At 64.5% G+C, this 113,888-nt stretch carries 104 protein-coding genes (1 of these 104 running past the window's edge); 39 read left to right on the top strand and 65 right to left on the bottom strand.

The genetic code is table 11. The annotated features are described in order from the left end of the window. Positions 1-89 precede the first annotated feature (89 nt). On the bottom strand, positions 90-1,250 hold the full coding sequence (gene hpnH, locus AC0L21_RS17510) for an adenosyl-hopene transferase HpnH (protein WP_007593619.1): 1,161 nt from the start codon (positions 1,248-1,250) through the stop codon (positions 90-92). Positions 1,251-1,286: 36 nt separating this feature from the next. Then, positions 1,287-2,213, bottom strand: coding sequence for a 4-hydroxy-3-methylbut-2-enyl diphosphate reductase (ispH, locus tag AC0L21_RS17515; protein ID WP_473263061.1), 927 nt, complete (start codon positions 2,211-2,213; stop codon positions 1,287-1,289). Between the two features lie 461 nt (positions 2,214-2,674). Between ispH and hpnN the strand changes: the two genes are divergently transcribed. Next, a complete protein-coding gene (gene hpnN, locus AC0L21_RS17520; protein ID WP_473263062.1) occupies positions 2,675-5,263 on the top strand; it encodes a hopanoid transporter HpnN in 2,589 nt (862 codons plus the stop codon). Here hpnN and AC0L21_RS17525 read toward each other — a convergent pair. Further along, a complete protein-coding gene (locus AC0L21_RS17525) occupies positions 5,231-5,863 on the bottom strand; it encodes a DUF2147 domain-containing protein (RefSeq protein ID WP_473263063.1) in 633 nt (210 codons plus the stop codon). The two genes, hpnN and AC0L21_RS17525, sit on opposite strands and share 33 nt — an antisense overlap. A 141-nt stretch (positions 5,864-6,004) precedes the next feature. Here AC0L21_RS17525 and hpnO point away from each other — a divergent pair, with 141 nt between their 5' ends. Next, positions 6,005-7,396, top strand: a complete 1,392-nt coding sequence (gene hpnO / locus AC0L21_RS17530; protein ID WP_473263064.1) for an aminobacteriohopanetriol synthase HpnO — start codon at positions 6,005-6,007, stop codon at positions 7,394-7,396. Between the two features lie 9 nt (positions 7,397-7,405). On the opposite strand, the gene AC0L21_RS17535 is transcribed toward hpnO, so the two are convergent. From AC0L21_RS17535 to AC0L21_RS17565, 7 genes are all read right to left on the bottom strand, one after another. After that, positions 7,406-7,711, bottom strand: coding sequence for a HigA family addiction module antitoxin (locus AC0L21_RS17535; RefSeq protein WP_473263065.1), 306 nt, complete (start codon positions 7,709-7,711; stop codon positions 7,406-7,408). 11 nt (positions 7,712-7,722) lie between these two features. Further along, positions 7,723-8,004: a type II toxin-antitoxin system RelE/ParE family toxin gene (locus tag AC0L21_RS17540; protein WP_473263067.1), complete on the bottom strand. Its 282-nt coding sequence runs from the start codon at positions 8,002-8,004 to the stop codon at positions 7,723-7,725. Between the two features lie 58 nt (positions 8,005-8,062). Beyond that, positions 8,063-8,842, bottom strand: a complete 780-nt coding sequence (locus AC0L21_RS17545) for an anti-sigma factor family protein (RefSeq protein WP_473263068.1) — start codon at positions 8,840-8,842, stop codon at positions 8,063-8,065. Further along, positions 8,839-9,387, bottom strand: a complete 549-nt coding sequence (locus AC0L21_RS17550) for a sigma-70 family RNA polymerase sigma factor (RefSeq protein WP_473263069.1) — start codon at positions 9,385-9,387, stop codon at positions 8,839-8,841. Before AC0L21_RS17550 ends, AC0L21_RS17545 begins: the two co-directional genes overlap by 4 nt. A gap of 157 nt (positions 9,388-9,544) precedes the next feature. Further along, positions 9,545-9,880: a cupredoxin domain-containing protein gene (locus AC0L21_RS17555; RefSeq protein ID WP_473263070.1), complete on the bottom strand. Its 336-nt coding sequence runs from the start codon at positions 9,878-9,880 to the stop codon at positions 9,545-9,547. Positions 9,881-9,903: 23 nt separating this feature from the next. Further along, entirely contained in the window at positions 9,904-10,848 is a 945-nt protein-coding gene (locus AC0L21_RS17560) for a metallophosphoesterase family protein (protein WP_473263071.1), read from the bottom strand. Between the two features lie 186 nt (positions 10,849-11,034). After that, the gene (locus AC0L21_RS17565) at positions 11,035-12,654 is read right to left on the bottom strand and encodes a GMC family oxidoreductase (protein ID WP_473263072.1); all 1,620 of its coding nucleotides are present in this window, start codon (positions 12,652-12,654) and stop codon (positions 11,035-11,037) included. Between the two features lie 201 nt (positions 12,655-12,855). On the opposite strand from AC0L21_RS17565, the gene AC0L21_RS17570 reads away from it, so the two are divergent. Then, positions 12,856-14,028, top strand: a complete 1,173-nt coding sequence (locus AC0L21_RS17570; RefSeq protein WP_473263073.1) for a M20 aminoacylase family protein — start codon at positions 12,856-12,858, stop codon at positions 14,026-14,028. 12 nt (positions 14,029-14,040) lie between these two features. Here the strand turns inward: AC0L21_RS17570 and AC0L21_RS17575 are convergent, their stop codons facing one another. From AC0L21_RS17575 to AC0L21_RS17590, 4 genes are all read right to left on the bottom strand, one after another. Then, positions 14,041-16,554, bottom strand: a complete 2,514-nt coding sequence (locus tag AC0L21_RS17575; protein ID WP_473263074.1) for a hypothetical protein — start codon at positions 16,552-16,554, stop codon at positions 14,041-14,043. Between the two features lie 238 nt (positions 16,555-16,792). Beyond that, positions 16,793-18,421 (bottom strand): inorganic phosphate transporter, encoded by a 1,629-nt coding sequence (locus tag AC0L21_RS17580; RefSeq protein ID WP_473263075.1) that lies wholly within the window; start codon positions 18,419-18,421, stop codon positions 16,793-16,795. Positions 18,422-18,519: 98 nt separating this feature from the next. Then, the gene (locus AC0L21_RS17585) at positions 18,520-19,965 is read right to left on the bottom strand and encodes a UdgX family uracil-DNA binding protein (protein WP_473263076.1); all 1,446 of its coding nucleotides are present in this window, start codon (positions 19,963-19,965) and stop codon (positions 18,520-18,522) included. Continuing rightward, the gene (locus AC0L21_RS17590; RefSeq protein ID WP_473263077.1) at positions 19,965-21,200 is read right to left on the bottom strand and encodes a putative DNA modification/repair radical SAM protein; all 1,236 of its coding nucleotides are present in this window, start codon (positions 21,198-21,200) and stop codon (positions 19,965-19,967) included. The genes AC0L21_RS17585 and AC0L21_RS17590 overlap by 1 nt, the downstream gene beginning before the upstream one ends. A gap of 162 nt (positions 21,201-21,362) precedes the next feature. On the opposite strand from AC0L21_RS17590, the gene AC0L21_RS17595 reads away from it, so the two are divergent. From AC0L21_RS17595 to AC0L21_RS17605, 3 genes are read left to right on the top strand one after another with little or no spacing between them, the layout of a single operon-like run. Beyond that, on the top strand, positions 21,363-22,151 hold the full coding sequence (locus AC0L21_RS17595) for an ImuA family protein (protein WP_473263078.1): 789 nt from the start codon (positions 21,363-21,365) through the stop codon (positions 22,149-22,151). Next, positions 22,048-23,640 carry a Y-family DNA polymerase gene (locus tag AC0L21_RS17600; RefSeq protein ID WP_473263079.1) on the top strand — a complete coding sequence of 531 codons (1,593 nt, stop codon included), beginning with the start codon at positions 22,048-22,050 and terminating at the stop codon, positions 23,638-23,640. The genes AC0L21_RS17595 and AC0L21_RS17600 overlap by 104 nt, the downstream gene beginning before the upstream one ends. Beyond that, positions 23,637-27,005 (top strand): error-prone DNA polymerase, encoded by a 3,369-nt coding sequence (locus AC0L21_RS17605; protein ID WP_473263080.1) that lies wholly within the window; start codon positions 23,637-23,639, stop codon positions 27,003-27,005. Before AC0L21_RS17600 ends, AC0L21_RS17605 begins: the two co-directional genes overlap by 4 nt. Positions 27,006-27,186: 181 nt before the next feature. Here the strand turns inward: AC0L21_RS17605 and AC0L21_RS17610 are convergent, their stop codons facing one another. Continuing rightward, entirely contained in the window at positions 27,187-27,957 is a 771-nt protein-coding gene (locus tag AC0L21_RS17610) for an SDR family NAD(P)-dependent oxidoreductase (RefSeq protein ID WP_007593601.1), read from the bottom strand. Between the two features lie 228 nt (positions 27,958-28,185). Beyond that, positions 28,186-28,473, bottom strand: a complete 288-nt coding sequence (locus tag AC0L21_RS17615; RefSeq protein ID WP_247349873.1) for a hypothetical protein — start codon at positions 28,471-28,473, stop codon at positions 28,186-28,188. A gap of 54 nt (positions 28,474-28,527) precedes the next feature. On the opposite strand from AC0L21_RS17615, the gene AC0L21_RS17620 reads away from it, so the two are divergent. From AC0L21_RS17620 to AC0L21_RS17630, 3 genes are all read left to right on the top strand, one after another. Continuing rightward, entirely contained in the window at positions 28,528-29,940 is a 1,413-nt protein-coding gene (locus tag AC0L21_RS17620; protein ID WP_473263082.1) for a CoA transferase, read from the top strand. A 145-nt stretch (positions 29,941-30,085) separates the two neighbouring features. Beyond that, positions 30,086-31,330: an efflux RND transporter periplasmic adaptor subunit gene (locus AC0L21_RS17625; RefSeq protein ID WP_473263083.1), complete on the top strand. Its 1,245-nt coding sequence runs from the start codon at positions 30,086-30,088 to the stop codon at positions 31,328-31,330. A 36-nt stretch (positions 31,331-31,366) separates the two neighbouring features. Beyond that, the gene (locus AC0L21_RS17630; RefSeq protein WP_473263084.1) at positions 31,367-34,483 is read left to right on the top strand and encodes an efflux RND transporter permease subunit; all 3,117 of its coding nucleotides are present in this window, start codon (positions 31,367-31,369) and stop codon (positions 34,481-34,483) included. A 2-nt stretch (positions 34,484-34,485) separates the two neighbouring features. Here the strand turns inward: AC0L21_RS17630 and AC0L21_RS17635 are convergent, their stop codons facing one another. From AC0L21_RS17635 to AC0L21_RS17655, 5 genes are all read right to left on the bottom strand, one after another. Then, entirely contained in the window at positions 34,486-35,448 is a 963-nt protein-coding gene (locus tag AC0L21_RS17635) for an amidohydrolase family protein (protein WP_473263085.1), read from the bottom strand. 51 nt (positions 35,449-35,499) lie between these two features. Then, positions 35,500-36,057 (bottom strand): P-loop NTPase family protein, encoded by a 558-nt coding sequence (locus AC0L21_RS17640; protein WP_473263086.1) that lies wholly within the window; start codon positions 36,055-36,057, stop codon positions 35,500-35,502. 24 nt (positions 36,058-36,081) lie between these two features. Continuing rightward, the gene (locus AC0L21_RS17645; RefSeq protein WP_473263088.1) at positions 36,082-37,512 is read right to left on the bottom strand and encodes a TolC family outer membrane protein; all 1,431 of its coding nucleotides are present in this window, start codon (positions 37,510-37,512) and stop codon (positions 36,082-36,084) included. Between the two features lie 187 nt (positions 37,513-37,699). After that, positions 37,700-38,479, bottom strand: coding sequence for an enoyl-CoA hydratase (locus AC0L21_RS17650; RefSeq protein ID WP_027516881.1), 780 nt, complete (start codon positions 38,477-38,479; stop codon positions 37,700-37,702). Between the two features lie 162 nt (positions 38,480-38,641). After that, positions 38,642-39,307, bottom strand: a complete 666-nt coding sequence (locus AC0L21_RS17655; RefSeq protein ID WP_473263090.1) for a hypothetical protein — start codon at positions 39,305-39,307, stop codon at positions 38,642-38,644. 288 nt (positions 39,308-39,595) lie between these two features. On the opposite strand from AC0L21_RS17655, the gene AC0L21_RS17660 reads away from it, so the two are divergent. Next, positions 39,596-40,141 (top strand): sigma-70 family RNA polymerase sigma factor, encoded by a 546-nt coding sequence (locus AC0L21_RS17660; protein ID WP_473263092.1) that lies wholly within the window; start codon positions 39,596-39,598, stop codon positions 40,139-40,141. 2 nt (positions 40,142-40,143) lie between these two features. Next, entirely contained in the window at positions 40,144-40,782 is a 639-nt protein-coding gene (locus tag AC0L21_RS17665) for an NrsF family protein (protein ID WP_473263093.1), read from the top strand. A 10-nt stretch (positions 40,783-40,792) separates the two neighbouring features. Here AC0L21_RS17665 and AC0L21_RS17670 read toward each other — a convergent pair whose 3' ends face one another. Continuing rightward, positions 40,793-41,896 (bottom strand): DUF2336 domain-containing protein, encoded by a 1,104-nt coding sequence (locus AC0L21_RS17670; RefSeq protein ID WP_473263094.1) that lies wholly within the window; start codon positions 41,894-41,896, stop codon positions 40,793-40,795. A gap of 63 nt (positions 41,897-41,959) precedes the next feature. Continuing rightward, the gene (locus tag AC0L21_RS17675) at positions 41,960-43,117 is read right to left on the bottom strand and encodes a GGDEF domain-containing protein (protein WP_473263095.1); all 1,158 of its coding nucleotides are present in this window, start codon (positions 43,115-43,117) and stop codon (positions 41,960-41,962) included. Between the two features lie 434 nt (positions 43,118-43,551). Between AC0L21_RS17675 and AC0L21_RS17680 the strand changes: the two genes are divergently transcribed. The 4 genes from AC0L21_RS17680 to AC0L21_RS17695 all read left to right on the top strand — a co-directional run bounded on the left by AC0L21_RS17680 (position 43,552) and on the right by AC0L21_RS17695 (position 47,677). Then, positions 43,552-44,121: a sigma-70 family RNA polymerase sigma factor gene (locus AC0L21_RS17680; RefSeq protein ID WP_007593582.1), complete on the top strand. Its 570-nt coding sequence runs from the start codon at positions 43,552-43,554 to the stop codon at positions 44,119-44,121. Then, positions 44,118-44,813 carry a hypothetical protein gene (locus tag AC0L21_RS17685; RefSeq protein WP_007593580.1) on the top strand — a complete coding sequence of 232 codons (696 nt, stop codon included), beginning with the start codon at positions 44,118-44,120 and terminating at the stop codon, positions 44,811-44,813. Before AC0L21_RS17680 ends, AC0L21_RS17685 begins: the two co-directional genes overlap by 4 nt. A 15-nt stretch (positions 44,814-44,828) precedes the next feature. Next, positions 44,829-46,535 (top strand): S8 family serine peptidase, encoded by a 1,707-nt coding sequence (locus tag AC0L21_RS17690; RefSeq protein ID WP_473263096.1) that lies wholly within the window; start codon positions 44,829-44,831, stop codon positions 46,533-46,535. 509 nt (positions 46,536-47,044) lie between these two features. Then, positions 47,045-47,677, top strand: a complete 633-nt coding sequence (locus AC0L21_RS17695; protein ID WP_473263231.1) for a TIGR03809 family protein — start codon at positions 47,045-47,047, stop codon at positions 47,675-47,677. Positions 47,678-47,801: 124 nt separating this feature from the next. On the opposite strand, the gene AC0L21_RS17700 is transcribed toward AC0L21_RS17695, so the two are convergent. From AC0L21_RS17700 to AC0L21_RS17775, 16 genes are all read right to left on the bottom strand, one after another. Further along, on the bottom strand, positions 47,802-48,110 hold the full coding sequence (locus tag AC0L21_RS17700) for a GIY-YIG nuclease family protein (protein WP_473263097.1): 309 nt from the start codon (positions 48,108-48,110) through the stop codon (positions 47,802-47,804). A gap of 217 nt (positions 48,111-48,327) precedes the next feature. Next, positions 48,328-49,698 (bottom strand): TIGR03808 family TAT-translocated repetitive protein, encoded by a 1,371-nt coding sequence (locus tag AC0L21_RS17705; RefSeq protein ID WP_473263098.1) that lies wholly within the window; start codon positions 49,696-49,698, stop codon positions 48,328-48,330. Positions 49,699-49,801: 103 nt separating this feature from the next. After that, entirely contained in the window at positions 49,802-50,455 is a 654-nt protein-coding gene (locus AC0L21_RS17710) for a pyroglutamyl-peptidase I (protein WP_473263099.1), read from the bottom strand. After that, positions 50,452-51,441: a methylmalonyl Co-A mutase-associated GTPase MeaB gene (gene meaB / locus AC0L21_RS17715; protein ID WP_473263100.1), complete on the bottom strand. Its 990-nt coding sequence runs from the start codon at positions 51,439-51,441 to the stop codon at positions 50,452-50,454. Before meaB ends, AC0L21_RS17710 begins: the two co-directional genes overlap by 4 nt. Before the next feature lie 51 nt (positions 51,442-51,492). Beyond that, entirely contained in the window at positions 51,493-53,007 is a 1,515-nt protein-coding gene (locus tag AC0L21_RS17720; protein ID WP_473263101.1) for a tripartite tricarboxylate transporter permease, read from the bottom strand. A gap of 4 nt (positions 53,008-53,011) precedes the next feature. Continuing rightward, a complete protein-coding gene (locus tag AC0L21_RS17725; protein WP_473263102.1) occupies positions 53,012-53,506 on the bottom strand; it encodes a tripartite tricarboxylate transporter TctB family protein in 495 nt (164 codons plus the stop codon). 230 nt (positions 53,507-53,736) lie between these two features. Beyond that, complete coding sequence (locus tag AC0L21_RS17730; protein ID WP_473263103.1) at positions 53,737-54,729, bottom strand: tripartite tricarboxylate transporter substrate binding protein; 993 nt, start codon at positions 54,727-54,729, stop codon at positions 53,737-53,739. A gap of 129 nt (positions 54,730-54,858) precedes the next feature. Continuing rightward, on the bottom strand, positions 54,859-55,629 hold the full coding sequence (locus AC0L21_RS17735; protein ID WP_473263104.1) for an RsiV family protein: 771 nt from the start codon (positions 55,627-55,629) through the stop codon (positions 54,859-54,861). Between the two features lie 53 nt (positions 55,630-55,682). Beyond that, entirely contained in the window at positions 55,683-57,839 is a 2,157-nt protein-coding gene (scpA, locus tag AC0L21_RS17740) for a methylmalonyl-CoA mutase (protein ID WP_473263105.1), read from the bottom strand. 23 nt (positions 57,840-57,862) lie between these two features. Then, positions 57,863-58,327 carry a GFA family protein gene (locus tag AC0L21_RS17745; RefSeq protein ID WP_473263106.1) on the bottom strand — a complete coding sequence of 155 codons (465 nt, stop codon included), beginning with the start codon at positions 58,325-58,327 and terminating at the stop codon, positions 57,863-57,865. Beyond that, a complete protein-coding gene (locus AC0L21_RS17750) occupies positions 58,324-60,195 on the bottom strand; it encodes a methylmalonyl-CoA mutase family protein (protein WP_473263107.1) in 1,872 nt (623 codons plus the stop codon). Before AC0L21_RS17750 ends, AC0L21_RS17745 begins: the two co-directional genes overlap by 4 nt. Before the next feature lie 81 nt (positions 60,196-60,276). Then, positions 60,277-60,768, bottom strand: coding sequence for a 2-amino-4-hydroxy-6-hydroxymethyldihydropteridine diphosphokinase (gene folK / locus AC0L21_RS17755; protein WP_473263109.1), 492 nt, complete (start codon positions 60,766-60,768; stop codon positions 60,277-60,279). Between the two features lies 1 nt (position 60,769). Beyond that, entirely contained in the window at positions 60,770-61,138 is a 369-nt protein-coding gene (gene folB / locus AC0L21_RS17760) for a dihydroneopterin aldolase (RefSeq protein ID WP_473263110.1), read from the bottom strand. Continuing rightward, positions 61,135-61,995 (bottom strand): dihydropteroate synthase, encoded by an 861-nt coding sequence (gene folP, locus AC0L21_RS17765; protein ID WP_473263112.1) that lies wholly within the window; start codon positions 61,993-61,995, stop codon positions 61,135-61,137. The genes folB and folP overlap by 4 nt, the downstream gene beginning before the upstream one ends. 235 nt (positions 61,996-62,230) lie before the next feature. Further along, on the bottom strand, positions 62,231-62,638 hold the full coding sequence (locus AC0L21_RS17770) for a DUF4332 domain-containing protein (RefSeq protein WP_007608193.1): 408 nt from the start codon (positions 62,636-62,638) through the stop codon (positions 62,231-62,233). A 26-nt stretch (positions 62,639-62,664) separates the two neighbouring features. Beyond that, on the bottom strand, positions 62,665-63,030 hold the full coding sequence (locus tag AC0L21_RS17775; RefSeq protein WP_473263232.1) for a DUF2267 domain-containing protein: 366 nt from the start codon (positions 63,028-63,030) through the stop codon (positions 62,665-62,667). 346 nt (positions 63,031-63,376) lie between these two features. Between AC0L21_RS17775 and AC0L21_RS17780 the strand changes: the two genes are divergently transcribed. From AC0L21_RS17780 to AC0L21_RS17790, 3 genes are all read left to right on the top strand, one after another. Beyond that, the gene (locus AC0L21_RS17780; protein WP_473263113.1) at positions 63,377-64,999 is read left to right on the top strand and encodes a helicase HerA-like domain-containing protein; all 1,623 of its coding nucleotides are present in this window, start codon (positions 63,377-63,379) and stop codon (positions 64,997-64,999) included. Positions 65,000-65,132: 133 nt separating this feature from the next. Further along, positions 65,133-66,461 (top strand): glycosyltransferase family 87 protein, encoded by a 1,329-nt coding sequence (locus AC0L21_RS17785; RefSeq protein ID WP_473263114.1) that lies wholly within the window; start codon positions 65,133-65,135, stop codon positions 66,459-66,461. Positions 66,462-66,513: 52 nt separating this feature from the next. After that, the gene (locus AC0L21_RS17790) at positions 66,514-67,908 is read left to right on the top strand and encodes a M20/M25/M40 family metallo-hydrolase (protein ID WP_473263115.1); all 1,395 of its coding nucleotides are present in this window, start codon (positions 66,514-66,516) and stop codon (positions 67,906-67,908) included. Positions 67,909-68,108: 200 nt separating this feature from the next. Here AC0L21_RS17790 and AC0L21_RS17795 read toward each other — a convergent pair whose 3' ends face one another. Both AC0L21_RS17795 and AC0L21_RS17800 read right to left on the bottom strand, forming a co-directional pair. After that, complete coding sequence (locus tag AC0L21_RS17795) at positions 68,109-68,888, bottom strand: class II aldolase/adducin family protein (RefSeq protein WP_473263117.1); 780 nt, start codon at positions 68,886-68,888, stop codon at positions 68,109-68,111. Positions 68,889-69,068: 180 nt separating this feature from the next. Further along, positions 69,069-70,718, bottom strand: a complete 1,650-nt coding sequence (locus AC0L21_RS17800) for a glycosyltransferase family 39 protein (RefSeq protein ID WP_473263118.1) — start codon at positions 70,716-70,718, stop codon at positions 69,069-69,071. A 313-nt stretch (positions 70,719-71,031) separates the two neighbouring features. Between AC0L21_RS17800 and AC0L21_RS17805 the strand changes: the two genes are divergently transcribed. Together AC0L21_RS17805 and AC0L21_RS17810 are read left to right on the top strand one after the other, a co-directional pair. Continuing rightward, positions 71,032-71,910: a DUF308 domain-containing protein gene (locus tag AC0L21_RS17805; protein ID WP_473263119.1), complete on the top strand. Its 879-nt coding sequence runs from the start codon at positions 71,032-71,034 to the stop codon at positions 71,908-71,910. 174 nt (positions 71,911-72,084) lie between these two features. After that, entirely contained in the window at positions 72,085-72,501 is a 417-nt protein-coding gene (locus AC0L21_RS17810) for a Ros/MucR family transcriptional regulator (protein ID WP_018456864.1), read from the top strand. 5 nt (positions 72,502-72,506) lie between these two features. Here AC0L21_RS17810 and AC0L21_RS17815 read toward each other — a convergent pair whose 3' ends face one another. Next, positions 72,507-72,938 carry a SufE family protein gene (locus AC0L21_RS17815; protein WP_473263120.1) on the bottom strand — a complete coding sequence of 144 codons (432 nt, stop codon included), beginning with the start codon at positions 72,936-72,938 and terminating at the stop codon, positions 72,507-72,509. 68 nt (positions 72,939-73,006) lie between these two features. Then, positions 73,007-73,432, bottom strand: a complete 426-nt coding sequence (locus tag AC0L21_RS17820) for a DUF5330 domain-containing protein (RefSeq protein ID WP_473263122.1) — start codon at positions 73,430-73,432, stop codon at positions 73,007-73,009. Positions 73,433-73,816: 384 nt separating this feature from the next. Here AC0L21_RS17820 and AC0L21_RS17825 point away from each other — a divergent pair, with 384 nt between their 5' ends. The 3 genes from AC0L21_RS17825 to AC0L21_RS17835 all read left to right on the top strand — a co-directional run bounded on the left by AC0L21_RS17825 (position 73,817) and on the right by AC0L21_RS17835 (position 76,865). Next, positions 73,817-75,748: a PAS domain-containing sensor histidine kinase gene (locus tag AC0L21_RS17825; RefSeq protein ID WP_473263123.1), complete on the top strand. Its 1,932-nt coding sequence runs from the start codon at positions 73,817-73,819 to the stop codon at positions 75,746-75,748. Continuing rightward, entirely contained in the window at positions 75,741-76,451 is a 711-nt protein-coding gene (locus AC0L21_RS17830) for a peptidoglycan-binding domain-containing protein (protein ID WP_473263124.1), read from the top strand. Before AC0L21_RS17825 ends, AC0L21_RS17830 begins: the two co-directional genes overlap by 8 nt. A 69-nt stretch (positions 76,452-76,520) precedes the next feature. Next, a complete protein-coding gene (locus tag AC0L21_RS17835) occupies positions 76,521-76,865 on the top strand; it encodes a DUF1491 family protein (RefSeq protein ID WP_473263233.1) in 345 nt (114 codons plus the stop codon). Between the two features lie 144 nt (positions 76,866-77,009). Here AC0L21_RS17835 and AC0L21_RS17840 read toward each other — a convergent pair whose 3' ends face one another. Continuing rightward, positions 77,010-77,999, bottom strand: a complete 990-nt coding sequence (locus tag AC0L21_RS17840; RefSeq protein ID WP_473263125.1) for a DUF2336 domain-containing protein — start codon at positions 77,997-77,999, stop codon at positions 77,010-77,012. 255 nt (positions 78,000-78,254) lie between these two features. On the opposite strand from AC0L21_RS17840, the gene AC0L21_RS17845 reads away from it, so the two are divergent. Together AC0L21_RS17845 and AC0L21_RS17850 are read left to right on the top strand one after the other, a co-directional pair. Next, the gene (locus AC0L21_RS17845; RefSeq protein ID WP_027516916.1) at positions 78,255-78,443 is read left to right on the top strand and encodes a hypothetical protein; all 189 of its coding nucleotides are present in this window, start codon (positions 78,255-78,257) and stop codon (positions 78,441-78,443) included. Positions 78,444-78,458: 15 nt separating this feature from the next. Next, on the top strand, positions 78,459-79,220 hold the full coding sequence (locus AC0L21_RS17850) for a hypothetical protein (RefSeq protein ID WP_473263127.1): 762 nt from the start codon (positions 78,459-78,461) through the stop codon (positions 79,218-79,220). A gap of 196 nt (positions 79,221-79,416) precedes the next feature. Here AC0L21_RS17850 and AC0L21_RS17855 read toward each other — a convergent pair whose 3' ends face one another. The 6 genes from AC0L21_RS17855 to AC0L21_RS17880 all read right to left on the bottom strand — a co-directional run bounded on the left by AC0L21_RS17855 (position 79,417) and on the right by AC0L21_RS17880 (position 83,997). After that, a complete protein-coding gene (locus AC0L21_RS17855) occupies positions 79,417-79,614 on the bottom strand; it encodes a hypothetical protein (protein ID WP_473263128.1) in 198 nt (65 codons plus the stop codon). Positions 79,615-80,050: 436 nt separating this feature from the next. Further along, positions 80,051-80,236 carry a hypothetical protein gene (locus AC0L21_RS17860; RefSeq protein ID WP_473263129.1) on the bottom strand — a complete coding sequence of 62 codons (186 nt, stop codon included), beginning with the start codon at positions 80,234-80,236 and terminating at the stop codon, positions 80,051-80,053. A 190-nt stretch (positions 80,237-80,426) separates the two neighbouring features. Then, complete coding sequence (locus AC0L21_RS17865) at positions 80,427-81,581, bottom strand: helix-turn-helix transcriptional regulator (RefSeq protein ID WP_473263130.1); 1,155 nt, start codon at positions 81,579-81,581, stop codon at positions 80,427-80,429. Between the two features lie 141 nt (positions 81,582-81,722). After that, positions 81,723-82,328, bottom strand: coding sequence for an amino acid synthesis family protein (locus tag AC0L21_RS17870; RefSeq protein ID WP_473263131.1), 606 nt, complete (start codon positions 82,326-82,328; stop codon positions 81,723-81,725). 9 nt (positions 82,329-82,337) lie between these two features. After that, the gene (locus AC0L21_RS17875) at positions 82,338-83,201 is read right to left on the bottom strand and encodes a fumarylacetoacetate hydrolase family protein (RefSeq protein WP_473263132.1); all 864 of its coding nucleotides are present in this window, start codon (positions 83,199-83,201) and stop codon (positions 82,338-82,340) included. Between the two features lie 94 nt (positions 83,202-83,295). Continuing rightward, positions 83,296-83,997 (bottom strand): GntR family transcriptional regulator, encoded by a 702-nt coding sequence (locus tag AC0L21_RS17880; protein ID WP_473263133.1) that lies wholly within the window; start codon positions 83,995-83,997, stop codon positions 83,296-83,298. A 111-nt stretch (positions 83,998-84,108) separates the two neighbouring features. On the opposite strand from AC0L21_RS17880, the gene AC0L21_RS17885 reads away from it, so the two are divergent. From AC0L21_RS17885 to AC0L21_RS17900, 4 genes are all read left to right on the top strand, one after another. Then, the gene (locus AC0L21_RS17885; RefSeq protein WP_473263134.1) at positions 84,109-85,101 is read left to right on the top strand and encodes a zinc-dependent alcohol dehydrogenase family protein; all 993 of its coding nucleotides are present in this window, start codon (positions 84,109-84,111) and stop codon (positions 85,099-85,101) included. A gap of 16 nt (positions 85,102-85,117) precedes the next feature. Continuing rightward, the gene (locus AC0L21_RS17890) at positions 85,118-86,023 is read left to right on the top strand and encodes a VOC family protein (protein ID WP_473263136.1); all 906 of its coding nucleotides are present in this window, start codon (positions 85,118-85,120) and stop codon (positions 86,021-86,023) included. A 75-nt stretch (positions 86,024-86,098) separates the two neighbouring features. Then, complete coding sequence (locus AC0L21_RS17895; RefSeq protein ID WP_473263137.1) at positions 86,099-86,659, top strand: tripartite tricarboxylate transporter substrate-binding protein; 561 nt, start codon at positions 86,099-86,101, stop codon at positions 86,657-86,659. Beyond that, positions 86,643-87,074, top strand: a complete 432-nt coding sequence (locus AC0L21_RS17900; RefSeq protein WP_473263138.1) for a tripartite tricarboxylate transporter substrate-binding protein — start codon at positions 86,643-86,645, stop codon at positions 87,072-87,074. The genes AC0L21_RS17895 and AC0L21_RS17900 overlap by 17 nt, the downstream gene beginning before the upstream one ends. Positions 87,075-87,101: 27 nt before the next feature. Here AC0L21_RS17900 and arsC read toward each other — a convergent pair whose 3' ends face one another. Genes arsC through AC0L21_RS17915 form a run of 3 tightly spaced genes read right to left on the bottom strand, consistent with a single transcriptional unit; the run spans position 87,102 to position 88,559 of the window. Further along, on the bottom strand, positions 87,102-87,503 hold the full coding sequence (gene arsC, locus AC0L21_RS17905; protein WP_473263139.1) for an arsenate reductase (glutaredoxin): 402 nt from the start codon (positions 87,501-87,503) through the stop codon (positions 87,102-87,104). Continuing rightward, positions 87,500-88,204: an aquaporin gene (locus tag AC0L21_RS17910; protein ID WP_473263140.1), complete on the bottom strand. Its 705-nt coding sequence runs from the start codon at positions 88,202-88,204 to the stop codon at positions 87,500-87,502. The genes arsC and AC0L21_RS17910 overlap by 4 nt, the downstream gene beginning before the upstream one ends. After that, complete coding sequence (locus AC0L21_RS17915; RefSeq protein WP_473263141.1) at positions 88,197-88,559, bottom strand: ArsR/SmtB family transcription factor; 363 nt, start codon at positions 88,557-88,559, stop codon at positions 88,197-88,199. Before AC0L21_RS17915 ends, AC0L21_RS17910 begins: the two co-directional genes overlap by 8 nt. A 126-nt stretch (positions 88,560-88,685) precedes the next feature. Between AC0L21_RS17915 and AC0L21_RS17920 the strand changes: the two genes are divergently transcribed. The 3 genes from AC0L21_RS17920 (at position 88,686) to AC0L21_RS17930 (ending at position 91,719) form a co-directional block, all read left to right on the top strand. Next, positions 88,686-89,003 (top strand): ArsR/SmtB family transcription factor, encoded by a 318-nt coding sequence (locus AC0L21_RS17920; RefSeq protein WP_473263234.1) that lies wholly within the window; start codon positions 88,686-88,688, stop codon positions 89,001-89,003. A 51-nt stretch (positions 89,004-89,054) separates the two neighbouring features. Beyond that, positions 89,055-90,422 carry an NAD(P)-binding domain-containing protein gene (locus AC0L21_RS17925; protein WP_473263144.1) on the top strand — a complete coding sequence of 456 codons (1,368 nt, stop codon included), beginning with the start codon at positions 89,055-89,057 and terminating at the stop codon, positions 90,420-90,422. A gap of 115 nt (positions 90,423-90,537) precedes the next feature. Continuing rightward, positions 90,538-91,719: an MFS transporter gene (locus AC0L21_RS17930; protein ID WP_473263235.1), complete on the top strand. Its 1,182-nt coding sequence runs from the start codon at positions 90,538-90,540 to the stop codon at positions 91,717-91,719. Between the two features lie 21 nt (positions 91,720-91,740). On the opposite strand, the gene AC0L21_RS17935 is transcribed toward AC0L21_RS17930, so the two are convergent. After that, positions 91,741-92,793, bottom strand: coding sequence for a Cj0069 family protein (locus tag AC0L21_RS17935; protein WP_473263145.1), 1,053 nt, complete (start codon positions 92,791-92,793; stop codon positions 91,741-91,743). A gap of 240 nt (positions 92,794-93,033) precedes the next feature. On the opposite strand from AC0L21_RS17935, the gene AC0L21_RS17940 reads away from it, so the two are divergent. Beyond that, a complete protein-coding gene (locus tag AC0L21_RS17940) occupies positions 93,034-93,534 on the top strand; it encodes a GlcG/HbpS family heme-binding protein (protein WP_473263146.1) in 501 nt (166 codons plus the stop codon). 130 nt (positions 93,535-93,664) lie between these two features. On the opposite strand, the gene AC0L21_RS17945 is transcribed toward AC0L21_RS17940, so the two are convergent. From AC0L21_RS17945 to AC0L21_RS17955, 3 genes are all read right to left on the bottom strand, one after another. Beyond that, on the bottom strand, positions 93,665-93,904 hold the full coding sequence (locus AC0L21_RS17945; RefSeq protein WP_473263149.1) for a YjiS-like domain-containing protein: 240 nt from the start codon (positions 93,902-93,904) through the stop codon (positions 93,665-93,667). Between the two features lie 408 nt (positions 93,905-94,312). Further along, on the bottom strand, positions 94,313-94,726 hold the full coding sequence (gene rnk / locus AC0L21_RS17950) for a nucleoside diphosphate kinase regulator (protein WP_473263151.1): 414 nt from the start codon (positions 94,724-94,726) through the stop codon (positions 94,313-94,315). Between the two features lie 9 nt (positions 94,727-94,735). Next, on the bottom strand, positions 94,736-95,227 hold the full coding sequence (locus tag AC0L21_RS17955) for a GreA/GreB family elongation factor (RefSeq protein ID WP_473263152.1): 492 nt from the start codon (positions 95,225-95,227) through the stop codon (positions 94,736-94,738). A gap of 512 nt (positions 95,228-95,739) precedes the next feature. On the opposite strand from AC0L21_RS17955, the gene AC0L21_RS17960 reads away from it, so the two are divergent. From AC0L21_RS17960 to AC0L21_RS17970, 3 genes are all read left to right on the top strand, one after another. Further along, the gene (locus tag AC0L21_RS17960; protein ID WP_473263153.1) at positions 95,740-96,165 is read left to right on the top strand and encodes a hypothetical protein; all 426 of its coding nucleotides are present in this window, start codon (positions 95,740-95,742) and stop codon (positions 96,163-96,165) included. A 314-nt stretch (positions 96,166-96,479) separates the two neighbouring features. After that, positions 96,480-96,857 carry a response regulator gene (locus tag AC0L21_RS17965; protein WP_473263154.1) on the top strand — a complete coding sequence of 126 codons (378 nt, stop codon included), beginning with the start codon at positions 96,480-96,482 and terminating at the stop codon, positions 96,855-96,857. A gap of 33 nt (positions 96,858-96,890) precedes the next feature. Continuing rightward, positions 96,891-97,325 carry a response regulator gene (locus tag AC0L21_RS17970; protein ID WP_473263155.1) on the top strand — a complete coding sequence of 145 codons (435 nt, stop codon included), beginning with the start codon at positions 96,891-96,893 and terminating at the stop codon, positions 97,323-97,325. 1,049 nt (positions 97,326-98,374) lie between these two features. Here AC0L21_RS17970 and AC0L21_RS17975 read toward each other — a convergent pair. The 3 genes from AC0L21_RS17975 to AC0L21_RS17985 are packed head-to-tail and all read right to left on the bottom strand — an operon-like array spanning position 98,375 to position 101,848. Beyond that, positions 98,375-98,959, bottom strand: coding sequence for a DUF1254 domain-containing protein (locus tag AC0L21_RS17975; protein WP_473263156.1), 585 nt, complete (start codon positions 98,957-98,959; stop codon positions 98,375-98,377). Then, on the bottom strand, positions 98,956-99,534 hold the full coding sequence (locus tag AC0L21_RS17980; RefSeq protein WP_007593444.1) for a DUF1214 domain-containing protein: 579 nt from the start codon (positions 99,532-99,534) through the stop codon (positions 98,956-98,958). Before AC0L21_RS17980 ends, AC0L21_RS17975 begins: the two co-directional genes overlap by 4 nt. Positions 99,535-99,559: 25 nt before the next feature. Beyond that, positions 99,560-101,848 (bottom strand): transglycosylase domain-containing protein, encoded by a 2,289-nt coding sequence (locus tag AC0L21_RS17985; RefSeq protein WP_027516951.1) that lies wholly within the window; start codon positions 101,846-101,848, stop codon positions 99,560-99,562. 294 nt (positions 101,849-102,142) lie between these two features. Here AC0L21_RS17985 and AC0L21_RS17990 point away from each other — a divergent pair, with 294 nt between their 5' ends. Further along, entirely contained in the window at positions 102,143-102,658 is a 516-nt protein-coding gene (locus AC0L21_RS17990; RefSeq protein WP_063993066.1) for a YcgN family cysteine cluster protein, read from the top strand. A 155-nt stretch (positions 102,659-102,813) separates the two neighbouring features. Then, positions 102,814-104,394, top strand: a complete 1,581-nt coding sequence (locus tag AC0L21_RS17995; RefSeq protein ID WP_473263157.1) for an MDR family MFS transporter — start codon at positions 102,814-102,816, stop codon at positions 104,392-104,394. 6 nt (positions 104,395-104,400) lie between these two features. Here the strand turns inward: AC0L21_RS17995 and AC0L21_RS18000 are convergent, their stop codons facing one another. Next, a complete protein-coding gene (locus AC0L21_RS18000) occupies positions 104,401-106,902 on the bottom strand; it encodes a GAF domain-containing sensor histidine kinase (protein ID WP_473263158.1) in 2,502 nt (833 codons plus the stop codon). A gap of 114 nt (positions 106,903-107,016) precedes the next feature. Beyond that, the gene (locus AC0L21_RS18005; RefSeq protein WP_473263236.1) at positions 107,017-108,672 is read right to left on the bottom strand and encodes a thiamine pyrophosphate-requiring protein; all 1,656 of its coding nucleotides are present in this window, start codon (positions 108,670-108,672) and stop codon (positions 107,017-107,019) included. Between the two features lie 263 nt (positions 108,673-108,935). On the opposite strand from AC0L21_RS18005, the gene AC0L21_RS18010 reads away from it, so the two are divergent. After that, positions 108,936-111,446, top strand: a complete 2,511-nt coding sequence (locus tag AC0L21_RS18010) for a cation-translocating P-type ATPase (RefSeq protein ID WP_473263159.1) — start codon at positions 108,936-108,938, stop codon at positions 111,444-111,446. Positions 111,447-111,485: 39 nt separating this feature from the next. On the opposite strand, the gene AC0L21_RS18015 is transcribed toward AC0L21_RS18010, so the two are convergent. The 3 genes from AC0L21_RS18015 to AC0L21_RS18025 form a co-directional block, all read right to left on the bottom strand. Then, entirely contained in the window at positions 111,486-111,812 is a 327-nt protein-coding gene (locus tag AC0L21_RS18015; protein ID WP_473263160.1) for a hypothetical protein, read from the bottom strand. A 116-nt stretch (positions 111,813-111,928) separates the two neighbouring features. After that, positions 111,929-113,524 (bottom strand): MBL fold metallo-hydrolase RNA specificity domain-containing protein, encoded by a 1,596-nt coding sequence (locus AC0L21_RS18020; protein ID WP_473263161.1) that lies wholly within the window; start codon positions 113,522-113,524, stop codon positions 111,929-111,931. Next, positions 113,521-113,888 carry the final stretch of a ribose-phosphate diphosphokinase gene (locus AC0L21_RS18025; RefSeq protein ID WP_473263162.1) on the bottom strand. It continues 553 nt past the right edge of the window, so the window shows 368 of its 921 coding nt (coding positions 554-921); its start codon lies beyond the right edge, outside the window; its stop codon occupies positions 113,521-113,523. The genes AC0L21_RS18020 and AC0L21_RS18025 overlap by 4 nt, the downstream gene beginning before the upstream one ends.

Genomic DNA, 113,888 nt, shown 5'->3' on the forward strand with positions numbered 1-113,888 from the left:
GCCGCGCGACGCGCGCATCACATAGCGCCGTAGCTAGCGCGGCTTGGCCGCGGAGGCCGACCCGTTACCCCATCTACAGGGCATCGCGATTAGGCGGCGGTCGAAGCCTTCCGCGCCGCCTTCTCCTGCGCGGCGGCGGCCTCGTCCTTGCGGATCTCCGACAGGCGCTTCTGCACTTCCGCCGAGAAGATGTACTGCGCCGGACGCTGCTTGCTCATGTCGATCTCCGGCGCCATCGGACCCGTGGTCCTGATGCCGCGCAGCGACACCCACATCGCCTTCAGCGGGTTGTTGATGGCTGCGGTCGCCGCCGTCGGCTCGTAGCCGCAATGGGCCATGCAGTCGGCGCACTTCTCGTACTTGCCGGTGCCGTAGGTCTCCCAGTCGGTGGTGTCCATCAGCTCCTTGAAGGTCTTCGCATAGCCTTCACCGAGCAGATAGCAGGGCTTCTGCCAGCCGAAGATGTTGCGCGCGGGCATGCCCCAGGGCGTGCATTCGTATTCCTGGTTGCCGGCGAGGAAGTCGAGGAACAGGCCGGAATGCATGAAATTCCACTTCTTGCCCTTGCCCATCGCAAAGACGTCGCGGAACAGCTTCTTGGTCTTGGTGCGGTTGAGGAAGTGCTCCTGGTCCGGCGCGCGCTCATAGGCGTAGCCGGGCGACATCGAGACGCCGACGCCGAGCTCGACGGTGAGGTCCAAGAACTTGGCGATCTCCTCGGCCGGGTGGCCGTCGAAGATGGTGGCGTTGACGTTGACGGTGAAGCCGCGGGCCTTGGCTGCCTTGATCGCGGAGACGGCGCGGTCGAACACGCCCTTCTGTGACACTGCCTTGTCGTGATGCTCCTTCAGGCCATCGAGATGCACGGAGAAGAACAGATAGGGCGAGGGCTCGAACAGATCGAGCTTCTTCTCGAGCAACAACGCGTTGGTGCAGAGCGAGACGAACTTCTTGCGCGCCACGAGGCCGCGCACGATCTCGCCGATCTCCTTGTGGATCAGCGGCTCGCCGCCGGGAATGGCGACCATCGGCGCGCCGCACTCGTCGGCCGCGTCCCAGCACTCCTGTGCGGTCATGCGGCGGTTGAGGATCGCGTCCGGATAATCGATCTTGCCGCAGCCGACGCAGGCGAGGTTGCAGCGGAACAGCGGCTCCAGCATCAGCACGAGCGGATAGCGCTTGCGGCCAAGCAGCTTCTGCTTGATCAAATAGCCGCCGATACGCATTTCCTTGAAGAAGGGGATAGCCATTACAAGTTTCTTTCTGGGCTTGAAATTCGGGTGGGGTCAGCTCGCAGCCAGTTGGGCCGGAAGCCGGAATTCGATGTTTTCCTCGCGGCCGGGGAGCACCGAGACCTTGACCGGTCCGATCCGCCGCATTGCTTCGATCACGTCATCCACGAGTACCTCGGGCGCCGAAGCGCCAGCCGTCACACCGACGGTTCTGGCATCTTTCAACCACTCGGGATTGAGCGCTCTGCCGTCGGCGATCAGATAACTCGCGACACCGGCCTCAGTGCCGATCTCGCGGAGCCGGTTCGAATTCGAGCTATTGGCAGCGCCCACCACCAAGATCACGTCGACCAGCTTGCTCAAGTCCCTTACCGCAGATTGGCGGTTCTGTGTCGCATAGCAGATATCCCGGATATCCGGGCCTTGAATATCTGTAAAGCGGGCCTGCAGGGCCGAAATGATGTCCTTGGTGTCATCCACCGACAGGGTGGTCTGGGTGATATAGGCCACTGGCGTATCCGCCGGCAGCTCAAGGGCCTTAACCTCTTCAACGCTTTGGACCAGCAATACGGGGGCGGGAACCTGGCCCATGGTACCCTCGACCTCGGGGTGGCCGGCATGGCCGATCAGGATCAGAGTGCGGCCTCTGGCGATGTAGCGCTTCCCCTGATTGTGAACTTTCGTGACCAGGGGGCAGGTGGCATTGAGCACCGGAAGGTCGCGCGCGGCCGCTTCCTCCTCGACGCTGCGGGCGACGCCATGAGCGCTAAAGACCGTCACAGCCTTCGGCGGCACCTCCGACAGTTCCTCGACGAAGATCGCGCCCTTGTTTTTCAGGCTCTCGACGACGTACTTGTTGTGCACGATCTCATGGCGCACGTAGACGGGCGGGCCGTACTTCTCCAGCGCCCGTTCCACGATCTCGATCGCACGCACCACCCCCGCGCAAAAGCCGCGCGGTTGCGCCAGATAAACTTCCATTGGACGTCCATCACGCAAGTTGCACCAATCCGCTCTCAAGTTCAGGGGACACCCCGATACGAACCAATGAGTTGCAATATCCGCACCACGGCTTCGCGCACGCGGTAGCTGCCCACCGCTGTCGGGGCCCCGGTGCATGGAGGCGCAGTACTTTGTGTCAAAAAATCGGCAGCAAGGAAAGGTAGAATGAACTTTGGTTCCCCACTGGATCACTTTTGCGGTATTATAGTAGAGGGTGATTGGTCAGGAAAACGGTGGCATCGATGTTTGCCCCTTCGTCACTTTCCCGCCTCAACTCCCCGGCTATACCGACCGTCCCGCATGATTTTGCCATGGTCTTCCGCCGTTTACCTCGAACCTTCTGACGGCGATAACCACTCAAAACAGCAATAGGTTTCGGCTGGGAACTCCGTTACATAGCGGGCGTTTCCGGCAAGCTGTTAACCGCAGAAAGAAAAGTAGTGCTGCAAAGCGTCGTCGTTGCCATCGTCAGGGCCTGCACCCGGTTTGCCTCCCTCGTCGTCGTTCTCGGGCTCCTGCTGGCGGTGGGGGCGGGCTATTACACGTCCCAGCATTTCGCCATCAACACCGATATCAATTCGCTGATTGCCCAAAATCTGGACTGGCGCCAACGCGACCAGCAGTTCGATCGCGCCTTCGACCGCGATGCGACGATTACGGCGGTGGTCGAAGCCAAGACGCCGGAGATGGCGACCGCGGCGTCGGACGCACTCTATGCCAAGCTGAAGGACAACAAGACCGAGTTCCAGTCGATGCAGCAGCTCGGCACCGGCGAGTTCTTCGAGAAGAATGGCCTGTTGTTCCTGCCGACCGAGGAAGTCGCCAAGGTCACCAGCCAGTTCGAATCCGCCGCGCCCCTCATCGAGATCATGGCAGGCGATCCCTCGATCCGAGGCCTCACCGGCGCGCTCGAGACCGGACTTGCCGGCGTCAAGCGCGGGCAGGTCAAGCTCGACAACACCGAGCGGCCCTTCAACCAGATCGCGCAAACGGTCGAGACCGTGCTCAACAAGGGCAACGCGACCTTCTCCTGGCGCGAGCTCGTCAGTGACGAGCCGCTGACGGATTCGGACAAGCGCGCCTTCATCGAATTCAAGCCAGTCCTCGATTACAACGCGCTCGAGCCCGGCAAGGGGGCAACCGACGCGATCCGCAAGGCCGCAGCCGATCTGGATTTTGCCACCAAATATCAGGCGCGGGTCCGGCTGACCGGACCGGTCCCGATCGCCAATGAGGAATATGCAACCGTCCAGGAAGGCGCTGTCGTCAACGGCATCGGGACGGTGCTCGTCGTGCTGCTCATCCTGTGGCTGGCGCTGCATTCGGCGAAGATCATCTTCGCGGTGTTCGTCAATCTCTTCGTGGGTCTTGCGCTGACAACCGCCGCCGGCCTGATGATGGTGGGCTCGCTCAATTTGTTGTCGATCGCGTTCGCCGTGCTGTTCGTCGGCCTCGGCGTCGATTTCGGCATTCAGTACAGCGTCCGCTATCGCTCCGAGCGCTACAAGCACAACGATCTCTCGGGTGCGCTGATCCTGGCCGCCAAGCGCTCGGCAATTCCGTTGTCGCTGGCGGCAATGGCGACCGCAGCCGGCTTCCTCTGCTTCATCCCCACCGACTACAAGGGGATCGCCGAACTCGGCCAGATCGCCGGAGTCGGCATGCTGGTCGCGTTCGTCACCAGCATCACGGTGCTGCCGGCGATGCTGAAGCTGTTGAACCCGCCCGGTGAGAAGGAGCCGGTCGGCTATGCCTTCCTGGCGCCGCTCGATTACTTCCTGGAGAAGCACCGCGTGCTCGTCGTCGGCGGCACGATGTTTCTGGCGGTCGCCGGGCTGCCGCTGCTCTATTTCATGAAGTTCGACTTCAACCCGATGAACCTGCGCAACCCGAAGGCGGAGTCGATCGCGACCTTCCTCGATTTGCGCAAGGATCCCAACACCGGCGCCAATGCCATCAACGTGATGACCACGTCGGAAGAGCAGGCGAAGCAGGTGGAGGCGAAGCTGGAGAAGGTGCCGGAGGTGCTGCGCGTGATGTCGCTCAACAGCTTCGTTCCCGAAGACCAGCCGCCGAAGCTGAAGCTGATCGCGCAGGGCGCCAAGGTGCTGAATCCCGCGCTCAATCCCGACCAGATCGACGCCGCGCCATCGGACAAGGAAAACGTCGATGCGCTGAAATCCTCGGTCGACAATCTGCGCCGGACCGCAGGCGATGCGAAGGGCCCGGGTGCGGTCGCCTCGCGTCGGCTCGCGGACGCGCTGGAAAAGCTCGCCAATGGCGATGAAGCCACGCGGAACAAGGCGCAGGACGTGTTCATCGCGCCGATGAAGATCGTGTTCGACCAGCTCCGGAACGCGATGCAGGCCGAGCCGGTCACGCTGAAGTCATTGCCGGCAGATCTCGTCAGCGCCTGGAAGAGCAAGGACGGCATCATCCGGGTCGAGGCGTTGCCGAAGGGCGATCCCAACGATAACGACACGCTGCGCAAATTTGCGGCGGCGGTGCTCGTTGCCGAGCCGACCGCGATCGGCGGTCCGGTCTCGATCCTGAAGTCCGGCGACACCGTGGTGAAGGCGTTCATCCATGCCGGGATCTATGCGCTGCTGGTGATCGGCCTGTTGCTGTGGATCACGTTGCGCCGGTTCGTCGACGTGCTGATGACGCTGGTGCCGCTGCTGGTGGCGGGCGCGGTGACGCTCGAGATCTGCGTGCTGATCGGCTTGCCGCTCAACTTCGCCAATATCGTCGCGTTTCCGCTGCTGCTCGGCGTCGGCGTGGCCTTCAAGATCTACTATGTCGTGGCCTGGCGCTCGGGCAGGACAAACCTGCTCCAGACCAGCCTGACGCGTGCGATCTTTTTCAGCGCGCTGACAACGGCGACCGCGTTCGGCAGCCTTTGGCTGTCGAGCCATCCTGGCACGTCCAGCATGGGCAAGCTGCTCGCGCTGTCGCTGGTGACGACGCTCGCCGCCGTGCTGCTGTTTCAGCCCGCCCTAATGGGCAAACCCCGCAATCTCAGGGAGTAGGCAGATGTCGCCGACCTGGTCGGCGGCGCCCTTCTGACCGGGTTTGGCAGTGCCGGCGGCCTTCGGGGCTGCGGGCGCAGGCTGCGCCGCTGTAGCGCCCGTCGTCGCCGGGGCTTTCGGCGCCGCGCCGGTGGACTTCGGCGCGCCCTTGGCCATCGCGTTGGCGGAGCTCAAGGGAATCGGGGGGCTGACCCGGGTCCAGGTCTCGCCACCGCACAGGAATCCCATCACGCAGCCCTTGATCTCGAGCTGGTCGGTGCCAACCGGCGTGATGGTCGCGCTGTAGAGCTGGCCGTCCTTGGCGTTGTAGACCTGACCTTCCCACTGATCGGCGCCGGGCTTCTTCTTCATGTCGATCAGGGTCGCCATGCCGAGCGTGGGCCGGGTCTTTTTCGACGCGTCCGGATTGTTCTCGTCGCGGCCGCCGGGCTGTTTTTCCCAGGAAACCGCACCCCACATGCTGCCATTGCATTGGGCGACACGAATGTTGGCGACGCCATCGGCAACCCGCCAGTCGCCGGTGGGATCGGCGGCGAGCGCGGGGGTCAGGCAGGTGTAACCGCCAGCCAGTATTAGTCCGGTGTAAAGGGCTAAACGCATGATAGTTCCTTGGCAGTGCAACATGGTCTAAAGCTCTGCTTGCGAAGATGGTCCGAAAAAGGGCAAAAGGCCGCACAGACCGTTTTCAGCGACGTTCCGTTTTCAGTTGACGAGACGGCCCTCAACCGAAGTATGTAGCGGATGCACAGCCCAAATCCAGACATGTCTCAGCTGTTCGCGGACCGCCAGGCCCAGCGCAGCGCCCTGCATAATCGGCATCTGAACGAGCAGTTCGTTCGGGTTCTGAAGACCATCGGCTACGATGTCGGCTTCCAGAAGGGGCAGGGACAGTACCTCTACGACCGCGACGGGGCGCGCTATCTCGACCTCTTGTCCGGTTTTGGCGTGTTTGCGATCGGGCGCAATCATCCGGTCATGCGCGAGGCGCTCAAGAGCGTGCTCGATGCCGACCTGCCCAACCTCGTCCAGTTTGACGTCTCGGTGCTTGCCGGCGTGCTTGCCGAGCGGCTTTTGAAGTACGTCCCCTATCTCGACAAGGCGTTCTTCGCCAATTCCGGCGCCGAATGCGTCGAAGCGGCGATCAAGTTCGCCCGCGGCGCCACCGGCCGTCCGGGGATCGTCTATTGTGCCCACGGCTATCACGGCCTGACCTATGGCGCGCTGTCGCTGACCGGTGATTCGAACTTCCGCACCGGCTTCGAGCCGTTGCTGCCGGGCTGCACCTCGGTCCCGTTCAACGATCTCGCCGCGCTCGAAAAGGCGCTGGCCTCGCGCGAGGTGGCGGCCTTCGTCGTCGAGCCGATCCAAGGCAAGGGCGTCAACATGCCCAGCGACGAGTTCCTGCCGGGTGCAGCTGCGCTCTGCAAGAAATACGGCACGCTGTTCGTCGCCGACGAGATCCAGACCGGCATGGGCCGCACCGGCCGCTTCCTCGCGGTCGAGCACTGGAACGTCGAGCCCGACATGGTGCTGCTCTCGAAGTCGCTGTCCGGCGGCCATGTGCCGGTCGGCGCGGTGCTGACGCGCAAGAGCATCTTCGACAAGATCTTCAACCAGATGGACCGTGCGGTCGTGCACGGCTCGACTTTCTCCAAGAACGACCTGGCGATGGCCGCGGGCATCGCCACGCTCGACGTCATGGAGTCCGAGAAGCTGATCGAGTCCGCCGCCAAGCGCGGTGCCGAGCTGCGCCTCGCGCTCACGCGCATGGTGCCCGGCTACGAGCTGTTGAAGGAAGTCCGCGGCAAGGGCCTGATGATCGGCGTCGAGTTCGGCCCGCCGAAATCGCTGCGGCTGCGGGCGTCATGGAACGTGCTGGAGGCAGCCAACAAGGGCCTGTTCTGCCAGCTCATCACCGTGCCGCTGTTCAAGGACCACAAGATCCTCACGCAAGTCGCCGGCCATGGCAGCCACACCATCAAGCTTCTGCCGCCGCTCACCATCACCGAGGAAGATTGCGGCTGGATCGAGCGCGCCTTCGACGACGTCATCGCCGGCAGCCACAAGGTCCCCGGCGCGATCTGGTCGCTCGGCAAGACGCTGGTGGACAACGCGGTAAGGCGGTCGGCGTAACCTGATCCCTCAGGCCGCCTTGGGCTTGTTTACAGTCTCGATGCGGTCGAGCGCCTTGCCGAGATCGCGTTTGGCAATCTGGATATCGTAATCGTTCTGGAGATTGAGCCATAGCTCGGCGGTCGTACCGAGGGCTTTGGCGAGTCGAAGTGCTGTGTCGGCGGTGACCCCAGTCTGCTCGCTCGCGATTCGCTCGATTCGCGTGCGGGGAAGGCCGCATGTCTTGGCGAGCGCGCCAGCCGACATGTCTAGCGGAACCAGAAATTCCTCCCGAAGAACCTCACCAGGATGCATGGGCTTTAATTTTTTGGCCATCCTCACGTCTCCTAGTGATAGTCCACAATCTCGACCTCGGCGGCGCCCTGCGCTGTCCAGACGAAGCACACTCGGAACTGATCGTTGATCCTGATCGAGTGCTGTCCCTTGCGATCGCCCGCGGGGGCCTCAAGACGGTTGCCGGGCGGCGCCCTTAAGTCGCTGAGTTCGCTGGCTGCGTGCAGATAGCGCAATTTCCGACGCGCAACCTTCACCAGATCAGCCGGAAAGCCTTTAGGGCTTTCGCCGTCAAAGACCGCCTCAGTCGTCTTATCCCTGAAGGTCTTGATCACTCAGACAATGTATCACTATCTGATACACGGTTCAAGGTCCCGCGTATCAACGAGGCCGCTACCCCTCCACATTCGCCTTCATCGCCGCCTCGAACTTGTCGACGAACTCGGCGAGCTCGTCTGCGCCGAGATCGCTGACGGCCCAGAAGTTCAGGCCGCGATTGCCCCAGCGCCGGCAGTTGAAGCCTTGTATGGTTTCGGTCTTGGGCGGCCGGTATTCCGCGTTCGATGTCTGCGACACGAACAGATTGACCACGTGCTGCCGGCGCTTGTAGACGACCGCACCGATGGCACGGGCGTCGATATAATCGAGCCTGCCGCCGACCAGCGTAAAACCTTGTGCGGTGAGGTCGATGACGGGCGGGGCGACGTCGAGCTTGCCGTTGAACCACGGCTTCACCGTGTGCTGGTCGGTCGACACCACGTCGATGAGGTGGCCGGCCTGGAGCGAGCGCAGATGCGCGGAGACGACCTCCGACAGGATGCGCTGCTGGTCGTCCTGGCGCAGCACCAATGCGACAACGCCGGAGGCGGCGAGCGCGGAGACTGCCGAGCCCATCGCAAAGCCGCGCAGCACGGAGCGGCGGCTCGGCTGTTGACGCTGCGGCTGCGGCTGCGGCTGCGGCAGCGAAGCCTCGATACGCGCACGCAGGCTCGCCGGTGCGGTGTAGCGCAAGTCGGCGTCCGCGAGCACGCGCTGCATGTCGCGTTGGGCCGAAAGCTCCGCAGCGCAGGTCGGGCAGCTGGCGATATGAGTTTCGACCTCGCGCGCATGGCCGGCATCAAGCTCGTTGTCGAGCAGCGCGTGAAGCAGCATTCTTGCTTCGTCGCAGGTCATCTTGCTTGCTCCTCATCCGCCGTCCAGGCCGCGCGCAGCATGGCGCGGGCGCGGGCGAGGCGGGACATCACAGTGCCGACGGGGGCACCGACCGCCTCGGCGATTTCACGATAGGACAGGTTGTTGATCTCCCGCAGCACGAATGTTTCCTTGAACGGCTCGGCGAGCGCGTCGATCAGCTTGCGGATCGCGCCCGCATCGCGGCTGCGCAGCACTTCGGTTTCGGGACTGGCCTCGGCCTCCTGCCAGATCGGCGTCTGCTCGGCAGCGCCGGGCGTATCCTCGATCGCGCTGTGCCTGTGCGCGCGGCGTGCATATTCGGCATTGCAGACGTTACGCAGGATCGCCAACAGCCAGGGCTTCATCGCGGGCCCGCGATAGCTGTCGAAATGCTTCAGCGCGCGCAGATAGCACTCCTGTACCGCGTCCTCGGCATCGGAGGCGTCACGCAACAGATAGCGCGCGAGCGTGTAGACGTCGTCGAGATGGGGCAGAGCCGCCTCGCGGAAGCGTTGCGCCTTCTGCAAATCGTCGTTGGCAGGCATCGCTCCTCGCTTTGCCTCTTGTTCTGCTCGTTGCTTCGTGTCGTCGCTGTTCGTCTCGTCCCTGTTCGTCTTGTCTCCGTGTGTGGCCGAAGGCACATGAGCCCGGCCGGCGTGGGACCACCGGCCGGGCAAGACGTTGATGCCTTGGTTCGAGATGTTACTCAACCTTGATCATCCCCGTCATGTGCGGGTGCAGAGAACAAAAATATTTGTAGTCACCCGCATTGGTAAAGGTGAACGAGAACTTGTCGTCAGTGTCCAGGGTCTTGGACCTGAACTTGCCGGCCGACACCACGGTGTGGGGGATGTCGTCCCGGTTGGTCCAGGTCACGGTCGTCCCGACCTTGATCCTGAGCTCGGCCGGCTGGAAGACGAAATTGTCGATATGCACCTCCATGTCGTCGGCATGGGCGGTTGTGGCGGGTAGCAGCATGGCCGCGGCCAAAGCGAGACCGAAGGCGACACCGAGGTCGCGGCGATTGAATGTATTCATTGTCAGCTTCCGTTAGTCCTGCATCAACCCTGGAGCGGCGTGTCGATGATCGCGAGCCGCTGCTCGTTCTGCTTGAAGTTGATGCTAGCCACACCGAGCATAGCGCGGAGCTTTGCGTCCTCGACCTTCATCGGTCCGGGCGAGGGGGCAGCTCCCGGTGCCGGCTGCGGGAAGGCGGTCGAGCGCGCGGTATGGAAGGTGACGTTACCCTCGACCTTCTGCATCACCTGGTGGATGTGGCCGTTCAGCACGGTGACCGAGCCAAAGCCCTTCACCTGGTCCAGCGCGCGGGCGCCGTCCTCAGTGCCCCAGCCCCACTCGGGATAAACGGTCCAGAGCGGGATGTGGGCGAACAGCACGATCGGCGTCGATTTCGACTTGCCGCGCAGGTCGTCCTCGAGCCAGGCCAGCTGCTCGGCGCCGAGATTGCCGAGGCCTCCGGCCTTGAGGTCGACGACATTGACGAGGCCGATGAAGTGCACTCCGCCGGCGTCGAACGAATACCAGCCTGCGCCCTTGGTGCCGCGGCCGTAGCGCTCGCGATAGAACTTCACGTCCTCGTCGAGGAAGTCATGCTCGCCGGGCACGTAGTGCACGTCGAGCTTGCTCTGCGAGATGATGCGGTCGGCATTGTCGAACTCGGCGGCCTTGGACAGATGGGTGATGTCGCCAGTGTGGATCATGAACGACGGCTTGACCGGCATCGCGTTGATCTTGTTGACGGCTTCCTCCAGCGTGCCGAGCGCGTTGGGATTGGCCGGCTTGTCGAAGCCGACATGGCTGTCGCTGATCTGGAGGAAGGTCATTCCGGGCGCGACCGCGGTCGCAGCTTGCGCGGAATCGATGATGCCGAGCGAGCGCGGCACGCCACCCGTGATGGTCCAGAGCACCCCGGTGCCGGCCCAGGTCATGCATTCCAACACCTTGCGGCGGCTTAAGCCGTCCTCGCCGTGATCGTGTCCGCTCATCGCGCAGCTCCACTTCGCCCGGAATTGGGCTTCGGGGAGGTGATTGGGGGAGGAGGGGACTTATTCCCGGACGCGATGACGTTTTCGTGAGGTGGTTGGACGCGTAGCCCGTATGGAGCGTACCGGAATGCGGGCCAAATCGAGCGTCCTCTCCCGGATTCGCTACGCCCCATCGGGGCTACGCATTCACTTCGCATCCTCCAAAATCATCGTCGCGCCTTTCTCGGCGATCATCGCGGTGGGCGTGTTGGTGTTGCCCGACGTGATGGTCGGCATGATCGAGGCATCGACAATGCGAAGGCCGCCGAGACCGTAGAAGCGCAGGCGTTCGTCGACCACCGCCATGGGATCGCTCACCGCGCCCATCTTCGCGGTCCCGACGGGATGGAAGATGGTGGTGCCGATGTCGCCGGCAGCCTTGGCGAGTGAGGCATCGTCGTCGCCGACGGCGGGGCCGGGCAAATATTCGCTCGGGCGGTATTTTGCCAGCGCCTTCTGCTGCATCAGGCGGCGCGTGGTGCGGATGGCATCGGCGCCGACCTGGCGGTCGTCATCGGTTGAAAGGTAATTCGGCGCGATGATGGGCTTCTCGTCCGGCGTCGCCGAACGCAGACGTACGGTACCGCGCGAGGTCGGCTGGAGATTGCAGGCGCTCACCGTGATCGCGGGGAAGCGGTGCAGGGGATCGCCGAATTTGTCGAGCGACAGCGGCTGCACGTGGAACTGGATGTTAGCGCGCGCGCGGGTCGCATCGGAGCGGGTGAAGATGCCGAGCTGCGACGGCGCCATCGTCAGCGGCCCGCGGCGGCGGAAGGCGTAGTCGAGGCCCATCAGGCCGCGCCGAACCAGATTGTAGTAGGTCTCGTTCAGTGTGCGCACGCCCTCGACCTTGTAGATCGCGCGCTGCTGGAGATGATCCTGCAGATTGCGGCCGACCCCGGGCTTGTCCATCACGATGTCGATGCCGAGCGGTGACAGCCAGTCGGCGGGTCCGATGCCCGAGCGATGCAGCACCTGCACCGAGCCGATCGCGCCTGCCGAGAGGATCACCTCGCGCTTCGCGCGCGCCTCGATGATTTCGCCATTCTGGATGAAGCGCACACCGACGGCGCGGCCCTGCTCGATGATCAGGCGGTCGACCAGCACATGCTTTTCGAGCCGCAGGTTCGGGCGGTTCAGTACCGGCTTAAGGAAGCCGCGCGCCGACGACCAGCGCCGGCCGCGCTTCTGATTGACGTGGAAATAGCTGGTGCCTTCGTTGTCGCCGGTATTGAAATCCGGGATGCGCATGATGCCCATCTCCTCGGCTGCATCGCCCACGGCATCGAGGATGTCCCACGCCAGCCGCGGCGCCTCGATGCGCCAGCCGCCGCCGGCGCCATGATGCTCGCTCGCACCGAGGAAATGATCCTCGAGCCGTTTGAACAGCGGCAGCACGTCGTCATAACCCCAGCCGGTCATCCCGAGCTGGCGCCAGTGATCGTAATCGGCGGCCTGTCCACGCATCGAGATCATGGCGTTGATCGCCGAAGAGCCGCCGATCACCTTGCCACGGGGATAGGCGAGCGAACGGCCGTTCAGCCCGGGCTCGGCCTCGGTCCTGAACATCCAGTCCGAGCGCGGATTGCCGATGGCGAAGAGATAGCCGACGGGAATGTGGAACCAGATCCAGTTGTCGTCGCCGCCGGCTTCGAGGACGAGGACGCGATTGCTGGAATCGGCAGACAGCCGGTTGGCGAGGATGCAGCCCGCCGTGCCTGCCCCAACGACAATATAGTCAAACTCACCTTCGAGCCGCCTTGGCATTATGCTTCCATCCAACAGGAGTCATGGCCGGGCTTGTCCCGGCCATCCACGCGCTTTCCGTTCTAATAGTCAGACGTGGATGGCCGGGACAAGCCCGGCCATGACGAGAGGACAGACCTACCCCAGACCCTCCGCCAGTTGGGTGGACTGGTGCTTGCATGGTAGACAGGCCTGCATTTTCAACAAAACTTGAGACCCTCCATGCCCATCGTGAACCGCGTCGCCGACCTTCAACCCGATATTCAGGCCTGGCGCCGGGACATCCACCAGCATCCGGAGTTGCTCTACGACGTCCACCGCACCGCAGCATTCGTCGCGGACCGCCTGCGCGAATTCGGCTGCGATGAGGTCGTGACGGGCATCGGCCAGACCGGCGTGGTCGGCGTGATCAAGGGCAGCAAGGCGGCCGGCGAGGGCCTGAAGACCATCGGCCTGCGCGCCGATATGGATGCGCTGCCGGTCGAGGAGCAGACCAACCTGCCGTACGCCTCGAAGATCCCGGGCAAGATGCACGCCTGCGGCCACGACGGCCACACCGCGATGCTGCTCGGTGCTGCGCGTTATCTCGCCGAGACCCGCAACTTTGCCGGCGATGCGGTGGTGATCTTCCAGCCCGCCGAGGAGGGCGGCGCAGGTGGAGCGGCCATGGTCAAGGATGGAATGATGGAGCGCTTCGGCATCGAGCAGGTCTATGGCATGCACAACGGTCCCGGCATCCCGGTCGGCTCGTTCGCGATCCGGCCGGGTCCAATCATGGCGGCGACCGACGAGGTCGATATCATGATCGAAGGCCTCGGCGGCCATGCCGCGCGGCCGCACAAATGCGTCGATTCCGTTCTGGTTGGCGCGCAGGTGATCACGGCGCTACAGTCCATCGTCGCGCGCAGCGTCGATCCGCTGGAATCGGCCGTGATCTCGATCTGCGAATTCCACGCGGGCAATGCCCGCAACGTGATTCCGCAAACGGCAACGCTGAGGGGCACCATCCGCACGCTGTCGCCGGAGGTGCGCAAGCTGGTCGAGAAGCGCGTGCACGAGGTCGTGGCGGGCGTGGCGCAGATCACCGGCGCCAAGATCGACCTGCGCTACCAGCGGAATTATCCCGTGGTGAACAACCACGCCGCGGAGACCGAGATCGCGCGTCGCATCGCCGGGCAGGTCGCGGGCGAGGCCAATGTGCTCGAGATGCCGCCGCTGATGGGCGGCGAGGATTTCGCCTATATGCTGGAAGCGCGTCCCGGCGCCTTCATCTTCTGCGGCAACGGCGACAGCGCCGGCCTGCATCACCCCGCCTACAATTTCGACGACGAGGCGATCGTTTACGGCACCTCGTACTGGGTCAAACTGGTGGAGGGCCAACTCGCGGCGTCGTAAGCGCGGGCGGTGTCAGTCTGGTCTTTTGATCGTCGTGGCGATCTTCTGCAACGCCTCGGCATTGGCTGATACGCCGTTGCGCGAACACGGTGCGTTCGGCTCAAAGCCGAGCGCGCCGTGAATGAATTTGCGGGCGGCCTCCGACAGCGCCCAATCCATCGGGGGCTCGAAGATACTGCCGTTGACCATGTCCTTGCAAAGCATGAGCGGCACGAACTCCGCGGTGACGTTCGGCGGCAGGGCCGGCGTGTTGACGAAGGCGTTCATGATGTGAACTTCGTGTCCGGCTCGGCTGGCGAACAGGCCGAGGAGTGGCGCGAGCGTTTCATTGAGCAGCATCGCGGTGTTGCCCTGCTCTTCCGGTGTGTCCTGCCTCGCCGTGGGCTCCGGCGCCGCTTTCGTGCCGCCGGTCGAAAGCGATTGCTGCGTCGGTTGCTCGCCCGGAGGACGGGATTGCTCTGTCGTTCCGTCGAAACCGACGAAGACGAAGATGAAGTGGAGGGGGTCGGCCCGCTCCGGTAATGCTGCGATCGCCTGCGCCAGTTCGCCGAGAGTTGCGACACCTGCCGCGTCGAAATAGCCGCCATCCAAGATGTGACCTTGCCGTTTTCCGTTCTTGGTCAGAGTGCCGGCCGGGCTGATCCACGGAAAGCGGGCCCCATTATGAATTGCGGTCGATATCGCAACGTCGCGCATTGCGATCTGGTGGAAGTCATCCGCGTCGATCGCTTTGCCGAGATTGACTGTGCTGGTGAGAATCCTCCGGCCGGTCTCTTCGCTCGCGCCGTTGACGATGAGAATCGGGCGCCAGGGCTGGTCCTTCTTGGGGGCGAGCGTCAGGAAGGGTTTTTGCAGCAGATATGCGCAGTTCGTTCCACCAGCCGGGCATGAGTCGTCCCAGGCTGCCTCCCAGGCTCGTTCCAGCGCCTCGGCGCGATCGGGCAGGAATGCGAAGGGAAGGAAACGCTGAAGCAGGTCGGGAAACAGCATGCCCGTCAGGCTCGGACTCAGCGCATCGTCGCCCGTGAACTGGGGCAGGCTCTTGGCGAGCTGCCGGGGCGGGACGGCGGGCTCGACATGAAGGAAGGCAGAGTAGCCGACCGCTCCGACGCTACCGCCCGAGACCGAGCTGATCGCGAACAGGCTCTGCGCGAGCTGGCCGTTGCTCGACTGATGCAGAGCGCCCAAGACCTCCCCGGTCCAGTCTCCGGCTCGTGATGCTCCGCCCTCGGACGCAACCAGCACCATCGGAAGTGCCCCGCCTTTCAGCGGATCCTTCTGTTGTTTCCGCCAGGTCGCATAGGCCTCCGCGAGCGTGAGCCGTTCGGCGACTGCGACCGGCTCAGGACCTCGTCCGAACGCGCGACGGCCGACGGCGTGATTGTCCATCCAGAGACTGAAAACGCCCGCCGCGACCAGCGTGGCCGCAACGACGGGCAGGCGAAGACCGCCTCCGGTCTGGATCGCGATGATGGTTGGCGGGATGATCAGCCCGATGCCGATGAAGACGACAGCAGGCGCACCGAAGGCATGGCCAAATGTCACCGGCGCTAAGGTCGCGAACGCCATTAGCGCGACCGCGAGCAGCAGACTTGTGCCGATCCACCAGGGCGCAAACCCAATCCGTCTTGAGCCCGGACGAAAGCGCCTGGTCAAATCTTCGCGCTTGATCAGAAAGGCAAGGAATCCCAGTGCCACAATTACCAGGACGATGGGCAGCCCGAAATTCCTTTGCGGAATGAGCGCAATCAGGACGAGAAGGAATGGAGCAACACCGAGTATGCGAGGTACCCATTCCAGCAGTCGTCTCGGCCGCCAGCTGGTTCGGTCGAGGCCGTAGTTGAAGTCGATCAAGAGCCGCGGCCAGAGCCAGGATTGAATTCCGAGGAACAACAGCCCGAGGACGAAAGCGACGAGCTGACGTTTCGGCGCCTCGAGCGAGTCGTCTCCGATGGCACGTACGAGGTCGATGCCCTGCGGCAGAAAGGCGAGAGCCAGCGAGGCACCTAGCACGAGGATCGCCAGGGTGCCGATGCCGCGGGTTTTCTCGAATGTCCGGCGGATCAGGAGCCAGCGTCCCGTAAGGCCCTGGTAGGTATCGGCGTCGTCCTCTGGAATGCCTGCCGCAATGCCGCCGCGAACGGCCGTCAGCTCGACGGAGCCGTGATTGTTGCCGTACTTGCTGAGCAGGTCGTTGGCATAGAAGGTCACCCGGCCGGAGTTTTCGAACCGGTGAGTGCAGCCCCGCCCGATTGCGAAACGTTCACTGGTGCCCGGGACCTCGCCGCACAGGCAGAACCAGTTCTGACCTGCAAAGCGCGGTTGAATCTGGAAAATATCGGCGAGGAAATTGCGATACCCGTCGGGCCCGCACGATATAAACCAGTCCTTCCAGCGGCCGTGGGCACTGAAAGACCAGGTCTCTCCGGCCTTTACCTGCGGGCCTTCGTTCATCGTGCACTTCGAATTCACCTCGACAGGGCCGAAATGGTCCAACGCGCCATCGCATTTCGATGAGGTCGTCATGAAATGATCAGTCCCGCAAAAAAATCGATCCGGCAATCGGGGCGCGGGGACCTGACAAGGTCCGCCGGACCGTGGATCGGCGAGCATGTAATCATGCATTGAGACGAACCACAATCTGAAGATGTGGATGGCTTCCGGACAATCGACGGCAGGATGGTTTTGGGCGCGCGTCGGCAAAGCAAAAGGCCCGCTCTGCTCGGAGCGGGCCCCCTGGCTGTCAGCGGTGCCGGTCTTTGGCTCAGAAGATCCGCGAGAAGATCACGTACAGTGTGCCTGACAACAGGATGGCGACCGGCAAGGTCAGCACCCAGGCCATCACCATGTTCCTGATGGTGGCGACCTGGAGACCCGAACCGTTCGCGGCCATGGTGCCGGCGACGCCGGACGACAGCACGTGGGTGGTCGAGACCGGCAGGCCGAACACGTCGGCGGCGCCGATCGTGGCGGCGGCGACGAGCTCGGCGGAGGCACCCTGCGCGTAGGTGAGATGGGTCTTGCCGATCTTCTCGCCGACGGTCACGACGATGCGCTTCCAGCCGATCATGGTGCCGAGGCCGAGCGCGATGGCGACCGCGACCTTCACCCAGGTCGGGATGAACTTGGTCGCGCTGTCGAGCCCGCCCTTGTAGGCGTTCAAGGTCGCGACCTCGTCCTTGCTAAGGTCGTTTTCCTTGTCCTTCATCAGGAAGCGGATCGCTTCCGAAGTCAGGTACATGTCGTTGCGGGTATTGCCGACGACTTCCGCCGGCACCTTGTTCAGCGAACCGTATTTCGCGACCTGCTCGCCGACATCCTTCACCAGCACTGCCAGCGAAGGATAAGTGCCTTCGCTGATGTGACGCGAGGTGACGTACTGCGTCACCGCAGGACGGGGGTCGCCGATGATCGCATGGCCGGCGCCCTTGGCCGCAACCACCTTGGAGGCGGCTTCCGAGACCTTCGCGAACTGGGCGACCTGCGACTCCGGCAATGCGCGGTTGAGCGCATAGGCCGTGGGCACGGTGCCGATCAGGATCAGCATGATCAGGCCCATGCCCTTCTGGCCGTCGTTCGAACCGTGGGCGAAGCTGACGCCGGTGCAGGTCAGGATCAGCAGGCCGCGAATCCAGATCGGCGGGGCTTTGTTGCCCTCAGGAGCGGCATAGAGCGCCGGGTTCTTGATCATCAGCTTGAGCAGCAGCAGCAGGCCGGCGGCGCAGACGAAGCCGACCAGCGGTGACAGCAGGAGCGCATAGCCGATCTCCGTGGCCTTGCCCCAGTCCACACCCGAGGTGCCGTCGCGGCCGCGCATCAGCGCGTTCGCGACGCCGACGCCGATGATCGAGCCGATCAGCGTGTGCGAGGAGGAGGCCGGCAGGCCGAAATACCAGGTGCCGAGGTTCCAAAGGATCGCGGCGATCAGCAGCGCGAACACCATCGCGAAACCGGCGCTGGAGCCGACCTGCAGGATCAGCTCGACCGGCAGCAGCGAGACGATGCCGAAGGCCACGGCGCCGGACGAGAGCAGCACGCCGAGGAAGTTGAAGAAGCCCGACCACATCACCGCGACTTCGGCCGGCAGCGAATGGGTGTAGATCACGGTCGCAACTGCGTTGGCGGTGTCGTGGAAGCCGTTGACGAATTCGAAGCCGAGCGCGATCAGGAGGGCAACGATAAGGAGGATATAGGGCAGGTAGCTCGTGACCCGCGTGCCGGTCGCATCGACATCCGAATAGATGCTGTAGGCCACATAGAGCAGGCCCGCGGCGAGGATGCCGAAGAACAGGATCAGTGTCAGCGGATTGAAGCCCTTGTCGAGATTTGGCCGCGAGGCCGGCTGGATCGGCGCGGGATCGGCTACCGCGCGGTCGAATGCAACATCAGTCATGTCTGGACGCCCCTTAACTTTCTGTAAGGGCTATTGTCCCCGATGGATTTGAAGGCTGGATGACAAGCAGCGGTGGAAACCCGTTTTCCCGCCGTTCTTTACGCGGCGCGCGCGGCTTTCTTCTGCAACCCGGCGACGATCTTCAAATCTTCGACAAAGCGCTGATATTCCAGCACCTTGGCTTCCGGATCGGGCAACCGCAGCAGATAGGACGGGTGCACCGTCACCAGCGCCTTGTGACCGTCGGGCAGGTCGATCAGCCGGCCGCGGTTCTTTCCGATCGGGGTGATCTTGCCGAATACGCTCTGCGCGGCGGTCGCGCCCATCGCGACGATGAGATCGGGTTGGATGACGGAGACTTCCCGCTCATACCACTGTCGGCAGGCCTTTATCTCCGGCGTGTTCGGCTTCTGATGCAGGCGGATTTTGCCGCGCGGCACGAATTTGAAGTGCTTCACCGCGTTGGTGACATAGACCTTCTTGCGATCGACGCCGGCCTCCTGCAGCGCCCGGTCGAGCATCTGGCCGGCCGGACCGACGAAGGGATGGCCGGCGAGGTCTTCCTTGTCGCCGGGCTGTTCGCCGACCAGCATGATATTGGCGGACCTCGGGCCCTCGCCGAACACGGTCTGGGTCGCGTCCTTGTAGAGATGGCAGGCGCGGCAATGGGCGGCCTCCTCGCGGAGCGCTTCGAGATCGTCGGGAGCAAGCTTGCGTTTCATCGGAGCCTCCGGCCGCTTTTGAGGCTTGTGTGGATCGGTTGCGGCATTGGCGATCATGGCGCCGGTCATGCGTTCGGCGTCCTCGATCAAGGGCTTAATGATCGAAGCCTCGGGCAGGTTCCTCCAATATTTCTTCGGCATCTCCGTTTGCATCGCCTTCACCTTCAGGCGGGCCGGATTGAAGATGCTGGCGTAGTAACGCCGCCAGGTTTCCTCCAGCCGGTCTTCGCTCGGCGCCTCGCTCTTGCTGACGCCTGATGTGAACGAGAGCGCGTGGCCATCCCAATGTGCGCACAAATCCGCCGTCAGGATCGACCAGGGCATGTCGGCAAAGCGCTTGGCGAAAAACGGCGCCGCGAGCTCGACGATATGATGCTCCGGCTCGAACCACGCGACGTAATGTGCTTCGCGTTCCCTGCCGATCTCGCGGAAGCGCACGAAGGCATGCATCTTGTGCTCGTCGCGGTAGACCGCCTTTGCCATGGCCGTGACTTGCGCGACATCGGCATCGGTCGCGACCTCGATGAGGTCGTGATTGCCCTTCAGCCGAAACAGCAGGCGATAGAGGATCGCGAAACGCTCGGGATCGCGATGCAGGATCGCGGCCTTGGCGAGCTCGACGAATTTTGCAGGCACGTTGAAGGTGCCGTCGCCAGCCGCCGGCGGCGGAGGAGACGGCGAGGGCGTCGCGAACAGCTCCGCTTCGCCGCCCTGCACGGCCCAGGTGACATCGGCCGGTTTCACCTGATGAAGCACGAGGCTACGCGCGGCTTTGCGCCAGCCGTCGAAATCGGTTTCGTTCTCGAGGGTGATGTACTGCATCAGAAGCCAAATCCCAGTTGTGTTGCCTTCGGCTTGAATCGTTCGATCAGCCGTGCCTCGTCGAGGCGATGTGGCGCGGGCCGGTGATCGCTGAGGACGATGAACGGCAGCGCCTTGTTGCGGGGCACATGCAGCCGCGCGAGATCGGCGATGCGGATCGTGGTCGTGCGTCGCGTCGCGATGATGCGCTCGACCGCCTTGGTGCCGAAGCCCGGCACGCGCAACAATTCTTCGCGGCTGGCGCGGTTGACGTCGAGCGGGAAGCGGTCGCGGTGGCGCAGCGCCCAGGCGAGTTTTGGATCGATGTCGAGCGGCAGCATCGCGCTGTCGTCGACGATCTCGCCGACGTCGAAGCCGTAGAACCGCATCAGCCAATCGGCCTGATAGAGTCGGTGCTCGCGCAGCAAGGGCGGCGCGCGCAGAGGCAGCGCGCGGCTGGCATCGGGGATCGGACTGAACGCGGAATAATAGACGCGCCTCAGCCGATATGAACCGTAGAGATTGGCGCTGGTGTGGAGGATGGTGTGGTCGGAGGCCGCGTCGGCGCCGACGATCATCTGCGTGCTCTGGCCGGCCGGCGCGAAGCGCTGCGGCTTGGCTTTCGTCTTCGCGCTGCGGCTTTCCTCGGCCTCGTCCAGCTTCAGCCGCAGCCGGCCCATGGTGCGGCGGATCGCGCGCACGTCTTTCTCGGGCGCGAATTGCTGCAGGCTCGTCTCCTGTGGCATCTCGATGTTTATGGAGAGACGGTCGGCATATTTGCCGGCCTCGGAGATCAATGCATCGTCGGCCTCGGGGATAGTCTTGAGATGGATGTAGCCGCGGAAGTGATGCTCCTCGCGCAGTTTGCGCGCGACGCTCACCACCTGCTCCATGGTGTAGTCGGGGTTGCGGATGATGCCGGAGGAGAGAAACAGTCCTTCGATGTAATTGCGCCGGTAAAAGTCGAGCGTCAGCTTGACGACTTCGTCGATGGTGAAGCGGGCACGCGGCACGTTGGAGGAGGCCCGGTTGACGCAATAGAGGCAGTCGTAATTGCAGGCGTTGGTCAGCAGCACCTTGAGCAGCGAAATGCACCGGCCGTCCGGCGCGTAGGAATGGCAGATGCCCATGCCGGGCGCGGTCGAGCCCATGCCCTTGCCGTCGCTGGAATCCCGCCTCTCGGTGCCGCTGGAGGCGCAGGACGCGTCGTACTTGGCGGCGTCCGCCAGGATTTCCAGCTTGCGTTGCACGTCCATATCGGAATCCCTTTGATTCAGCTCATGAATCCCAAGGCCCGCCAATTCGATTGACTCCCGGGGTGTCGTTAGCTTTATATTAGAACATATCATGAACAAATGAGCTAGCCGCTGGTTCTCTTTTTGAGAGCCACCGGCAATCACCCTTGAGGAGCGGCGTATATGAGCGGCGCACGAACAAGCGCGCTTGCAGCCTTGCGCGGCCAGATCGAGCGCATCGAGACGGCGGAGGTCGTGCATCATCGCGACCGTGTCGCGCTCGGCCATAGCGAAGTCGACAGCGCGCTGAAGGGCGGGCTCGCACGCGCGGCAATCCACGAGGTATTTTGCGAAGGACGTCAGGGCGCGGCCGCGACCGGCTTTGTCACCGGACTTGCGGGGCGCATGACGGCACGCAAACCGCTGCTGTGGGTGCGGCAGGATTTTTCGGACATTGAAGCCGGCGCGCTGTCGATGAGCGGGCTCGCCGAGATCGGTCTCGATCCGCGCCGCATGGTGATGGTGCGCGCCGCCGACGTGGAGAGTGCGCTGCGGACGTCGGCCGATGCGCTCGCCTGCGATGCGCTGGGCGCCGTCGTGCTCGAGCTCTGGGGCGAGACCAGGCAGTTTGATCTTGTGGCGAGCCGCAAGCTGACGCTGGCTGCGCAGTCTTCTGGTGTCACCGGCTTGCTGCTGCGGATGGCCGCGCAACCTTTGCCCTCAACCGCCGAGACCAGATGGATGCTTCGCGCGGCGCATTCGTCGCCGGGCGCGATGTGGAGCGCTTGGGGGGCGCCGCGCTTCGATGCCGAGCTCCTGCGCAATCGTCATGGCCCGTGCGGCCGGTGGATCATGGAATGGAAATGTGATGAGTGCCAGTTCTCTGAATCGTCGGCGTATCCTCAGCCTGTGGCTGCCGCGCCTGCCCATCGATCGGATCCAGCGGTTCTTCGGCAACGTCGGACTGCATGAAAATAATGCACCCAGCATCGTCGTTGCCAAGGACAGCAACGCGCTGGTGATCCATGCGCTGGACGAGGCGGCCGAGCGCCTCGGTCTGCATATCGGCCAGCCCCTGGCCAATGCCCGGGCGATGTGTCCGGATCTAAAGGTGTTCGACGCCGATGCCGTGGCTGATGCGAAGACGATCGGCGACATCGCCGACTGGTGCGACCGCTTCACGCCGCTTGTAGCGCTCGATCCGCCGCACGGGTTGTTTCTCGACATCACCGGCTGCGCGCATCTGTTTGGCGGCGAGGCTGCGCTGTTGCAAACCCTTGTCCGTGCCCTCGATCGCCAGGGCTTTGCCGTCAGCGCGGCGATCGCCGGCACCTCGGTCTGCGCGCGCACGCTGACGCGGCAATCATCAGGGACCATCGTTGCCGATGGCGGGGAGGCGGCGGCAATCAGCCGGTTTCCGGTGTCCGCGCTCGGCGCGGGCGAGACCATCAGCACCGGTTTGCGCCGCGCCGGCTTGAAGACGATCGGCGATGTTGCCTCGCGCACGCCGAGCGAAATCACGGCGCGGTTCGGTGCGCGGTTCTCCACGCTGCTCGCGCATGCGCTGGGGCAGGGCGATGCGCCGATCAATCCACGAAAGCCGCTGCCCGATTACATCGTGGAGAAACGCTTTGCCGAGCCGATCGCGACCGACACCATGATCGCGATGACGCTGTCGCGTCTGGCGGATACGTTGATTGCGTCGATGGAGAAGCAGGGCAAGGGCGCGCGCCGGCTGGAGGCCACATTCTTCCGGGCCGATGGCGCGGTGCGCGCGATCATGGTCGAGACTGGACGTCCCGTGACGCGGAGCGCGGTCGTCGACCGGCTGTTCCGCGAGCGTCTCGATGCCCTCGTCGACCCGCTCGATCCCGGCTTCGGCTTCGACATGGTGCGGCTGTCGGCAAGCCGCACCGAGATCGTGGTGCAGGAGCAGCGCGATCTCGACGCCCATGTCCACGACAATGACGAGCTTGCCGCGCTGATCGACCGCATCGCCGCGCGCATCGGCGGAAAGCGCGTCGTCGTGCATCTGCCGCAGGATACGCATATCCCCGAATGTGCGGTGCTGGCCGCGCCGGCGCAGCATCATCTCGCCGTGGCCATGCAGGCCGAATGGCCCGCGCGCACCGAGACTGAGCCGCCATTGCGTCCGTTGCGGCTGTTCGACAAGCCTGAACCGATCAATGTGCCGTTCGCGACCGTGCCCGACGGGCCGCCGCATCAATTCACCTGGCGCCGCGCGCAGCATGCGGTGGTGCGGGTGGAAGGCCCCGAGCGCATCGCCATGGAATGGTGGCGGCAGGACGGCAAGCAACTGACGCGGGACTATTTCCGTATCGAGGATGCCGAGGGCCTGCGCTTCTGGATCTTTCGCGACGGTCTTTACGAGGGGGAGTGCTTCGACGGCGACGGCAAGCCCGCTCCTCCCGGTTGGTATGTGCACGGTCTCTTCGCATGAACATACCCGCTTATGCCGAGATCGGCATCACCACGAATTTCTCCTTCCTGCGCGGCGGCTCGGATCCGCGCGCCTATGTGCACCAGGCCAGCAAGCTCGGCATTCCCGTGATCGGCATCGCCGACCACAACACGCTCGCCGGTGTGGTACGCGCCTACAAGGAGCTCGACAATGACAAGGTGCTGCACAAGCCGAAGCTTCTGATCGGCACCCGCATCGTCTTCATCGACGGCACGCCGGATATCCTGGTCTATCCGCGTGACCGCGCCGCCTATGGCCGGCTGTGCCAGCTTCTCACCCGGGGCAAGCGCGGCGACGACATCACGCGGATCGCGAAGGGCGAATGCCATCTCACCTTCGCCGATCTCCTTGCGTTTTCCGAAGGCCAGCTCCTGATCCTGACGCTGCCGCATCGCTTCGATACGGCGCAAGCGCAGGACACCCTCGCCAAGCTGAAGGCAAGTCGCGCCGAGGGCGTGTGGCTGGCGGCGAGCCTGGTCTATCGCGGTGACGACCGCCGCCGCCTCGCGCAGCTCGATGATCTCGCCTCAAAAGCAAAAGTACCGCTGCTTGCGACCAACGAGGTGCTCTATCACCACCCCGCGCGCCGTCCCCTCCAGGACGTGCTGACCTGCATCCGGGAAAAGACCACGATCGAGGCGGTCGGCCGGAAGCTGGAAGGCAATGCAGAACGGTTTCTGAAGGCGCCCAGGGAGATGGCGCGGCTGTTCCGCGATTTCCCTGAGGCTGCCGCGGAGACCATGCGTTTTGCGGACAAGATCGCCTTCTCGCTCGACCAGCTCAAATACCAGTATCCGGATGAGCCGGTACCACGGGGCAAGACCGCGCAAGGGCATCTGGAGGATTTGACCTGGGCGGGTGTCGACAAATATTTTGGCGGCGAGATCGACGACAAGCTGCGCGCCACCCTGAAGAAAGAGCTCGCGCTGATTGCCGAACTGAAATACGCGCATTACTTCCTCACCGTGCACGACATCGTGCATTACGCGCGCAGCCAGAACATTTTATGCCAGGGGCGGGGATCGGCGGCGAATTCGGCGGTCTGTTACGTGCTCGGCATCACCTCGGTCGACCCGACCAAAGTCGATCTGCTGTTCGAGCGCTTCATCTCCAAGGAGCGGCTGGAGCCGCCCGACATCGACGTCGATTTCGAGCATTCGCGGCGCGAGGAGGTGATGCAATATGTCTATCGCCGTTACGGCCGCCATCGCGCCGCAATCATCGCCACCGTCATTCATTATCGCCCGCGCAGCGCCATCCGCGACGTCGGCAAGGCGCTGGGCCTGACCGAGGATGTCACCGCGGCACTCGCCGACACCGTCTGGGGAAGCTGGGGCAAGGGCCTCAACGACATGCAGGTCAGGCAGGCCGGCCTCGATCCGCAAAATTCCATGATCAACCTCGCGGTCGAGCTCGCGACCGAGCTGATCGAATTCCCGCGTCATCTGTCCCAGCATGTCGGCGGCTATGTGCTCACGCAAGACCGGCTCGACACCTATGTGCCGATCGGCAATGCCGCGATGGATGATCGCACCTTCATCGAATGGGACAAGGACGATGTCGACGCGCTCAGCATGATGAAGGTCGACGTGCTCGCGCTGGGCATGCTCACCTGCATCCGCAAGTGCTTTGATCTGATCGAGCAGCACAAGGGTGAACGCTGGATGCTGGCGAGCGTCCCGCAGGATGATTCCAAAGTCTACGACATGCTGTGCGACGGGGAGTCGCTCGGCGTGTTCCAGGTCGAGAGCCGCGCCCAGATGAACATGCTGCCGCGGCTGAAGCCACGGACCTTTTACGACCTCGTCATCGAAGTCGCGATCGTGCGGCCGGGACCGATCCAGGGCGACATGGTGCATCCGTATTTGCGGCGGCGGAACCGCCTGGAAAAGGTAAGCTATCCGTCGCCGTCACCGGAGCATGGCGACAAGGACGAGCTTTACAATGTGCTGCACAAAACGTTGGGCGTGCCGCTGTTCCAGGAGCAGGCGATGCGCATTGCGATCGAGGCGGCAAAATTCACCTCCGAGGAAGCCAACGGCCTGCGCCGCTCGATGGCGACCTTCCGCAATGTCGGCACCATCGGCCAATACGAGGAGAAGCTGATCGGCAACATGGTCGCGCGCGGCTACGATCCGAACTTCGCCAAAAGCTGCTTCGACCAGATCAAGGGCTTTGGCTCCTACGGTTTTCCGGAGAGCCATGCCGCAAGCTTCGCGCAGCTTGTCTACATTTCCTCATGGCTGAAGCATTATCACCCTGATGCATTCTGCTGCGGCCTGCTGAACTCGCAGCCGATGGGCTTCTACGCGCCGGCCCAGATCGTCGGTGATGCCCGCAAGAACGGCGTCGAGATGCGCGAGATCGATGTGACCTACAGTTTTGCGCAGAGCACGCTGGAGCAGGGAAACGGCGGATATTGCGCGGTACGTCTCGGCTTCCGCCAGATCGACGGTTTCCACTGGCTGGATGAGGATGAGGAAAGGCTCAAAAGAGGCGCGTCCCGGAATGACCATGTGGAGAGAGCGCCCGACTGGGCCGATCGCATCGTCGCCGCCCGCAACCGCCGGCCCTTCACCTCTCTGGAAGACTTCGCTCGCGACACCGGACTGCCCAAGCGCGCGCTGATCCTGCTCGCGGATGCCGACGCGTTCCGCTCGCTCGGGCTCGACCGCCGCGAGGCGCTGTGGCAGGTGCGTCGCCTGCCCGACGATGTTCCGCTGCCGCTGTTCGAGGTGGCCACCGCACGCGAGCAGCCGGACGAGCACGCCAGGCCGTTGCCGGTGATGCCGCGCGCCGAACAGGTGGTCGCGGACTACCAGACCATTCGGTTATCGCTGAAGGGGCATCCGATGGAATTTTTGCGCGAGATGTTTACGCGCGAGCGCATCGTCGCCTGCAAGGACATCAATCATGAGAACGAGCGGCGCCGCGTCCGCTGTGCCGGCGTCGTGCTGGTACGGCAGCGGCCGGGCAGCGCCAGCGGCGTCGTGTTCATGACACTGGAGGACGAAACCGGCATCGCCAATGTCGTGGTGTGGCCGAAGATCATGGAGCAGTACCGGAAAGAAGTGATGGGCGCACGCCTCATCCTGGTCGAGGGCTACATCCAGAGCAGCCCAGAAAAGGTGACGCACCTCATTGCCCAGCGCATGATCGACCGCTCGCACGATCTGGTCGGCCTCGCCAACGACGCCCTCGGCCGCAAGCATCCGGTGCCGGCAGGCGCCGCCCCGATCGAGCCGCTCAACGACGATCCCCGCGCCCACCCGGATGCGCCCGCGCAAAAACTTCGCCATCCCCGCAACGTCCGCATCCTGCCGCCGTCGCGGGACTTCCATTGAGGGTGTGGGCCGCGCCGCTCTCGCACCGTCACCCTGAGGTGGCCGCTTCTTCAGCGGCCCTCGAAGGGCGACGGCCCGGCTGCCAGCTCGGCCATTCATCCTTCGAGGCTCTTCTTGCGATGCTTTACATCGCAAGCTTCGCACCTCAGGATGACGGAAAGGCAGGGACGCGCATGCCCGCCTAGAAATTCACCCGGTTCGAGATCGCGCCGTCCACCACCAGATTGGAGCCCGTGGTGAACCCCGACACCGGGCTCGCCAGAAACACCGCTGCGCTCGCGATCTCCTGTGGCGTGGCCATGCGGCCGGTGGGGTTACGCTTCATCGCATCATTGTAGCGCTCGGGCATGTTCTGCTCGATCGTATTCCAGACGCCGCCCTTGAAATAGACCGTGCCGGGCGAGACCACGTTGACGCGAATCTTCTTCTTCGCGTACTGCCGCGCGAGCCCCTTGGCCATGTGGATCAACGCCGCCTTGATCGGGCCATAGGAGCTCGCCGTGTCCGCTTGCGCCGCTGAGATCGAGGAGATGATGACGAAGGCGGCGTCGCCGCTGCTCGCACCGCTGGCCTCGAGGAACGGCCGCGCGGCGTCGAACGCGTGCACGGCGCCGAGCAGGTCGAGCCGAAAATTCTGTTCCCACGATGCGGCATCATGGCCCTGCGCCATCGCACCCGCGTTGGAGAACAGCATGTCGATGCCGCCAAGCTCCTTTGCCGCGCTCTCGATCCAGGATTTCAGTGCCGCGCCGTCGGTGACATCGACGGGGCCGCCGGTCGCGCGGATCCCGCTGGCCTTCAACTCCGTAACGGTAGCGGCAACCTGATCGGCGTTGCGTGCACACACCGCGACATTGCTGCCTTCGCCGGCCAGCGTCGCCGCAATCGCCCGCCCGATGCCGCGCGTGCCGCCAAGCACGACGGCGTTCTTGCCCTTGAGACCGAGATCCATTGTTTGGTTTTCCTTTTTGTTGGTCGCCCGCTGTCGTCGCGAACAAAGCGCAGTGCCTCTCCACTGTCGTCCTGGCGAAAGCCAGGACCCATTACCACAAACCTCCGTTGCTGTGCGATGCTGTGGCCAAAGCGCATTTCAACAAAAATCGACCGGGGTAATGGGTCCTGGCTTTCGCCAGGACGACGCCGAGCATGTGGTCGATCGCGCCGCTCACATCGAGGGCCCTCACTCCGGTGCCGCGCCCACCGGCGGGCCGCCGGGCGGGCGGTGCAGGTACGTCAGTGAAACGTAGGCGCCGGCCCAGGAGCCGATCGCCGCGAAAGCCACATAGAAAGCATTCTCGGTGTAGCTGATCACCGCATAGGACGAGAGCATGTACCAGACCGCGCTCCAGTTCGCCGCGGGCACGCGCTTGCGCGCGATCACGGCCGAGGTGAACATGACGTAGACCGCGTCGGTGGCCGCCGTTGCAATGAACACGGCGCCTGCCGTGAGGGGGTCGATGGCGGCCATTGCATGTCCTCGTGTGCTAATGCGATGGTCGCAAACTAGAGGGAGAGAAGGGTCATGCAAAGCCCCGCCGAGATTCTCAGTGGTATCTGGACGTCCGCCGGCGGTGACGCCGCCGCGCTTGCGCGCGTGCGGCTGACGGGCGAGGAGCCGCAAATCCCGTCTTCGTTCCGCGTCGCAATTGCCGGCCAGACAACGATCGCCGCCGCCGGCCTTGCCGCCGCCGAAATCTGGAGATTGCACAGCGGCGAGGCGCAGGACGTTAGCGTCGACCTGCGCCATGCCGTCGCCGAATGCCGCTCCGAGCGCTACTTGCGCGTCGACGACAAGCCACCGCCGCCCGCCTGGGACGCCATCGCCGGCGTCTACAGAACCGGCGACAACCGCTTCGTCCGCTGCCACACCAATTTCCCGCATCATCGCGACGCCGTCTGCAAGGTGCTTGGCTGCGAGCCCGAGCGCGAGAAGGTGCAGGCCGCATTGATGCAATGGAAGGGCGAGGATTTCGAGACCGCGGCCTACGCCGCGGGCGGCGTCGTTGCGCTAATGCGGAGTTACGACGAATGGTCGGCGCTGCCGCAGGCCCGCGCGCTTGCCGAATTGCCGCTGGTCTCGATCGAGAAGATCGGCGAGGCCCCGCCGAAGCCATGGCCGCAACGACTGCCAAAAGGCGATCGCCCGCTCTCCGGCCTGCGCGTGCTCGATCTTTCGCGCGTCATCGCGGGCCCCGTCGCCGGCCGCACGCTCGCCGCGCACGGCGCGGATGTGCTGCTCGTGTCAGGCCCCGAACTGCCGGCCATTCCGTGGCTGACCATCGACACCGGCCGCGGCAAGCTCACCACCTTCATCGAGCTGAAGAGCGAGGCCGGACGTGCGCGGTTGCGCGAGCTCTTGAGAGACGCCGACATCTTCTCGCAAGGCTATCGCCCGCGCGCGCTTGCTGCTCTCGGCTTTACGCCGGAGGACGCGGCGACAATCAACCCCGGCATCGTCTACGTGACGCTGTCGGCCTATGGCCATGCCGGCCCCTGGGCGGAACGGCGCGGCTTCGATTCGCTCGTGCAGACCACGACCGGCTTCAACCATGCCGAGGGACAGGCTGCCGGCATTGATGGACCGAAAGAATTGCCGGCACAGATGCTCGACCACGCCACCGGCTATCTGATGGCGTTCGGCGCGATGATGGCCAAGGCCCGCCAGGCCCGCGAAGGCGGCAGCTGGCACGTGCGCGTGTCGCTGGCGCAGACCGGGCGCTGGCTGTGGAATCTCGGACGGCTCGAAAATGGCCTGAACACCCCGGATATTACGGGCGAGGCCGTACATGCTGCATTCATCGAGAGCATGCCATCTGGCTTCGGCACGTTGAAGGCGGTGCGCCATTCGGCACTGCTGTCGAAGACGCCGGCGCAATGGAGCCGTCCGGCGAAGCCGCTCGGCAGCCATCCGGCAGAGTGGCCGGTGACAAGCTGACGTGAAGCTGACGTGTCGCAAATTTTTAACGCAAACCGAAAGGCCGCCAGCGTTTTTTAGGTTGTTTGAAATCACAATTCGGCACTATTAGCGCGACCGATGAGGCCGGCATCCGCCGGTATCATCGCAGACATGACCGGGCCCCATGGTAGTTGAAAATACCAAGCGATTGCAGGTGCTTACAAAACAACGGATGATTACATCCGTAGTTTTACTAGCTCTTGCCGGTGCCGGGGCCTACGGCTTCCTCCATGCGGGAGCCAAGGAGAAGAGCCACTCCGAGATCTCCAGCCAGTCGCGCAGAAATGCGCAGAACTTCACGCCGACGCCGTCGGAATGGGCGACGCTAACGATCGAGCCGGTCAAGGCCAAGACCTTCCGCGCCGAGTATGTCACCGAGGGCAAGGTCGCAGTCGACGAGGACCGTTCGACGCCGGTGTTTTCGCCCTATGCGGGTCGGGTGACCAAGCTGCTCGCCAAGCCCGGCGAGGTGCTGAAGCAAGGTCAACCGCTGTTCACAATCGAGGCCGCCGACACCGTGCAGGCCCAGAACGATTTCATTGCGGCGATGAGCTCGCAGAACAAGGCGAAGTCGGCGATCGATCTTGCCGACATCCAGTTCAAGCGCGCCAAGGACCTCTATGAGGGTCATGCCATCCCACTGAAGGACTATCAGCAGGCGGAAGCGACCCAGGTTCAGGCGCAGAACGACATGCGCTCCTCGACCACGGCGCTGGAAGCCGCGCGCAACAAGCTGCGTATCCTCGGCTTCACCGACGAGACCATCAAGGCGTTCCAGGACAAGGGCGTCATCAATCCGGAAGTCACGATCTATTCGCCGATCGCGGGCACGGTCGTGCAGCGTAAGATCGGCCCCGGCCAGTACGTCAATTCGGGCGCCAGCGATCCGGTCTTCGTCGTCGGCGACCTCTCCACGGTCTGGCTCACCGCCTTCGTGCGCGAGAGCGATGCGGCTGCCGTGTGCATCGGGCAGGACATCAGCGTCAACGTGATGGCGCTGCCGGGCCGCCCCTTGACTGCCAAGGTCAACTACGTCGCCGCCGCGATCGATCCGAACACCCGCCGCTTGTTGGTCCGCGCCACTATCGACAACAAGGACGGTCTGCTCAAGCCGGAGATGTTCGCCAACGTCACGATCTATTCGTTCGGCGACCGCGCCGCGCCAGCGGTACCGAAGCAGGCCTTGATCTACGAAGCCGACAAGGTCCGCCTCTGGGTCGCACGCGAGGACAAGTCGGTCGAGCTGCGCGAGATCAAGATCGGTCTCATCAATGGCAATCTCGTCGAGGTCACCAGCAATCTGAAGCCCGGCGAGCAGGTTGTCACCAAAGGCAGCCTGTTCATCGACCGCGCGGCGTCCGGCAGCTGATCGACGGGCCGGGAAAAAGACAAGCTGAAGACCTGAATGGATCGCCTCGTCGCCCTTGCCGTCAACCGGCGCTTCCTGATGGTCGGGATGTTCGTCGCCGTGCTCATCGGCGGCCTGATCGCGTTCAACCAGCTCAACATCGAGGCTTATCCGGATCCGACCCCGCCGATGGTCGACATCGTGACGCAGAGTCCGGGCCTGTCGGCGGAGGAGATCGAGCGCTACATCACGATTCCGATCGAGACCCAGGTTGCGGGTCTGAAGAACGTGACGACCATTCGCACCATCTCGCTCTACGGTCTCTCCGACGTCAAACTGCAGTTCTCCTTCGCCTACACCTATGACGAGGCGTTGCAGCAGGTCTTGAACCGCCTGGCGCAGCTCGCGCCGCTGCCCGGCAACGTGCAGCCGCAGATCTCGCCGCTCAGCCCGATTGGCGAAATCTTCCGCTACCGTCTCGTCGGTCCGCCGAACTACAGCGTGCTCGACCTCAAGACCATCCAGGACTGGATCCTCCAGCGGCGCTTCCGTGCCGTGCCCGGCGTGATCGACGTCACCGGGTGGGGCGGCAAGAGCAAGACCTACGAGCTCCAGGTCGACTTCAACAAGCTGGTCGCCAACGGCCTGACGCTGCCGCAATTGCTCCAGGCGGTCGGCAATTCCAACGTCAATGTCGGCGGCAATACCGTCAATATCGGTCAGCAATCGGCCGTGGTGCGCGGCGTCGGCCTGATCCGCTCGATCGACGACCTCGCCAACACCATGGTCTCGCAGACCAACGGCAATCCGGTGCTGGTCAAGGACGTCGCCACCGTGACCGTGGGCCAGAAGCCCCGTCTCGGCATCGCCGGCCTCGACGAGGCCGACGACATCGTGCAAGGCATCGTCCTGATGCGCCGTGGCGAGCAGAGCTCGCCAACCATCAAGCGCGTCCACCAGCTCGTTCAAACCATCAACGAGTCCAGCATCCTGCCGCCCGGCGTGCGCATCGAGCGCATCTACGACCGCGGCGACCTGATCGAGCTCACCACCCATACCGTGCTGCACAACATGGTGGTCGGCATTCTCTTGATCGTGCTGCTGCAGTGGATATTCCTCGGCGATCTCCGCAGTGCGCTGATCGTCGGCGCCACCATTCCGTTCGCGCTGTTCTTCGCGGTGATCATCCTGGTGCTGCGCGGGGAATCGGCGAACCTGCTGTCGGTCGGCGCGATCGATTTCGGCCTGATCGTCGATGCCACCGTGATCATGGTGGAGGCGATCTTCCGGCGCCTGACGCAGACGACGCCGATGTCGGAATCCGAGCAGATGTCGTCCGAGACGCTGTTCGGCATGAAAAGCCACGCCATCCTCAGCGCGGCGGCCGATGTCTCACGTTCGATTTTCTTCGCCGCGGCGATCATCATCGCGGCCTTCCTCCCTCTGTTCACGCTCTCCGGCGTCGAGGGCAACATCTTCGGGCCGATGGCGCGCACCTATGCCTACGCGCTGGCCGGCGGACTGCTTGCGACCTTCACCGTCACCCCGGCGCTGTCCGCGATCATCCTGCCGGCGCATGTCAGGGAGACCGAGACCAGGGTGATGCTGATCCTGCATCGGATCTACATGCCGGTACTGCATTGGGCGGTCGCCAACCGCGGCATCATGCTTGGTGGCGCGTTCGGCCTCGTGCTGATGACGGTTGCGCTCAGCCGGTTGCTTGGCCTCGAATTCCTGCCGAAGCTGGAGGAGGGCAATCTCTGGATCCGAGCCACGCTGCCGCCGACCATCTCGCTCCAGGAAGGCAACTCCTACGTCAACGAGATGCGCAAGGTGATCCGCGCGCGGCCTGAAGTGGAATCCGTGGTGTCGCAGCACGGCCGCCCTGATGACGGCACCGACGCCGCCGGCTTCTTCAACGCCGAGTTCTTCGCACCGCTCAAGCCCGCGAGCCAATGGCCCGGCACCCGCGATAAGGAAGAGCTGACCGCGCAGCTGCTCAAGCAGCTCGACGATCGCTTCCCCGGCGTCGAGTTCAACTTCTCGCAATATCTCCAGGACAATGTGTCCGAAGCCGTCTCCGGCGTGAAGGGCGAGAATTCCATCAAGCTCTTCGGCAGCGATCTCCAGGCGCTGACCGACACCGCCAACAAGATCAAGTCGGTGCTGGCAACCGTGCAGGGCGTCACCGATCTTGCGGTGTTCACCTCACTCGGGCAGCCGACCATCCAGATCGACATCAACCGTGCCAAGGCCGCGCGCTATGGCCTTGCGCCGGGCGACATCAACGCCACCATCAAGGTCGCGATCGGCGGCGACACTGCCGGCGACATCTATGAGGCCGGAAGCGACCGCCACTTCCCGATCATCGTTCGTCTCGCGCCGGAATTCCGCAGGAGTGCCGAAGCGATCCAGAATTTGCGGATCGGCGCGCCCGGACCGAACGGCACCGTCACGCAGATACCCCTGAGCGAGGTCGCCACCATCAGCCTCGTCTCGGGAGCGGCCTACATTTATCGCGAGCAGCAGGAACGCTATCTGCCGATCAAATTCTCGGTGCGTGAACGCGACCTCGGCAGCGCGATCCGCGAGGCGCAGCAGAAGATCGCCGATCAGGTGCAGCTGCCGCCCGGCGCGCACATGGATTGGGTCGGCGAATTCGGCAATCTCCAGGACGCGATCCGGCGATTGTCGATCGTCGTGCCGATCTCGCTCGCGCTGATCGGCGTCCTGCTCTGGTTCAATTTCGGCTCGATGACCGACACGCTGCTCGCCATGAGCGTGATCCCGATGGCGATCTTCGGCGGCGTGCTCGGTCTCTTGATCACCGGCACCGCCTTCAGTGTCTCGGCGGCCATCGGCTTCATCGCGCTGTTCGGCATCGCCGTGATGGACGGCATCATCATCCTGTCGCAGTTCAACCAGCTCATCGAAGAGGGCATGGACCGCATGAGCGCGGTGATACGCACCGGCGAATTGCAGCTTCGGCCGGTGCTGATGACCTGCGTCGTCGCCGGCATCGGTCTGTTGCCGGCCGCGCTGTCGGAAGGCATCGGCTCGCAGGTGCAGAAGCCGCTCGCGGTGGTCGTGGTGACAGGCATGATGCTCGCCCCCATCGTGATCCTGGTGACGCTGCCGGTGCTGATCTCCTTCTTCTCCCGCCGCGCACGCTGACGTCAAAATCCGTAGAGTTGCGCCGGGTTTTCGACCAGGATCTTCTTGCGTACATCCGCATCCGGCGCCCACACCGGAAGCTGGTTGAGCAGGCGGCCGTCGTCGATCTGGTAAAGCGGTGCGATGTCGGTGGCTTTGCGTCCCTCGACACGGCTCGAATCCGGATGCGGCCAATCAGTCCCCCAGACGACGCGGTCCGCGTTCGCCGCGATCAGCGCGCGGGCATAGGGCACCATGTCCTGATAATCGGGCGCGAGCTTCGACGAGCGGTAAGCGCCGGAAATCTTGACATAGGCCTTGCCGGATTTCACCAGCGCGACCAGGTCGGCAAATCCCGGCTGCTCCAGCCCGAGCGAAGCCTCAAGGCCGCCGAAATGGTCGAATACAACAGGTACCGGCGCCGTCTCGACGAGGTCCTTGATCGCCGAGATCATGGGCAACGTGGTGTAGAGCTGCACGTGCCAGCCGCGCGCCTTCATGCGCTCGACTGCGGCGGTGAAGCGCGGCCGGCCGACATTGGGGTCGTTGACGCCGCCGGTCGCGAGATTGAGGCGGACACCGCGAAAGCCGTCTGCCTGCATCGTGTCAAGCTGGGCCTCGGTCGTTTTGTCGTCGATCACGGCCACCCCGCGCGCGGCCGCGCCACGCGCCTTCATGCCGAACAGCGTCGAGGAGTTGTCGGTGCCGTAGACACTCGGTGTCACGATCACAACGCGCTCGATATGCAGCGCCTTGTGCAACGCGGCCATTTCCTCCGGCGAAGCCGGCTCCGGCGTGTAGACGCGGCCCGCGAAGAACGGAAATTTTTCGACATCGCCATGGATGTGGGTGTGACAGTCGCAGGCATGGGCCGGGACGTCGAAATTGACTGGCGTCGCGGGCTGCGCGGCACGTGCGTGGGCTTTGTTCGACATGGCAACTCCGGCGGCAAGGGAGGCAAGCAGGACGCCGCGTCGGCTGAGCATGGTTTCTCTCCCCGTTTTGTTATTTGGCAGTGGCGTCGGGACAGTATCACATCAGCCCGGCAGCCGCTGCGCTTCGCTGCATAGCTGCTCGACGAGGTCCGCAAGCGGGCGTGAGCCGTCGACGCGCACGACCGGGCAGGGCAGCTTCGCGAGCCACGCCTCATCTTTTGCGAGACTGCGGCCCTCGCGATCGCCGGCTTCGTAGTGCGAGGCCCAATCGACGAACGACTCCGCCTCCTCATGACGCCAGCCACCCTGTGCGACGGCATCCGCTCCGAAATGCGTAGCCTCGCGGCCACGCAGGCGCTGCAAGCGAAGCTCGCGCGGCGTCGTCACAAAGACGACGAGATCGAAGAATGGGACGAGCTCGTCGCCCCAACCGGTGACCGTCCCGCTCAGCACCCAATCGAGCCGCGGCAAAAACATCTCGCGCATCAGGCGCAGACGCTCGGCGGCGGGGCGCGTGGTCTGGTAGGGCGGCGCCGTCGGCAGCCAGAAATAATCATCGCTGTCGTGATGCGGCAGCGCTAGCAGGCTCGCGAGCGCGCGGCCGATCGTCGTCACGCCGGAGCCGGAAGCTCCCATCAGATGGATGCGGCGGCTTTTCATCGGCACCGAGCCAGACGATTGAAACTACTGCCCGGACGGCGTGCGCAGGCCGTGCCAGGCGTCGCGGACCTGATGGTAGTGCACCTCGGGCAGATAGTCCGGCGTGTTCAGGCTCAAGGTCTTGACGTCGAGATGGCCGACGGCGCTGAGCAGGGTGTAGGAGGCGATCACGCGGTCGCGATTGGCGCCGATCAGGCGGGCCTTGGCCTGGATCAGATCGGCCTGCGAGTTCAGCACGTCCACCGTCGTGCGCTGTCCGCCGGCGGCCTCGCGCTGCACGCCCTGGAGCGCGACGGTCGCCGCTTTTACTTCGGATTCCGAGGCCGAGACCGCGATCTTGGCGCCTTCATTGGCAACCCAGGCGCTGACCGCCGCCGTGCGCGCCTGGTTGCGCACCTGGTCGAGCACGAGCCGGCTCTGCGCCGTGATTTCCTTGGCCTGCCGGGTCTGTGCGGCGGCCTGGCCGCCGTCGTAGATCGGCACGGTGACATTGGCGACGATCGAGGCCTGGTCTTCGGCGAAGGTGCCGAGCGTCGGGTCGTTGTTGCGGCTCTTGCTGGCGCTGCCCTGGACGCTGGCGCTCGGCAGCAGCGCGCCTTCGGCGACGCGGATATTGGTGGAGGCGACGTCGACGTCGAAGCCTGCCGCCATCACCGCCGGGTGCTGACGGATCGCCATCGTCAGCGCGTCTTCGCGGCTCTTCGGCAGATAGCGGTCGACGACGTCGGCAGCGCGAAGCTGCGACGGCGCATTGCCGATCACCTGCGCGTAGATTGCCTGGCTGACCGCCAGCGCGACTTCGGCGGCATTGAGATCGGAAAGCCCGCGGTTGAGCCGCGCCTCGGCCTGGGCGCTGTCGGTCGGCGTGACGTCGCCGGCGTTGAGGCGCCGCTGGGTGACCGAAAGCGTTTCGCGCAGGAAGGCGACGTTGGAGCGTTGCGCCTCGACCAGCGACTGGTTGGCGAGCACGTTGGTGTAGGCGGTGACCCCGTCGAGCAGCACGCCCTGGCCGAAATTACGCAGCGCCTCGCGGCCCGACTGCACCTGGAGTTCGGCGGCGCGCACGTTTTTGGCGGTGCGGAAGCCGTTGAACAGGGTCTGCGTCACGGTGACGCCGATGATCCACGGCTTCAGATTGGCGGTCTGGATGGTGTTGTCGGGCAGCAGGTTGCGCACCGATTGCAGCCCGGCGCTGAGGCTTGCGACGATCTGTGGCCGGTAGCCGGAGAGTGCCTGCGGCACGTTCTCGTCGGTGGCGCGTTGCCGCGCGCGCTCGGCATTGAGCTGCGGATTGGTCTGGTAGGCCTTGGCGAGCGCCTCCGGCAGCGCTTCCGACCATGCGGCGGAGGGCAGGGCGCAACAGAGCGCCAGCGTGGTCCATGTCGCGAGCACAGGAGCCACGCCCGATCGATGCCGCGCCATCACGCGACCAGCTCTGGCGGCACGCCCAATCATGTAATCCCGCAAATCCCGGCTGTCCGCCCCCGCCGACGGCGGCTCTCTTAGCTGTTTAACCAGCCGAGGTCCCGCAGGCAAACTGCCGCGGGGGAAACCCCCATGTATTCCGTGCTTGTTGCAGGTTCGTCACAGGGATTCTGCGGGAAAGCGGCAGAGCCTTACACCAGCCTGACCGCGGGCCTCCTTACCGGTTCTTGTTCACCGGCTTCCGCTTCTCGATGAACGCCGCCATGCCCTCGGAGCGGTCCTCCAGCGCGAAGGTCGAGTGGAACAGGTTGCGCTCGACGCTCATGCCCTCGGCGAGCGTGGTCTCAAAGGCGCGGTTGACCGCTTCCTTGGCCATCGCGACCGCGGGCCGCGACATCGCGGCGATCTTCTCGGCCGCGGCCATCACCTCTTCCATCAGCTTGTCGGCCGGCACGATGCGGCTGACGAGGCCGCTGCGCTCGGCTTCGGCTGCATCCATCATGCGGCCGGTGAGGCAAAGGTCCATCGCCTTGGACTTGCCGATCGCACGGGTCAGGCGCTGGGTGCCGCCGATGCCGGGGATGGTGCCGAGCGTGATTTCGGGTTGACCAAATTTGGCGGTGTCGGCCGCGATGATGAAGTCGCACATCATCGCGAGCTCGCAGCCGCCGCCGAGCGCGTAACCCGCGACTGCGGCGATCGTCGGCTTGCGGCAGCGTGCAACCCGATCGCCGCCAATCGCGGCAAAATCCTCCGAGAACATGTCGATGAAGCCTTTCGGCTGCATCTCCTTGATGTCGGCACCGGCGGCAAATGCCTTCTCGCTGCCGGTCACGACGATGCAGCCGATGGCGTCATCGGCTTCGAGATCGTCGACGGCCGCGGCGATCTCGCGGAAGACGCCGAAGGAGAGTGCGTTGAGCAGCTTCGGCCGGTTCAGCTTGATGATGCCGACCGCGCCTTTGCTTTCGACGATGATGTGTTCGAACGTGCTCATGCTCCACCCACGCTTTTGGTTGAGCGGGCAATGTGCCCGCTGGCGCGGCGGGCTTCAAGAGGCGCCAAAGCCACCGGAGCAAGGACGGCCGGAACACGCGGCGAGATGCGCGTTCCGGACGAGGTCCCGCGGACCGGAGATCAGGCCAAAATCACCCCAAAGTCACGCCATGAACATGCGCGCGGCGGAGGCCAGCGTCAGCAGCGTGCCGACGCCGATGAAGATTTTTCCGATCAGGGAGCTCTGGTCCCAGGCCGAACTCTGCTGGCTGCTTGCCATCACCGGCGCCGGCCGCGGCTGCGCATCGGTTGCGGCGATCACCGCCTTCTGCGCCGGCGCGTTCTCTTGTTGCAAGGCGCGGTCGATGTCGTTGAGCTGATCGGGTGCGACGACCTGGCTCTCGGGGTTCGGAGCGGCGGTATTATCGGCCGCGGCCTGGACGTTGTCGTTGGCGCGGCCCGTCATTGCGGAGGCGGCAGCCGCGGTCGGCGTATCGGCGGCGGCGAGTTGCGCATTGGCGTTGGCGACTTCCGGCGGCATCTGGCTCGAGGCCGGCGCGTCACGCTTGTCGGCCTTCGTCTCATCGGCCGTTGCCGCGGCCTCCTTTTTGTCGGCCTTGTCGTCGGATTTCTGTGCCGTCTTGGTGCTGTCGCGGTGGCGCGACGTGTGATGCCGCTGCTTGGTCGGCTTGACCGTGTCGGCCTGTTTGCTGGCGCTGTCCGACTTGCTGCTAGCGGCTGAACTCGGCGCCGCCTGCGCAACGCCCCCGAACAGCACGAAAAGCCCGGCCAGGAGAATCAGGGCCGCGCGCCCGCTGGCTTTCATCATGTTGACATCTCCCCAAGTCCGCCCGTCCCGGACCGAACAGAGACCCTGGTGCGTGACGACAGCGGGGCAGAAAGTGGGAATCTTCGGGCCACACCGGGCAAAAGCGCGGCAAACCCTTGCCGTCCCGGCCGGCCGCGGGTGCGTACGGGACCGATCGGTGTTATGAGCCGTCGCAGATCCTGACGGCCGCATCGGTCGCGTGGCCAAGCAAGATCACGAATTCGTGATCTTGCTGATGCCGGCGTAACAAACTGAAAGAGCGGCCGAATTGCATGGTGAGGGGCGCGCGTGCGCGGACGTGAGGACGAGTGGACCGGCCTGATGCGGTCGGCCATGGCAGGCGATGACGCGGCGTATCATCGCCTGCTGAAGGCGGTCACGCCTGTGCTGCGCGCTGCCGCGAGGCGTGGCTTGGCCCGGGCCGGGCAGCCTCCCGACCAGGCTGAGGATATCGTGCAGGAGATTCTGTTGGCGGTGCATCTGAAGCGGCACACTTGGGACAGCGAAGCCCCCTTCGCCCCCTGGCTGTTTGCGATCGGCCGCAACAAGCTGATCGACATGCTGCGGCGACGGGGCAGGCGGATCTTCGTCAATATCGACGATTTCGCCGAGACCTTGCCGGGCGAGGCGCCGCAGGAGACGGTCTCGGCCGGCGAAGTCGCCAGCCAGCTCAATGCGCTGCCGCAGCGCCAGCGCGACGTGTTGCAGTCGATCGCGGTCGACAGCACCTCGATCAAGGACACAGCGGTGAAATATTCGATGAGCGAGGGCGCAGTACGGGTCGCGCTGCATCGCGGACTTGCGGCACTGACTGCCAAACTGCGGGACCACTAGTCATGGATACCGATCAACTCATTCGCTCGCTCGCGGCCGACAACGCCCATCGTGCACCGCGCGTCGGCGCGGTGCTGACAATGGCGCTGCTGGTCGCCGCGCCTCTGTCGATCCTGATCTTCGCCACCTTCCTCGGTGTGCGTCACGACGTGATGAGCGCGATGCGCAACCCATTCTTCGACATGAAGTTCGCGGTCACGCTGTCGCTCGCGATCCCGGCGATCATCGTCAGCCTGCATCTGTCGCGGCCCGAAGCCCTGATGCGCGGCTGGGGCTGGCTGCTGCTGCTGCCGGTCGGGCTGCTCGCGGTGGCGATCGGCAGCGAGGCGATGATGGCGCCGGCCATGCCGATGACAATGCGATTGATGGGCAAGAATTCCAGGGTGTGCCTGTTCGCAATCCCTGCGATGTCGCTGCCGCTGCTTGCCGGGGCTCTGTTCGGCCTGCGCCACGGCGCGCCGTCGCACCCCGCGCTCGCCGGTGCGCTCGCCGGCCTGGTGTCAGCCGGGCTCGCCGCGACGCTGTATGCCTCGCACTGCACCGACGACTCGCCGCTGTTCGTCGCGACCTGGTACACGCTCGCCACCGCGTTGGTGACGGCAATTGGAGCGGCGGTGGGGGCGAGGGTCTTACGCTACTAGCTCGCCGGCTTCACGTCGCCGGCGTCGCGCCCTGCTGCATGCGATGGAAGCGCAGCACCTGCTGCGCCGTCGAGCTGCGCAGGGCCTCGTAAGCGTCGCGCAGCGTCAGCATGTCGGTCTGCGAGCCGCCTGAGAGCTTCTCGCGCAGGGCGATGATGGCGCGGACGCTCGACCATTGCATGGCCGCGACCTTGGCGAGGATCATCACGCCCTCGATCCGGCTTTCGATCATCATGGTCTCGGCGGTCTCGACTGCGACGCCCGCAAGCGCCGCGAGCCCTGCATTGGTTTCGTCGAACTTGCCCTGCTCTGCGAAAGTGGCGACCTGGAGCTCGGTGAGGCGGCCGTCCTCGTGCAGCGACTTCACCAGCGCCCGCGCCATCTCGGTCTGCCGGGTCATGGTGGCGGCGCGGATCCGCTGAGCCGCTTCCTGGACTACGCTGGACACGTCGTCTGCGAGCTCCGGATGGGCGGCCTCCAGCTTCCTGCGCACGGTCAGGGAGGCCTTCGCGACCAGCTTCAAATAATGATGGCGGGGCAGGTCGGGCCGCAGGCCGATGCAGCTGGCGAGGTCGTCGTCACGTTCGGCGCGGGTCACGAGCTCGGCGAGAGTTCCCTCCGACAGTTGCGCGCCCGGATTGCTGACGGTCGATTGCACCACGCCCTCGTCGCCGCGGGTCACCAGCACGTCGCTCAGCGCTTCCGACAGCACCCGCCGCAGCGAGATCGCCTTGAGATGGGCCTGGCCCCTGGTACGCGCGATCTCGATCAGCGTCGCCTCGTCCAGCCGTTCGGATTTCGACAGCACCGGGCCGGAAACCTCGATCACCTCGTCGAGCGCGAGCGTGCGGATGATCTTCGGCGGCGCAGCCGCGATCGGTGCGAGGCGGGCGGCGAGCAGCACCCTGGCGGACGTCTCGATCTGCTCGATCAGGCATTGGAACACGTCGTCGAACACACGAACGTGGTCGTCGGAATAGTCCAAGGCGTTGCCCACGAAGAGATCGGTGACGCGGCGCAGCGTCTCGACCCGGTGCGCAACGGTGCCGTGCGAGAGCGCGGTTTGCAATTCCTCGAGCAGACTCTCGGATGATTTTGCGGATTTGGATCTCATTGCCCTGTCCTGGAGCGTTCGGCCCGGCAGCGGCTTCTGTCGCGCCGGGAGAAAATGGATTGGTCAGCTCGTTGCAATGCGGTTGCGCCCTTGTGCCTTGGCGGAATAGAGCGCGCTGTCGGCGCGCACGAGAAACGTGTCGGCAGTATCGTTGTCGCGCAGCGTCACGACGCCCGCGGAAATGGTCACGCGCATGCCCGGGGAGAATGCGCTCCAGTCCAGGTCGGCGACGATGCCGCGCAGCCGATCGAGCATGCGCGACGCCGCCTCGCGGTCGGTTCCCGGCAGCAGCAGCAAGAATTCCTCGCCGCCGTAGCGGCCGAAGCAGTCGGCCGGGCGGATATTGGCGAAAATGGTGATCGCGAAGGTGCGCAGCACCTCGTCGCCGACGGGATGGCCGTGGGCGTCGTTGATGCGCTTGAACCAGTCGAGGTCGATCAGTGCGATCGCGCAAGGCTTCGACGTCTGCCGCGATTTTTCGATCTCGGCATCGAGAAGCCGCATGATGCAGCCGCGGTTGTAGGAGCCGGTGAGCTCGTCGAGCTCAGCCAACTCCTCGATGCGCTGATAGGCGGCCTTCAGCTCGATGCTGCGCCGGTACAGGATCTTGCGCAGCGTGGCGCCGAACAGGCCGAGGAAGGCGCACTGTCCGATCACCAGCACGAAGCACAGCATCGAGGCGGCCCGTTGCAGCTGGGTCGTCACCGGCAGTCCGATTGGCAAGTCCGAGGCGAGGAAGACCAAGGCGAGCCCGCACGTGGCGAGACCCCAGGTGAGCATCGCCTGACTAGAGGTCATACGAAGCGTGCCGAAGGCGAAGATCAGAAACAGCACGGCAATGAACGCGACTCCGACTGTCGGCACCGCGAGCAGGAACAGCAGCTGCAGCGTCATATGCGCCGAGATCTGAAAGACGGTGAGGTAATGATCCTCGAACCGGTCGGCGAAGCCCGCTTCCGACAGCACGGTGAAGGTCCCGATGATCAGAAGGCCGCTGAGCCAGAACAGTGACGGAACGCCCATGGAGATCACGCCGTCAAAGGCGTAGAGCAGCAGGACGGAGGCGCCGAGCGAATAGCTCGCCACCTGGCCGACATACATCTGGCGCCGCTGCCGGATCCGGCGCGCGAGGACTTCGGGTGCCGCTGCCTCGGTCGTCAGGGCGAGATCCGCGGCCTCAGCGGCATTCCTCTCGGGAAGGGACGTCGCAGCCGTGCTCATGGTCCCGCCAATGGTGGATGTCAGTCCAAAAATCTACGTCGCAAGCCTTTAGGTTTGGTATCCTTCGAAACCGAATCCACGCTGTACAGCGCGGCAGCGCGGGACGTCGACCGCTCCAGGAATTTGCCGTCGATTAGGCATCGTGTGCGAGGCGGTCGAGCCAAAGCAGGGCTTCGGAAGACATATGTCGTGCTAGGCTGCTAAGGTTCCATGCAGGTCGGGCCGTCTACGCTGGGATGGCATTGCTCAGGAAAGTACTTCATTACTATGTTACCGTTCTTGAGCGAAGCGCCCAGCCGCGGGTGGCAAAAGGAAATTTCGCGTATGTGGGGTAGATCACACAGCCTCCCGTATGACTGCGGTAGGTTCAACAATTTTACCCCTCCCGTCGAACCGTCTGCCGCATCGACCCGACCAACCTTGCGAGACGGCCTTTGAGCGTGACACAAGCGGCTTCGGACGAGATCCTGATCGCCAGGATCGCTCAAGGCGACCGGCTCGCCATGCAGGTGCTGTACGGGCGGCACCATGTCAGGGTGTATCGGTTCGGCCTCCGGCTCGTGCGGGACGAGCAGGCGGCGGAAGACCTCATCAGCGAGGTATTTCTCGACGTCTGGCGTCAAGCCGGCAAGTTCGAGGGCCGATCCGCCGTTTCCACCTGGCTGCTGGCCATTACCCGATTCAAGGCCCTGTCTGCGCTTCGGCGCAGGAAGGATTTTGAGTTGGACGACGACGCCGCGAACGCGATCGAGGATACGTCCGACAATCCGGAAACGGCGGTGCAGAAGAAGGATACCAGTGAAGCGTTGCGGGAGTGCCTGACGGGCCTCTCGCCGGACCATCGGGAGATCGTCGATCTCGTCTACTACCACGAGAAGTCCGTGGAAGAGGTGGCCGAAATCGTTGGCATCCCGGAGAACACTGTGAAGACGCGCTTGTTCTATGCGCGCAAGAAATTGGCCGAACTGCTGAAGGCAGCCGGCATTGAGCGAGGCTGGCCATGATGGCTTTGAGCAAGAAAATGCTGGAGCAAGAGCCCGGTGAAATTGAACTGCTGCTGCCGTGGCACGCCGCCGGCACGTTGAACCCGCGCGATGCGCGCCGCGTCGACGAGGCGCTGGCGCGCGATCCCGAGCTCGCGAAGCAATACGCCGCGATCCGCGGCGAGTATGAAGAGACCATCCATCTGAACGAGAGCCTGGGTGCTCCGTCGGCGCGCGCGATGCAAAAGCTGTTCGCCGCGATCGACGCCGAGCCGGCGCGGGCGGCCGGTTCGCTGCCGCTGTCGGCGCGCATCGCCACCTTCTTTGCGAGCCTGTCGCCGCGCACGCTGGCCTGGTCGGCGAGCCTTGGCGCCATGGCCCTCGTGCTGCAAGCCGGAATCATCGGCGCCGTGTTGACGAAGACCCAGACTGCGACCTTCCAGACTGCTTCGCTCTCGACTAGCGCTCCGCTCACACGCGACCTCGGCACGACCGTCCCGCCAGCGCGCGCGCTGGTGCGCTTCACGCCCGAGGCGCGCGTCGCCGACATCACCGCATTGCTCGACGGCTACCAGGCTTCGATCATCGGTGATGCCAAGGGCGGCATGTTCCGCCTCCAGTTCGACAAGGCGATGAGCCAGGACGAACTCGCCTCGCTGCTCGGCAAGATGCAGCGCGAGAAGTTCGTCAACCTCGCCGTCGCGGCGCCGTAAGGCGCTTCCAAGCTGATGACGCGCAAGTCCGAAAGTGGAGTAAGAGCCGGGGTCTGCGCTTCGTCGGTCGCAGCCGCGCTTTTGCTCGCCGCCTGTCTGGGCGTCGAGGTTGCGCAGGCGCAGGCGATCATGCGCACGCCGACGATCAGCGTCCCCTCCCGAATGCCGACCATTTCTCCCGGCATCGCCGCACGCGTCAGTCCGGGTGTTGCCGCCAGAGCGGTGGTCGTCGGCCGCGGCCCCGGCCCGGTCGTGACGACGAGGATTTCGGCGCGGATGGGGCCGACGCCGGTGCTGCCTTACGCGCGCTACTCCCCGAACCTCTATCCCGCCTGTACCGCGCCCGATCGCGACGCCGGCGGTGAATGCCTGGCGCAGCAGAACGCAGGCGGCGATGGCTCGGGCAAATCGGGCAAGAAGACCGCCGGAAAGGGGCGCGGCAACAACACGCCCGTCGCCGCGGATTTGCGCACCTTCACCGACGAATTCGTCGCCGAGATCGATGGTGGGCTGTCGTCGACCCAGGCCGACGAGCTTGCGCGCCGCCATGGCCTGACTCGCGTGTCCTCCGAGAATTTTCCGCTGATCGGGGCAACGTTCGGACTGTTCCGCATCACCGACGGCCGGCCCTCCGCGACGGTGCGGCGCGAATTCGCGGCCGACGGCAGCGTGCGCTCGGTCCAGCCGAACTTCCGCTACCTGCTGCAGGACCAGAAATCGTCGGTGCCGACCGAGGGAGATCCCGCGCAATATGCGCTGGCCAAACTCCGCCTGCCACAGGCACATACGCTGGCGCATGGCGCCAATGTGACGGTCGCCGTGATCGACTCCGGCATCGACGTCCGACATCCCGAACTTGCCAATTCCATTGCCGACAATTTCGATGCGCTCGGCAGCGCCGAAGGCCCGCACATTCATGGCACCGGCATTGCCGGCGCCATCGTGTCGCATGCCAAGCTGATGGGCAGCGCCCCCGAAGCGCGCATCATCGCCATCCGCGCCTTCGGCGGCACCACCGGCGGGGCCGAGAGCTCGTCCTACATCATCCTGCGCTCGCTGAACTATGCCGCCGAGCACGGCGCGCAGATCGTCAACATGAGCTTTGCCGGTCCCAAAGACGCGGTGATCGAGCGGGCCATCGCGGCGACCGCCGCGCGTGGCCTGGTGCTGGTCGCAGCCGCCGGCAATGCCGGAGCGAAATCGCCGCCGCTCTATCCGGCCGCCAATCCCAACGTGATTGCGGTCAGCGCGACCGACCAGCAGGACAGGCTATTCACCGCCTCCAATCGTGGCAACTACATCGCCGTCGCGGCCCCCGGCGTCGATATCTTCCTGCCGGCGCCTGACGGCAAATACCAGATGACGTCGGGCACCTCGTTCTCGGCCGCCTATGTCTCCGGCGTCGCGGCGCTGCTGCTCGAGCGCAACTACGCCTTGAAGCCGGAAGCGCTGCGCACGACGCTGGCGAAGACGGCGCGCGACCTCGGTTCACCCGGGCGAGATGATCTGTTCGGCGATGGCGAGGCCGACGCGTTTGCCGCGGTCATGGCCGTTCCCGCCGCCGGCGCGACGCCAGTCGCGGCCGCGTCCGGTACAACAAAACGTGAAGATATCGAGAAGCGTCGCGACGAGCCCGGCATCCGCGCATTAGAGCAACCCTCGTTGTCGAGCACCGAGGATAAAGCCACGGTTTCTCAAGCGGATAGGCCGGCGACGCGATAGCGGCTGCGACAATTTTGCGCGCGGCGCGAAGGTCGAAAAATCAAACGCTGCATTGAACGTTCGACCCGCTGCCACGACCAAATTATGTGGGAGCGGTTATCCCTCCCCATAAGTCATATCAGGCGCGAGCGCCCATCCACCCCAAGCGCCCATATGGCTCGACCCGTCCGGTTGTCCCCCCGGACGGGTCTTTTCTTTTTGGACGTGCCATTCCTGGAAGCCCTGCGCGAGATCAGCTCCCGGTCGAGAGATCGTGGCTCGCTCATCCCCCACCGCTCTGCCGCACGTCGCAAGCGCGCTATGCTTGTGCGAAGCTTGACTCCGAAACCGCTTGAATCTCCGCACGACTACGGAGTTTGGCGACGAAAACCTCGTCGTTGCTGGACAAGTCAAAACTTTTCCACAAAATATTCACGTCGCGTCTAAATTGATTCGTGTGCGTTGCGTCGCGTCCGTATTTTCTCCTGACGGGCTGATTTATGACACATCGCCAAGAGGCTATTCGCGACGTGGCTATTGGCCGCGACATTGCGGCACGCTGGTGCGCTCTCGCGGAGCAGCGGCTGGTGCATCTCTCCGAGATGTTCGAGACCGGGCGCTGGCGCCGCTATCATTCCGAGATCGCATTTCTCGAAAACATCCAGGAAGCGAAGCTCGCCGTCCAGACCTGGCGCGCGCTTGCCACCGGCGCCGATGTCGCTACGGCGGCCGCGAGCGTGTCGCCCGCATTCGGCTGGTCGCCGGCGACGATGCCCCGCATGTTTCCGCGCGAGCAGCAGGCGCAGACCGTGCAGCCGAAGGCCGTGCACATCGCCCCGGAGACCGCCGTGCCGGTCAGGCTCGATTCCAAGCCGGGCGTTCTCGCCGAAATCTCCGAAGCCTCGACCGCGCCGGTCGCTGCGCCTGCCCCGATCGCACCGCTCAACGTGCCGGCTGCCATGGCGCCGCCCACCGCGCCCGTCACGATGACGGGGCCCAAGGTGCCGGCAGCGCCCAAGGCGCTGGCGGCGATGGCGGCGCTTCTGCCGCAGTTCTCTCCGCCGGCAGCCGAAATTGTCGCAGCCCCCGAGCGCCTGGTTGAGTTCACCTTCAACCTCGACGGCCTCGAAGCGAAGTACCCGCTGCTGCGGAACGCGTTCTAAAGGAATGCTTGAGACGGACGCAGCGCCCTCCAACCCGTCATCCTGAGCTGCGAGGTAAGCGGCGCAATGCGCCGATTGGCGAGCCTCGAAGGATGAGCGGCCCGTGTGCCAGCCCCACCGCGGCTTATTTCTTCGACCGGGGCTCTCCCGCGCGGCGCCGTGCAAGCTGACTCACCGAATCCCAATCCGACTTGATGAGCGCTTCCTTCTTGGCGCGGCTCCATCCCTTGAGTTGCCGCTCGGCGGCAATGCCGTCAGTCATCCGATCAAAAGACTCGGACCACACCAGGACGACGGGGCGCCTCGAGTAGGTGTACCCCTGATAGGCGCCGGCATTGTGCCCGTCGACACGCCTCGACACGTCGTCGCCGGTGGCGCTTCCGATGTAGAAAGAACCATCAGCCCAACGCAACATGTAGACATAGATGCCCACAACATCATCCTTCGAGGCTCCCCGCGCGGCGCTTCGCACCGCACGGCTCACACCTCAGGAATGACGGCACCGTGTTTGTTGTCAACATTGCATCAAACAACTTTTGAGTGTTGATTTCGATGCGAACCCAGCGCCCCGTTTGAGGCGCGAAGCCTGGGACGCAACGCGTCCCGGGGAGAGCCTCGAAGGATGCACGGCCCGTCCGCCGATAGCGCGCTTACCGCCGCACCGCATTCCCGCCGACGACCAACTGCGCGAACCGCTGCGCGCCGTCCACCGACAGGTCGGAGGTCACGGCGCGCGCGTGATCGAGCCCGACCACGGCGCCGCGCGGGGTTTCCGAGATCATGTTGTTGTTGACGAGCGCGGTGCCGGCGCCGGGCACGACGGACACGCCGACGCCGGCCAGTGCCTTGCGGATCACGTTGCCCGTGATGGCGACGTCGCGGAGATATTTGCCCCAGCCGGCGACGATGCCGTAGGACGGCGCGTTCTCGATCACGTTGCCCGTGACCGATGAATCCGCCTCGATGTAGATGCCGATGCCGGCATCGTCATCCGGCGCGGTGCCGATCGGCCGCTTCGGGATCAGATTGCGGATGATGTTGCCCTGGACCACGGCGATGCGGCCGCCTTCGTTGAAATTGCAGACGGAGACGCCGACGGCGGCGCCGTCCACAATGTTATTGGCAATCACCGCGGCCTCGAACGCGAACTCCGAATACAGCGCGACCTCGCGCACGTCGCTGACGCTGTTGCCGGTGATGTGGATGTTCGAGGCCGAGTTGCCGCGCACGGCGGAGTAATCGCAGTTCTTGATGCGATTGCCGCGCACGATGACGTTGCCGGCGCGGAACGCGTTGATCGCGTTGCCGTACTGGCCGGAGCCGCCGGGGCCGGCCTTGATGTCCTCGATGCGGTTATCAGTGACCAGCGTGCCGTCATCGCCGGTGGCGGTGCGCAGGATCTCGATGCCGTTGTCATTGGTGCCGGTGATGGTGTTGCGGGAGACGCTGAGACCCCTGGCGTCGAACGAGACCACTGCCGTCACCGCGATGTTGGTAAAGATGTTGCCCGAGATGTCGCCGGAGACCTGCTCGAGCCAGATGCCGCTGCCGCCGGACCTCGTGATCGCGCAATCGGTGATGCGGACGTCGCGCCCGCCCAGCACGTGGATCAGCCCGCGTCGTGCTGGCAGCGGAATGCCGCTGCCGTCGAAGGTGATGCCGGAAAGGCCGATTGCATCGGAGCCGTCGCTCTGGATCGCCGAGGCTCCGCCGGTGAAGACGAATTTTGTCGCGCCGCGCACGCCGATCAGTTGCGCGCCATTTGGCAAGCGCAGCAGTCCCGTGCGGTAGATGCCGGGTGGCAGCGCCAGCGGCATCTGGGCTCGCGCGGCCTCGTCGATCGCACGCTGGAGCGGGCGGGTCTGATCCTCGCCACTGCCGGGTCGCACGCCATATTGCGTGGCATCGCGGCCGAGCAGCGACGTCAGCGGCGCCGCACGCGCGGCGTCGGCCGGTATCGCGAGCGCGCCGGCGATGCCTGCGGTCGAAGCTCCGATGAGATGGCGGCGATTGAGGTCCATGACGCGTCCTCCGGCGGACGCGGGGGTCCGCAGCGGTTAGGTAGCGCAAAAACGGGACCGCGCGGCTGGGGCCGTGAGGATAGTTCGCGGTAGGGTTAAATGTTTACGCAGTCGTGTTCCGCGCCTTCCGTGCCAACTGCACCATCTCCATCAGCATCGCTTCCCCGGCGTCCACCAGTTCCTCCAGCGTGATCCGCGGCGCGCCCTTGCGGCGCACGGCGCCGCTGCGCGCAAGCAGGGGAATATGGATGAACGCGGCGAGCTTTGGCCCGCCGCCCCTGACGTTTTCGATCGCGCGCCAGCTCAGGTAATTGCAGAGATAGGCGCCGGCATCGCGCGAGGGGCGCGCGTCGATGCCGGTGAGGCGGGCGGCGCGCAGCAGCCTTGCGGTGTGCGGGCCGAAAATCATCGCGTCCGCATCGCCGGCGATGCCGCGCTTGCTCGAGCGGGTGTTGGCGGCATCGGGCCACAGCATGGTGACGGCGTTGCGCGCGCGGCTCTCGATGCGCAGATAGGGCGTGCGTGCGGCGAGGCCGAACATCAGCAGCGCATCGGGCTTCTCTCTCGCAAGCACCTCCGGCAATTGCCGGTCGACCGCGGCATAGGTGACCGGGAAGATGTGGCTGGAGATTGCGGCATCGTCGAGTGCGGGACGGCGCAATTGCGCCAGCCGAGCGACCAACGGCTGGGTCGGATTGTAGGGCGCGCCGGGAAACGGGCCGAAGCCGGTGAGCAGAATGCGGAGCTTGTCGCTCATTGCAGCAACTCCAGGATCTTTTCGGCGGCGAGCGCCGGTGTGAGATGGCCGTCGGCCACCTCAGTCTCGATCTTCCGGACCTTGGTCCGCACCGACGCCTCGCTGCGCAACCGCGCCAGCATGCGTTGCTCCAGCATCGACCACATCCATTTCACCTGCTGCTCGCGCCGCCGTGCGGCGAAGTCGCCGGATGCATTCATCGCCTTGCGGTGATCGAGGACCTTCTGCCAGATCTTCGCGATGCCGTCGCCGGTCAGCGCCGAATAGGTCTCGACCGGCGGATGCCAGTGCTCGGAGCGTGGCGTCAGGATATGCAGCGCGCCGCGATAGTCGGCGGCGGTGATGTTGGCGCGCTTGAGATTGTCGCCGTCGGCCTTGTTGATCGCGATCATGTCGGCGAGCTCGACCAGGCCCTTCTTGATGCCCTGCAATTCGTCGCCGCCGCCCGGCAGCATCAGGGCCAGGAAGAAATCGGTCATATCGCAGACCGCGGTTTCGGACTGGCCGATGCCGACGGTCTCGACCAGCACGACGTCGAAGCCGGCGGCTTCGCAGAGCAGCATCGCCTCGCGTGTCTTGGCCGCGACGCCGCCGAGCGTGCCCGAGGACGGCGAGGGGCGGATGAAGGCGTCGTCGGAGGCCGAGAGCCGGGCCATCCGCGTCTTGTCGCCCAGGATCGAACCGCCGCTACGCGCCGAGGACGGATCGACCGCGAGCACCGCGACCTTGTGGCCTTGCTCGATGAGATGGGTGCCGAGCGCGTCGATGGTGGTGGATTTGCCGACGCCGGGCGAGCCGGTGATGCCGACGCGGACCGCTCTGCCGGCGTCAGGCAAGAGCGTCTGCACCAGCTCGCGCGCCAGCGCCTGATGGTCGCTGCGCCGGCTCTCGACCAGCGTGATGGCCCGCGCCAGCGCCGCGCGGCTGCCGGCGCGAAGGTCATGGGCGAGGGATTTGATGTCCAGTGAAGGCTTTTTCTCAACCATGCCCTGCTTTACAACGCCCGCGCGGGGCAGGCGAGGGCCGCCCGCTCGATATCACCGGGATGTCGCCGCCACCCCCGTCCGCACCGGCTTCACCTTCCGCCATGCCCAGACCATCACCGGCCACAGCAGCGCCCCGATCGCCATGGCGGCGAGGATCGCGGCCACGGGGCGCTCGAAAAACGGCAAAATGCTGCCGTCCGACTTGATCAGCGAGGTGACGAAAGCCTGCTCGACCATGGTGCCCATGACGATGCCGAGCACCATCGCCGCGACGGGATAGCCGTTCGCCTCCATGACATAGCCGATCACGCCGAAGGCGGCGACGGTGACGACGCCGAACATGTTGTTGCCGATCGCGAACGAGCCGACCGCGCAGCAGAGCATGATGATCGGCATGATGGCGGAGCGCGGTGCCAGCAGGATGTAGGCGGCAACCCGGATCATGGCGATACCGAGCGGGATCATCAAAATGTTCGCGATGATGAACATCAGATAGATCGCGTACATGCTCGACGCCTTCTCGGTGAACAGCGTCGGCCCGGGGTTGAGCCCCTTCATGTAGAGCACGCCGATCGCGATCGCGGCGATGGTGTCGCCGGGGATGCCGAACAACAATGATGGCACCCAGCCCGATGCGATGCTGGCGTTGTTGCTGGCGCCGGCCTCGACCAGGCCCTCGACATGGCCGGTGCCGAATTTTTCCGGTTCCTTGGAGAAGCGCTTCGACATCGCGTAGGACACCCAGGCGGCCATGTCGGCGCCGGCCCCGGGCAGCACGCCGATGATGATGCCGACGATGTTTCCGCGCGTCATCTGCCAATGGTATTTCTTGGTCAGCCTCCACTGGCCGGCCATGATGCTTCCGAATTTGCGCCGCGGCAGCGGCGGTGGCTCGGGCGTCAGCATCGCGCGCATCACCTGGGCGACCGCGAACACGCCGACCAGCGCGGGGATCGGCTCGATGCCGCCGAACAGATCGGTGAGGCCGAAGGTGAAGCGCGGCACGCCGCCGGGATTTTCGATGCCGATGCAGGAGACCAACAGGCCGAGGAACATGCCGGCGATCGCCTTCACGGGCGAGGAGCGCGCCACCAGCGTCGCGCACATCAGGCCGAGCAGCGCCAGCCAGAAATACTCGAAGGTCGAGAACGACAGCGCGATCTCGGCCAGCGGCGGCGCCAGGATCATCAGCGACAGCACGCCGGCGATGCCGCCGACGGCCGAGAACCACACGCCGGCCCCGAGCGCCAGCTCGGCCTGTCCCTTCCGGGTCATGGCGTAAGCCTCGTCCGCATAGGCGGCGGAGGCGGGCGTGCCCGGGATGCGCAGCAGCGCACCGGGGATGTCGCCGGAGAAGATCGCCATCGAGGAGGCCGCCACGATGGTCGCAATCGCCGCGATCGGCGAGAGGTAGAAGGTGACGGGGACGAGCAGCGCGGTTGCCATCGTCGCCGACAAGCCAGGCAGCGAGCCGATCACGAGCCCGTACACCGAGGCTGCGAACATCGCGATGATGACCTCCCAGGTGGAGATCAGTGCGAACGCTTCAATCAGGGTTTTCAGCATGGGATCACCAGGGCGTCGGCAGCAGGCCGGCGGGAAGCGGCACGCGCAGCAGCTTGCCGAAGATCAGGTGGATGGCGAACGGCGCCAGCGCTGCGAGCGGCAGCGCCAGCTTCCACTTCGCCCCCAACGCTGTCGAGGTGACGTAGACCATGATCGCCGCGGTGATGATGAAGCCGAGCCGATCGGCCGCCACCACGTAGAACAGCAGCAGCGCCGGGGGCAGCAGTGCGCGCAGGCTGTAGAATCTTCCCTGCGGCGGCGGGGCAGTCGCTGCCTGGCCATCCTCGAGCGGGATCAGTTCCTCCGCCTCCTCGAAGGTGTGGCCGATCCCGAACACGATCGCGAGCCCGCACAGCGCAAGCCCAATGCCGATCACGAGCGGAAATACGTTGGGGCCGACCGGCTGCCCCGGCACCGGCGGCAGCAGCCAGCCGCCATAGGCGGCTGCTGTGCCGAGCACGACGAGAAACGATCCCGTGACTGAGTCGGGAAGGCGCATGGGAGAATCCTATGAGAGGTGTTCTCCCTCTCCCCGCGCGCGGGGAGAGGGTCGGGGTGAGGGGGGCTCTCCGCGGGGGAGGTTAATGTTGGATTCGCGGAGAGTCCCCCTCACCCGGAATCCGCGCTTCGCGCGCATTCCGACCTCTCCCCGCAAGCGGGGCGAGGTGAACTGAGCGTGCGGACCGGCCACTTCAATCAACTATCGCTTCGCGTGAGAGTCGCAGGAGATCACGCCTTGCTCAAACCCGCCGCCTTCATCGCTTCGCCCATCTGGGCGTCCCCCTTGTCCATGAAGCTTGCGAACTGGCCGGCATCGCCCCACACGGTGCCGAAGCCGCGATTACCCATGAAGTCCTTGAACTCGGCGGAGTCGTAGACCTTCTTCAGCGCCGCGGTGAGCTTCGTTGCGATCTCCGGCGGCAGGTTCTTCGGCGCACCGATGCCGCGCCAGGCGCCGGTCGCGTAGTCGATGCCCATCGCCTCCTTCAGCGTCGGCACGTCCTTGAAGATTGGATTGCGCGCAGGCGCCATGATGGCAAGGCTCCTGGCCTTGCCGGCCTCGATGATGGCGCGGGCTTCCGGCACCGAGCAGGTGGTGAGGTCGAGGCCGCCGGCGGCGAGGTCCTGCATCGCGGGTGCGGCGCCGTTCGACGGCACCCAGGCGACCTGGTTGGCGGGCAGGCCCATCGCCTGCATCCAGCCGACCAGCGCGAGGTGCCAGATGCCGCCCTGGCCGGTGCCAGAGGCCTTGAACTTGCCGGGAGGGGCGGCCTTGATGGCTTCCGCGAGTTCCTTCACCGTCTTGTAGGGCGAGGAGGAGGAGACCTGGACGCCCGGGGGATCTTCGTTCATCAGTGCCAGCGGGGTGTAGCTCTTCGGCGCCAGCTCGGTCAGCCCTTGCCAATGCATCATCGAGATTTCGACGGTGAGCATGCCGATAGTGTAGCCATCGGGCTGCGCGGTCGCGATCGCGGTATGGCCGACGACGCCGGAGCCGCCGGTGCGATTGACCACGTTGAAGGGCTGGCCGAGATCCTTCTCCAGAAGCGCTGCGACAATGCGCGCAGTCGCGTCAGTGCCGCCGCCCGCGCCCCAGGGCACGATCACGGTGACGGGCCGCGCCGGATAGGCTTGCGCAAGTGCGGGTGTGAGGCCGAATGCGGCCGACGCTGCAACCGCAGCGGAAGAGGCCGCAAAGCTGCGGCGCGTAATCTTGGACATGAATGCCTCCCAGCGGCGCCCATGATTTCGGGCGCTCTTGTCAATGGCGACATTCTAGTCGGCTTTGCAGCGCGGCTGCAAGGCAGCGCAACCAGCGCTCTGCGAGCAACCTGTCGCCGCTCAACACGATCACTGCGGTTCGTCCGCGTCGCTCTTCGGCCGCGAGCCGCCGAAGATGCGGGTGCCTTCCGCGGTGAGATAGGGCTTCAGCGTTTCCCACGGCACGAATGCGACATATTCGCCCTCGGCGTAGGGGCCGACTGCGTAGGGCGGGTAGTGGAAAGTGAGCCCGGAACTCTTGCCCGCGTCGGTTGAGGGCGCGAGCGTCACCGCGCCGATCTTGAGCAGGTTCGGCTCCACGCTCTTGAACCATTCGTCGGTGGCGGTCTCGCTCGTATCGCGCTTCTTCTTCTCGATCTTCAACGATGCGATCACCGCCTTCACCATTGCCTTCATGGCCGGGCCGTTGTCGGCGGTCTCGGTGAAGAACGGGCGGATGGAGATGCGCTTGTTCTCCGCCTTGTCCCACAGGACCGTGTTCACGTCGGAGTTGGGATGGGCGCCGTGGGTGTCCATGTAGTCGTTGCGGAGAATGCTGACATAGCGGTCGGCGACGACGGAGCGGATCGCATATTTGCGCTCAAAGTCCCAGCCGCCATCCCTGAAGAATTGCGGATCCTCTTTGCGCGAGGCGGCGGCTTCAGCCGCGTTCTTGTCGAGCCATTTCCTGCCTTCAGTCAGGCAGTCGGCCGCCAGCGCCGCATCGACCTTGACCTTGTCGTCGAGGAAGACGCGGGCTTCGATGCTCTTGGTCTTGATGACCGCGTCGGGCTTGCGATCGGAGGCATGCGCGGTAGCCAACGACGCGCTGCAGGCTGCGACCACAGCTAGCGCGCGCATGAACGCTGGCGCGGAAAATATCACGCACTGTCCTTTCGAAGGTCGATGGCGACCTACTCCGCCGCCTCGCTATGCCCGAGCCGGGCGTTCAGCTTGCGGATCAGCTCCTCGGCCGCGTCCGCGATCACCGTGCCCGGCGGGAAGATGGCTTCGGCGCCGGCCGCGTAGAGCGCGTCGTAATCCTGTGGCGGCACCACGCCGCCGACGATGATCATGATGTCGTCGCGGCCCTGCTTCTTCAGCGCGGCCTTCAGCTCCGGCACGGCGGTGAGGTGGGCGGCGGCAAGCGAGGAGACGCCGAGGATGTGGACATCGTTCTCGACCGCCTGGCGCGCGGCTTCGTCGGCGGTCGCGAACAGCGGCCCGATATCGACGTCGAAGCCGATATCGGCGAAGGCGGACGCGATCACCTTCTGGCCGCGGTCGTGACCGTCCTGGCCGATTTTTGCGACCAGGATGCGCGGACGGCGGCCTTCCGCCTCCTCGAAGGCGTCGATCAGCGCCTGAACCTTCTCGACCCGGTTACCCATGCTGGACGCCTCCCGCTTGTAGACGCCGGTGATGGATTTGATCTCGGCGCGGTGCCGGCCGAACACCTTTTCCATCGCGTCCGAGATCTCGCCGACGGTTGCCTTCGCGCGCGCAGCGTCGATGGCGAGCGCCAGCAGATTGCCGTTGCCTTCGCCGGCCGAGCGCGTCAGCGCGGCGAGCGCGGCCTCGACGTCCTTCTGGTTGCGTTCGGATTTCAGCCGCGTCAGCTTGTCGATCTGAAGCCGGCGGACATTGGTATTGTCGACCTTGAGGATGTCGATCGGAGCTTCGTCCGTCGGCTTGTATTTGTTGACGCCGATCACCGCCTGCTTGCCGGCATCGATGCGCGCCTGGGTCTTGGCCGAGGCTTCCTCGATGCGCAGCTTTGGTACGCCAGCCTCGATCGCCTTGGCCATGCCGCCGAGCTCCTCGACCTCCTGGATGTGGCTCCAGGCTTTGGCGGCGAGGTCGCGCGTGAGACGCTCGACATAATACGAGCCGCCCCAGGGGTCGATGATGCGGGTGGTGCCGCTCTCCTGCTGCAGGAAGAGCTGCGTGTTGCGGGCAATGCGCGCGGAGAAATCGGTCGGCAGCGCCAGCGCCTCGTCGAGCGCGTTGGTGTGCAGCGACTGGGTGTGACCCTGCGTCGCCGCCATCGCTTCCACAGTCGTGCGCATCACGTTGTTGAAGACGTCCTGCGCGGTCAGCGACCAGCCGGAGGTCTGGCAATGCGTGCGCAGTGACAGTGAGCGCGGATCCCTGGGCTTGAACGGCTTGAGCAGTTTCGCCCAGAGCAGCCGCGCGGCGCGCATCTTGGCCACTTCCATGAAGAAGTTCATCCCGGTCGCCCAGAAGAACGACAGCCGCGGCGCGAAGCGGTCGACATCGAGGCCCGCCGCAAGGCCGGCACGAAGATATTCGACGCCGTCGGCCAGCGTATAGGCGAGCTCGAGGTCCTGCGTCGCCCCCGCCTCCTGCATGTGATAGCCGGAGATCGAGATCGAATTGTATTTCGGCATCTTCTGCGAGGTATAGGCGAAGATGTCCGAGATGATCCGCATCGAAGGCGCGGGCGGATAGATATAGGTGTTGCGCACCATGAACTCTTTCAGAATGTCGTTCTGAATGGTCCCTGAGAGCTTCGCCGGCGGCACGCCCTGTTCCTCGGCCGCAGCGACATAGAGCGCGAGGATCGGCAGCACCGCGCCGTTCATGGTCATGGACACGCTCATCTGGTCGAGCGGAATGCCCGCGAACAGCGTGCGCATGTCGTAGATGGAATCGATGGCAACGCCGGCCATGCCGACGTCGCCGCCGACGCGCGGATGGTCGCTGTCATAGCCGCGATGGGTGGCGAGATCGAACGCGACCGAGAGGCCCTTCTGCCCGGCTGCGAGATTGCGGCGGTAGAACGCGTTGGAGTCCTCCGCCGTGGAGAAGCCGGCATATTGCCGCACAGTCCAGGGCTGGTTGACATACATGGTCGGGTAGGGGCCGCGCAGATAAGGCGCGATGCCCGGATAAGTCTCAAGGAAGTCGAGCCCGGCCAGGTCGCCTTCACCATAGGCGGGCTTCACCAGAATACCCTCGGGCGTCAGCCACGGCTCGGCGCCGCCTGATGGCGCGGCGCTCGTGGTGCGCTCGAAGGCGATGTCTGCGAAATCAGGAATGCGGCTCATCGTTTCAACCATATCATAGGCGCTCAATCATGATCCGGATGCTGATGGCTGACGATGGTCGCCATCTTCTCCGGGCCGTAATTCTGCTGCGTGGTCTGGCTTGGTAGATTGGCGATCCCGACCACCCAGCCGAGGCGGGACTCGGTGCCGAACTGCCGCGTCGGCACCACGTGGTCGGGACGGTCGAAAGCGCCGGTCATGATCTCGATCCGGTCGCCGTCGATGCGGCCGAAGCTCAACGGCGTGCCGCAGGCGGCGCAATAGCCGCGCTCGGCGATGGAGGAGGAGCGGAAGAACGACGGCTGCCCCTTGGTCCAGGCAAAGTCCGTCTTGTTGATGTCGGCAAAAGAGGCGAACGGCGCGCCGCTGGCCTTCTGGCACATCCGGCAGTGACAGATCGAAACCCTGTTCGGCGCCGTCATGACTCCAAAGCGCACTGCCCCGCATTGGCAGCCGCCGGTGAGAACGGGTTTGCCTGCTTCCGTCATGGCTGCTCCATCCGTCGATAGGTGTCTTGCAGCGTGGCAAGCGCGTCGCCACCGGCAAAGACGAAGCCGGTGACGCCGGCTGCACGCAGCGCCGCCTCGGCATCGGTCGGGCGGCCTGCCAGATAGATAAGTCGCGCCCCGGCGGTTTGCAGGGCCCGCGCCGCGGCTTCGGCGTGTTCCGCATAGACCTCGTCGCTGGAACAAAGGCAGGCGAGCCCGGCGCCGGAGGCCTTGAAGGCGGCAGCCAACTGGGCCGGATCGGCGAAGCCCTCGCTATCGACGGCCTGGATGCCACCGGTCTCGAACAAGCTTTTGGCAAAGGTCGCGCGCGCCGTGAAATCGGCGGGCGTGCCGAGATTGGCCAAAAACACTTTCGGCCGCGCGCCGTGTGCCTTCAACGCCGCATCGGATTTGTCGCGCAGCGCCTCGAACGGTTCCACCAGCCGGATCGGCGGCAGTGCGTCGAACTTGTATTTTTGCTCGCCATAAGGCGCCAGCGCGATCGGGGTCGCCTTCAGCACCGTCGTCTCGTTCTCGTGCAGGTTCGGAAATTCGCTGGCGCCGGTCAGCACGTCGCGGCGTTTTGCGATGTTGGCGTCGCGGGCTTTTCGCGCGGCCGCGACCTTGCTCTGGAACAGGCCCTGCTGAAGCGCAGCGAAGGCGCCGCCGGCTTTCTCGCTCTCCTGGAAGAGCGCCCAGGCCGCGTCGCAGAGCTGGCCGGTCAGCGTCTCGATGCCGCCTGCGCCTGCCGCGGGATCGCTGACCTTGGCGAGATTGCTCTCTTCCAGCAGCACGGCTTGAGTATTGCGCGCCACGCGCCGCGCGAACGGATCGGGCAGGCCGAGCGCCAGCGTATGCGGCAGCACGGTGATCGCGTTGGCGCCGGCAAGTCCGGCCGCAAACGTCGCCATGGTCGCGCGCAGCATGTTCACATAGGGATCGCGCTGCGTCAGCATGCGCCAGGCGGTATCGGCGGCGATGAACAGTGGTCTTGGCGTGAGCCCGCACGCCGTCTCGATACGCGCCCACAGCAGCCGCAAGGCGCGGAATTTTGCCATGGTGAGGAACTGATCTGCATCCGCGGCAAGCCGCGCATAGACCATGCCCTGCGCCTGCTCCAGCGGAACGCCCGCGCCCTCGATCGCGCGCAAATAGGCGACGCCGCAGGCGAGCGCGAAGGCGAGCTCCTGCACCTCCGAGCCACCGGCATCGTGGATCACGCGTCCGTCGGCCGAGGCAAAGGGACCCTTGAAGCCGAGCGCGGCGAGGCCCTTGATGCCGCCAGTGATGGCCGGAACGATCTCGTCCCAGGTATAGGGGCTATGGCCCCACACCGCGGCGGCCGCGAGCGGGTCGAGCCCGAAGCGGATGTCGCAGGCCGCGGGATCGATGCCGTTGCTCTTCACATATTCCGCGACGTGGATCGCCGCCATCCGCGATTGGGGACCGATCTCGAGCTCCAGCCCGATGCCGGCATCGAGATGGATATCCTTCAAAATCTTTGCGACTGCGTCTGCGGTCGGTTCCAGCCCCAAACCGTGAGCGGCATTGCCGCCGGCGAACACCAGCGCCAGACCCGTCGCGCCATTTTCGAGATCGGTCAGTGCCTGCGCGTTCGCCGCACTTGCATCGGGTTGGTCGATCCGCTGCATGATCTGCCAGGGCGCCGCCGCCGGCCGCCCCACCACGGGCGCAACGCCTTTGGCGCGCGGATAGAGCGGATCAATCCTGATGCCGTCATAGGTCTTGCCGACCAGCTTCTCGAACGGCGCGCCCTTCAGCACGCCATCGACCAGCTTGCGCCAGTCGTCGACGGTCGCCTTGGGAAAATCCGCCGCCAGCGGCAGGTCGTCAGTCGCGGAGGTCATGCGGCGAGGGGCTCCCGAAAATCTTGTTGTTCGCAGGCGAAATTGCCACGGCCGGCCGTCCCTGCAAACGGTTGTTTTTGGTTAACCGGTATCCGGAAGCCGCTCAATGCCTTGTGTCGAGACGCTGGCGAGACCGTCACGGACGCGAACGCCTGCGATCACGCGCTCGGGCGCGATCTCGGCCAGCGGCACCAGCACAAAGGCGCGCTCGAACAGGCGCGGATGCGGCAGGGTCAGGTCGGGTTTCTGCATCGACACGTCGTCATAGGCGATCATGTCGAGATCGAGCGTGCGCGGGCCCCAGCGCCGCTCTTTATCGCGCGTGCGACCGAATTTCTGCTCGACCTTCTGCATCACGAAGAGCAGCGCATGCGGATCGAGGCTGGTCTCGATCTCGATGCAGGCGTTGATGAAGGGAGCCTGGTCCTCGTCGCCCCAGGGCGGCGTCGCATAGTCCGACGAGCGCGCGATCAACGCAGCCTGCGCCATGCCGCAGATATGGGCGATCGCCTTCTGGAAGGTCGCGCGGACATCGCCGACATTGCCGCCGACCGCAATCAGGACGCTCGCCATGTCAGGGGTGCCGCGAGCGCGTCAGCATGATTCCGACGTCGTCGAAGATCGCGGCGATCGGCGCATGCGGCTTGTGCACGGTGATCTTGACCGCACGGATGCGCGGAAAGTGCGACAGGATTGCGTCGGCGACCGCGCCGGCCGCGCGCTCCAGCAGCTTGTAATTGGTGTTCTTGAAGGCCGCGGTGGTGGTCGCCACGACGTCGGCGTAGGACACGGTGTCGGAGAGGCGGTCGGACCGCGAAGGCTCCGACAGGTCGGTATAAAGCTCGAGGTCGATGACAAAACGTTGGCCGACCTCGGTCTCGTGCTCCATCACGCCGTGGCGGGCATGGATCGACAGGCCGCTCACGAAGATCGTATCGGTCATGGCTTGCTCTCGATTGCGTGCGCCACTCGCAGGGCCTGCAAGGTCTCGGCGACGTCGTGGGTCCGGATGATTTTCGCGCCGCGCTGTGCGGCGATCAGATGCGCGGCGATCGACCCGGCGAGCCGCTCTGTCGGCTCCGACGGCGACACCGAGGCGATGAAGCGTTTTCGCGAGGCACCAACCAGGATCGGCAGGCCGAACACCTCCAGCTCGCCCAGGCGCGCCAGCGCGATCATGCTCTGTTCGGCCGTCTTGCCGAAGCCGATGCCGGGATCGAGCACGATCTTGTCGCGGGCGATGCCGGCTTTCGCTGCGATGTCCAGCGAGCGCAGGAAAAACGCTTTCATGTCCACGATGATATCGATCGCGGGATCGACGCTGTCGCGGTTGTGCATGACGATGACGGGGACGCCTCTCGCGGCGACCAGCGGCGCCATGTCGGCGTCCCGTTGCAGGCCCCAGACGTCGTTGGCGATGGCAACGCCCTGGTCGAGCGCGAAGGCCACCACCTCCGCCTTCATGCTGTCGATCGAGACCGGGACGCCGAGCGCCACGATGCCCGGTAGCACCGGCCGCAGCCGCGCCAGCTCATCTTCCGCCGTGACCGGCCGGGCGCCCTTGTAGGGCCGGGTGGACTCGGCACCGATGTCGATGATGTCGACCCCGGCCTCGATCATCGCCCGTGCCCGCGCGAGCGCCTGCTCGGGCGCGATGAAGTCGCCGCCGTCGGAGAATGAATCCGGGGTGACGTTGAGCACGCCCATCACCGCCGGGATCGGCCGCTCCAGCAGCGTCCGCAGCACGTCAAGCCCGACTGAACCGGCCGCCGGGACGGATAGGGAGGGCGAGGCATTCATGCGGCCCGCTTTAGCGGTCGGGGAGGGGGGATTCAAGGCGGGATTGGGGGGCGATCCAGTTGCCCAATACGCTCCGGGGCCCGTGAGGGCGCGATGCTCTTGCCCACGCTCCGTCATCGCGAGCGTAGCGAAGCAATCCAGGCTGCCGCTGCGGAGAGACTCTGGATTGCTCCGCTACGCTCGCAATGACGACCGGGAAGGAGCGGTGCTCTATCTGCCCAGCCTTGTCCCTGGATCAATACGAAATCTTCGGCGGGAGCTTCTTCGCCTTGGCGATGATGTCGCCCACCGACTTCTCCGAGGGCAGGATGCGGAGCAGCTTTTTCTTCTCGTTGGCGTCCCGCATGCTCTGGGCGAGCCTTGCCGGATTTCTGTAGGCGAGCTCGCGCACGGTGGTGACGCCGGCCGCGCGGACCAGGCCGACCTTGGCCCGGCCCATGCCGGGGATGCGCATGTAGTCGGAGACGTTGGCCCATTCCAGCAGCAACTGCTCGCTGATGCCGGTCTTGGCGGAGAGAGCCTTGCGGCCCTTCACGGTCGAAGCCGCCTCGAGCAGCGCGTCGGTGGTGCGGATACCCTGCGCCTTCAACTTGTTGGCGGCAAAGGCCGACAGGCCCTCAATCTCGGAGATCGGATATGTCATGATACTCGATGTGAAATGCGCAGGCGTCAGGCGAACTGGCTGAGGCCCGGGGTCCCCGCGATGATCTTGCCCATCTGATCCGCTCCGATTTTGTCTCGGCCGAAGCGAAAAAGTTCACGGGCGATGTTCTGAATCTCGGACATGCCAAGTCCCAGGCTCATGAGGCGCGTGCCCACCGCCATCAGGCCGCCGCCCATCAGCCGCGACAGTCCTCCGCCGCTGCCGGACGCCTCGATTGCCGCTTCTGCACCCGGAATCTGGTCGATCAGGACCTGGACGCTGTCGGAAGGACCCTCGTTGCGGAGGAAGCCCAGGATAATGCCGACCGTCTTTTCGGCGACAGCACTATCTATGCTGGCGTTTGTCGCCAGCCGCCCGATTAGCTCGTCCATATGGCCGCCCCTCAGCCGGTTCACATGCCGGAGTATTGCTTTCGAAAATGATCTTGAGCCGGTGTGATGTGAAATACAAGCGATGAACGCCATCAACGTTCCGATTCAGTCTCGAACGCGCGAGAAGTGTTGCAGCGATGCAAGAGCGGAGATGAAATCGGCAAAAAAATGCCGCGATGCGAATGCGTCGTTCCTACTTTCGGCCGATGTCACCCGCATGTTTCCGACGATGTTGCATGCCCGGAGCGCGTTGAATGGTTTCAATCAGCGCGCGATATGCGTTAAACTACGGAACTGGTGCATTCGAGTTTCGATATGCGAAACAGGGCAGAGAGATCAGGGAATAATGACCGCACAGGACAGCAAGCTCGGTGATACCGACGACAAGATCTTCGTCGGTAAAGGAAACGAGCAGGCATGGCTGACGCTGGCGTTCGCCAATCGCCACGGCCTCGTCACGGGTGCAACCGGAACCGGCAAGACGGTCTCGCTGCAAGTCATGGCGGAAGGATTTGCGCGCGCCGGTGTTCCGGTCTTCGCGGCCGACATCAAGGGCGACCTATCCGGCATCTCCGAGGTCGGCGAAGCCAAAGATTTCATCGTCAAGCGCGCCACCGAGATGGGACTGACGTTCGAGCCCGACCAGTTCTCGACGGTGTTCTGGGACGTGTTCGGCGAGCAGGGCCACCCGGTGCGGGCGACCGTCACTGAAATGGGCCCGCTGCTGCTCGCACGTATGCTCGACCTGAACGACGTGCAGGAAGGCGTGCTCAACGTCGCCTTCCGCGTCGCCGACGACAACGGGCTGACGCTGATCGACATGAAGGATCTGCGCGCGCTGCTCGATGCCATCGTGCCCGATGCCGGCAAGAAGGGGGCGGATGCCGAGGAGAGCCCGCTTGCCGAGATCAAGAAGGCGGCGCAGGGTTTTGGCAACGTTACCAAGGCCACGGTCGGCACCATCCAGCGCCAGCTTCTGGTGCTGGAGAACCAGGGCGCCACCAAATTCTTCGGCGAGCCGGCGCTGACGCTGAAAGACTTCATGAAGACCGACCGCGACGGCCGCGGCATGGTCAACATCCTCGTCGCCGACAAGTTGCTGCAGAGCCCACGGCTTTACGCGACATTCCTGCTGTGGATGTTGTCGGAACTGTTCGAGGAGCTGCCCGAGGCTGGTGACTTGCCCAAGCCGAAGCTGGTCTTCTTCTTCGACGAGGCGCATCTGTTGTTCAACGACGCGCCCAAGGCGCTGATGGACAAGATCGAGCAGGTGGTGCGCCTGATCCGCTCCAAAGGCGTCGGCGTCTATTTCGTGACGCAAAACCCGGTCGACGTGCCCGACCGCGTGCTCGGACAATTGGGCAACCGGGTGCAGCACGCATTGCGCGCCTTCACCCCGCGCGACCAGAAGGCGGTCGCCGCAGCGGCCCAGACCTTCCGGCCCAACCCGAAGCTCGACACTGCCAAGGTGATCATGGAGCTCGGCAAGGGCGAGGCGCTGGTCTCGTTTCTCGAAGGCAACGGCACGCCGGCGATGGTCGAACGCGTGATGATCCGGCCGCCATCGGCGCGGATCGGACCGATCACGCCGGAAGAGCGCAAGGTGATCATGGATGCAAGCCCGGTGAAGGGCAAATACGACACTGCCGTCGATGCAGAGTCCGCCTACGAGATGATCCAGAAGCGCATTGCCGGCACGGCTGCGACTGCGGATGCTTCGGCGGGCGGCGGAGGCGGCGGCATCCTCGGCCAGATCGGCTCGATCGTCGGCACCATCTTTGGCACCAACGTCAAGCGCGGCCGCCTGTCGACGGGCCAGGTCATCGCGCGCGACATGACTCGATCGGTCACCAATCAGGTGATCGGGGGGATGGCCGCCAATATCGGCAAGTCGGTCGCCGGCCAGCTTGGCGGCTCGATCGGCCGCACGCTGGTCCGCGGCGCGCTCGGCGGCTTGCTGCGCAGGTAGGCAGAAAGCCTCGTTTGAGGCAATTCCTGCGCAAACCCGCCGCTTGTGCGCGGCGGGTACAAATTCGGGTGATCAGGACTCTCCAAGCGTCCGTCGGTCTGCTAGGTGCTATGGCCCCTGACTGGACCTCACTGTGACCTCACCTGAATCTTTCGTTCGACCCGGCGCATTCCGAACCCTGTCGCTGCGTGCGCCGCTCGACCTGCTCTTCCTGCTCTGCTGCTTCATCCTGGCTGCCGACGTCCTTGGTCCCGAGATCTTCGGGCACGGCAAAACCAAGGACTACGGCCTGTGGTACTGGGCCGGGCAGCAGGTCCTGAAGGGTGCGCCGCTCTATCCCGGCGACATCCATGCGTACTTCGAGTTCATCTACCCACCGCTGCCGGCAATCCTGCTGGCGATCCCGAGCTGGTTCGGCAAGATCGCGCTCTACACCGTGCTGTCGATCCTGAATATTGTGGCGTGGTGGTACACCGGGATGTTCTCCAATGCCATGACCGGTTCGGGCCGCAGGCCCGGCCCCTGGCTGGAGGCGCTGCCCGCTCTCGTCACCGTGACTTTCGTGTTCGACATGTTCGATCTCGGCCAGCCGAACCTCGTCCTGCTAGCGATGATGCTCTACGGCTTCTGGAGCTTGCAGCATCAGCGCTCCTGGCTCGCAGGCTTCATGTTCGCGCTCGCCACCGCCATCAAGGTGTTTCCCATTGCGGTGCTGCCCTATCTGGTCTGGCGGCGAAACTGGGGAGCCGCCGTCGCGACAGTCGCCCTCACCGGCATACTTCTCTATATCGTGCCGGGCCCCATTCGCGGCTTCGAGCGCAACGCCGCCGAGGTCAAGACCTGGTATCAGGGCATGGTCGGGTCGAGTTCGGAAAAAGGATTTGGCCAGCGCGACGAGCAGAACTGGTCGTGGGTGAACCAGTCACTGATTGCTGTCACGCACCGGCTGGTCCGGCCCATCAACTACAATCAGGAGGATCCCAACAAGCGGCCGCGCACGATGAATGTCATCGACGTTGATTACAGGACGGCGAACTGGATCGTGCTGGCGCTGTCGGCGTTGCTCGGACTCGGCTTCGTCGCGGTCATGCCAGGGCAAGCGCGGCGTACGGCGCGCTCGGACGCCGAGGAGCTCGGCATTCTGTTCTGCCTGATGACGGTGGCATCGCCGCTGGCGCGGCAATACTATTTCATGTGGCTGTTCTTCCCGATGACGGTGCTGATGCATCGTGCCGCCTTCGACGAGCGGGCGAACGTGCGGCTGGGAACCTGGCTCGCCCTTGGCGCCGCCGGCATCCTCATGCTGCTGGCGCTGCCGTGGTTTCCCAATGTCTTCCAGGCCTGGGGCAATAACCTCGTCGCCACCGCGATTCTCGCAGCTAGTCTCGCATGGCACATCCGGCATCCGCCGGTTGCGGCTGGCCCCAACGCCGCGGCAGCGCTAAAAGCCGATAGTTCTTGAGAGACTTCTTGAGTCCCGACGTCTTGGGATTCGAACGCAGGGAATACGACCAATGCCAAATGCGCAGCTTCAATCGGTGCTCGACCACATCGACAAGGAGTTCGACAACAGCCTGGAGCGCCTGTTCTCGCTGTTGCGGATCAAGTCGATCTCCGCCGATCCGGCCTTCGCGGCCGATTGCAAGGCGGCGGCCGAGCATCTTGCCAGGGACATCGCGAGCCTCGGCGTTGCGACTGAAGTGAGGCCGACCGCCGGCCATCCCGCGGTCGTCGGCAAGAGCGTCGCAGGCGGCCGGCCGCATGTTCTGTTCTACGGCCACTATGACGTGCAGCCGGTCGATCCGCTCGAGCTCTGGCACCGTCCGCCATTCGAGCCTGTTGTGACCGACCATGCCGACGGCCGCAAGATCATCGTGGCGCGCGGCGCCGAGGACGACAAGGGCCAGGTCATGACCTTCGTCGAGGCCTGCCGCGCCTGGAAGAAGGTGACGGGGTCGCTGCCGATCGACGTCACGTTCCTGATCGAAGGCGAGGAAGAAGTCGGCTCGAAGAACTTCGTGCCCTTCATCGAAGCCAACAAGGACGAGTTTAAGGCGGACTACGTGCTGGTCTGCGACACCGGCATGTGGGACCGCGACACGCCGGCGATCACGACCTCGCTGCGCGGTCTGCTCTATGAGGAGCTCAAGATCACCGCCGCCAATCGCGACCTGCATTCCGGCGTGTTCGGCGGCAGCGCGATGAACCCGATCCGGGTGCTGACCAAAATTCTCGGCGGGCTGTTCGACGATGACAACCATATCACCATTCCCGGCTTCTATGACGGGGTGAAGGACACCCCGCCGGATATTCTCGCGCAGTGGAAGAAGCTCGACTTCACACCAGACACGTTCCTCAAACCCGTTGGGCTATCGACACCGGCAGGCGAGAAGGGCAGGCTCCTGGTCGAGCAGGCTTCCACGCGTCCGACCTGCGACGTCAACGGCATCTGGGGCGGTTACATCGGTGAGGGCTCGAAGACGGTGATCCCGTCGCACGCGTCGGCCAAGGTCTCGTTCCGATTGGTCGAAGGCCAGGATCCGCAAAAGATCCGCAAGGCTTTCCGCGAGTACGTGACGGCGCGCATTCCGGGAGACTGCAAGGTCGAGTTCGGCGACCATTCTGCCGGGCCCGCGATTGCGCTCGACTGGAACATGAAGCCGCTCGCCGCGGCCAAGACCGCGCTGACCGAGGAATGGGGCAAGGAGACCGTGCTGATGGGATCGGGCGCCTCGATCCCGATCGTCGCCGACTTCAAGCGCGCGCTGGGGCTCGACTCGCTGCTCGTCGGTTTCGGCCTCGACGACGACAACATTCACTCGCCGAACGAGAAGTACGACCTCCGCAGCTTCCAGAAAGGCATCCGTTCCTGGGCGCGCATCCTCGCGGCGCTGGCGGAGGTGAAGTAGGCGCAGCTCTCTATCCTCGTCATTGCGAGCGTAGTGAAGCAATCCAGAAATCTCTCCGCGGAGACAGCCTGGATTGCTTCGTCGCTTCGCTCCTCGCAATGGCGGGGCCAAATAAAAACGCCGCCCGGAATTGGGCGGCGTTTCATTCCAAAAGGCGTAGAGGTTCGTTGAGCGCTACCCTACACCAAATCCCGAAAATCTCAAGACCGGTAGCCCGGAAGCTCGCGGTCCAGCTTGCGAAGCAGCGGCGGCCATACCAGCTTGGTCGCGCGCAGCTCGGCGCGGTCGCGGTTGGCGAGCAGCTCGGTGTTCTTGTCGATCGCGACATCGTCGACCGGATAGACCGGCGTGCCCAGCGCGCGCGTACGTACCTGCATCGAGCAGGCCCGCTCGAGGTGATACATGCGCTCGAAGGCCGAGGCCACCGAACGGCCGACCGTCATCGTGCCGTGGTTGCGCAGCAGCATGTGGTTGTGGTCGCCGAGGTCCTTCTGCAACCGCGGCCGCTCGTCATGGTCGAGGGCGATGCCTTCGTAGTCGTGATAGGCGAGGTCGTGGGTGACGAGCTGGGCGGTCTGGTTCAGCGGCAGCAGGCCTTCGGCGCTGCTCGAGACCGCGGTGCCGTCGAGGGTGTGGAGATGCAGCACGCAGATGGCGTCCTCGCGCACCTCGTGGATCGCCGAATGGATGGTGAAGCCGGCGGGGTTGATGCTGTACTCGCTCTCGGAGAGCTGGTTGCCGTGCAGATCGACCTTGACCAGGCTCGACGCCGTGATCTCGTCGAACATCAGTCCGTAGGGGTTGATGAGGAAATGATGGTCGGGGCCGGGCACGCGCGCGGAGATGTGGGTGTCGACCAAATCGTCCCAGCCGTAGAGCGAGACGAGGCGATAGCAGGCGGCGAGATTGACCCGTTGCTGCCACTCGGCCTCCGTCATGTTCGACGGCACTTCCTTCAGGCGCGCTTCCGCTGGCGACATGGCTGATCTCTCCGAACATCGTTGTTGCGGGAGGGAGCGTAGTCTTGCCGCGAGCTGCCAGCAAGGCACACAAAGCGCGGCAGTCCAGCGTAGCCCGCATGAGCGAAGCGACATGCGGGGCTGCCTGATAGGCCCCGGATGTCGCTGGCGCTCATCCGGGCCACGGTCCGGAGGAATTTATTACGGCGCCGGGATCGAGAGCAGGCTGGAAATGCTGCTGCCGCGGATGTCGTAGACGCGGGCGAACACCACGTCGTCGCGCTTGATCTCGACCAGCACGGGCGCGGTGAGGCCCTTGCAGTAGAACTCACCGAGCGTCATGGCGAAATCGGCGGCATTGGAATCCCAGCCGATGGTGAAATCGGGGCCGAGCGCGACCTGGGCGGGGCGCTGGGGACCGCACACGGCGACTTTCCATTTGCGGTTACGCGGCGGCACTTCCTGGCGTTCGATCAGCTGCTCGCGCAATTCGTCGGAGGCCTGCTTCAGGGCGAGGCCCCAATAATCCAGCATGAAGCGGTCGTCGGCGCCGCGCACGGTGCCGGCGATGTGGTTGAAGTGGGTGTATTGATAGGGATGCAGCCGGATCATCTCGGCGAGCGAAAGCGCCAAGCCAAAGCAGAAGGTGGCGAGCACGACCGGCTGCCAGGTGCGGTGATTGGCGCGCAGGCGCTCCATCGCCCAGCCAAAGGCGACGCCGCCGAGCACCGCCATCGGCGGGATCACGAAGACGAAATGGCGGATGCCGTTGTACAGCGCCGGCCGCTTCACCATCGCGATCGCCAGCGGCAGCGTCGCGGCGAGCGTGAGCATCAGCATGATGGTCTTGCGGCGGGCGGGAACCTTGCTACGCGGCAGCATAGCGAAGGTGCCGATCACGGCGCCCAACATCAGCACCAGCATCACCTCGGGCAACTGAAGTGCGAACAGCGTCGGCAAATAGGACCAGGGCATGTCGGGCACGGATACGATCGCGCCGTCGAACATCTCCTTCCAGGGCTTCTCGAAGAAGTGCGAGAAGTAGGTCAGCGCCTCGAAGGGATTGCCGGGCTCCATGATTGACCACGGCCAGATCAGCCCCATCACGAGGTAGCCGAGCACGAGGCCGGGCAGCAGCACGTAGACGACATGAGCGAAGCGTCGGACCGATTCACGCAGGCCCTCGGTGCGCAGTTCCTCCAGGAACAGCGGCATGAAGCCGATCACGGCATAGACCAGCGCAAGGCCGCCGAGGATGCGGGTGCCGAGCGAGAGGCCGGCACCAAGGCCGACGATCAGGATCGTGCGCGGCGACGGCTGCGGATATTCCTCGGCAAGGCGGACGAGGCCCAGCATCAGGATGATCATGGCCACCGCGAAGGGCGCATCCTTCGGGTTCATGAACATGTGGCCGTAGAAGATCGGGCAGAGCGCGAGCAGCAAGAGTGAGGCAAGTCCCGCAAGGGGACCACCGACACGGCGGCCGAGCCGCCACGTCACCGCAAGTCCGATCACGCCGACGACGGCGCCGACCAGACGACGCGTCTCGAACAGCTCTAGCGGAATCACCTTGTGCAGGAGGGCCGCGACCATGTCGAAGCCGCCGCCATACATGTAGAGGTTGGCGAAGGAGAGTGCCGCGCTGTCCTTGAAACCGGAACCGAACATGCGCAGCAGCAGGTCGGCGTATTCGGCGTGGGTATAGTCGTCCCAGCCGAGCCCATAGTCGCGGAAGGTCAAGCCTGCAATGACGGCGACCGCGGCCAGCACCAGCATGGCGAGATCGTCGCAAGTCCGTTCAACCGAGCGCCGCAGAGGCGTGTCGATCGTCGAAGTCGTGATGGATGTCATGGCTATTGGTGACCCGGAATCCCCTCTTGGCCCTGCTGGTGCGCGCGGGCCTGCTCCCCGGAATCCCTATAGCGCAGTTCCATTACCAAGTAATTGGGCATTATGGCTAAATTCCTGATGCAACGCAGCAAATCCGACCAACGCGAGAGCAGCTTAAAAGTAGTGAGCCGTAGCTGAAGGGAATGTGAATAAGTCTCTGATTTCCTTTCCTTTAGGAACGCAGGCTATAATTCGACGTTGGCGTGGAACACCGGATGACGGTATCGTGGCGTGACGAGGGTCGCGTATGGCTGCGCGGCCGGGGGTGAGTTCGATGGCGTTGGCATTGTTGATCGCGGGGATTTTCGCCGTTTTGGCGGGCCTCCTTGCGATCCTGTTCGGCTTCACCGTCAGGGAATTCAGTCTCGGCAGTACCCTCATAATCTCCGGCACCATCGGCGTCTGCTCCGGAATGTTACTGGCCGGCCTCTACGTCGTGGTCGCGGAATTGAAGGGCATGGCCCGCCGGTTGGCTGGATCCATCGCACCGTCCGACGTTCGGGTCAGGCCCGGTCTGCCGGGTCTCGGCATGGCTGGAACGCCTGGCCCCGTGCCTGCTGAGCCGGCGGGCGCAGAGAAGATCGAGCCGGCGCCGCCATTGCCGCCCGCAGGACCGCCGCCGTGGCAGAACGAGGCAGCCGCGCGCGAGCGTCCGCGCGTCGAGCCTCCGCCAGCGCCGGAGGCTCCGAGCCCGCCTGAAGTTCCGGAACCGCCGCGCCGGCGCAACCTGATGTTCGCCTCGACCTCCCGCAAGGAGCGCGAGCGCGCGGAGGCGAAGACCGGCGAGGGCTTGCCGCCGCTGCCGCATGCCGAGCCGCCAGCAGAGCCTGCCGCGCCGGAGAGTCCGCCTGCGAGCTTTGACGACGCCTGGCCGAAGCCGGACCGTGTGAGGCCTCCGGAGCCGCCGCCCGCCGCGCGGCGCCCGCCGCCGCGCTCGCCGTCGACCTTCGCTGAGACTGCTCCGCCGCCCGCACCCGAGCCGGCGGCCGCGGCCGAACAGGCGCCCGTGACCGTGCTCAAGTCCGGCATCGTCGACGGCATGGCTTATTCGCTCTATTCCGACGGCTCGATCGAAGCCCAGATGCCGGAGGGGATGATGCGCTTTGCCTCAATCGACGAACTGCGCTCCCACCTTGACCAGCGTGGCGCTTGAGAGCTGGTGCAGGCAAATCTGGCGCAGCCAAGTAAAGCGCTGGCGTTCTTGTTGCGTCGTCGGTAAATCAGCCCATAATCGTTAGTCGTTCGATTTCAGCCGTACGTATTGTTGACACGGAATACTCTGACGTCGTCTCTCCCGTGAGACGCAAAGTGGAGAAAGGCGGGGCCGATGTCGGATGCCGGGGCCAAGAATTTCGTTGAGCTGACGGCGGGCATCGTGTCGGCCTATCTCAGCAACAATCCGACACCTGCGGCTGAGATTCCGAACCTGATCAGCCAGGTGCATGGCGCGCTGGTGCGCGTTTCGTCAGGCCGCACCGAGACGGCGCCGCTCGAGCCGGCGAAGCCGGCGGTCTCGCTGAAGAAGTCGATCGCGCCCGATTATCTGGTCTGTCTGGAAGACGGCAAGCGCTTCAAGTCGCTGAAGCGCCATCTGCGTACCCAGTACAACATGACCCCGGAGCAATATCGCGAGAAATGGGGCCTGCCGGCCGATTATCCCATGGTCGCGCCAAACTATGCGGTGGCCCGCTCACAGCTTGCGAAGCAGATGGGACTGGGACAGCAGCAGCGGAAGCGGAAGTAGAATTTCTACGACGCTTCCGCGAGCGCCTCTTTCGCGTCCGTCTTGATGCGCTCGACCATCGAGCGCAGGCCGTTGGAACGCTGCGGCGTCAGATGATCGCGAAAGCCGAACTCGTCGAATACGGCAATGGCGTCGGTCGCAAGAATCTCCTGCGGCGTGCGGCCGGAGTAAAGCGACAGCACGATCGCGACCAGCCCGCGCACGATGTGGGCGTCACTGTCGCCGCGATATCTCAGGACCGGCGGGCCGCCATCGCGATGATCGATCAGCTTCTGAAGCCAGACCTGGCTGACACAGCCATTCACCTTGTTCTCGGCCGAATGCTCCGCCTCGGACATCGGTTCCAGGGTGCGGCCGAGCTCGATGACATACCGATAGCGGTCGTCCCACTCATCCAGAATCTCGAAATTATCCCTGATTTCGTCGATCGTCGTCATGCTGGCCCAAAGTTCCCGTTCAGGCCAATATAGGGACGCAAAGCGCCGAAATCGATAGGGTTTGGGCGCTAATTCGCCGTCGCGGGCGCCGGGCCGCGCCATTCCAGCGCAAGGTCGTCCTGGGACAGGGTGTCGCGCGGCGCCTCGCTGGTTGCGGTATCGCCTTCGCCGGCCAGCGCGATCGAGCCGGTGTGGTCGGGCGCCTTCTTGTCGATCTTCTCGAGCTGCTCTTTTTTGTCGTTGATGATCTGGTAGATCTTCTTCGCACCGTCCTGCGCGCGCTGGCCGATGATGGTCGCGGCCTGTCCGCCGACCTCGCAGGCTGCCGGCTGGCGCTTGCAGAACTGGGTCATGTCGGAGACGGCCGCGGTCGCAGCCTGCACCGCGTCGGCAGCGCCGATCTGCGGCAGCTTGTCCGATTCGGGCGTCTTGTCCCGCGGCAGGAGCACCAGCACCAGCCCGAGCCAGAATGTGATGCGAAGCAGAAAGCGCATCTTGCGACCTGTATGTTAGAGCCCGCCGCGGCGATCTCCGCGGATGTCGGACCTAGCAACTCTCGATAGATCGCAAGTGATTGCCTTCCGCTTAATTCGCAGAAAATTGACTCAAGAATCTTTGCAATCGACCGTGTCGTAAATTTTCGATTGACGACCACGCCCGTGATTCTGCCGCCACGCCCGTCCATCATTTCGAAACCATGCGGATCACGGTGAAACCCTGTGTTCACCATCCCCGCCGATGACCTCGTCAAATCGTCTAAAAAGCCCTGCGATGACGCGGTGTCCGGCGGCGCGCCGCGCTGCCTTAGTGTTCGTTTAAGGTCGCTCTGACACGGTGGCTCAACGATAAGGAGGCGTTCCGGCGCGTCTTCCCGACGAATGAGCCGAAGCGCGAGACCCGTGACAGTTTTGAGTATCATCCGCGATTGTCTCGATGCGCTGCTGCATCCCTCCGCGCGTTACGACGCGCTGACGCGAGCGCGCCATCGTGCCTTCATGGCCCCGCGGCTGCTCGGCAGCCTGGCCGCCTTCGCCGCATTCCCGGTCTATCTCGCCATGCGCGGCGCGCCGAGCGCGATCGAGGTCGCTGCCTTCGCCTGGCTGATCGCGCCGATCCTGTTGTCCTGGTTCCTGTCGCGCACCGGCCGTTATGAAGGCGCGCATGTGCTGTCGTCGCTCGCGCTCACGGGCCTGATCATGGCGGTTGCGGTGACGACCGGCGGCATCGAATCCTTCGCCGCGATCTGGCTGGTCGTGGTTCCCCTCGAAGCCGCGTTGTCGGCCTCCCGACGAGTCGCGGCCTTTGCCTCGCTGCTGGCGCTGTCCTGCGCCGGCATCCTGATCCTCGTCAGCCAGCTCGGCTGGCTGCCGATTGGCGACACCAGCGCCGCGGAACGCGGCGTGCTGATGGCGTTCGGCGTCGCCTCGGCGACGCTGTATGCCGCGGGCCTCGCCTTCGGTGCGGAATCGCTCGCGCGCACCAGCGTTGCGCTGCTGTCGCGCGAGGAAGAGCGTTACCGCCTCCTGGCGCGGAACATGAGCGACGTCATCTCGCGGCATCAGCGCAACGGCGCGGTGCAGTTCATTTCACCGGCGGTGGAAGCCATGCTCGGCGTGCCCGTCGCGCAACTGCTCGGCCACGGCCTGTTCGATCGCGTCCATGTCGCCGATCGCCCGGCGTATCTGACGGCGCTGTCCGATGCCGCGCGCGGCGACGTGCGCAGCGTCGAGTTCCGGTTGCGCCGGGAGCGTGCCGGCTCGGAGCGCGGCCAGGTTGATTTCATCTGGGTCGAGATGCGCTGCCGCCCGCTCGATCAGGATCTGGGCCGTGATGCCACGCGCGAGGCCGATGTCGTCGCCGTGATGCGCGATGTCACCGACCGCAAGCTCTTCGAGAAGGCGTTCGATCAGGCGCGCAGCGCTGCAGAGGCGGCCGACGCCGCCAAGACGCGCTTCCTCGCCACCATGAGCCATGAGCTGCGCACGCCGCTCAACGCCATCATAGGCTTCTCCGAGATGATCACGCAGGAGCAGACCTTGATGCTGGGCGCGGCCCAGCGGAGGGAATACGCCCAGCTCATCAACGATTCCGGCCAACATCTGCTCTCGGTCGTCAACGGCATCCTGGACATGTCCAAGATGGAATCAGGTAATTTCGAGATGGCGTCGGAACCGTTCGCGCCGCGTGCATCATTGATGCATTGCTGCAATCTGCTGGCGCTGAAGGCGCGGGAGAACGGCGTCGATCTCGTCACCGATGCGCCGCAGGACCTGCCTGTCATGACCGGCGATCCGCGTGCCTTCAAGCAGATCGTGCTCAACCTCGTCGCCAACGCGGTCAAGTTCACCGAGCGCGGCGGTCAGGTCACCGTCACGGCAGCGGTCTCGGGCTCGCAGCTTGCGCTACGCGTCAGCGACACCGGAATCGGTATCGCACCTGACGATCTCAAGCGCATCGGCGCGCCGTTCTTCCAGGCCGGCAAGACTTATCAGCGCCGTCACGAAGGTACCGGCCTCGGACTTTCGATCGTGAAGAGCCTCGTGGCGTTGCATCTCGGCGAATTGACGGTACAAAGCAGGCTCGGCGAGGGCACTGCCGTCACCGTCAAGCTGCCGCTGGTCTACACGCCGCAGGCCAAAACTTTTGATGCCGAAACTTCTGAGGCCAGGATGTCCGACAGCAAGGCGAGCGAGAGCAAGATCGCGACCTTGACGCCGATGCTGCGCCAGGAACTTCAGGACCAGCAACTGCAGGACCATTCTCACGACCAAGTTCAGGACCAACCCGCTCTGGTGAAGAAAAGTGCCTAAGAAGTCCGCCAAGAACGAAGCCGCTCCGCGCCGCCGTGGCGCCAAGGCTGCGGTGATCGATGTCGAGACCGAGCGCAATCTCGTGCTGCGCGTGCTGCTGCATAGCCCCAAGGATACCCTGGCCGGTCTCGTCGCCGTTGCCGCCATCGGCGCGATCGTTGCCAATGCACTGTTCCTCCAGACCGGCCGGCATCCGGCGCCGATGTTCGGCACCGTGATCAATCTTCCCGCACCGTCGTCCCTGGCGCTGTCGAACCCTTTGCCGCGTTCGCGTCCCGTCGGGGCCGATACCTCGCCGCTCGAGCCGAGAGCGACGGAGTTTCGTGCTGAGTCCAGATCTGCCGAGCCCAGACCTGCGGACAAGCCGCCGGAGAGGCCCGTCGAGGCGACCGCATCGACGCCGCGCTCGGGCGATCCCATGACCAATCTGGTCAAGCAAACGATTTCGGCGCCGCCCGCCGTCGCGCGTCCGCCGGCGCCGATCCCCGTGCATCAGGGCTCGGCCGCGCGGCGCATCGCCGGCGTGCAGCGCGCGCTGTCCGAATACGGCTACGGGAATTTGAAGATCACAGGCGCGATGGGCGCCGAGACCCAGTCCGCGATCCAGAAATTCGAGCGCGAGCACAAGATGCAGGTCACCGGCCAGCTGTCCGACCGCCTGCTCCGCGAGCTCGGCGCCGCGATCGGCCACCCGGTCGAATAGTCGTTACGCTTCGCCGAGACCGAAGCCCGAAGGCTGGTGCTCATTGCCGCGCTGGCTTATCGTGCGCGCATGCGTTTGAAATCAAACATCTGGGTCTCAGCCTATCTGCGCCGGTGCCAGACCGAGGGCGTGTACGGCGCGGTGCGTCGTCGCGGCGCGGAGGAGGCGGGTGCGGTGTTCGTGAAGGTCTCGCTGCTTGACGGCAATGCGATGCTTTATGTGCCGGCGCCGCAGACCTCTTACGATGACGGCCGGCCGGTCGATCGCTTCTTCGTGCCGTTTGCGCCGCAGCCGATGCCGGAGCCCGCGGTGGAGGAGCGCCTGACGAAAGAGATCCGCTTCGACTCCGACATCTGGATCGTCGAGACCGAAGACCGCGCCGGGCGGCATTTTCTCGAACTGGCGAAGACCTGATCAGGACGCTATTGCGTCGTCATGGCCGGGCTTGTCCCGGCCATCCACGATCTTGCTTGCGCCACCGAAGAACGTGGATGCCCGGGACAAGCCCGGGCATGACGAGCTTGTGGAGCAAGCGACCGCATCAGGTCGCACTCGCCTCTAGCGATCCGATGATCCGCTGGTGCCGGTCCGCACCGCGGGCGCGGAGCCGGGCTGCACGCCCGGCCGCGTCTGGCTTGCGCCTGCACGCGCGCGCTGGCGCTCGCTGTCATGCAGCGACGGCTGGTACTTTGCACGGGTGACGGCAAGCGTCGAGCCGCGCCAGGCGGCCAGCATCACCAGCGCCGCGCGGTCGCTGAGACGATCGTAAAGTCGCGACAGCCGGTACACGTCGGTCACGGAGTTGCCGATCTCCGGCTTGAAGAACAGCAGGATGCGCTGGAACACCGGGCTTGGCATGTCGAGCGCGCGCGCGGCGACCGCGAGCGCTTCGCCGCTTGCATCGTCGACGATCTGGGCTGCGACGCGCGAGGGCAGGATCAGGCTGTCGCCGAGCTCGAAGGTGAAATTCTCGACATCGCCCGCGATCGCCGCCATCTCGAGGATCTGGATCGCGCGCTTGGCGCGCACGGTCGGAATCCGCGGCGCGGCCTTCAGCGGGGTCTCCGCCAGATTGTGCAGGATCAGCGCGCGCTCGGAGGCGCCGGCGCGGAAGAACATGTCGTGGATATCGGCCGCGTCCTTTGGCTGCATCGCCATGTTCGAGGCCATGCGCAGCTCGGCGTCGGTTGGGGCGCGAACCGGCACGGGGGCCGGAGGGGGGATAGGAGCGGGCGCCGGGATATCGCGCGCGAGCGGAACCCTGCGGCCCTCCTGCGCGGCCGACAGTCCGAGCTTCTGCATGATCGGGGCGGGCGTCGACGGATAGATCGCAAGCCGCGCCTTGACGGCCGCGCGCGTCGCGTCGTCGACCTGGTCGATCAGTCGTGTGGCGAGCTCGACGAACTGGCGCTGCTCGTCGTCGCTGTGGGTGCTCGACTGGACATAGAGGTCGGTCAGCACGCGCAGCAGCGTCGGACGAACATCGACGCCTTCGCGACGGGAGAGGGTCATCAGCCCGTCGAATCCTGGAAACAACGACTTGGTCATGGAGAGATACGCGACCTGGAAGAGATACTGGCCGTCAGCCTAGCGCGAGCTCCTTTAAAGGCTCGTTAAGGAAAACGAGGCGTGAAGCCGAACGCTTGCTTTGAAGCGTTCTCGTGCCGCAACGGGACGGCGGGTCCCCGCCCGTGCGGTTACGGTCCCCCCGGCCCGTTTACACCCCGTTAACCATGAGCTGATCTTAATGATCCCCATGTTGCAGAGGCGCGCCGGGTCGCGCGGCAATTGAAGAGAGCTGATATGGGGACCATCATCGAATTTCCGGCCGGTCGCCGGGTGAGCGCGTCGGGAGACGTGGCTCCGCGCGCGGACATGGGCACGATTTTGATCCTTCCCGTGATCCGCATCGAGCGCGAGAGCGACGAAACCAGCGGCGATCACGGGCCGGAGCAGGGCACAGCGCCGGGGCGCCGTCGTCGTCGCCGCTAGCCTTCGGCCTTTGCAATGCCGGAGAACCTCCGCCAGATCCGGTCCGTCGTAACGGCCATCATGCTCGCGCTGCTGGGCGCGACGCTTGCCGCCTGTAGCGGCGGCGATTTCGGCCGGACCCGCGCCGACATGCGCAGCGACGACATGCATCGCTGGCTGGGCGCGGAAGTCACCTCCAGCGTCGGCCTGAAGCCATCCCAATTCCAGCTCACCGACCAGGAGCGCCAGCTTCGCGACCTCGCCTATCCGCTGATCGAGCCGCCGCTGTCGCGGCCCGCATGGAAGAGCGTGTTCGGCGACTACAAGCCGCTGCCCTCGCCCTGGCGGCAAAAGATCGTGTTCGACCGCACCATGTACGGGCGCACGCTGATCGACGAGCCGCACCGTTCGCACTCCTCGCGCTATGCGCAGCTGATAGAGGACGTGCGCAACGACATCACCCGCTTCGAGCCGTTCTTCGCCTCCGCGGTTCGCGTCATCGACCTCGACAAGAAGCGCCATGCCAGCATGGCGCGTGTCTCCTCCCTCTCGCCGCAGGAGAAGGAGGACGCGGTCGAGCGCATGCAGGAGAATTCGCTGATCATCCAGTGGGTGCAGCAGTGCCTCGAGCAGCGCGTCTCGTCCTATCGCTGGGGTTTGGAGCGGCTGGTGATCCAGGCGCCCGACGGCATGGCCGCCGATGCCGACCGCCTGATCGGCGAACTCGCCGCCCAGACCGCCAACCCGCCGGTTGCGGCCCAGCCGCCCTACGGCCGTGCGGTCGTCTCGAAGGGCTAACCCAATTAGTCACACAAGGGCGATATGGTCGGCTGCACTGGAGCCGTGGCCTCGCTCGCCGACGCGCGTCCCCAGATCATCATGGCGACGATGTGGACGACGAGGAATGCGGCTGCGACCGCCAGGAGCCAACGCATTTCACTGCGCTGCGGAGACCGCACCGTCAATCCTGCCTCAGTTGTCCTATTCGCAACGATCATTCTCGTTCTCCGGCATCATGTTTGAGTTCGTTGGTGAGCAAGTGCTCGTAATGGCGCAGGACGCGACCTGCCTGATGCCGTCGCGAGGCGTGCAGCGCCGACATGATCAAGGCGAAGATACCTCGCGATTCCGGTTCGACGTGGCGGTTGGGAGCCTGAGAGGCCGCTCCGGACCAAACTGATATGATGCTCATGGTCGAACTCCGATCGGTCAGAAGAGCCCGGCGCTGAGATCCAACCCGTGGGTCAGCGACAGCAGCCATACGAACAGGACGGCTCCGCAGCACAAAGTGAGCTGCTTCAGAACATGTGCCCGCAACGAAGACGCGGGGAATGCGCGAGCAAAAGCGCTCGCAATGGTGGCGGTTGCGAGGGCTCGCATGATGATCTCCGGAGCGTGGGCTAATGGCCGGCCCTGACCGACCGTCGCGCTTCGCGCGTGAACTCGGCGTACCGTTGCCGGCGCCGGCGGCCTTCCTCGATTTCGCAGAACGCCCAAACGAAACACGCGCCTAGGCAGGCTGAAATCAGCATGAGCAAAAACGCTTGCTCGCTCGCGGTTTGAGTCATGAAATGTCCAATGCAAATAAAAACCAAATCGAAGCAAAGGGTGCGCCAACGCGGCCTCACTCAAGGAATGTTGATTGCCGGCAGTGGGCCGGTGGCAAGAATTGAGACTTCGGTGGCTTGCTTCTGCTCGAACATGGCCAGCAACATCAGCGCGATCAGAAAGACGTAAGACGCGAGACGCCATCGCTTTGGTTCGGGCCGATGGTCGTCCGTATCGAGGCAGCGCCCGCCAGTTGCCGTCCGCATCGTTGATCTCCTGATGTCGTGACGATGAGAAAATCAGTCATCCCGCATCGCCGCATCATCGGAACCAATGAAACGCAGCCGTCGTCGACGAATTTTTTCGAGTCTGGAGATTTCGCCCGGGATGCGTAGCGCGGCGCAAGCCGGCGGCGCAGGCAAATGACGACGATTTAGGCGTATGTGAGGTGACGGATTAGCCGACAGCGCCTTGTGCGGGCAGAAGTGGCGGCGTGGCGCTTTGCAGCAGGCGAACCAGATCCGTTTGCCTCGTCGTGTTCGTCTTGGCAAAGATGCGCTGCAGGTGAGAGCGCACCGTTGACTCGCCGATGCCGAGCATGTCGGCCGCCTCTTTCGCGCCGAGACCTTGCGCGAGCGTCATCAGCACGCGAAGCTCGCCGCCGGTGAGCTTGTAGAGCCTCGCAAAAGCCTCGCCCGGCATCATCGGCACCTCGGCGGGGTCCTTCATGAAGACGGCTACCGATGCGGCAAACGGGGCGAGAATTCCGCTGCGCTGACCGCGATCGACAGGAAGCAGGGTGGCGATGTAGCCGGCGCCGTCGACATCGGGGATCGCGAGCGAGTGTCCGCTCAAATCCGCATCGTCGCGGGACGCTTCGTCGATGGCCTTGGACAGCGCATCGCGAGCGGCGGCATCGGTCGGAAAGATCCGGTTGCCGAGAACACGAACGGCGTTGCCGGTCTTGATCTGCCGCTCGGCAGTCTCGTTCATGTAGACGACCCGGCCGTCGCGCGCCGTCAGGAAGACACCGACGGCAAGCATGTCGAATGTCCGCTCCAGCATCTCCGACCGCAACGTCCTGAGGTCGAGTGCGTCGGAGATGGTGAGGGCGCGGCAGACATGGGGGGACAGCATCTTGAACAGGTTGATGTCCAACTGCTGATAGCGATGCGTCTTTGCCGTCCGGGAGGCATGCATGGAGGCCATGCGCCCGCCGGTCCGCAGAGCTGGAAACCAGATGATGTCCTGCAATCCGTGAGGCTGGAGAATATCCCGGTAGAACCGGCTTTCGAGCAGCTCATCGAGATCGTTCATCGAGAGCGCGCTGACATGACCGATGTCGGCGACGATATCCGCGGCCGCCATCGGCGTCTTCGCATAGTTCTCGCCGAGCTTTTCCAGAAACGTCTTCTCGTAGCCGAATACGAACAGCTGGTCGTTCTGGACATGCTTCATGTCGTGAACGCAGATGCCGCCCGCCGTGCTCTCGCAGAGATCGGCGATCTTCCGGCAGGTGGCCGCCCAAAGCTGCGGATTGAGGGCGCAGTCGTAGATGGCGCCGATGGTGTCGGATAACGCTTGGGCGGAAACCCCCTCCAGACCGATCATGACGCCTCTTTCATTCTTCTTTGATTAGTTTTTAGGCAAGCAACCGGCGTAATATACATAGCACATGATTTGATGGATTTACGAGCGCTACTTTGCGCTGCAATAAGGATGCGGTAGCGTTGAGTGCGCTGCTCCGGCCCGTCAGCGCTGTCCGTCGCGCACGGAGATCGCGGATGCCGCGAGGCCGCCGATGCGCGCGTGAGGGCGGCCGCCGGTCGCCATCACGAGCCCGAAGGCGATCTCGTCGCGCCGTGGTGAATCCCACAGCGTCATCTCCGCGGTGCCGAAATGGCTGCGGACATAAGCGGCGTGGATATGGCCGAGCGGGACCATCAGGCGCGTGCCCGGGCCTCCGATGGTCTTCGCCGCCGGGACGATCGCTTTGGGCTGACCGAGCACCTCGCGCATGCCGTGGCCGCCGGCCTCGTGCCAGACCGCGCCGTGCTCGAGCTCGCCGTCCTCGCCGATGATAATGCCCTTGCCATAGGCTTCGATCTGCGCGGCGCCGCCGAGCTGTGCGATCAGCCGCGTTGCGAGCTCCCGCCCGAGTTCGCGCAAGGATGCCTGAAACGGCATCAGGTCAGGTTCGAAGCGGCCCGCGAAGGGATTGCGGATGATTGCGATGGCCGTTCCGACCAGCAGCGGCTTCTCCAGGCGGGGCCCGCGCTCGTGCCAGATGGTCTCGACGCTGAGCGCGGTCTTGCGGATGTCGTAGGAGATGTCTTGGGACGCGTCTTGGGACGACATACGCCGGCTCTATGCTTCGTCGACGACGGGATTGCGCAGCACGCCGATGTTCTCGATCTCGACCTCGACCACGTCGCCGGGCTTGAGGAAGACCGGCGGCTTGCGGGTGAAGCCGACGCCGGCCGGCGTGCCGGTGGCGATGACGTCGCCGGGGACGAGGTCGAAGATGGTCGAGCTGTACTCGATCAGCCGCGGAATCGAGAAGATCAGCATCGAGGTGTCGGAGGATTGCACCACCGCGCCGTTGACGCGCGTTTCGAGCTTCAATTTGGTGGGATCGCCGATCTCGTCCGGCGTCACCAGCCACGGTCCGAACGGGCCGGTGCCGACGAAGTTCTTGCCGGAGGCGATCTGCTGGGCGTGACGCTGCCAGTCACGCACGCTGACGTCGTTGTAGATCGAGTAGCCCGCCACGTGATCCCAGGCGTCGGCCTGGCTGATGTGACGGCCGCCCTTGCCGATGACCACGGCAAGCTCGCCCTCCCAATCGAAATTGTCGGAGACTTTCGGCCGGATCACCGGCGCGTCGTGCGCGACCTGGGAGCGCCAGACCCGGAGGAAAATCGGCGGAAATTCCGTGATCTCGCGCTTCATGCCGAACGCCACGGCTTCATTGTGGTGGTCGAGATAATTGCGCACGGCGCAGACGATCTTCTCCGGACGCGGGATCACCGGAAGATATTTGACGTCACTGAGCGCCATCGTGACCTTGTGCCCAGCGACGATGGCCTCGCGCCGCGCATAGTCGTCGCTGCCGAGAAAGTCCGCGAGAACAGGGTACTGGGGCAGGGCGCGACCGAGATCCACGACGCCATTTTCGACAACGGCGCCCCAGCTTTCCCGATTTCCGTCCAAGAACGACAGCAGCTTCATGGTCACGCCTCAAAGGTTGGTATTTTCGATCTTGTCTATTATTTTCGAAAATCGAGCGACGCGCAAGCCCACGGCGGTAAAAAGCCGTTGCCGCCTATTCGATATCGAGCAGATGGGCGGCGTAGGTTGCCACGTTGTCGGCGGTCGAGCGGATATGCGTCTCGATCAGTTGCACCGCGAGGTCGGGATTGCGCGAGATGGCGGCCTGCATGATCGCCTGGTGCTCGCCGGCCTTGTCGCGCGGACGCGGCCGGAAATTGGCCGACAGATGCCGATAGCGCTCGGCGCGATCGAACAGCTCGGCGCGAATGGCGAGGAGTGTCGCGGAGCCGCAGGCGGATACCAGCGCCTGGTGGAATTGGCGATGGGCGATCTTCCATTCGGGATCGCGCAGCGGATGTTCGGGGTCGCGCTGCTCGATCCGCTTTAATCTATGCAGTGTCGAGATTACGGCGATTTCCCAATCGTCGTCGCCCCGCTCGATCGCGCGGCGGATCAATTCCACCTCGATCAGCACTCGCGCATCGGTGACCTCCACCAGATCCTGGCGGCTGACCGGCGCCACGCGAAACCCGCGCTGCTCCTGCGCGTCGACCAGGCCTTCGGCGGTAAGCGCCGTCAGCGCCTCGCGCAGCGTCGTGAAACTTACGCCGAATCGTTCGCGCAGGACGTCGAATCGCAGCGGCTCGCCCGGGGCCAGGCCGCAGGCAATGATCTCCTCGCGCAGCCGATGGGTGATGTCGGCGGCGATGGTCTTGCCGAATTCCTTGCGGGGGCGAATGGCGCTGTCGGACATGGTCTCTATCGTTGAATCGATGGCTCAACATGCCGCGCCAACGACCATCTTGCAATAATTTTCGTAATCAGTATTATTTTCGAAAATATGGCTTGGGAGGCGTGTGACATCATGAGAGCGGTGCTGGTGCGTCAGCCGGGTGGGCCGGACGCACTCGAAGTGGTCGAGCTTCCGGTGCCTGTACCCGGACCCGGCCAGGTGCAGATCCGCGCCGAAGCGTTCGGCGTCGGGCAGCCCGATGTGCTGATCCGGCGTGGCGTCTACAAATGGATGCCGCCGCTGCCGGCCAATCCCGGCAACGATGTCGCGGGCCGCATTGCAGCGCTTGGGTCCGGCGTCGAAGGGTTTGCGATCGGCCAGAAGGTGCTGCTGAGCGCGCGCGACCTGTCGCAGCGCGGCGGCTGCTACGCCGACTATGTGGTCGCGCCCGCGGACGCCATTCACGTGCTGCCCGACAATGTCGATCTGCAGGCGGCCGTGTGCCTGTCGAACTACCAGGTGGCCTACGCGCTGCTGCACGAGTGCCGCCATCCGCGCGCACCGGCGAGCGTGCTGGTGATCGGGGCGGCGGGTGGTGTCGGCACCGCGCTGGTACAGCTCGCCAAGCTCGCGCAGATGAACGTCATCGGCACGGTCTCCACCGACGAGAAGGCCGCATTCGCGCGCGGCAACGGCGCCGATGAAATCATCTTCTATCGCCGCGAGGATGTCGTGTCGCGGACCCGCGAGCTGACCAATGGCGAGGGCGTTGGTCTCGTGCTCGATCACGTCTGTGGGCCCGAGTTCACCGGCTATCTCGGCGCGCTCGGCAAATGGGGGACGCTGCTGTCGTACAATGCCTTCGCCGGATTGCCGGAAGAAAACCTGATGGCGGCGATGCGCGACCATCTCGACATCTGCCCGGCGATACGCTGCTTCTCCTTCCACATCTACGACCACGATCGCGACGGGCGTCGCGCGCTCATGCGCAACGTGATCGACGCGCTGAGCCGCAATGCGATCAAGCCGGCTATCTCGGCGGTCCTGAAGCTCGACCAGGTCAGGCAGGCCCACACGCTGCTCGAGCAGGGCTCGGCGCTCGGCAAGATCATCATGACGCCATGAGGGGGTGGATTGGACGATGACGACACAAGCACCCATTGCACGCTTCACCCGGCTCCGGCACGCGAGCTTTGCCTCGCCCGATCCCGAGCGGCTGCTCGACTACTACCGCACCGTGATCGGTCTTGGCCTCGTCGGCCGCGACGGCAACCGCATCTTCCTTGCCAACGATTCCGAGCAGCTTTCGCTGGTGATCGAACCGGGCGACGCGGCGCTGACGAGCATCGCCTTCGAGATATCTCCTGATGTCCAGATCGAGGCGCTGGGCGCCGCGCTGAAGCAGGCCGATCTGCGGCCTGAACTTCAGAGCGATCCCCTGCCTGGCGTTTCCAGGCGGCTATCGTTCAGCGACCCCGAAGGCACGCGCTTCGAGCTGATCCAGGGCTGGACGCCGACACCCGCGCAGGAGCGCATCGGAGCGCTTGCCGTCAGCAAGCTCGGCCATGTCGCCCTTCGCACGCCCGATCCGCGCGCGGCCTCGGAGTTCTACGCGAACATGATGGGCCTGCGGGTCTCCGACTGGATCGAGGACCGCTTCGTCTTCATGCGCAGCGGCTATGAGCATCACACGCTGAACTTCGCGCGCGCGCCCGGCCGCGGCCTGCATCATGTCGCGTTCGAACTGCGAGGGCCGACGCACATGCAGCAGGCGTGCGATCATCTCGCCCGACATAAGCTCCCGGTGCTCTGGGGACCGGTACGTCACGGCCCCGGCCACAACACGGCGATCTATCACCGCAATCCCGACGGGCATCTGGTCGAGCTGTTCCACGACCTCGACCGCATGACCGACGAGGCGCTCGGTTATTTCGAGCCGCGTCCCTGGCATCGCGATCGACCGCAGCGGCCAAAAGTCTGGGTCGATCTGCCGCGCGACGTCTGGGGCATGCCGCCATCGCCTGAATGCACGGAGTTCGCGCGCTAGCGGACTCAAACTCGACTTGAAGAACGCCGCCTCGCTGCGGCCAACGATAGAACAATCAAAAGGGAGGACGCATCCATGCGAAGGATGAAGCGGCTTGCTGCGGCGATTTTTCTGTTTGGCGGTTTTTTAGCAACCACTTCGGCGTTTGCGGACAATTATCCGTCGCGCCCGATCCGGCTGTTGCATGGATTTGCCGCCGGCGGCGCGGCCGACACGCTGTCGCGCATCATCGCCGACGGGCTCTCGAAAAAGCTCGGGCAGCCGATCATCGTCGAGGCCAAGCCCGGCGCCGGCGGCAACATCGCCGCGGATGCGATCGCGAAAGCGGCGCCGGACGGCTACACGATCGGGCTCGTCACCGGCGCTCACGCCATTTCCGCGGCGACCTACAAGAGCCTCGCCTACCAGCCGGCCGAGAGTTTCGAGATGATCTCGACGCTGGTCTATTACGCCCTCGTCATCGCCGTGCGTACCGACTACCCGGCAAAATCGCTGGGCGAACTCGTCGCCATGGCAAGGCAGAAGCCGGGTGCGCTCTCCTTCGGATCGGTCGGTTTCGGCAGCACGCATCATCTTGCAGGAGAGCTCTTGAACGCAGCCGCCGGCGGAGATCGTGCACGTGCCCTATCGCGGTGATTCTCAATCGATCACCGCGCTGCTCGGCGGAGAGGTTCCGGTGATCGTCGGCACGCCGGTCCTGCTCGCCTCGCAGATCCAGGCCGGTGCGATCCGCGGCCTGGCGGTGACCTCGCCGACGCGCACCGCATTGTTGCCCGACGTGCCGACAGTTCAGGAAGCTGGGATCAAGGGATATGACGTGCGCACCTGGGCCGGCCTGCTGGCCCCGAAGGGAACGCCGCCCGCCATCATGGCCGCACTCAACGCGGCGACGCTCGACGCACTCAGGGATCCCGACCTCAAGCAGCGTCTGGAGACCGCCGTCGGCGGCGAGGTTCGCGGCAGCTCGCCGGAGGAGATGAAGACGCTGATCGAGACCGAGATCAGCAAATGGACCGGCGTGGTGGAGCGGGCGAAGATCCCGAAGATCTGATCCAGGCAAGACAGGCGCGCTGTAAGCCTATCGCGCTTCGACCACCTCGCCATCCTCCTTCACGAACCGGCCGACGGGATTGTCCAGGAGATCGATGACGGCTTCCGAGGGACGGCACAGGCGTGTGCCCCTGGGCGTCACCACGATCGGACGGTTGATCAGGATGGGCTGCGCGAGCATCTGGCCGATCAGCTCGTCGTCGGACCATTTGGGGTCGTCGAGGCCGAGCTCCTTGTACGGCGTGCCTTTCTCCCGCAGCAACTCGCGAACGGAGATGCCCAGAGCCTTGACGAGCTCGACGAGCTTTTCGCGAGATGGTGGCGTCTTCAGATATTCGACGACGAGGGGTTCGACGCCGCTCTGCCGGATCATCGCCAGCGTGTTGCGCGAGGTGCCGCAGGCGGGGTTGTGATAGATCGTGACGCTCATGAGATAGTCTCCGCGATTGGGATGGGGCCGCGCGCCTGGGGCCGTCCGAGCAGCCAGTTCATCAACAGCATGGCGGCAAAGGCTCCGCAGAGCTCCGCGAGGATGAATCCAGGCAGGTCAATGGGACGTATGCCCGAGAAAGTGTTTGTCAGCGACCTCGCGATGGCCACTGCCGGATTGGCGAATGACGTGGAAGCCGTGAACCAATAGGCCGCCGTGATGTACAGGCCGACCAGCCAGGGTACGGCAGTCCGCTGAAACCGGATGCCGGCCAGGATCGTCGCGACCAGACCGAAAGCGGCGACGGCTTCGGCGAACCATTGCGGTCCTCCGGTTCGCACCTTCGCCGAGAAATCGAGCAGCGGCAGCCCGAACATCAGATGCGCCGCCATCGTTCCCGCAATGCCGCCGGCAACCTGCGCGGCGACGTACAATGCGGCGTCGTTCACCGGCAGCTCGCGCTTGCCGGTGAAAACGAGGGTGACGGCCGGATTGAAGTGCGCGCCGGAGATCGGTCCGAGCACGGTGATCAGGACGACCAGAATGGCGCCGGTCGGCAACGTATTGCAGAGAAGCGCAAGCGCGACATCCTTGGTCAGCGTCTCCGCCATGATGCCGGAGCCGACCACCGTGGCAACGAGAATGCCCGTGCCGAGCGCCTCGGCCGCGAGGCGGCGCGGAAGATCGAATTGATCAGGCACGGCTCCGCTCCTTTCGCCTTGGCTTGCAGCAGGCTTGCAGGGTTTCGACGACCGGCTCGCAAACTTCCGGCCGCCCGCCGCAGCAATCCCGCAGCAGGAAGACGGCGACGTCGCGGAATTCGGCAAGGTTGGCGCGGTAGACAATCGAACGGCTGTGCCGCTCGGAGGTGACGAGGCGTGCCCGCGTCAGGATCGACAGATGCGCCGAGAGCGTATTCTGGGGGACCTCCAACAGCCGGGCGAGATCGCCCGCAGCGAGACCATCAGGCTCGTGCCGGACCAGCGTCCGGAAGGCCTCAAGACGGGTCGACTGCGCCAGGGCGGCGAGGGCGAGGACGGCTTCTTCAGTTTCCATGTATCCAGATTTATGGAAGTATAGCGGCTCCGTCAATCCGAATCCGAAGCGCGTCAGCGGCTCAGTATTTCGAATATTCTAGAAATATGGTTGACGGCACGGACCAGCGGGCGCATCGTGGCGGCCATGAAGATCGATGACGCAGCAGCAGGCCTCGAAGCCCTGGGCAACCGGACCCGGCTTCAGATCTATCGGGCCCTGGTCCGGGCCGGGCACTCCGGCATGCCCGTCGGTCGCTTGCAGGACAAGCTGAAAATCCCGGCCTCGACGCTGTCGCATCACATCAAGACCCTGGTCTCTGTCGGGCTCGTCAGTCAGGTCCGGGAATCGACGACGCTGATCTGCCACGCGAACTTCGACGCGATGCGGGGTCTGGTCGATTTCCTGGCGGCCGAGTGTTGCGCAGACGAAGTCGGATGCAAGACGACGCAAACGGCGGCCTGATCTTTTTTGGCTTTTATTTTTCGATGATTCTAGAAGTATGGGAGAAGCCGAATGAACGCTAAGACGATCGCCATCATCGGAGCAGGGCCGGTCGGCCTCGCAGCAGCTGCGCACGTCCTGGAGCGTGGCATGTCACCCATCGTTCTGGAGGCAGGATCCGAAGCGGGGCACGCGGTTCGCCAATGGCAGCAGGTCCAGCTCTTCTCGCCGTGGGAGTACAATATCGACAAGGCCGCCGCGCGCCTGCTCGCGCCGACGGGATGGAATTCGCCGGACCCCCAGTCCTATCCGACCGGCGGCGAACTGCTCGATCGATATTTGACGCCGCTTGCGACGCGAACACCACTGCGCGAGGCGATCCGGACATCCAGCCGCGTCTCGGCCATCAGCCGCGTCGGCTTCGACAAGGCGAAGACGAAGGGGCGTGAGCAGGCGCCGTTCGAGATCCGCTACCAGAACGGCAAAGGTCCTGAAGTGCTGCGCGCGGATGCCGTGATAGACACATCAGGCACATGGTTCTCGCCCAATCCCGCCGGAGGCAATGGTCTGCCCGCGATCGGCGAGCGTGAATGCGCCGGCCACATCGCCTATGGCATGCCCGATGTCCGTGGTGCCGGCCGCGCCAGATATGCCGGCAAGACCGTTGCGGTGCTCGGCGCCGGCCACTCCGCGGTGGGCACGCTGATCGATCTCGTGCAGCTCGCAGGCGAGGTGCCGGGGATGCAAGCGATCTGGCTTTTGCGCGGCGCCGATCCCGCCAAGGCTTTTGGCGGCGGCCGGAATGACAAGCTTGCCGCACGCGGAGAGCTCGGCGGCGCCTTCGCCGCGCTCGTTGCCGCCGGGAAGATCAAGGTCGAAACCGAATTCGGCGTCACGCATCTGTCGGACTCCGAGGGCCGCCTCGAGATCGCGGCCAGCTCGGGCCGCGGTGGACGGAGCGTGATCGTGGACGAGCTGATCGTCTCGACGGGCTTTCGTCCCGACTTTTCGTTCCTGTCCGAATTGCGCCTGCGGCTCGATCCCGCCATCGAGGCGCCGGTCGCGCTGGCGCCGCTGATTGATCCCAACGAGCACAGCTGCGGCACGGTGCGCCCGCACGGCGCGCGCGAGCTCGCGCATGACGAGCCGGGCTTCTACATGGCGGGCATGAAGTCCTATGGCCGCGCGCCGACCTTTCTCATGATGACGGGGTATGAGCAGGTGCGCTCGATTGCGGCCGATCTCGCCGGCGACAAGAAAGCCGCCGCAAGGGTGGAGCTCGTGCTGCCGGAGACCGGCGTCTGCACGCGCGGCAGCGTCGAAGCCGCCGGGGTCGCATCAGGATGTTGCGGTGGGCCGGCGAAGCAGGAACCGACGGCCTGCTGCGCCGCCGACGAAGCGGCGAAGAAGACCGGCGCTTCGGGGTGCGGTTGTTCATGAATTTGGGTCTTGCAGCTGAAGCCGGAGACTTGTCCATTGTGGTTGGTGCGCGGTTTCGGCGCGGGGGCGGGAGGACAGCATTCGTAACTTGAGCGGCCGGTCTCTGATCGCGGTGATGTGCATCGGCCAGGTCGGCAATCTCCTGCCGCATGTGACGCTGTCCGCGAACCTGGCGCAGCATCTGATGCCGGCGTGGGGCCTTTCGGCGGCCGAAGGCGGCTTGATGGCGAGCGGTTACGCGTTCGGCTACATGCTCGCCGTGCCTGTGCTGACGACGTTGACCGACCGGATCGACGCGCGGCTCGTCCTGCTCTGGGGCTCGATCGTCAGCGGACTGGCGACCGTCGCGTTCGGACTCTTCGCGCAAGGGTTTTGGTCCGCGACCGCGATCTGGTCCCTGGCAGGGCTTGGATTTGCCGGCGCCTACATGCCGGGCCTGAAGGCGCTGACCGACCGGCTTCCCGCCGGCGACACCTCGCGCGCCGTCACGCTGTACACGTCGAGCTTCTCGGTCGGGGTCGGCCTCTCGTTCCTGGTCGCGCAAGTGATCGCCGACCGCTGGGGATGGCGGACCGCCTTCCTTGTTACCGGCTTTGGACCTATCGCAATGGTCGTCGCGTGTCTTCTGATGCAGGAGCAGCGGCCCGCGCCGAAGGCCGGACGTCTCTTGAACTTCGCGCCCGTCTTCGCCAACCGCGAGGCGCTCGGATACATCTTCGGCTACGGCGCCCATTGCTTCGAGCTCTACGGCATCCGCACCTGGCTGGTTGGGTTCTGGACCTTCGTCGTCGCTCATCAGGGCGCGCCGTCGTGGTTGAGCCCCGTCGTGCTGAGCTTCAGCTTTGCGGTGATCTCGATGCCCGCCAGCATCCTCGGCAACGAGGCCGCCCTGAAATTTGGTCGCCATCGCGCGATCACGGTCGTGATGATCGCGTCGGCCTGCGTCGCACTGGTCATCGGGCTCAACGCGACAGCGCCGGCATGGGTGCTTGCGCTGCTGCTGCTCGTCTATGGCCTGACCGTGCCGGCGGATTCGGGCGCATTGACCGCCGGCATGTCGGCCGCGGCTGTGTCCGAACATCGCGGCGCGACCCTGGCCCTGCATTCGACGGTCGGCTTCGGCCTGTCGGCGGTCGGCGCCTGGGGCACCGGCGCCGCACTCGACGCAGCCGGCGGCCCGCAGAGCGCGACCGGCTGGCTGCTGGCGTTCAGCGTCCTTGCGGCCGGAATTGCGCTGGGGCCGTTGGCGCTGCTGTGGGCGCGGAGGCCACCGCCCGCGAGCCGCAACGCGAGATGACGCCGCGCGCTCGCGGCGTTTTCACTGGCCCGAGCCAGCCCTCTGCATCTGCGAGAGCCGCAGCTTCACCGTTCGCGCGATCGCCGCCGGGGCCTCCTCGGGGATCGCGAAGCATGAGCTCGCGTTGATCTCGCACAGGACGTAGGTGTCGGCACCGGTCGCATCTTTCGGACCGTACAGGAAGTCCGCGTCCCAGATGACCGGGAGCGAGCCTTCGTCGATGTCCAGCGTCTTCATCATTCCCGGCGTCCACTCGTCCTCCATCAACCGACGCAGCCGCTGGAAGCGCGGGTCTGCGTTCGAGGTATAGAGTCGCGGTCCGGCCTCGGAACGGGCGGCCGGCGAGTCAACCAGGGCTTTGACTTTGTGATAGCCGAAGCCGGCACAGCGATCGCCCGCCATGTAGCAACGTACGACGCCCTCGCTCAGGCGAGGCTGGAATGGCTGATCGACCACGCTGCCGTTCTCGAAATATTCGGTGCAGCGACCGAGAAAACTCTCCAACGTCAGTTCCTCGGAGCCATCCTTGGTCGCGTCCAGCACCTTTATCATCGGGGAATTCGGCAGGCGCTCGACCTTCCACACGCCTTGGCCGCCGTTGCCGCGGTTGCGCTTGATCACGCGCGGACCGGTGGCGAGCCGTGTCGGCAACTCGGCGCGCATGGCCTCGGCGGTTTGATATAAAGCCGTGGCGCATCCCCACCCCATCGAGCGGGTACGATAGAGTACCTCCTTGGTGCCCATCTTGAGAATGACGTCCGGATGAGCGCTGACCCACGGTCCCCGCGCCGCAACGTCGCGAAGCAGGGAATCGAGCTCAACGCGCGTCTTGCCCTGGTGGATCGGATCGACCCAGACAAGCACGCCACTGGCCGCGAGCAATTGTTCACGGATGTCCTCGGCGAAGCTTTCGTCGTAGATCGCCGGGCGCGCCTCGATGCCGACGGCGGCGAGGGCTTCGAAAACGCGGACGAAGCGGCTGTTTTGCGCCGTCGCATCCCGCCGCGCGGCAGCGTCGCCTCGCGAGAGGATGGCGACGGTGTGCTGGCGAGAAGGGTGTCGTTCGGTGTCCATGCGCAAGCTCCACGAATGGCGTGCTGCGCAGAGCTTGGACCGAGGCCTCACGGGGAGTCTGCTTTGTCCCCATGCAAAGGAGACTAACGAGGCTGTTCGCGAGTTTCAAGACGTGACTGGCACGGTTTCGCGGAGCGGTGAGCTCTTCGTGACGGTCGCCGGCAGATAGCGTGACCCTGTTCGATGATCTGACATATGGTGGGATCAAATAGCGTTTGGTCACCTGTGCCGGAGATTGTCATGAACGTTCGATGCCTGCCGGTCGCCACGGCCCTGCTGATTGCGTCCATCTGCCCAGTCCGGGCGGAGGAAGGTTTGGTCGCCTACAAATCGCTCGGTCCGGAACTGGCGCTCGATCTTGCGCGCGCTGCGTTGGCCAGCTGCCGTACCCGTGGATACCAGGTTGCAGTCGCTGTCGTCGATCGCTTCGGCGTCACGCAAGTGATGTTGCGCGACCGCTTCGCAGGCCCGCACACGCCCTCGACGGCAGCAGGCAAGGCGTGGACGGCCGCCTCGTTCAAGACCAGCACGACCGAGCTGAATGCGATCAGCCAGCCGGGCATGATGCAGGCGGGCATTCGCAACCTTCCCGGAGCGGTCGTCATCGCCGGAGGACTGATTGTCGAAGCCGGCGGCTCCCTGGTCGGTGCGGTCGGCGTGTCCGGCGCGCCGGGCGGCGACGCGGACGAAGCGTGCGCGAGAGCCGGAATTGATGCCATACGCGACAAGCTGGACTTCTGAGAAGACGTCAGGATCGCAGTCAAAAAGTCCGGCCTTTTCGCGAGCTTGGCGGCCGTCTGATCCGCAAGGATAAGCAGACGTGCCGCTTTCGCACGCCCAGGCGTGGCCGCTCATCGAGTGGATATGACGATCACCGATCGTCGCGCCAACCTGAGAAGTAACACCGTCGAGCTTCCCCGACGATTGTTCTCGATAAACCGATGTCCGCGAGAAGCCGGTCGTCCAGTTCGAGAAGCTCGTCGTATTGACGGCGCCGTGTGATGCCGTCCAGCAGCGCGAGCGTTAACCTCCAGAACCATCCAGGGTCTGGAGAAGGGACGAAGGCTGCGCTGGATGTGCCGATTGAGCCAGTGGTGCTGTCGCAAGACATGTTTCACCTCCATAAAGGAGCGAAACAACGCTTGGCTCGAAAGCTGGTCGGGCGGTTGTGTTTGACCCGATGGCTTTTGCTATCATGCTCGTCCTTGCCGCACAAGCGATCCTGAGCATGTCCTGATCGCGACTTGAGACGTACTCGTGAACAACTTCACGCCCCTAAGTGCTCGGTCCTCTGCGGGGGCAGATCCGTTGCAAACTCATCGCGATGATCGAAGCCGCGCAGTGTCTTTGGGCGGTCAGTCCTGCAATGGTGGGAGGCGCGGTGATCCATTGCACTACGAAACTAAAGTGCGTGCGCTGTCGAATTCATACGAAAGGGCCAGATCCGGGCGCGACGCCTTTGGGGCGGCGCGCTCACATCGCAAGACGACGATACTCGATCTGACTTAAGGTACGAGCCTTAGTCGGACACCGCGAGAACGGTCAGGCCCCTGGTGCGCTTGTGGGGCGTCTCGAAGTCGATCCGCTGCCCCGGCGATAGGCCGATCAAGGCCGCTCCAACAGGCGTCAGGACCGAGATCCGATTGAGCTCGATGTTTGCCTCATGCGGATAGACCAGCACGATCTCTCGGCTCGCACCCGTCTCGTCGTCGCGATAGGTCACTTTCGATCCCATCCTGATCACGCCTCGCAAGTTGTTCTCGTCCGTCACCGTGGCACGTTCCATCTCTCGGGCCAGAAAATGGGCCACTCGCGGAAACAGATCCATGCTCGAATTGGCCAAGGAACTGAGGCGCCGCGATTCGTCCTCAGTGATCTTGATCGGCGGCAACGCCGGCTGTTCTCGCCGGCTCTCAGCTTCGAAATTGCGCATTGGTAGCTCCTATGCTGCAGTTGGTCCGGGGTCGTCGTCGCACGGGTTGCCTGACCGCCTCGGCCCCCTCCGGAAGAGTGGGACAACCTTTGAATCCGATGGGGTCAGGCTTTGGACCCTGACGACATTCAGACATCCGGCGACGAAGTACGGCATCTGATCGCCGACCTGCAGTCCGATCAAAGCTGTACCCAGCGGGGTCAACACCGAAATGCAGGCGGGATCCGACCAGCACTCCTCGGGCCAGACCAGTTGCACGGTGCGACGCGGAACGCCCCAATTCGTGCAATGGGTGACCCATGATCCGATCGTCACGAAAGGACGGACGACGTCCCCTTCGTCCGGGACGATATCGGCGCGGTTGATTTCGCCCATGAGGAATATCCCGTCCAAATCTCCTTTTTGGACGGCGAGGCGGGCGAGCTGTTCGAGCCGCGGATAGTCTGATGAGGTCAGTGCGATTTTTGGAAGAGGCAGCACGGCGCACTCCTTCTGCTTCAAGACGACCTCTCGAGTGGAGGTCATGAAAGCTGGAAAAGAGCCCGGACGGCGCGAACACCGTCCGGCTAACCGCCTGCTTGGAGGCGGCCGGCGTGAAGACCAAAACGCGCGGTGCGCGCATCAATGTCGATGACGTAAGCCATGATGCTCTGACTATAGTAGTTCATTTCCGCGGAAACATTGCGACGAAACCGCACAGCACCTCTGCACATGAAATATCTAGAGGGGACAAAGGAGGGTCGTCGGAGTGAGACGATAGTGCTTTTCCGATCACGGCAACCAGCGCTCCGTCAGCAAAAACCCGCGCCGGATTGCTCCGCGCGGGTGAACTTATCGATGATGCCATTGTGCCAGTGTTTTGCCCGACGTGCCAAAGTCTGGCCGATGCTGCGTGAAGGATTCGCATGCCCGTCCGGTTTTCCACAACGCGAGGGGTAGTGGTGTTCGGCCGTTCCAGCCCACCAGCAATCGATAATTTGTCAACGCGAGCCGGGCCGTCTTCATAGGAGGAGATGGGCACGAAATCACGAGAGATCATCTGGAGCGGCCGGATCATGGGGGCGGAGATTTCCGCCAAGCACGCTCGCGAAGTTGCCACGAAAGCAGTTCGTGAAGCCGATCGGGCGGAAGCCGAAGCCTGGTCGGTGCGGATGGAAGGCTACGGTGGTCCCGCGCAACCGTCCCCCACAATCGCGCAATGCCTCAATGGTGGCATGCGCTGGCTCGAAGTCGAGTGCAACAGGTGCAAGGCGCGAGCGAGCCTGCCGCTCGATATGATCCGCCGGCCGCGGGACACGCCGATCTGGAAGCTCGAAGCGTTTCTGAAGTGCCGGTCATGCCGAGAGGGACGTTCCGCGCCACCTGTCCACATGATCAAGCTGACCGCAACGCAAAGCATTACGCCCTACAAATGGGTGCATCCAACCGAGGAGCGCTAGGATCGATGAGCGCTCGCTGAACGTCGCCTGATGCTCGAGGTGGTGCTCGCTGCCATGCTCAATTCCTGGGCTTTCGACCGGGAACAGCATCAGCTTCAGTTCAGAAGCTGTCGTTGTCTTGAGAGACGGCAATGACCGCTGGGGGCCAGAACCAGAATCCTCTAGTCCTTGCAACTGGACGCTTTAACATACCTGGATGGTTAGCAAGGCTACTGCGCCTTTAGTGGGGGCGTCACCGTGGAACAAAATCTCCGAGCACCGATTAGATTTCCGGCCAACCCATTGAACGAGTGGCAAAAGTGAACACAGGCAGGATGCTCGACACCGACACCAATCCCGCTTCGAAGCGTCCTGTGCTCGTCGTTGAGGACGATGTGCTGGTCCGCATCATGGTCGCAGATGAGCTGAGAGAGAACGGTCTCGCGGTGATCGAGTGCGGCGATGCAGACGAAGCGTTGGACGTTCTTCACTCTGGGACTCAGGTTTCGCTGGTTGTGACTGACATTCGGATGCCCGGGTCAATGGATGGCGCGGAACTCGCAACCCTGATCAAGCGCGATTTTCCCACTCTAAAAGTAATACTTACCTCATCGGAGGCGCCACCCCCCGGTGCCGAATTCGATCTTTTTGTTCCGAAACCGTGGGACCTTCCGAAAGTCGTGCAGCGGATCAGAGCGATCGCGGGTTGGTAAGGAACGAAGACCGCCACTCATCGGTTGTCCGGCATGCAAACGAACCAATCAGCAGCCCCCCGTACGATCGTGCTTGCGCAGCAAGACGTGCTGATGCGCATGGCGCTGGCCGACTTTCTCCGCGGCTGCGGTTACAAGGTGTTGGAGGCGCGCTCAGCAGACGAGGCAATCGCGTTGCTTGATGAAGGGACCATTCCGGTGGATCTCGTCCTCAGCAGCGTGGAGTTGGCCGGGGATGGGTTCGGCATCGCAAAATGGCTGAGAGATCATCGGCCCGCTCTTCAATTGCACCTCACCGCAAGTACCAAGCGAGCCGTCGAGGTCGCGGGGGCGCTTTGCGAGAGCGGTCCGCTTCCGGCTCCTTACAACGCCCAAATTCTCCATCGTCGAATACTTCGGCTCATGGGTGGGCGGCGGCAGCGACCTCATGACGGACACCAGACGGTGGCTAAAGCGTCGGAGAGATAAACCCAATTTGGTCCGCCCTGCAGGGATCGCCGAGCACCACGAGCGGCGTCGCTGAAAGCGGCGGGCGATAATCCCCGTGGGCAACAACAATTTGGCTGCTCATCCTCAGCGCGAAACTGGTGACGCAACAGCTGCGTTGCGCGCCGTCTTTCGCTCTGAAGCCAAGCTCTTCATCGCGGGCAGCTGCCGTCGCCCGGGCTAGCGACAGATCAGGGCTCCGACGCAAAGAACGAGCATCGTCAGGCTAAGCGCAACGGTAACGAGCGCGCGCTCGGCTTTGCTGGTCAGCTCGTCCTCGCTCATGACAACTCTCCCTGCCGCAAGATCAACCTGCATGCCCCGACCTTGTTCCGCGCTAGCGGGACGCGATGCTTGGTGGCTCCGACCTGATCCAGTACATGCTGCGGGAAGAAATGCCGCCAACGTGAACCGTTCTCTGCCGCTTGTGTGCACGAGTGCGCCGACGGAAGCTGCCACCAATATCTACGTTCCGATGTCACCGCCCGATCAGTGGCTGTTATCGGTGATGAGAACGCCGCTTGCGCTCCCGCCTCCTCCGGAACGGATCGTGCAGTGAGCCAGCGGCGCAAGTTCGATGAATCGCACCAAGAGGGGCTTGCAGAAATGGCCGCTCGTCTTCGCTCAGCCGCGGAACTGCTCCCGCCAGGGCCAGTGAGAGATGCCGCCCTCAGACGCGCACGCTGGGCTGAAACAAGCTTGTCGTTAGATGATTGGCTCAACTCGCCAGGACTACAGCCACCGACCTGAAGGTGAAGTTGAGCTGCAGGCATTGAAGCCATCTTCGGTTTGAGGCTCCAGCATGAAAAACCCGCGCCGGATTGCTCCGCGCGGGTGAATTTTCGATGATGCCATTGTGCCAGTGTTTTGCCCGACGAGTCAAATCCGAACAGCGCGACGGGCAGGGATGTATCGGTCCGGCAAACGCCTATTTGGTGCAACCAAAATGGCTAGTGATTTCAATGCCAACGCTACCGTGCATGGGGTTGTTTTTCGACTTTTTGTTTTGGTGCGTCCCGAAGCGGCGCACCTCAGCGCCGGCCGCGCGGCGCTTCGGCCTTCGCCGGCGGCTCGGTCTGAGGGCCGCAACTCGCGGCCGCGAGCGAGCCTTGCGCCTGCGGCATCAGGCCGGGCTCGGGGGCGAGCGCCTTCATCACGATCAGGCCGGTCGTGCTGGGGGAATCGATGATAAGGCGGTCGGCGGCGGTGATCTCTTCGTCCTCGGGCAGCTCGTTGTGCTGCGGCTCGGTCATCAAATCGAGCTCGATCACCTTCTTGCCGGCCGAGCGGTCGTTGATCGCATAATAGGCGATCTCGTTGCGGGTGTAGAACGACACCGAGGTGTAGGCTTGGCTCACGGGCACCGTCAGCTTGATCGGTCCGTTCGACAGATCGTAGCGGCAGATCGCCAGTGCAAAGGCCGGGTCCATGAACGGCATCGGCGATGTGCTGGGATCGGCGAGCGGAAGCTGGGTGACGCCGTTGAGCTTGGTCATCGGCGTCAGCCGCGAATAGGCGTCCTGGGTCGCGATCCGCGGCAACGCCAGCACGCTGACGAGATGAACCACGAGGCCCAGCACCACGCCGGCAACGATGGTGAACAACAGCCGGATCATGAGCAGCCCGCCGTCGTGATCGTGGGCATCGGTGCGTCGCGCTGGGTGCGTGTGGCAACGCCGACCGGGGTGTCGTAGAGCCGCAGCATCAGCGCGTAGCGTTCGATGCCGCCGGTCGGCAGCCAGTTGCCGGCGCGCGAGCGCGAGGCGATGCGAATTTCGAACGAGCCGTCGGACTGCCGCACGATCTCCTGGCTCGTGAAGCCGTAGCGCTGCAGCGAATTGGGGACGAGATGACCCTTGCGGTCATAGAGCGTCAGCGTCCAGAACCGTGCCGGCGGCGTCACGCCGGAGACCACGACGTCGCAGCGGCCGTCGAGCACTTTCTTCTTGTCGTCGGCGGTCGCGGTGAAGGCGACGCCGTCGCCGGTGCCGATCGGCAGCTCGCCATTGCGCACGATGGTGGCGCGCGAATAGGGATCGACGTCGGCGGTACCGGTGCGCGGACGCGCGGTCCAGGGGCCGATTGTCAGCGCGCCGATCTCGGTGCCGCGCGTCGTCGTCATCCAGGTCGCGCCGACGCCGACCACGGTTGCGAGCAGAAGGGCCGTCAATGTGATCAGGATCAGCCGCACTTGTTTCGATCAGTTCTTGTTTCGATTAGTTCTTGCGCGGGGCGGATGCGTTCGCATTCTCTTCCGCATAGTTCTGCGGGAAGGCGAGCGCGCTCGTGGACGATGCCGGCTTGGCTTGCTTGGGATCGGTGGCGGCCGATTTGGTCGCGGTCCGGGCCGCGTCATCCAGCAGCTTCTCGACGCGCACCAAAACGTCGGCGCCGCGCTTGGTCAATACCGGCGGCGGACCGGGCTTGGTCTCCAGCACCTTCGGCGCCGCATTGGCCTGCGCGTTGGCGATCCGCTCGGGAGGCAGCTTCTGGCCCATGCCGATGCCGGCGATTTCCCGGACCTCGACGCCCTGGTGCGCCGCGAGCATGATGTCGTGCCAGGTCTGCGCCGGCAGCGAGCCGCCGGTCATGCGGTTGGTCGGCGAATAGTCGTCATTGCCGTACCAGACCGCGCAGGTGAAATTGCCGGTGTAGCCGACGAACCAGGCGTCGCGATAGGCATTGGTCGTGCCGGTCTTGCCCGCGGTCGGAATGCCGTCGAGGGCTGCGCGCCGCGCGGTGCCTTCGCTGACGACGTGGCTCATCATGCCGGCCATGTCGGCGGCCACGGAGGCGGGGATCGCCTGGCGCGGCTTCGGCCCGTCGCGGTCCCAGCGCCAGACCGGATCGCCCGCGCCGGTGCGCACTTCCAGCACGGAATGCGGCGTCACCGCCTTGCCGCGGTTGGGGAAGGTCGCATACGCCACCGCGTGCTCGAGCACGGTGACTTCGTCCGAGCCGATCGGCAGCGACGGCGTGTCGGGCAGCGGCGCCTTGAGGCCGAAGCGGCGCGCGACCTCGACGATCTTGGCGCGGCCGATCTTGGCCGGGTTCGGCGCCTTCGGCTGCTCCTTCTGACCGATCGCGATCGACAGCTTGACCGGCACGACGTTGATCGAACGCGTGATCGCCTGCGTCAGCGTCACCGCGCCGGAATAGGAATGGCCATAGTTCTGCGGGCACCAATTGCCGATGCAGACCGGGCCGTCGACCACGATCGAGTTCGGCGTGAAGCCGTTGAGGAGCGCGGTGGTGTAGACGTAAGGCTTGAACGACGAGCCCGGCTGGCGATAGGCGTCGGTGGCGCGGTTGAACTGGCTGGCGCCGTAGTCGCGGCCGCCGACCATGGCGCGGATGCCGCCGTCGAGATCGGAGACGACGGTCGCCGCCTGGGTCGCGTGATAGTCGCGGCCGAACTGGCGCAGCTGGTTCTCGACCGCGTCTTCGGCGGCCTTCTGCACATTGGTGTCGATCGCGAGCCGGACCACGAAGACGCGCTCGGTGTAGGATTTCGGGAAGGTGTCGACCAGCTTGCGCATCTCGTCGAAGGCGTAGTCGAGATAGTAATTCGGCGAAGCCTCGTAGCGGCGGTCGACCGCGAAGGCGGGATTGCGGCGTGCGCCGAACACCTGGCCCTCTGTCATGAAGCCGGCATCGACGAGATTGTCGAGCACGACGTTGGCGCGGGCGCGGGCGGCGGGCAGGTTGATGTGGGGCGCGTATTTGGTTGGCGCCTTGAACAGGCCGGCGAGCATCGCGGCTTCGGCGAGCGTCACGTCACGTGCCGATTTGTTGAAGTAGAAATGCGCGGCGCCGTCGACGCCGAAGGTGCCGCCGCCCATATAGGCGCGGTCGAGATACAGCTTGAGGATCTCGTTCTTGGTCAGGCGCCATTCCAGCCAGACCGCGAGGAAGGCTTCGTTGACCTTGCGCTCGATGGTGCGCTCGTTGCTCAGGAACAGGTTCTTGGCGAGCTGCTGGGTGATCGAGGAGCCGCCCTGGCGGACGCCGCCGGCCTGGGCGTTGGTGACGAGCGCGCGCGCGGTGCCGGCGATGTCGATGCCGAAATGTTCGTAGAAGCGGCGGTCCTCGGTCGCGAGCGTCGCCTTGATCAGCACGTCCGGAAAATCTTCCAGCGGGATCGAATCGTTGTGCTTGATGCCGCGGCTGCCGATCGGGTTGCCGTAGCGGTCGAGGAAGGTCACCGCGAGGTCGGACTTCTTCAGCCAGTCCTCGTCCGCGGTTTCGCGGAAGGCGGGGATGGCCAGGGTCAGCATCACCACCAGGCCGCCGAGGCCCAGCGTCGCAGCCTCCGACAGCGGCTCGATGAAGACCCAGCGCTTCCACCGCCCGACATAGAAACGGTCCATGAAGGTCGAGTAGCGCTCGTAGAGCTCGCGGATGCCCTTGGCCGAGGAGAACAGCGAGGAGTCGATGCGCGCATCGAGATCCAGGAAGAAATTCCGGATCCGGGCCTTCCAATGCGGTGGTATGATCTGGCGCACCTAGAACCCTTGCGGCTTGGTTCGAAAGCGTTCAAGCACCCCGCCGGGGCGGCATCGAGACGTCTTGCGGGAGTGTTGCGGCGAACCCAAGGCGCCCGGCCAGCGACGGTGGGGACTTGCTGTTCCTTCTAGCCGAGCAGGGCCTATAAACCAATGGTCACGCTTGCGATTTTGAACAACAGGCCTAATTGACCCCGGTTCACTACGGGCCTCACGCGGGCGTTGCTTGCAGCCCCAAGGCCGCACGCCCTAGATGGCACCAGCCGTAGCTCTTTCGAACTTTTGTTGAGGCGCATGACCGCAGCTCCCAAACGACCTTCAGGCCAGGAAGGATTCTTCTGGAAAACCAAGACGTTGGAAGAGATGTCGGGGCCCGAATGGGAGAGCCTGTGCGACGGCTGCGGCCGCTGCTGCCTGAACAAGCTCGAGGAAGAGGGCACCGGCGACATCTACTTCACCCATGTCGGCTGCAAGCTGCTCGATGGGGTGACCTGCGGCTGCAAGGACTATGCGAATCGTTCCGACAAGGTTCCGGACTGTGTCCGCCTGACCCCGGCCAATGTCCGCACCCTGAACTGGCTGCCGCCGAGCTGCGGCTACAAGCTCGTCGCGGAAGGCCGCGACCTCTATTGGTGGCATCCGCTGGTGTCGGGCGATCCTGACACCGTGCATGAGGCCGGCGTCTCCGTACGCGGACGGGTCGAAGGCAGCGAAGTGGAGATCCCGGACGACGAGCTCGAGAACCACATCGTGCAATGGCCGGCGCAGTTGCCGAAACGAGCCCGCCTGAAGCGACGTCCGAAGGACTGATCCGCCGCACCAGATAGATCACGCCTTCGGGATGGCCGTCGGGTGGGATGCTCCCATGCGCCGCGGTGCCTGCCCGAGAAGAACTTTGCTGTCTACATTGGCTGCATAGAACGAATCCTTCGCGGCGTTGCGCCGCCTCATGGCTTCCGATCGAGATGAACAAGTTCGAGCGGCAGAGCAGTTCTGCCGACACCCAGACATTGCCCGACGATCTCGCCGAGGAATTGTCGCGCCTTCCGAGCGAGGTTTTGAGCGTCGATGACGCTCCTTCGCTCGCGCCGCGGGCGCCGCTGTCGCAGGACGAGGTCCGCACCATCGTCATCAGCCTGATGCTGACGATGTTCCTGGCCGCACTCGACCAGACCATCGTCGCGACCGCGCTGCCGACCATCGGACGCCAGTTCCACGACGTCTCCAATCTCTCCTGGGTCATCACCGCCTATCTGCTCGCCTCAACCGCGGTCGCGCCGGTGTTCGGTACGCTCAGCGACATCTATGGCCGCCGCGTGATGATCATCATCTCGCTCAGCCTGTTCGTGGCGGGCTCGGTGCTGTGCGCGATCGCGCCGAACCTGCCGATGCTGATTCTTGCACGAGGTCTCCAGGGGCTGGGTGGCGGCGGCATCATGCCTGTGGTGCAGACCGTGATCTCCGACGTCGTGAGCCCACGCGAGCGCGGCCAATATCAAGCCTATTTCTCCAGCGTCTGGATGGTCGGCGGCATTCTCGGCCCGGTCATCGGCGGCGTGTTCGCCGAGCATCTGCACTGGTCGATGATCTTCTGGATCAATGTGCCGCTCGCGGCCGCGGCGATCGCGCTGCTGTTGCCCAGGATGAAGAAGATCCCGGTGTTCCACCGCAAGCGCAAGGTCGACTGGCTCGGCGGCGTGCTGCTGATGGCCTCCGCCGTCGTCTTCATGCTGGTGCTGACCTGGGGCGGCACGCGTTTCCCGTGGCTCTCGCCGACCGTGCTCGCGATGGTGGGCGGCGCCGTCGCGCTCGCGGTCACCTTCGTGTGGCACGCACGCCGCGCGGACGAGCCGTTCCTGCCGCTGCCGCTGCTCGGCGGATCGGTTGTGCCGTTCGGGCTTATGGCCGGCGGCTGCGCGCTCGGTGCGATCACGGGCCTCACGGTGCAGCTCCCGCTGTATTATGAGGCGGTCTATCACCTCAGCGCCAGCGAAGCGGGTCTCGCTCTGATTCCGCTCGCGGCGGTCTCGACCTGCGGCGCGGCCGTCGCCGGTCGCACCATGGCGCGCGCCAGGCACTACAAGCGGGTCGCCATCGTCGGAACGTCCTGGGCTGCGCTGTGCGGCCTCGGCCTCACGTTGACGACGTTGCCGCTCTGGGCGCTGCTGACGTTGATGGCTGCGTTTGCGCTTGGCCTCGGCACCACCTTTCCGGTCTGCGTGGTCTCGGTGCAGAATTCGGTCGCCCGTCCGCAGGTCGGCACCATCACCGGCGCCTTGAACTTCTTCCGCTCGCTGATGTCCTCATTCACGGTCGCGGCGTTCGCGGCCATCCTGCTCATCGCCCTCGGTGCCGACGTTCCGCTCGCCGGCGAGCATCATGGCGCCGTCAATGCGATCCCCGCCGAGGACATGCGGCATGCGTTCCGCTACGTTTTCGGCGCCGCGACGGCGCTGATGGCCGGCGCCGCGCTCTGCCTGATCATGATGGAGGAGCGGCCGCTGGCCGGTCCCTCCACGACGCAACCCGTCGAGATGGCGGAATAAGAACCGCTAGCCGCGGCCTCCGTCCGGAAAGCTGCTGTTTCGCGGCAATCGAATCGTGAACTCTGTGAACGCGCCGGGCTCCGTCGTGACGTCGATCGTGCCGCCATGCTGCTTCACCACGATGTCGTGGCTCATCGACAATCCAAGGCCGGTGCCTTCGCCGGCCGGCTTGGTGGTGAAGAAGGGATCGAACATCTTTTCCTTCACCTCGTGCGGAATGCCGGTGCCGTTGTCACGGATGCGGATCTCGATGCTGTCGCCCAGGTCGCGCGTTGCGGCGATCACCACCGGCTCGTAATCGGTGGCGCCGTCATCCGACTTGCGCTTGGCCACCGCGTGGAAGCTGTTCGAGATCAGGTTCAGCAGCACCCGCGTGATCTCCTGCGGAAACACTGCCGCTTGCCCGGCCGCGGGATCGAGCTCGCGCTTCAGCGTCACGTCGAAATGCGGCTTCTCGGCGCGGGCGCCGTGATAGGCGAGGTTGAAGCTCTCCTCGACCAGCGCGTTGATGTCGCTCAGCCGATGTTCACCGCCGCCCTCGCGGGAATGCAGCAGCATGTTCTTGACGATGGAGTCGGCGCGCCTGCCATGCTGCACGATTTTCGCGAGATTGTCCTTCAACAGTCCGGTCAGCTCGTCGACCTCGCTGCGGACGTCGTTCGCGAGCGGGACAGGCGCGAGCGCATCGTTCAATTCGTCCGTCAGTTCGGCGGAGAGCGATGCAAAATTGTTGACGAAGTTGAGCGGGTTCTTGATCTCGTGCGCGATACCGGCCGTGAGCTGTCCGAGCGAGGCCAGCTTCTCGGTCTGGACCAGCCGGTCCTGGGCTGCGCGCAAATCGTCGAGGGATTTGGCGAGGTCCCTGGTGCGGTCCTGCACCTCGTTGAACAGGCGCGTGTTCTCGATCGCGATCACAGCCTGGTCGGCAAAGGTCTTGAGCAGGGCGATCGCCTTGTCCGGGAAGGGACCGGCCTCCGGCCGCGTCACGCCGATGGTGCCGATCGCGACGCCGTCGCGCAGCATCGGGATCACGAGGGTGCTGCGATAACCTCGCGTCCGCGCCAGCTCTCTCATGGCGTCCGTCAGGTCGGGCTCGTTCTGCATGTCGCTGCGGAATGCGAACTCTCCGCTTCTTGCCACCCGGCTGTGAATGCCGGATGCCGACAGCGGCGCCGGGAACGAGCTGAGCAGCTCTTCATTGCCGGCTTCGTTGTCGGTGCTGAAGGCGGCGAGGTGCAGCAGGCCGTCGATGACGCGCGTGACGGTGGAGGAATGTCCGCCGACCAGGGACTTGGCGCTGTCGGAGATCGCCTGGAACACCGGCCTCACATCCGCGGGCGAGGCCGCGATCACCTTGAGGATGTCGGCGGTCGCGGTCTGCCGTTCCAGCGCTTCCCTCGTGGTGTTGAACAGGCTGACATTCTTGATGGCGATCACCGCCTGGTCGGCGAAGGTCTGCAGCAGCCGCACATGATGCTCGCCGAACGCACCGGTCGCGCGCCGCGTGGCGATGATGATTCCGATGGCCTCGCCGTTGCTCATCAGGGGCGCGAACAGCATGCTGCGGTAGCCTCGGGCGCGCGCGATGTCGCGGGCTGCCGGTTCGACCTCGGTGTCGGGCAATTGCGCCGCCGCACCATCGGCCACGAGCTGGTAGGGCGGGAACTGCGCGAATGGCACCGGGAACGAGGACTGCAGCACGCGATCGCCGGCCGGATCGGTCGGCGTGAACGCCGCAAGGTGCGCGGCGCCGCCGATGTAGCGCAGCACCGCCGTGGAGAAGCCGCCGATCAGCCGGTTGGCGTTGGTGGCGATGGCATCGAACACCGGCTGTACGTCGGATGGCGAAGCGGCCATCACTTTCAGGATGTCGGCGGTGGCGGTCTGGCGTTCCAGCGTCTCGCGCGTCTCGTTGAACAGCCGCGCATTCTCGATCGCGATCACCGCCTGGTCGGCAAAGGTCTGAAGCAGCTGGACGAGGTCGGCCGCGAACGCGCCGGGCTCGGCGCGCGTGACGCTGATCATGCCGACTGGTATCCCCCGGTTCATCAGCGGCATGAACAGCACGCTGCGGAAGCCGCGCAGCCGCGCAAGCTTCCGGTTCAGCTCCGGGACTTCCGCGGCTTCGCTATCTGGAAACTGGATCGTCTCACCGCCACGCACCAGCGCGAAGGTCGGAAAATCGGCAATCTTGCGCGGGAACGAGGCCTTGAGCCCTGCGTCCGCCTCAGGGCTCGTTGGTGTGAACGCCACGAGGTGGAGCTCGTCCTCGATGAACTGAAGCACGGTGGCGGAGAAGCCGCCGAGCAAACGCCGGGAGCTGGATGCAATCGCCTCGAACACCGGCCGGGCATCGGACGGAGAGGCCGCGATGGTGCGCAGAATCCCGGCGCCGGCGCTCTGACGATCGCGCGCGGTCGCAAGCTCGCTTCGAAGCTGCGCGTTCTCGGCTGTGGCCGCCTGTAACAGGCGTTCGAGTTCTTCGATGTCGTTGGAAGGGGTGGTCATTCGCATTCCGGCTTGATACCGCGACATGCGCGGCACCAAGGCGGATTATCACATCTCCTGCGGCCGGAGCCAGCGTCCGCGACAGCGAGTTTTGCTGCCAGAATCCGGCCAGCTTTATGTGCCCGGCCGCGACACCTCGGTCTCCTTGCTGGTGATGAACTCCAGCAACACGGGAATGCCTTCCTGCGTTTTCTGGATGCCGCGCTTGATCGCGGGGACGATGTCCTCGGGTCTCGTCACCCGCTCGCCATGGCCGCCGAAGGCGCGTGCCATCGCGGCGTAGTCGCCGGAAATGTCGGTCGAGCGATATTTCTCGGTCGAGACCGGCATCACCTTCAATTCGATCGCCATCGAAAAATTGTTCAGCAGGATCGACATGATCGGGATCCGCTCGCGCACCGCGGTCTCGAAATCCATGCCGGTGAAGCCGATCGCCGCGTCGCCCCAGACATTGATGCAGAGCTTGTCGGGCTTTGCGAGTTTTGCGCCCATGGCCAGCCCAAGGCCGTAGCCGAGCTGCGTCGTCTTGCCCCAGCCGAGATAGGTGAGGGGCTCGACCGACCTCCAGAACGGCGACAGCTGGTCGCGCGGGCTGCCGGCGTCGTGGGTGATGATGGTGTTGCCGATATCGACGGTTTGCTGCAAGTCCCACAGCACGCGATACGGGCTCAAGGGCGCATCATTGCTGGTGAGCTTCGGCATCCATTTCGCCAGCCACTCCTCGTGCGAGGCCGCGATCTCGGCCGCCACCGCCGATGCGTCGCGATCCGCGGGGACGGTCTTGCCGATCTCATTCAGCAGCGCGTCGAGCACGAGCCCGGCATCGCCGACCAGGCCGATCCTGGCTTCCACGTCCTTGTTGAGATGGTTCGGATCGAGTGTGGAGTGGATGATGGTTTTGCCTTTAGGCATCGCGACGCCGAAGCTTGTTTCAGTGAAGGAGCAGCCGATGCCGAAAATGACGTCGGCCTCGGCCAGGAACTTCGGCACCGCCCGCGGCACCGCGAGGCCGCCGGAGCCAAGCGAGAGCGGATGCATTTCCGGAAAGGACGATTTGCCCCCAAGGCTGGTGGTGACGGGAATGGCGAGCCGTTCGGCCAACCGCTTTAATTGCGGCCAGGCCTGCGCGTAATGCACGCCCTGGCCGGCATAGATCACCGGACGCTTGGCGTTGACCAGCAGGTCGGCCGCCTCCTTCACATGAACAGGGTCCGCCCCATAGCGGGTGCGCAGCACCGGCGTATAGTTCAGCGGCTCCGGCACCTCTTCGTTCCACATGTCGGCGGGGATCTCGACGATGACGGGCCCGCCGCGGCCGTTCTTCAGCTTGGTGAAAGCGCGGCGAAAAATGTTGGCGACTTCCGCGGCCAGGATGATCGGCTCCGACGATTTCGAAAACGCCTTCATCGCTTCGCTGGAATTGAAGTTCGGCTCGATATGCGAAAGCCTGCGCTGATAGCCCATCGGCAGCACCAGCACGGGAACGGATTCGCCGTAGCATTGCGCGACGCCGCCCATCGCATTCTCCGCACCGGGCCCATGCTGCATGCAGAACGCGCCGATCGAGCGTCCCGATGTCACCCGCGAGATCGCATCCGCCATGTGGATGCCGACGCGCTCCTGCCGCACCATCACCGGCCGAATATCGGCCCTGGCCGCATGCTCGATCAGATGGTTGACCGGATAGCCGCAGAGGATCTCGATCCCCTCGCGCTTCATGATTTCCGCAATCGCGGTGCCGAGCTTCATGGCGTCTCTCTCCCTGGGCAGGCCGGTTGCTCCGGCTGATTAGGGGAGAGAGGATCAGGAAATTGGCGGAGGGTAAAGCACGGCTCCATGCCCCCGCAGGTAGGTCAGCCATGCAAGGCAGCCGCGTCCTTCTGTCAGGTCGATGCTTGACGCAGCTCAAGCCGGCAGGCCGTTGTCGCATGGCATAATGGCCGCGGTGGTGATGATGATGACACATCGCATCTTTCCATGAAATTCCCGGGGACCCGAATGAGCTTCCAGTATCTGTTGTTTGATCGCCGTCGATGCAGGGGCTGACCGCGTCCGAAGTGCAGGCCCGGCTCAAGGCCGAGGGCTTCAACGAGTTGCCTCGGACGGGCCGGCGCACGATCGTGGGCCTCATCCTCGACGTTCTGCGCGAGCCCATGCTGCTGTTGCTGCTGGCGGGCGGGGTGATCTATTTTGTCCTGGGCGATCTCGGCGAGGCCTTGCTGCTCCTCGTCCTTGCGTCGATCTCGATTGTCATCACCATCGTGCAGGAGGCGCGCACCGAACGCCTGCTCGAATCGCTACGGGATCTGACCAGCCCCCGCGCGCTTGTGATCCGCGCGGGCGAACGCATCCGTATTCCCGGCCGGGAGGTCGTTCGCGGCGACCTGATCGTGCTCTCCGAGGGGGACCGCGTGGCGGCCGACGCCCGCGTCGTTCGATGCGACGATCTGCTGCTCGATGAATCGCTGCTGACGGGCGAGTCCGTCCCGGTCCGAAAGCAGGCAAGTCTAGCGCTCCAACAGCCGCGCACGCCGCACGCCGGTGGTGACGACCAGCCGTTTGTGTTCTCCGGCACGCTGGTGGTGCGGGGCAGCGGCGTGGCCGAAGTCCTGTCGACCGGAATCCGGAGCGAGATCGGCAAGATCGGACAATCGCTCAGTGCCCTGGTGACGGAAACGCCACGTCTGCAGCAGCAGACCACGCGCCTCGTGACGATGTTTGCCATTGCCAGCGCCATCGTCATCGCGTTGACCGTACTCCTCTACGGAATCTACCGCGGCGGCTGGCTGGAGGGCGTGCTGGCAGGCATTGCGCTTGGCATGTCGATGCTTCCCGAAGAGTTTCCCGTCGTCCTAACGGTGTTCCTTGCCATGGGCGCCTGGCGCATCTCGCAGGCGCGCGTGTTGACGCGGCGCGCATCGGCGATCGAATCGCTGGGCGCGGCGACCGTGCTCTGCACGGACAAAACGGGCACGTTGACGGAAAACCGCATGACGGTCGCGGGCTTGGTGCTGCCGGATGGCACGCAATACACGCCTGGCGCCGCGGAGCGCCCTGAGCCTGCGTTCGATCCGCTGATCGAGACCGGGGTTCTGGCGTGCGTTCCGGAGCCGTTCGATCCCATGGAGAAAGCGTTGCATTCGCTCAGACCGGGTACGGCGACCGGCCGACGGCTCGTGCAGAGCTACGGGTTGCGTCACGACCTCCTCGTGATGTCGAACCTATGGCGGGGAAGCGGTGACGAATGCGTCGTCGCAGCAAAGGGGGCACCGGAAGCGATCGGCTCGCTGTGCGGAATGAGCGCGGAAGAGCTGTCTGAATTGCGGGCACGTGTCGATGCGCTGGCTCAGGAAGGGCTTCGCGTGCTCGGCGTGGCGCGGGCAACTTGCGCGGAGACGTCTCTTCCCGAGACGCAACGCGGCTTTGCTTTCCGCTTCTGCGGCCTGAGCGGTTTTGCGGATCCACTGCGGCCTGAAGTCGAGGGCGCCGTCGCCGAATGCCGTTCTGCAGGCATCCGTGTCGTCATGATCACCGGAGACTATCCGGCAACCGCGTCTGCGATCGCAACGCGGGCGGGCCTCGATCCCCGGCGCGTCCTGACGGGGGCGGACGTCGAAAGCATGGCCGATGCCGAACTCGCCCGGGCTGCGCGGGAACAAACCGTCTTTGCCCGAATTGCGCCCGCTCAGAAACTGCGCGTCGTCAATGTACTCAAGGGCGCCGGCGAGATCGTCGCCATGACGGGCGACGGCGTCAACGACGCACCCTCGTTGAAGGCCGCCCATATCGGCATTGCCATGGGTGGGCGCGGCACCGACGTGGCGCGCGAAGCGTCTTCGATCGTTCTGCTCGACGACGATTTCGGCTCGATCGTGAAGGCGGTTCGGCTCGGCCGCCGGATCTATGACAATCTTCGCAAGGCGATGAGCTTTATCCTCGCGGTCCATGTTCCGATTGCGGGGCTTGCGCTGTTGCCGCTGCTGACCGGGATGCCGCTGCTGTTCGGGCCGGTCCACATTGCGTTTCTCGAAATGATCATCGATCCCGTCTGCTCACTGGTTTTCGAGGCCGAGACCGAAGAGCGCGACGTGATGCAGCGGCCGCCACGCGCGCCGGACGAGTTGCTGCTGCCAAGGTCCCTGCTGGTCTGGTCGGCGCTGCAGGGCGGTCTTGCGCTGGCCCTGACCGGCGGCGTGATGGCGACGGCGAATGCCTACGGCATGCCGGAGAACGAGGTGCGGGCGTTGACGTTCTTCTCGCTGGTGCTGGTGATCGTGAGCCTGATCTTCGTCAACCGCTCGTTCTCGACATCGCTTGTCGAGGCCTTCACCAGGCCGAACCGGACGCTGGCCGTCATTGTCGTGTTCGTGACCGCCGTGCTTGCCCTGAGCCTCGCGTGGCCGGCCGCAGCGGACCTGTTTCGCTTTGGTCCGCTGCATGCCGACGATCTCGCGATTACGGTGGTGGCGGCGGCGATTTCCCTGGTGTTGCTGGAACTGTCGAAATACCCGCTGCGCCGTCGCTGGCTTGCCCGAGCCTCGTAGCCCGCATGAAAGTCTGCCCTGACAACGGCAGACAAACGTCTATTTGCAGTTCTTGCAGATCGTCAGCTTTCTCTTCAATACGTCGTCTTCCTGATCGACCGATGACTGGCTGGCGCTATCCGGATTGGACCTGGAGCCCTTTGCTGCGCGTGACCTCGCGGGCGGCATCTCCTGACTTGACGTGTCGTTGTCGTCGCTGACGCCTGCGCTGAAGCCATCGTAATCGGCGGCCGGATTAGGCGCGGGCGATGCATTGGGCGGTGCAATTGAAACCGGGGGCCTGATCGAAGTCTGTCCTGTCGCGCCGCCGTGCGGCCATGTGCCGGCAAACATGAGGCCGAGAGCCAAGAGCGTCGCGCTTCTCATTCGCATCCTTCGAACAGCTCTGGTTCATCGATTGGCAGGTTGGCTCATCGAGCCACGCTATGCTGAAGACTAACAGGACTCGCACGACCGTCAAAGCGCCCGGCTATTCGTCCCGCCTATCCATTCTCCTGTAGCGCCCGTCGCAGCCTGCGGATGATGACGCCGCGGGCGCGGTCGTCGGCGGCGGCTGCGACGCGGTCGTTGATGTCGAGCATGAGTTCCGACATCTCGTTGTGCCAGTCGAGACGGGTTACGGCTTCCGGCGCCAGCCGGCGCCGATGGTCGACGTCGAGCACGCGCGGTTCGGGGGTCGAGAGCTCATAGATGTCGTCCAGCATCGGCTGATAAATCTTCGCCGCCGGAAGGATGCGTTCGGCGACGCGCTCGGCAAGACCCGCGATTGCATTCTCTTCGCCATGGATCAGGAACAGTCCGCGCGCGATCGGGCGGCGTGCCGCGATCCAGCGGGCGATGCCGGCGCCGTCGGCATGTCCGGAATATTCGTCGATCATCCGGATCCGCGCCGCGACCCGGATCTCCTCGCCCTGGATTCGTACCGCCTTGGCGCCGTTCTGGAGGAAGCGGCCGAGCGTGCCGTTGGCCTGGAAGCCGGTGAGCAGCACGGTCGCATGCGCGTTCCACAGCCAGTGCTTCAGATGATGGCGGATACGGCCGGCATCGCACATGCCGCTGGCCGCGATGATGATGTGAAAGCCGGAGAGCCGCATGATCGCCTTGCTCTCGGCCACCGTCTCGGTGAACTTGAGATGCGGCGAGTTGAGCAGACGGCTGACGTCGACGGTCTGATCGAGGCTCGTCGCGTTCTGCCGGAATACTTCGGTTGCATGGATCGCGAGCGGCGAATCCAGGAAGATCGGCGCTGCCGGAATCTCGCCGCGCTCCATCAGATCGACGAGGTCGACGATCAGTTCCTGGGTGCGCTCGACCGCGAAGGCAGGGACGAGCAGGGCGCCCCTGGCGGCTGCGGCATCGCGGACCTCGGTCGCAAGATGCTGCCGGCGCTGCTCCGGCGTTGTGACGGCACGCACGCGGTCGCCATAGGTCGACTCGGAAATGACGTAGTCGAGGTCCGACGGCGCCTGCGGATCGGGCTGGAGCAGCTTTGCCTCGGGGCCGACGTCGCCGGAGAGTAGCACGCGCAACGGGCGCGTTGCACCCGCATCGGCAAACTCGAGCTCGATCGAGGCGGACCCGAGCAGATGGCCCGCGTTCCAGTAGCGCGCGCGAACGCCGGATATCACGTCGATCCAGCGTTCATAGTCGACGAGACGAAACGATTGCAGCGTGGTGAGCGCGTCTGCTTGCGTGTAGATCGGCTCGACCTCCTTGCGGCCGCGTGCAGCGTTGCGCCGGTTGAGTTGTGCGACTTCGGACTCCTGGATGTTGCCGGCGTCGGGCAGCATCCAGGAGCAGAGGTCGATCGTGCCGCGCGTCGCCAGGATCGGTCCGCCAAATTCCTCGCGCACGAGCTTTGGCAGCAATCCGCTGTGATCGATATGGGCGTGCGTGAGAAGCACCGCATCGATATCGGCGGGCCGAAAGGGAAAACCGCCGTAGTTGAGCTCCTTGAGCGTCTTCTGCCCCTGGAACAGGCCGCAATCGACCAGGAAGCGGCCGGAGGCAGTCTGGAAAAGGTAGCTCGAGCCGGTCACGGTGCGGGCGGCGCCGCAAAATCGAACGGTGATGCTCATGTCGTCGTCTCCGGCGCAGGTGTCTGGCTCAGTTCGGGCCGCAGCGCAGCCGCGAGAATCTCGGTGAGCGCGATCGCGTTGGTCGGATGCGACACGCTGTCGGTCGAGCGGATGGAGCGGATGCCGGCGTCGCTGAACGCCGCGACCATTTCGGGCGGAAACAGGGCATGCGTCACGATCGCGTCTATGCCGGTCGCACCTGCGGCCTCAAGCGCCTTCGCCGCAACCATCAATGTGGCTCCGGAAGAGATGATGTCGTCGACCAGCAGCGCCGGGCGACCGGAGAGCAGGCCCGGATTGGCAAAGTCGATTTGCACGGAACGATCGCCGTGGCGCATCTTTCGGGCGACCGTATGCTGCAATT

Source organism: Bradyrhizobium sp. WSM4873, assembly GCF_055811355.1.

Coding starts and splice junctions, on each gene's coding strand:
- AC0L21_RS17845 (WP_027516916.1), top strand. CDS start 78,255: ATGGGGACCATCATCGAATTTCCGGCCGGTCGCCGGGTGAGCGCGTCG.
- AC0L21_RS17810 (WP_018456864.1), top strand. CDS start 72,085: ATGTCGGATGCCGGGGCCAAGAATTTCGTTGAGCTGACGGCGGGCATC.
- AC0L21_RS17825 (WP_473263123.1), top strand. CDS start 73,817: ATGAGCCGAAGCGCGAGACCCGTGACAGTTTTGAGTATCATCCGCGAT.
- AC0L21_RS17640 (WP_473263086.1), bottom strand. CDS start 36,057: ATGAAAAGCCGCCGCATCCATCTGATGGGAGCTTCCGGCTCCGGCGTG.
- AC0L21_RS17775 (WP_473263232.1), bottom strand. CDS start 63,030: ATGGACGAGCTAATCGGGCGGCTGGCGACAAACGCCAGCATAGATAGT.
- AC0L21_RS17885 (WP_473263134.1), top strand. CDS start 84,109: ATGAGAGCGGTGCTGGTGCGTCAGCCGGGTGGGCCGGACGCACTCGAA.
- AC0L21_RS17720 (WP_473263101.1), bottom strand. CDS start 53,007: ATGCTGAAAACCCTGATTGAAGCGTTCGCACTGATCTCCACCTGGGAG.
- AC0L21_RS17655 (WP_473263090.1), bottom strand. CDS start 39,307: ATGATGAAAGCCAGCGGGCGCGCGGCCCTGATTCTCCTGGCCGGGCTT.
- AC0L21_RS17935 (WP_473263145.1), bottom strand. CDS start 92,793: ATGGACACCGAACGACACCCTTCTCGCCAGCACACCGTCGCCATCCTC.
- AC0L21_RS17745 (WP_473263106.1), bottom strand. CDS start 58,327: ATGACGGAAGCAGGCAAACCCGTTCTCACCGGCGGCTGCCAATGCGGG.
- AC0L21_RS17605 (WP_473263080.1), top strand. CDS start 23,637: ATGAACATACCCGCTTATGCCGAGATCGGCATCACCACGAATTTCTCC.
- folK (WP_473263109.1), bottom strand. CDS start 60,768: ATGGCGAGCGTCCTGATTGCGGTCGGCGGCAATGTCGGCGATGTCCGC.
- AC0L21_RS17940 (WP_473263146.1), top strand. CDS start 93,034: ATGAACGTTCGATGCCTGCCGGTCGCCACGGCCCTGCTGATTGCGTCC.
- AC0L21_RS18020 (WP_473263161.1), bottom strand. CDS start 113,524: ATGAGCATCACCGTTCGATTTTGCGGCGCCGCCCGCACCGTGACCGGC.
- AC0L21_RS17800 (WP_473263118.1), bottom strand. CDS start 70,718: ATGACATCCATCACGACTTCGACGATCGACACGCCTCTGCGGCGCTCG.
- AC0L21_RS17890 (WP_473263136.1), top strand. CDS start 85,118: ATGACGACACAAGCACCCATTGCACGCTTCACCCGGCTCCGGCACGCG.
- AC0L21_RS17735 (WP_473263104.1), bottom strand. CDS start 55,629: ATGCGCGCGCTAGCTGTGGTCGCAGCCTGCAGCGCGTCGTTGGCTACC.
- AC0L21_RS17560 (WP_473263071.1), bottom strand. CDS start 10,848: ATGAGCGGACACGATCACGGCGAGGACGGCTTAAGCCGCCGCAAGGTG.
- AC0L21_RS17545 (WP_473263068.1), bottom strand. CDS start 8,842: ATGACCTGCGACGAAGCAAGAATGCTGCTTCACGCGCTGCTCGACAAC.
- AC0L21_RS17635 (WP_473263085.1), bottom strand. CDS start 35,448: ATGCTCAGCCGACGCGGCGTCCTGCTTGCCTCCCTTGCCGCCGGAGTT.
- AC0L21_RS18000 (WP_473263158.1), bottom strand. CDS start 106,902: ATGACCACCCCTTCCAACGACATCGAAGAACTCGAACGCCTGTTACAG.
- AC0L21_RS17975 (WP_473263156.1), bottom strand. CDS start 98,959: ATGATCCGGCTGTTGTTCACCATCGTTGCCGGCGTGGTGCTGGGCCTC.
- AC0L21_RS17645 (WP_473263088.1), bottom strand. CDS start 37,512: ATGATTGGGCGTGCCGCCAGAGCTGGTCGCGTGATGGCGCGGCATCGA.
- AC0L21_RS17850 (WP_473263127.1), top strand. CDS start 78,459: ATGCCGGAGAACCTCCGCCAGATCCGGTCCGTCGTAACGGCCATCATG.
- AC0L21_RS17930 (WP_473263235.1), top strand. CDS start 90,538: ATGTGCATCGGCCAGGTCGGCAATCTCCTGCCGCATGTGACGCTGTCC.
- AC0L21_RS18010 (WP_473263159.1), top strand. CDS start 108,936: ATGCAGGGGCTGACCGCGTCCGAAGTGCAGGCCCGGCTCAAGGCCGAG.
- AC0L21_RS17675 (WP_473263095.1), bottom strand. CDS start 43,117: ATGAGCACGGCTGCGACGTCCCTTCCCGAGAGGAATGCCGCTGAGGCC.
- AC0L21_RS17920 (WP_473263234.1), top strand. CDS start 88,686: ATGAAGATCGATGACGCAGCAGCAGGCCTCGAAGCCCTGGGCAACCGG.
- AC0L21_RS17795 (WP_473263117.1), bottom strand. CDS start 68,888: ATGTCGCCAGCGGAAGCGCGCCTGAAGGAAGTGCCGTCGAACATGACG.
- AC0L21_RS17550 (WP_473263069.1), bottom strand. CDS start 9,387: ATGCCTGCCAACGACGATTTGCAGAAGGCGCAACGCTTCCGCGAGGCG.
- AC0L21_RS17625 (WP_473263083.1), top strand. CDS start 30,086: ATGGTAGTTGAAAATACCAAGCGATTGCAGGTGCTTACAAAACAACGG.
- AC0L21_RS17875 (WP_473263132.1), bottom strand. CDS start 83,201: ATGAAGCTGCTGTCGTTCTTGGACGGAAATCGGGAAAGCTGGGGCGCC.
- AC0L21_RS17610 (WP_007593601.1), bottom strand. CDS start 27,957: ATGGATCTCGGTCTCAAGGGCAAGAACGCCGTCGTGCTTGGCGGCACG.
- AC0L21_RS17725 (WP_473263102.1), bottom strand. CDS start 53,506: ATGCGCCTTCCCGACTCAGTCACGGGATCGTTTCTCGTCGTGCTCGGC.
- scpA (WP_473263105.1), bottom strand. CDS start 57,839: ATGAGCCGCATTCCTGATTTCGCAGACATCGCCTTCGAGCGCACCACG.
- AC0L21_RS17965 (WP_473263154.1), top strand. CDS start 96,480: ATGCTCGACACCGACACCAATCCCGCTTCGAAGCGTCCTGTGCTCGTC.
- AC0L21_RS17620 (WP_473263082.1), top strand. CDS start 28,528: ATGCAAAGCCCCGCCGAGATTCTCAGTGGTATCTGGACGTCCGCCGGC.
- AC0L21_RS17555 (WP_473263070.1), bottom strand. CDS start 9,880: ATGAATACATTCAATCGCCGCGACCTCGGTGTCGCCTTCGGTCTCGCT.
- rnk (WP_473263151.1), bottom strand. CDS start 94,726: ATGCGCAATTTCGAAGCTGAGAGCCGGCGAGAACAGCCGGCGTTGCCG.
- AC0L21_RS17525 (WP_473263063.1), bottom strand. CDS start 5,863: ATGCGTTTAGCCCTTTACACCGGACTAATACTGGCTGGCGGTTACACC.
- AC0L21_RS17630 (WP_473263084.1), top strand. CDS start 31,367: ATGGATCGCCTCGTCGCCCTTGCCGTCAACCGGCGCTTCCTGATGGTC.
- AC0L21_RS17685 (WP_007593580.1), top strand. CDS start 44,118: ATGATGGCTTTGAGCAAGAAAATGCTGGAGCAAGAGCCCGGTGAAATT.
- folB (WP_473263110.1), bottom strand. CDS start 61,138: ATGACCGATACGATCTTCGTGAGCGGCCTGTCGATCCATGCCCGCCAC.
- AC0L21_RS17570 (WP_473263073.1), top strand. CDS start 12,856: ATGCCCATCGTGAACCGCGTCGCCGACCTTCAACCCGATATTCAGGCC.
- AC0L21_RS17600 (WP_473263079.1), top strand. CDS start 22,048: ATGAGTGCCAGTTCTCTGAATCGTCGGCGTATCCTCAGCCTGTGGCTG.
- AC0L21_RS17670 (WP_473263094.1), bottom strand. CDS start 41,896: ATGAGATCCAAATCCGCAAAATCATCCGAGAGTCTGCTCGAGGAATTG.
- folP (WP_473263112.1), bottom strand. CDS start 61,995: ATGAATGCCTCGCCCTCCCTATCCGTCCCGGCGGCCGGTTCAGTCGGG.
- AC0L21_RS17880 (WP_473263133.1), bottom strand. CDS start 83,997: ATGTCCGACAGCGCCATTCGCCCCCGCAAGGAATTCGGCAAGACCATC.
- AC0L21_RS17565 (WP_473263072.1), bottom strand. CDS start 12,654: ATGCCAAGGCGGCTCGAAGGTGAGTTTGACTATATTGTCGTTGGGGCA.
- arsC (WP_473263139.1), bottom strand. CDS start 87,503: ATGAGCGTCACGATCTATCACAACCCCGCCTGCGGCACCTCGCGCAAC.
- AC0L21_RS17835 (WP_473263233.1), top strand. CDS start 76,521: ATGCGTTTGAAATCAAACATCTGGGTCTCAGCCTATCTGCGCCGGTGC.
- AC0L21_RS17915 (WP_473263141.1), bottom strand. CDS start 88,559: ATGGAAACTGAAGAAGCCGTCCTCGCCCTCGCCGCCCTGGCGCAGTCG.
- AC0L21_RS17960 (WP_473263153.1), top strand. CDS start 95,740: ATGGGCACGAAATCACGAGAGATCATCTGGAGCGGCCGGATCATGGGG.
- AC0L21_RS17805 (WP_473263119.1), top strand. CDS start 71,032: ATGGCGTTGGCATTGTTGATCGCGGGGATTTTCGCCGTTTTGGCGGGC.
- AC0L21_RS17855 (WP_473263128.1), bottom strand. CDS start 79,614: ATGAGCATCATATCAGTTTGGTCCGGAGCGGCCTCTCAGGCTCCCAAC.
- AC0L21_RS17995 (WP_473263157.1), top strand. CDS start 102,814: ATGAACAAGTTCGAGCGGCAGAGCAGTTCTGCCGACACCCAGACATTG.
- AC0L21_RS17770 (WP_007608193.1), bottom strand. CDS start 62,638: ATGACATATCCGATCTCCGAGATTGAGGGCCTGTCGGCCTTTGCCGCC.
- AC0L21_RS17820 (WP_473263122.1), bottom strand. CDS start 73,432: ATGCGCTTTCTGCTTCGCATCACATTCTGGCTCGGGCTGGTGCTGGTG.
- hpnH (WP_007593619.1), bottom strand. CDS start 1,250: ATGGCTATCCCCTTCTTCAAGGAAATGCGTATCGGCGGCTATTTGATC.
- ispH (WP_473263061.1), bottom strand. CDS start 2,213: ATGGAAGTTTATCTGGCGCAACCGCGCGGCTTTTGCGCGGGGGTGGTG.
- AC0L21_RS17650 (WP_027516881.1), bottom strand. CDS start 38,479: ATGAGCACGTTCGAACACATCATCGTCGAAAGCAAAGGCGCGGTCGGC.
- AC0L21_RS17750 (WP_473263107.1), bottom strand. CDS start 60,195: ATGACCTCCGCGACTGACGACCTGCCGCTGGCGGCGGATTTTCCCAAG.
- AC0L21_RS17535 (WP_473263065.1), bottom strand. CDS start 7,711: ATGGCCAAAAAATTAAAGCCCATGCATCCTGGTGAGGTTCTTCGGGAG.
- AC0L21_RS17595 (WP_473263078.1), top strand. CDS start 21,363: ATGAGCGGCGCACGAACAAGCGCGCTTGCAGCCTTGCGCGGCCAGATC.
- AC0L21_RS17790 (WP_473263115.1), top strand. CDS start 66,514: ATGCCAAATGCGCAGCTTCAATCGGTGCTCGACCACATCGACAAGGAG.
- meaB (WP_473263100.1), bottom strand. CDS start 51,441: ATGGTTGAGAAAAAGCCTTCACTGGACATCAAATCCCTCGCCCATGAC.
- AC0L21_RS17705 (WP_473263098.1), bottom strand. CDS start 49,698: ATGGACCTCAATCGCCGCCATCTCATCGGAGCTTCGACCGCAGGCATC.
- AC0L21_RS17970 (WP_473263155.1), top strand. CDS start 96,891: ATGCAAACGAACCAATCAGCAGCCCCCCGTACGATCGTGCTTGCGCAG.
- AC0L21_RS17815 (WP_473263120.1), bottom strand. CDS start 72,938: ATGACGACGATCGACGAAATCAGGGATAATTTCGAGATTCTGGATGAG.
- AC0L21_RS17615 (WP_247349873.1), bottom strand. CDS start 28,473: ATGGCCGCCATCGACCCCCTCACGGCAGGCGCCGTGTTCATTGCAACG.
- hpnO (WP_473263064.1), top strand. CDS start 6,005: ATGCACAGCCCAAATCCAGACATGTCTCAGCTGTTCGCGGACCGCCAG.
- AC0L21_RS17730 (WP_473263103.1), bottom strand. CDS start 54,729: ATGTCCAAGATTACGCGCCGCAGCTTTGCGGCCTCTTCCGCTGCGGTT.
- AC0L21_RS17840 (WP_473263125.1), bottom strand. CDS start 77,999: ATGACCAAGTCGTTGTTTCCAGGATTCGACGGGCTGATGACCCTCTCC.
- AC0L21_RS17575 (WP_473263074.1), bottom strand. CDS start 16,554: ATGACGACCTCATCGAAATGCGATGGCGCGTTGGACCATTTCGGCCCT.
- AC0L21_RS17865 (WP_473263130.1), bottom strand. CDS start 81,581: ATGATCGGTCTGGAGGGGGTTTCCGCCCAAGCGTTATCCGACACCATC.
- AC0L21_RS17925 (WP_473263144.1), top strand. CDS start 89,055: ATGAACGCTAAGACGATCGCCATCATCGGAGCAGGGCCGGTCGGCCTC.
- AC0L21_RS17895 (WP_473263137.1), top strand. CDS start 86,099: ATGCGAAGGATGAAGCGGCTTGCTGCGGCGATTTTTCTGTTTGGCGGT.
- AC0L21_RS17590 (WP_473263077.1), bottom strand. CDS start 21,200: ATGGACGTGCAACGCAAGCTGGAAATCCTGGCGGACGCCGCCAAGTAC.
- AC0L21_RS17710 (WP_473263099.1), bottom strand. CDS start 50,455: ATGAGCGACAAGCTCCGCATTCTGCTCACCGGCTTCGGCCCGTTTCCC.
- AC0L21_RS17945 (WP_473263149.1), bottom strand. CDS start 93,904: ATGTCTTGCGACAGCACCACTGGCTCAATCGGCACATCCAGCGCAGCC.
- AC0L21_RS17690 (WP_473263096.1), top strand. CDS start 44,829: ATGACGCGCAAGTCCGAAAGTGGAGTAAGAGCCGGGGTCTGCGCTTCG.
- AC0L21_RS17860 (WP_473263129.1), bottom strand. CDS start 80,236: ATGCGGACGGCAACTGGCGGGCGCTGCCTCGATACGGACGACCATCGG.
- AC0L21_RS17580 (WP_473263075.1), bottom strand. CDS start 18,421: ATGACTGATGTTGCATTCGACCGCGCGGTAGCCGATCCCGCGCCGATC.
- AC0L21_RS17780 (WP_473263113.1), top strand. CDS start 63,377: ATGACCGCACAGGACAGCAAGCTCGGTGATACCGACGACAAGATCTTC.
- AC0L21_RS18015 (WP_473263160.1), bottom strand. CDS start 111,812: ATGAGAAGCGCGACGCTCTTGGCTCTCGGCCTCATGTTTGCCGGCACA.
- AC0L21_RS17665 (WP_473263093.1), top strand. CDS start 40,144: ATGGATACCGATCAACTCATTCGCTCGCTCGCGGCCGACAACGCCCAT.
- AC0L21_RS17585 (WP_473263076.1), bottom strand. CDS start 19,965: ATGCAGTACATCACCCTCGAGAACGAAACCGATTTCGACGGCTGGCGC.
- AC0L21_RS17870 (WP_473263131.1), bottom strand. CDS start 82,328: ATGTCGTCCCAAGACGCGTCCCAAGACATCTCCTACGACATCCGCAAG.
- AC0L21_RS17990 (WP_063993066.1), top strand. CDS start 102,143: ATGACCGCAGCTCCCAAACGACCTTCAGGCCAGGAAGGATTCTTCTGG.